This is a genomic window from Alloactinosynnema sp. L-07, assembly GCF_900070365.1.
Classification (GTDB): domain Bacteria; phylum Actinomycetota; class Actinomycetes; order Mycobacteriales; family Pseudonocardiaceae; genus Actinokineospora.
Genome location: NZ_LN850107.1, coordinates 616,935 through 730,471, shown reverse-complemented (window position 1 = coordinate 730,471; position 113,537 = coordinate 616,935). Strand labels below are relative to the sequence as shown.

The window sequence follows — 113,537 nt, the reverse complement described above, 5'->3', positions numbered from 1 at the left end:
GCTGATCCGGCCGTCCTTGGTGCGGTCGAACAGCGCGCCGTAGGTCTCCAGCTCCCAGACCCGGTCCGGCGCCTCCCTGGCGTGCAGCTCGGCCATGCGCCAGTTGTTGAGGAACTTCCCGCCGCGCATCGTGTCGCGGAAGTGCACCTGCCAGTTGTCGTTCTCATTGGCGTTGCCCATCGACGCCGCGCAGCCGCCCTCGGCCATCACGGTGTGGGCCTTGCCGAACAGCGACTTGCACACCACGGCCACGCTGAACCCGCGCTGACGGGCCTCGATCACCGCGCGGAGACCCGCGCCGCCCGCTCCGACGACGACGACGTCATAGGAGTGACGTTCGACCTGACTCACGTTGATCCTCTCGAAGTTACGGTGGGGATGGCGGTCGCTCAGATGAACCGCAGGTCGGAGATGGCGCCGCTGGCGACCAACATGACGTAGAGGTCGGTGATCATCAGCGTCGCCAGGGTCGTCCACGCCAGCTGCATGTGGCGGACGTTGAGCTTGGACACCACCGTCCAGGCGCGGTAGCGCAGCGGGTGCTTCGAGAAGTGCTTGAGCCGCCCGCCCGCGATGTGGCGACAGGAGTGGCACGAGAGGGTGTAGGCCCAGAGCAGGACCACGTTGCCCGTCAGGATCAGGTTGCCGAGGCCGAACCCGTGGGTGAAGGAGATCACCGCGTCGTAGGTGTTGACCACCGAGACGACCAGCGCCGCGTAGAAGAAGTACCGGTGGAAGTTCTGCAGGACCAGCGGCAGCTTGGTCTCACCGGAGTACTTGGCGTGCGGCTCGGCCACCGCGCAGGCGGTCGGCGATTGCCAGACCGAGCGGTAGTAGGCCTTGCGGTAGTAGTAGCAGGTCAGCCGGAAACCGAGCAGGAACGGCAGGGCCACGAAGCCCAGCGGGATCCAGCCGGGCAACTCCGGGAGCGGAGTGCCGAAGTGGCTGGATCCCGGCAGGCAGGACTCGCTCAGACACGGTGAGTAGAACGGCGTCAGATAGCCGTACTCCTGCACCCAGTACCACTTGCCCATGAACGAGCGGCCGCCCGCGTAGATGACGAATGTCGCCAGGCCGAGGACCGTCAGCAGCGGCGGCTGCCACCACTTGTCCGTTCGCAAGGTGCGCGCTGAGATGCGCGCCCGGGTGGGGGCGTTGACGCCTGACGTCATCGTTTCCTCGTCGCTGAGAAGTGGTGGGGAGTTCGGGTGGTGCTAGCGCTGGTAGCCGCCGACGCCTTCGTCGTCGGCGCCCTGCCAGAGTGCGGGGTCGTACGGGGTGTCCGGCACGACGACCACCTCCGCCTCGACCGGGTTGCGCGGCACCGGCGTGCTCGGGGTGCCGCTGAACTCGCTCGAGTCGATGTCGAGTCGTTCGATGTCGTTGACGAGTCTGCGCACCGCCGGGATATCGCCGTAGCGGCCCCGCAGCGCCGCGACACACTGCCGCAGCTGTCCGATGGTTCGCTGCAGCTCGCTGATCTCCGTGCTCGACATGTACGCACCTCCGTACGCCGGTCCGTTCGCGGACCCGGAAGGGTGGTACAGGCCCGGGTACCCGCTCGTTGCCGACTTTGCCTGCCGGCAGCAGATGTGACAAGTACCACAAGGGACGAACCGACGGGTCACCGACCCACTACGGAGGAGCACATTGGGGTGTGATTTCAGGCACATCAAGATTGGTTCAATGGGCGCCCGAAGGCGGGAACCGTTGCGGCGCAACGGTTCCCGCTCGATCAGTAGACGGACAGCTCGTAGAGCGAGTAGCCGTATGCCGTGGCGCGTCGCACGCCCTGGAATTTCACGTACCGGGTCGACGTCGGCGGGAATGAGACCACCTCGAGACCGCCCGTACCCGCACTCACGGTGGCCACCGTGCGCCAGTTCGCGCCGTCATCGGACACCTCGACCCGATAGGCCGCCGCGTGAGCCGCTTCCCAGCGCAGCGCCACCCGGCTGACGTTCTTGGACGCGCCAAGGTCGACCCTCAGCCACTGGCCGTCCGACCAGCCGCTGGCCCACCGGCTGCCGAGGTCGCCGTCGACGGCCTTCGGCGCGCGGAAGTCGTAGAACGGGTTCCACTCGTAGGAGCTGGCGGTCGTCGTCGCGCCGCGGGCCAGGTTCGGCTTCGGCTGGTGGACCTCGACCGCCCGCCACGTGCGCAGATAGGCCTCCGCGCCGCCGAGCAGGTCCTGGACGACCTCCTCGCCGCCGACCTTGCGCAGATCCTCGACCCAGTCCGGCATCAGGCCGTAGTGGGCCATGCCGTCCTTGGTGTAGTCCCAGGTCCGCTGGGCCATGGTCTCCCGGTCGATCATCACCGAGCCGTCGGCGGACTTGAACGGGTAGCTGACCCCTCCCGCGCGCGGCGCGGGCAGGCCGCCGATGCCGTTGACGTCGATGCCGAACCCGTAGCCGTCGACGCCGTTCTGGTCGCGGTACGCCTCGCCGCGCTGCCATTCCGCGACGAACTGCGCGGCGGAGTGCCCGTACTGGGCGATCATGCCGCCGAGTTGGTAGATGCGAGGAAAGTACTTCTCGTCGGTCCAGCTGTGCGAGCTGATGACACCCGGGTAGGCGGCCTCTTCGAGCAGGTCCAACGTGCGGTCGGCGGCCTTGACGCTCATATGGTCGAGCTCGACCATCATCTTGCGCGCCATCATCGCCTTGATCGTGTACTCGCCGAGGTCGGTCAGCCCTCGGGTGTTGCAGTGGGGCGCGGGCGGGTACAGCGGCAGCGGCACGATCGGCTTGAGCGCGTCGGGGACCGTGCCCGCGGCGGCGAGGGTGTTGTCGGTGTACGGGGTGGTGCAGGTCCGTGCGTCCCAGAAGGTCCCGGTGCCGAGGAAGTTCGCCGCGTTCACCGCGATACCAGCCGTGCCCGAGTCGAACCGGACACCGCAGAGCGCGTTGTCGTACTTGTGACAGACGAACATCGTGCGCACACCGAGCGCGTACACCTCGTCGAGTCCGCGGTCGATGTCCGCTTTGGAGCACTGGGCGACATTGAGGATGTGCCTGCAGCCGAAGGGTTCCGAGGTCTCGATGCCCAGCATCACCGCGAGCTTGCCCTGCTCGATCACCTGCCGGGCCTCACCTTGGCTTCGGACGACCCGGAACCAGCCCTTGCCCGGCCCACCGCTCTCCGCGTCGACGAAGTTCTGCAGGTCGGTCGTCAGCTTGGCCTGCAACCGGATGCTGTCCATCTCGTTGCAGGACTGGTTTTTGATCGGGTAGATGTCACAGAGCTGCCGGTTGGCGACGAGGTGGTTGACCATGAACCGCAGCCCACCCCGCCACGCGCGCTCGATCCACTTGTAGTAGGCCTGTTGGTGGGTAAGGGAATTGTGCGCGGGCCAGTCCTTGAAGGTCGGATAGCCGACCGGGTCGTGCGTGCCCGTGGGCGACCCGGTCTTGGTGAAGTTCTCGAACCACGCCGCGCTGCCGTCGGGGAAGTGGTCGGGACAGTCCGCCAACGCCTTCTGCGGCCCCGCCGGATCGAACGGCTTGCCACAGATGAGGCCACCGCCGAACGAGACGTTGGCGAAGATGTGGGAGTGGGCGTCGAGCAGGCCCTTCACCGTCCCATCCGGTGCTCTGCCGCTGAACGGCGTGCCGACGGCATTGACGTCGGCGCCGGGCGGGGTCTCGGCGGCTTGACCGGGAAGCGCGGACACCACCGCGGCCAAGCCGATGGCGAGCAGGATTGTCAGGTTGCGGGCTGTCGATCGAGGACGGAGCACGGTTCCTCCTCACGAGCACAGGGTGAAACCCGAAAGATACTCGCGAGTAATCCTCACGTAAACCCTATGACCGACGGTTACAGGTCGATCTTCCCGTTCACCCGAACAGGCCGCCGTCGATCATGTCCCCGTCGTCGCCCGCCGCCCGCAATTCGTCGCGGACCACCCGAAACGCCAGCCCTTCGGCGTACCCCTTGCGCGCAAGCATCCCGACCAGCCTGCGGATCTTGGCCTGCTCCTCCAGACCGCCCATCGCCCGCAGCTTCTTGCGCACGAGCTGACGCGCCCGCTCCTCCTCGGCCTCGCTGTCCACCGCGTCCACGGCCTCGGCGACCAGTTCGTCGGCGACACCCTTGCGCCGCAGCTCGGTTGCCAGCGCACGCCTGCCCAAGCCCTGGTGGGTGTGGCGGGAGCGCACCCAGCTCTCGGCGAACGCCGTGTCATCGATCAGGCCGATGGCGGCGAACTTGCCGAGCACTGCCTGGGCGACATCCTCGGGGATCTCCTTGCGGCGCAAGGCTTCCTCAAGCTCCTGGCGGGTGCGCGCGCGTGCCGTCAGCAGCTGGTAGCAGATCTCCCGCGCCTTGGCCGCCGGGTCGTCGAGGGGGCGCGATTCCCCGGGAGGCGGTTCCTCCCGGGTCCTACGCGCGTACTTGCGTTCCGACACTAGAACTCGACGGGCGCCGGGGCGGTCTCGTCGGCGTCGAGCTTGGCACCGATGCCGAGCTTGTCCTTGATCCGCTTCTCGATCTCGTTGGCGACGTCCGGGTTCTCCAGCAGGAACTTGCGGGCGTTCTCCTTGCCCTGGCCCAGCTGGTCTCCCTCGTAGGTGTACCAGGCACCCGACTTGCGCAGGATGCCGTGCTCGACGCCCATGTCGATGAGCGAGCCCTCGCGGCTGACACCCTTGCCGTAGAGGATGTCGAACTCGGCCTGCTTGAACGGCGGGGCCACCTTGTTCTTCACGACCTTGACCCTGGTGCGGTTGCCGACCGGCTCGCCGCCGTCCTTGAGGGTCTCGATCCGGCGCACGTCCAGGCGGATCGACGCGTAGAACTTCAGCGCCTTGCCACCGGTCGTCGTCTCGGGAGATCCGAACATTACTCCGATTTTTTCCCGGAGCTGGTTGATGAAGATCGCCGTGGTGCCGGAGTTGCTCATCGCGCCGGTCATCTTGCGCAGCGCCTGGCTCATCAGGCGGGCCTGGAGGCCAACGTGGCTATCGCCCATCTCGCCCTCGATCTCCGCGCGCGGGACCAGCGCCGCCACGGAGTCGATCACCAGGATGTCGAGCGCGCCGGAGCGGATCAGCATGTCCGCGATCTCCAGCGCCTGCTCACCGGTGTCGGGCTGGGAGACCAGCAGGGCGTCGGTGTCGACGCCCAGGTTCTTGGCGTACTCCGGGTCGAGCGCGTGCTCGGCGTCGATGAAGGCGGCGATGCCGCCCGCGCGCTGGGCGTTGGCCACCGCGTGCAGGGCGACAGTCGTCTTACCCGAGGACTCCGGGCCGTAGATCTCGACCACTCGGCCCCGCGGCAGACCGCCGATCCCCAGCGCCACGTCCAGGGCGATGGAGCCGGTCGGGATGACCGCGATCGGGGCCCGGCCCTCGTCACCGAGGCGCATCACCGAGCCCTTGCCGAAGTTCTTGTCGATCTGGGCAAGGGCAAGCTCTAGCGCCTTATCCCGATCGGGTGCTGGTGCCATCTTGGTTCCACCTCGGTTGACTTTCGACTGTTTCGTACTCACGGCGCCGACGCTACGGGCAAGGACCGACGTTTCTCCGCACGCACCGCCGGTCTGTGGACAAGCGGACCCGATGTGGACAACATCGTAGCGAACGTCTGTTCGAGACGGTGGAGTGACACGCCGGTGGGGTAGGTTTGCGGCGGCCCGCCGGTCAGCGTCGTTCGACCGGCACCTCGAAGGCCTCGCACACCGCCTGCCAGATCTCCTTGGTGGACAGCCCGGCGTCCAGCGCCTGGTCGACCGTGCGGTCGCCGAGCGCGCTGAAGACGTGGTCGTGGGCGATGGTGTCGGCCAGCGACGGGCCGAACTCGTCGGCGAGCCGGGTGCGAAAAGCGGTGATGCGCATCGCGGGCAGTCTAGTGGTGCGGGCCTGGCAGACTTGGACTTGTGCTCACCTTCGCCATCGAGAACCCGACCGCCCTCGAGGACACGCTGCTGACCGTCGGATCCATCGCGGCCTGCCTCGCCGCGGTCATCGTCGGCCTGATCGCCTACCGCAACCGCAGGTAGTTCCTACGTCCCCGGCTGGACGTTGGCGGCGAAGAAGTCCGCCAGCTTGTCCGGGCTCAGGCCGTCGCCCTTGGCTGTGAGGGTGCCGACCAGCGGCCGGTCCTTGACCGTGAACACCAGCACCCCGGTGTCGCCCTTGACCCCCGCGCGCAGCCTGCCGTCGAGCCCATTGCCCCGCCAGTCGGCCACGACGTGCTCCCCGTCGGACAGCTGGCCCAGCTCCTGGTCCCACACCTCGCGGGCGGCGTCCACGGACCCGACGTGGGCGTAGCTGACCTGGTAGGACTCGGGCAGCGCGCACGTCACGTCGATCCCGTCGGACGCGCGCTCGCACGAGTTCTTGTCCGGGACACTGCCCGCGAGCTGCCGCAGGCACTCGGTGAAGCCCTTGTCGTCCGCGGTGCCCTTCGTCGCGCAGCTCTCCGCGCTGGGCACACCGGCGGGCTTGAACACGAGGAATCCGCCTACGGCCGCGAGCACGACCACCACGGCCGCGCTGATCGCCAGCAGCGACTTCCGCTTGTTCGGCGCCTGCGCGGCGGCCTGCGGGCGCGGGAGCGTAGGGAAGTTGCCGTGCATCGGGAAAGCGGCGGTCTGCTGCGGGAAAGCAGGCGTCTGAGCGGGGAATCCGCCGGTCCGCGGCGGCGCGGGCTGGGCAGGGAAGCCGCCGCTCTGCGGGTTGACGTTGGCCGTGCGCATGCTGATGCCCTCGCTGGAGACGTGATGCGCGCCGAGCGCGACCGCCGTCTCGGGCTGGTCCAGGCTCGTGGGCACGATCCGCAGCTGCTCGGCGATCAGGGTCGCCACCAGCGGGATCCGGCTGGACCCGCCGACCAGGTAGATCCCGACCAGACGATCCGGCGTCAGGCCCGTCGCCCGGATGGTGCCCGCGAGCAGCTCTACGCTGCGCAGCATGCTCGGCCGGATCAGCGCCTCCAGCTCGGCGCGGGTGACCAGCACGTCGTCGAACGGCTCCGGCATCGGCACCTCGGTCTGCGGGTGCCGCGAGAGCGCCTCCTTGGCGCCTTTGACGTCCTCCAGCAGCGCCCGGCGCGCGCGTCGGTCGGCCATGGACTCCGGGCGGAGCAGCCGCTGCCAGCCACCCGGGTCGCGGTGCGACACCTGGCGGCCGACGTGTTCGAGGACGGTCTGGTCGACGTCCATTCCGCCGAGGTCCTGCAGGCCGTTCTCGGCGAGGACGGCGAACCCATTCTGGGTGGCCGCCACGATCGCCACGTCGAACGTGCCCGCGCCGAGGTCGTAGACAGCCAGCGCCTGACCAGGGCCCAAGGTGTGGCCGAAGGACGCGAAGTGCGCGGCGGCGGCGACCGGCTCAGGCACCAGCACCAGGTTGGAGCCGAGACCCGCCTGACGCGCGGCCGACAGCAACACGTTGCGCCGGACCGGACCCCACTGCGCGGGGTGGGTCAGCCGGACCTCATCGGGCTTGCGACCGCCGAGCTGGCGGGAGACCTCGTCACCGACCCGGCGCAAGACCGCGGCCAAGGCGTCGGTGACCGGGATGACGACGGTGCCCAGCAGCAGCGTGCCCTCATCGACGCGGCGCTTGGGGTTGGGCTCGAACCGGGACGGGTCCAGCCGGGCCCGGCGCTCGGCCTCGCGGCCCACCACCAGTACGCCGTCCTCGCCCGCGAACACCGCCGACGGCATCGTGGCGGATCCGTCCACCTCGACCACCCGCGGCGCGCGGCCGTGGGCCGACAGCACCGCGACGGTGTTCGAGGTGCCCAGGTCGACCGACAGGACGTTCACGGTCACTCCCCCTGTCAGCCGTTGCTGCCCGGCTTGATGTGGTTCTCGAAGTAGCTGAGGATCCCAGGGTTGCCGCTCGTCCCGACGATCCAGCCCATGATCGGGGTGTCCTTCACGCTGTAGAGCAGCATCTCCGCGCCGGTGGCGATCTCCACCACGTGGTAGCCGCCGGACATGCCGCCGCCGCTCCAGTCGCCCTTGGTCGTCTTGTCCCCGCCGGGGTCGAGCCCGCTCAGCGCGGCCGTCAGGTTCTGGTCGACCACGCCCGCCGAGTCGAAGTGCACGTAGATCGCCAGGTAGTCGTCGCCGAGCTTGCACGTCGCCGAGGTCGCGCCGGGCGTGGCGATGGCCCGCCCGCCGAAGTTGGCCCCCGACTCGCAGTCGTTGTTCGACACCACCGCGCCCGCGACCTCACGCATGCACTTGGTGAAGCCCTTGTCGTCGGTGCCCTGGTCGGTGCAGTCGGCGGTGACACCGCCGGACCCCGAGGTGGCGATGATGATGCTGACGATGCCGATCACCACCACCGCGATCACCGCCGTGGCGACGTACCAGACCTTGTTCGACGACGGCCGCGGCGCGGGCACGAACGGCTGGGCGGCGGCCGGTCGCTGCTGCGCGGGGGTCGGCGCCGACGGCGGACCCTGCATCGGCTGGTTCTGCACCGGGTTCGGCCGCGACGGCGGCGGGGGCTGCACCCGCTGCGGACCACTCGCCGGGTAAGGCTGCTTGGGCGGCGGCTGGGCAGCGAACCCGCCGGAGCGCGGGGGCACGATCGCCTGCGTGCGCTGGACCGTCTCGACCGTGGCGCTCATGTCGCCGGTGCGCATGGTGACGCCTTCCTGCGGCACGTGGTGCGCGCCGAGGGCGACGGCGGTCTCGGGCTGGTCGAGGCTGGTCGGCACGACCCGCAGTTGCTCGGCGATCAGGGTCGCCACCAGCGGAATCCGGCTCGACCCGCCGACCAGGTAGATCCCGACCAGCCGGTCGGGGGTCATGCCGGTGGAGCGGATGGTGGCTGCCAGCAGCTCGACGCTGCGCAGCATGCCGGGGCGGATCAGCGCCTCCAGCTCGACCCTGGTGACCAGCACGTCGTCGAACGGCTCCGGCAGCGGGACCTCGGTCTGCGGGTGCCGCGACAGCGCCTCCTTGGACGCCTTCACATCCTCCCGCAGTGCGCGCTGGGCGCGGCGGTCACCGGTCGACAAGGGGCGCAGCAGCCGCTGCCAGCTCGCCGGGTCGCGGTGGGAGACCTGCCTGCCGACGTGCTCGAGCAGCGCCTGGTCGACGTCGAGGCCGCCGAGGTCGGGCAGGCCTGCCTCGGCCAGGACGGCGAAGCCCTTCTGGGTGGCGCCGACGATCGCGACGTCGAAGGTGCCCGCGCCGAGGTCGTAGACCGCCAGCGCCTGGCCCGCGCGCAGCGTCTGGCCGGGGAAGGAGGCGAAGTGCGCCGCGGCGGCGACCGGCTCGGGCACCAGCACCAGGTTGGACCCGAGACCCGCCTGACGCGCGGCCGACAGCAGCACATTGCGGCGAACCGGGCCCCACTGCGCGGGGTGGGTCAGCCGGACCTCATCGGGCTTCTTGCCGCCGAGTTGGCGGGAGGTTTCGTCGGCGACGCGGCGCAGCACGCCCGCGAGCGCGTCGGTGACCGGGACGACGGTGTCGCCGAGCAGGAGGGTGCCCTCGTCGACGCGGCGCTTGGGGTTGGGCTCGAACCGGGACGGGTCCAGCCGGGCCCGCCGCTCGGCGTCGCGGCCGACGACCAGGCCGCCGTCCTCGGCGGCGAACACCGCGGACGGCATCATCGACGCGCCGTCGACGTCGACCACGCGCGGTGGACGGCCATGTGCGGACAGCACGGCAACGGTGTTCGACGTGCCGAGATCCACCGACAGGACGTTCACTGCTCTCCCCTCATCGCACCGACTACGCAGCAAGCCCCCAGGTAGTCGTCGCAGATAGTCCCATGCCCGGCGGCGGCCGCGGTCCCGGTAGCCACAAGTGCGGCGAAGTTGTCCACAGGCGACGCCATGGGGCTGGGCGATGTCGGTGGCCAGGAGTAAGGATTGAGACATGACCGAGAACGCGCTCGACCTGTTCTCACCCGCGACAAGGCAGTGGTTCGCGGGTGCGTTCGTCGCGCCGACCGACGCCCAGACCGGGGCGTGGCGGGCGGCGGCGGCGGGCGAACACGCACTGGTCGTGGCACCGACCGGATCGGGCAAGACGCTGGCGGCGTTCCTGTGGGCGCTCGACCGGCTCGCCGCCGAGGGCCCACCCGTCGACGCCAAGCACCGGTGCCGGGTGCTCTATGTGTCGCCGCTCAAGGCACTGGCGGTCGACGTCCAGCGCAACCTGCGCGCCCCGCTGGCGGGCATCCGGCAGGCCGCGCACCGGCTGGACCTGCCCGAGCCGGACATCACCGTCGGCATGCGGACCGGCGACACCCCGGCCGACGAGCGACGTGCCTTCGCCAGGACCCCGCCGGACGTGCTGGTCACCACGCCGGAGTCGCTGTTCCTGCTGTTGACCTCGGCGGCCAGGGAGTCGCTGCGCGGAGTGCGGACGGTGATCGTCGACGAGGTGCACGCGGTCGCCGGGGTCAAGCGCGGGTCGCACCTGGCGCTGTCGCTGGAACGGCTCGACGCCCTGCTCGACCGGCCCGCCCAGCGGATCGGGCTGTCGGCGACAGTGCGGCCGGTGGACGAGGTCAGCGGGTTCCTCGGCGGCGGGCGGCCGGTGACGCTCGTGCAGCCCAAGATCGGCAAGACCATCGAGGTGCGGGTCGAGGTGCCGACCGAGGACATGGCGGCCCTGGTCGAGCAGGTCAACGACGACGCCGCCGACCGGACCCCGGCATCGATCTGGCCGAAGGTCGAGCGGCGGGTGCTGGAGCTGGTCCGGCGACATCGGTCCACGATCGTCTTCGCCAACTCGCGGCGGCTGGCCGAGCGGATGACGGCCCGGCTCAACGAGTTGGCCGCCGAGGAGCCGAACGAGCCCGCCCGGTTCCCTGCCGAGGCGATCGGCCAGTCCGGGATGACGACGATGGCCGCCCCGGTGATCGCCCGCGCCCACCACGGGTCCATGTCGAAGGAGCAGCGGACCCTGGTCGAGGAGGACCTCAAGTCCGGGCGGCTGGCGTGCGTGGTCGCGACGTCCTCGCTGGAGCTGGGCATCGACATGGGCGCGGTCGACCTGGTGGTGCAGGTGGAGGCGCCGCCGACGGTCGCGTCCGGGCTGCAACGCGTCGGCCGCGCGGGCCACCAGGTCGGCGCGGTGTCGCGCGGGGTGATGTTCCCGAAGTTCCGCGGCGACCTGGTGTCCTGCGCGGTGGTCGCCGAGCGGATGGCCCAGGGCGCGATCGAGGCCGTGCGGTACCCGCGCAACCCGCTCGACGTGCTGGCCCAGCACATCGTGGCGATGGTGGCGATCGAGCCGTGGACGGTGACCGAGCTGGCCACCCTGGTCCGGCGCGCGGCCCCGTTCGCCTCGCTGCCCGACGCCGCCCTCTACGCCGTGCTCGACATGCTGGCCGGGCGTTATCCGAGCGAGGAGTTCGGCGAGCTGCGGCCCCGGGTCACCTGGGACCGGATCAGCGGCGAGCTGCGCGGTCGGCCGGGGGCGCAGCGGCTCGCGGTCACCTCGGGCGGCACGATCCCCGACCGCGGCCTGTTCACCGTGATGACCCCGCCAGACGAACGCGGCGCGGGCTCGCGGGTCGGCGAACTGGACGAGGAGATGGTCTACGAGTCGCGGGTGGGCGACACGTTCCTGCTGGGCACGTCGTCATGGCGGGTCCAGGACATCACCCACGACCGAGTGATCGTCACGCCCGCGCCGGGTGAGGCCGCCCGGATGCCGTTCTGGAAGGGCGACGCGCCGGGGCGCCCGCTGGAGTTGGGCCGGGCGCTGGGCGGCTTCGTCCGCGAGTTGTCCAGTATGGACACTCAGGCGGCGCGCGAGCGGGCTGCGGCGGCGGGCCTGGACGAATGGGCGATCGACAACCTGATGGCCTACCTGGGCGAACAGCGCGAGGCAACGAGACATGTGCCCGACGACCGCACCATCCTGGTCGAGCGCTTCCGCGACGAGCTGGGCGACTGGCGGCTGGTGGTGCACTCGCCGTTCGGCGCCCAGGTGAACGCGCCGTGGGCGCTGGCGATCGGGGCCCGGCTGCGGGAGCGGCGCGGGGTCGATGCCCAGATCGCCCACGGCGACGACGGCATCGTCATCCGGCTGCCCGACACGGTGGACGACGCCGGGCAGGAGATCGTCGCGGGCGCTGAGGACGTGCTGCTCGACCCGGATGAGGTCGAACAGATCGTGGTGGCCGAGGTGAGCGGCTCGGCGCTGTTCGCCGCCCGGTTCCGCGAGTGCGCGGCACGGTCGCTGCTGCTGCCCCGGCGTGATCCGCGCAGGCGCACGCCGCTGTGGCAGCAACGGCAGCGATCGGCGCAGCTGCTGTCCGTCGCGGCGAAGTACGAGCAGTTCCCGGTCGTGCTGGAGGCCATGCGCGAGTGCCTGCAGGACGTCTACGACGTGGCCGGACTGCGAGAGCTGATGTCCGACGTGCGGTCGCGGCGGGTGCGGGTGGTCGATGTGCAGACCCAGTCCGCGTCGCCGTTCGCCCGCAGCCTGCTCTTCGGCTACGTCGGGATGTTCCTCTACGCCACCGATGTCCCGCTGGCCGAACGGCGGGCGGCCGCCCTGTCGCTCGACAGTGCCCTGCTGGCCGAGTTGCTGGGCTCCGAGGCGATCCGCGAACTGCTCGACCCGGACGTGCTCGCCGAGGTCGAGCGGTCGCTGCAGCGGCTCGACCCGGGCAGACACGCCCGCCACGCCGAGGACGCAGCCGACCTACTGCGATTCCTCGGCGACCTGTCCGTCGAGGAAGCGGGCCTGCGCGGCGTCGAGCCGGACTGGCTCGCCGAGCTTGAGTCCACCCGGCGGGCGCTGCGGGTGCGCATCGCGGGCGACGAGCGGTTCATCGCCATCGAGGACGCGGGCCGCGTGCGCGACGCCCTGGGCACGGCGTTGCCGGTCGGGGTGCCGGAGGTGTTCACCGAGCCGGTCGCCGACCCGCTGGGCGACTTGCTGTCCCGCTACGCGCGCACCCACGGCCCGTTCGCCGCGGCCGAGGCGGCGGCGCGGTTCGGCCTGGGCACGTCGGTGGTCACCGGGGTGCTGGAACGCCTCGCGGGCAGCGGCAGGCTGGTCCGCGGCGAACTGCGTCCGATCACCGGCCCGGAGCCACCCGCCGCCGTCGAGTACTGCGACGCCGAGGTGCTGCGACGGCTGCGCCGGTCGTCGCTGGCCAGGCTGCGCGCCGAGGTCGAGCCGGTCGAGCCCGCCGCGCTGGGCCGGTTCCTGCCGAGCTGGCACGGGATCGGCCGCAAGACCCGTTCGTTCGCGACGGCCGACGACGTTCTGTCCATTGTGGAGCAACTGGCGGGTGCGCCGATCCCGGCCAGCGCCCTGGAGTCCTTGGTCCTGCCGTCGCGACTGCCCGGCTACTCCCCCGCCCTGCTGGACGAACTGACAGCGGCGGGCGAGGTCACCTGGTGCGGCACGGGCGCGCTGGCCGGTGGCGACGGCTGGATCGCGCTCGCCCCGGCCGATGTCGCCGATCTGCTGCTGCCCGACATCGAGGACGCGGTGCCGGACACCCCGCTGCACACCGCCGTATTGTCCGCTTTGGACGGTGGAGCGCTGTTCTTCCGCCAGGTCGCCGACCGCGCGGGCGCCATCCTGCTCGACGGCGGCGCCGAGGCCCCCGCCGACCCGGACATCGTCGCCGCCGTGTGGGACCTGGTGTGGGGCGGCTTGATCACCAACGACACCATCGCCCCGCTGCGCGCCCTGGTCTCCGGCAAGGGCGCCGCTCACCGCCCCCGCCGAACCGCGCCCCGCGGCCGCTACGCCCGCCTGCGCACCGCGCGACCCGCCATGCCCAGCCGCACCGGCCCGCCCACGGTCGGCGGCCGGTGGTCGCTGGTCATGCCCCGCGAGGAAGACCCGACCCGCCGCGCCCACGCCCGCGCCGAGGCCTTCCTCGAACGCCACGGCGTCCTGACCCGCGGGGCGTTGGACACCGAGCGGGTCACCGGCGGATTCAGCGGCATCTACAAAGTCCTGCGCGCCATGGAAGAGTCAGGCCAGATCATCCGCGGCTACGTCGTCGAGGGCCTCGGCGCCGCCCAGTTCGCCGCCCGCGGCGCCGTCGACCGCCTCCGCGCACTGTCCCGTTCGGACACCCCAGGAACCGACCCAGCCGAGGCGACGGTCCTCGCCGCCGCCGACCCGGCCCAGCCCTACGGCGCGGCACTCCCCTGGCCGGAACCGTTGGGAGAAGGGAAACATCGCCCCGGCCGCAAAGCAGGCGCCTTGGTCGTCCTGGTCGACGGCACCCCAGCCCTGTACGTCGAACGCGGCGGCCGGTCCCTGCTGTCGTTCACCGAGACCGACACCGCCCTGCGGTCCGCCGCCGAAGCCCTGTCCCGAGCCGTCCACGACGGCTGGCTGGGCTCCCTCTCAGTCCAGAAAGCCGACGGCGAGGTCGCACTCACCTCGGCGCTGGCAGATGTCCTGCGGGATGCGGGATTCCGCGCCACACCGAAGGGATTGCGCTTGAGAGCATGACAGCGGCACGCGACCCGCGCCTCGGGTGAGTGGGCACCCGAGATCTCGCACCCCACGGCATCCGCCCCACCCTCGCGGCCGCCGAGCATCCCAAGCGCCACGCCCAGCCTCAACGGCGCGGAACGCCGAGCCGAGACCCGGTGATCGCGAAGCCCGAGCCGAGCCGAGCCGAGCCGAGCCGAGCCGAGCCGAGCCGAGCCGAGCCGAGCCGAGCCGAGCCGAGCCGAGCCGAGCCGAGCCGAGCCGAGCCGAGCCGAGGAAGGCTATCCGCGTCGATTGCGGCGGCAAGTCCTGCGCGGCAGGGCAATTCTGGCTGAACGCGGGCGTCAACGGGAGCTGAGGACGCAGAACTCGTTGCCTTCGGGGTCGAACAGCACCCGCCACGGAAAGCCGACCATCTCCTCGTGCGGCCGGGCACCACCGGCGAGAAGGCGGTCCACCTCCGCGGCCTGGCTGCCACCGGTCGACCCCGCCACGTCGAAGTGCAACCGATTCTTCACCACCTTAGGCCCGTCGACGCGCAGGAGTTCCAGCCAGGGCCCGAGGCTGTCGGCCGCCCGCAACGAGGCGAAGTCCGCGGTGTCGCGCACCACCGGCCACCCGGTGGCCGCCGACCAGAAGGCGGCCTGGGCGCTCGGTTCGCGGACGTCCATCACGATGGCCGCGACCGCGCCGGTGTCCCGGTACTCGTCGCGGGGTTCGAGGACGCAGAACTCGTTCCCCTCCGGATCGGCGAGGACGACCCACGGCGTCTCACCTTGGCCGATGTCGACCGGGCGAGCGCCGAGGTCGCGCGCGCGGGACACGATGCGGTCACGATCCGGAAGCGAGGTCGACGACAGGTCGAGGTGCAGCCGGTTCTTCACCACCTTGGGCTCAGGAACCGGGAGGAACGCCAGGTCGATCCGCCAACCATCCCCAGCGGGCGCCTGGAGGTCGATCTCCTCGTCGTCAGCGAAACTGACGTGCCAGCCGAGGAGATCACCCCAGAACCGGGCCAGGGCGACCGGATCGAGGCAGGCCACCACCAGATTGATCAATCGCGTGGCCACCGATGGCCTCCTTCGGACGCGGGCGTGCAATGGATGATCCGCGAACTCCATCGAACCGCATCGCCACCCCCGACGCAGGCGTACCAAGCGCGGACACCGGCCATGTGCGGCGGCAGAGCTGCCAGTTGTGCGCCTGCGCGGGCGGGTATCAACGCGCGGGCCGGTGCCTCAGCGGCCTGCTCTGCGGGCGTCGACGCGCGCGGGTTCGCGCAGGACGCGGAACTCGTTGCCCTCCGGGTCGGCCAGGGTGCGGCCGTCGCGGGTGGCGCCGAGGGTGAGGAGCCAGGGAATGGGGTCGGTGTCCTCGGTGGGCGCGATGTCGAAGCGGACGCGGTTCATGCCGCGCTTGGGGTCGGGGACTCGGAGGAACTCGATCCAGGGGCCGCGGTCCTGGCGCGGGCGCAGCGCGACGGCGTCGGGGGTGACCTGGATCCGCGGCCAGCCGGTCGCGGCGGACCAGAAGGCGGCTAACGGAACCGGGTCGATGGCGTCGATCACGACGGCCGCCAGTGGGCCGGTGTCGGTATAGAGCTCGCGCGGTTCCAGGACGCAGAACTCGTTGCCCTCCAAGTCCTGGAACACCGTCCACGGAACCGTGCTGCCCTGCCCGACATCCACCCTGCGGGCGCCCAGGTCGGTGGCCAGTGAGGTCAGCACCTGGTATTCGTGCGGGCTCTCGGTGGCCAGGTCGACGTGGATGCGGTTCTTCGCGACCTTGTCCGCGGCCGAGGGGACGAAGACCAGGTCGACCTCGCACGTCCCGATCTCAGGTGCCACCAGACGTCTGCCGCCCTGGCCGTCAGGAACGGCCGTCCCGCCGAGCATGACGTACCAGAACTCGGCGGTGGCCGTCGGATCGGCTGCTTCGATCACGACGCTCGCCAGGCGGGTGGACATACCGGACACCGTAGCCGCGCGGGCCGTGGTGTGGTTCGGGGTCCACCCGCCAAGACGTCGTGGCGGTCAGCGGGTCGCGAGCCTGAGCAGAGCCCAGAGCTGCGCGGACACGTCGAGATCGCCGTCGAGCGTCACCGCACGGTCGAACACGGCGCGTCGGCCCCAGAGCCAGAGGTACAGCTCGGTCGGGTCGGCCGTGACCACCGCGTCGGCCGACTCGGCCTCCGCCGCGGTGACCCGTCGCGCCGAGGTGGACCGTGGGCCCAGGGTGGCCAGCCAGACCCGGTCGGCCGTGCGGACGGCGACCGTGCCGCTGCGGGTGCCCGCCACCCCGAGGACCGCGAGGCGGTGGGTGAACCACAGGTGCAGCACCTCGTCGACGCCGTCCACCGCGACCTCGGGGTCGACCTCGGTGATGTCCTGCCCGCCCGCGGCCTGCACGTCGATGCGGTGGACGGTGCTCTCGTGCGCCATCCGGCGCCGCCAGAAGCCGTAGTGCTGCTGCTGGGGGTGCCAGGTGGCGCACCCTTCGGCGGGGTCGTGGGTGGCCAGTTCACCGAGCAGCGAACGCAGGCCGTCGCGGACGTAGTCCTCGACGCTCTGGCCGTCGTCGGGTTGGCGCTGCCAGGACGTGGGGCGGTCGCCCGACCTGATCCAGGCGACCACCGTCCGATAGACGCTGCCGACGTGCCGCGCGGTCTCGCCGAGGGTGAGGCCGGGGCAGCCGGGCACGGGCCGGTCATGGTCGGCACCCGCCGCGGCCGAGGCGAGCCGGGTGCCTTCGTGTTCGAGGACGTCGAGGAGTCTGTCGTGATCGATGAGCGGAGTTCCGCTCATCGCCTTACGCCGTGCACGGCGCGGTGCACGAGGTCGATGAACTGCTGGGACTGACGAACCAGATCATCGGCGGCGCGGGGGCCGACCCGACTGGTGATGCCCGCCTGGACGGCGGCCCGGGTGGCCGAGCAGGAAGCGAAGAACGCCGCCCACTCCCGCATCTCCGGCGCGACCGAGGCCAGCAGGGTCCACACACTGGTGGGCTTGGCCCGACCGCGGTGTGGACGCCCGCGGGTCGCCAGCAACGCCGCGGCCGCACGCAGCGCACACAGGTAGGCATCGGCGAACCGCTGAGCCGCGACCTCCTGTGCCGCCGCGGCGGCGATGCCGTGCTCCGCCTGCCCGAGCAACGCGAAAGCCGAATCAGGAGCCGCCGAGCCGACCCGCCGACCACCGCGAGCCCGCGGCGCCGGAACAGGGCCGGACGAGCCTGCCGAAACAGGACCAGACACTGACATTCGAGCTGGACCAGGCAAAACCGAACCATCCTCGGCGAACAACGCGGGTACGCGATCGGGCACCACCGGCCCCCCACCACGCCCCGACAGACCCGGACGCGCCGGAGACGAACCAAGCACGGCCAAACCATCAAGCGTGTCCCGAGCGAACAAGGCAGGCGCACAATCAGGCGCAACAGGCCGTACGGCTCCAACCCGAGCACGACGCACCGGAGACCCACCAAGCGCAGCCAAACCGCCAAGCGTGTCCCGGGCGAACAAAGCGGGCACCATGCCCGCCTCTCCCCGCGCACGACGCACCGGAGACGAACCAGGCGCGGCCAAACCGCCAGGTGGGTCCTGGGCGAACAGGGCGGGCCCGCAATCAGGCACCGCGGGCCGCGCACCTACCCGACCGCGACGCACCGGAGACGCGCCAAGGACAGCCAGATCGCCAGGTGTGTCCTGGGCGAACGAAGCGGGCCGCCCGGTGGCTTCGTCCCGACCACGACGCACCGGAGACGGGCCGGGGGCGGCCAAGCCGCCGAGTCCGTCCTCGGCGAACAGGGCAGGTGCTCGATCGGGCGCGGGCCGCACGGCTCCCGCCCGAGCGCGCGGGGCGGGGATCGATTCCGTGGGGTCGTTGTCGGGCTCGGTGGTGTGACCGCGGGCGGGCTCGGTGGCGGGAACAGGGGTGACGGGGAAGTCCAAGGTGCTGGTCATCGGGGCCTCCTCGCTGGGTGGTCCGCCAACGGGGTACGTGGACGGCGACGCCGAGGGGAAGCCGGCGGGGGCTCGGCGGTGAGGCGCTTCCCCCGCCCCACCACCGAGCGATATCGAACGCATGTTCGACACGTCCAGCTTAACCCGCCGTTTCGCGGGCTTCAAGCAGGAGGGGTAATCCGGTTGCCGAGAGCCTGGTCAACAGTGGTGTGATGGAGCGGTGAGCACACTCGACCACCCCGCCGTGGCCAAGGTCGCCGCGGCGCTGCGGGAAGCCGGATTGGACCGGTGTGCCGACGGCATCCGGATCCTCGACGACGACGTGAAGACCGCCGCCCTTGCCGCGGCCGCACTCGATGTCGAGGTGGGAGCTATCGCCAACAGCCTGGTCTTCAAAGCCTGGCATGGCGACGAGGACCGGCCTCTGCTCGCGCTGACCTCCGGGGCGCACCGGGCGGACACCGCGTGGCTGGCCGAGCTCACCGGGGCCGACCGGATCGGCCGGGCCGACCCGGACTTCGTCCGCGCGCACACCGGCCAGCCCATCGGCGGGGTGGCCCCGGTCGGCCACCCGCGGCGGCTCGACACGCTGGTCGACCGGTATCTGGCGCGGTATGACGTGGTGTGGGCCGCGGCGGGGCATCCCAAGTCCCTCTTCCCCGTCACCTACGCCGATCTGGTGATCCTCACCGGGGGCACGGCTGCGGATGTGTCGGGCAAGGAGGATGATCCTGCCTCGTGACCGCCGCTCCCTCTCCCCGCGTCGACCGGTTCGCCGAGCTCAGCTCCGACGAGTTGCGTACCCGGCTGCGTGAGTCGCTGGAGCTCTACGTGACGGCCATGCGCTACCCGATGGGCACCGTCGAGCAGCGCGCCCCCATGTGGCTGGCCCACATGCTGCGGGCGGGCTGGCGCTGCGTGGCCTCCTTCGACGCCGACGACCGGCTGACCGGGATCGCCTACGGCTATCGGGGGGCGCCTGGGCAGTGGTGGCACGAGCAGGTCCGGCGCGGGGTGACCGAACATCGCGGGCCCGCCGTCGCCGAGGGGTGGCTGGGTGACTACTTCGAGCTGACCGAACTGCACGTGCGCCCCGACCGCCAGGGCCAGGGCATCGGCGAGGAGCTGGTGCGCAGGCTGCTGGCCGGGGCGGACACCACGAAAGTGCTGCTGTCCACCCCGGAGGGCCCCTCCCGCGCCTGGCGCCTCTATCGCCGTCTCGGCTTCGATGACGTCCTGCGCCACTACCAGTTCGCGGGCGATCCCCGCCCATTCGGCGTGCTGGGTCGCATCCTGCCCCTCTGATCCGCTCAAGAGGACGGCGGCGCCAGTGCGGCGCCGCCGTCGAGGACTGCTACAGCTCGGCCAACCTGGAGCGCAGGGTGTCCAGGCCCATGGCGCCCATTTCCAGGGCCTGCTGGTGGAATCGCCGCAGCGAGAAGTCCGCACCCTGCCGGGCCTTGGCCTCGTCGCGGGCCTGGAGCCAGAGGCGTTCGCCGAGTTTGTAGGTGGGGGCCTGGCCGGGCCAGCCGAGGTAGCGGTCGATCTCGTCGTGCACGTGGTCGGGGTCGGTGATGGTGCGGGTGAGCATGAACTCCAGGCCCAGTTCCGGGGTCCACCGCTCGCCCTCGTGGAAGCCGGTGCCGCGCGGGATCTCCAGCTTCAGGTGCATGCCGATGTCGATGATCACCCTGGCCGCCCGGAAGATGTGCGCGTCGAGCATGCCGAGCAGGTCGCCGTCGTCGTCGAGGTAGCCGAACTCGCGCATCAGGCGTTCGGCGTAGAGGGCCCAGCCCTCGCCGTAGGCGGGGATCCAGGACAGCAGGCGCTGGAACTTGTTGAGGCTCTTGGCCTGCGACACCGCGGTGGCGATCTGCAGGTGATGGCCGGGGGCGCCCTCGTGGTAGACCGTGGTGACCTCGCGCCAGGTGGAGAACGACTCCTTGTCGGGGTGCACCGACCACCACATCCGGCCCGGGCGCGTCCAGTCGTCAGTGGGGCCGGTGTAGTAGGCGCCGACGCCGCCGCCGGGTGGGGCGATCTTGCACTCCAACTTCATGATCTGGTCGGAGATGTCGAAGTGCACGCCGCGCAGGTCGGACAGAGCGCGGTCGGACAGGCCTTGCATCCACTGCTCGAACGCCCGCTGGCCGACGACCTGGTAGCGCGGGTCCGCGTCGAGCTTGGCCGCCGCGTCGGCGATGGTGCCGCCGGGGGCGATGCGGCCCGCGACCTCGGTCATCTCCGCTTCGAGCCGGGCGAACTCGGCCCAGCCCCACTCGTAGGCCTCGTGCAGGTCCAGCGTGGCGCCGGTGTACTCGCGCGACCAGAGCCGGTAGCGGTCGGCGCCGACGGCGTCCTCGGTGGGCGCCTTGGCTGCCAGCTCGCCCGCGAGGAAGTCCGCCAGCTCGCCGTAGGCGCGGGCCGCGCCCGAGACCGCGGTGTCCAAGTCGGAGCGCAGGGCGCCCTCGACCGGCGCGTCCTCGGCGAAGGCGGCGAAGAACGACGGGCTGTCGCCGGAACCGGCCCAGGTGCGGCACTGCTCGGCCGTCTTGACGACCTGGCGCAGCGCCGAGGCCTCGCCCTTGGCCGCGGCGAAGCGCAGCGACTCCTGGTAGCCGGCGAGCGCCTCGGGCACCGCGGACAGCCGCTTGGTGATCACGGCCCAGTCGTCGGCGGTGGCCGTGGGCATCAGATCGAAGACCTGGCGGATCTCCTGCACCGGGCAGGTGATCACGTTGAGGGCGCGGTGGTACTCCCCCGCCTCGTGCAGCTCGACCTCGAGGCCGACCCGCTCGACGAACACGGCTTTGGCGTTGGCCTCGGCGACGTCGGCGGGCTCGGCGGCGTGCATCTTGGCCAGCGCGGCGGCGTAGATCGCGCCGCGGGCGTCGACTCCCTCCGGCGACAGGTCCGGGAGTCGATCGTCGTGGCCGGATATCCCGCAGTACGTGGCGATGACCGGCTCAGCGGCCGCCAGGTCTTCGACGTAGGAGTCACTGATCGCGTGCACGCCTTCGTGCTGAGGGGTCTGCATGGAAACGCACGCTACCGCCCAGTCCATGGTCGTTCGCAAGCATTAAAGGTCGCGCGGCACAGTGCTGGACCGGGCTGGCAGGATGAGCCGGTGCACCAGGTCACTCCCCGTTTCCGCAGGTGGGTCGCGATCGCCCTGCTGAGCCTGCTCGCCGCGCTCACACTGTCGGGCTGCGTTCGGGTCCAGGCGTCACTGACCGTCTCCGAGGACGACCTGGTTTCCGGCCAGGTCGTCGTGGCGGCGGTCTCGATCAAACAGGGAGACACCGGGCCCGCGCTGACCGTGCCGCCCGAGTTGGCGGGCAAGGTCAAGACCCAGCTCTACACGGCCGACGGCTACGTCGGGCAGACCGTGTCGTTCCAGGACCTGACCTTCCCCGAGATCGGCATCCTGTCCGACGGCCTCACCGTCGGAAAGCAGTACCGCCTGTCGATCCGGCGCTCCGGCGACCTGGTGACGATGGCGGGCTCGGTCGACCTGAGCGACCTCCCGCCGGACCGCGCGGAGGTGCAGTTCAAGGTCACCCTGCCCGGCACGGTGAGCCGCACCAACGGCATCAACGACAACGGCACGATCAGCTGGAAGCCCAAGCCGGGCGCGGTGACCGAGTTCAACGCGACCGTCCAGTACACCGACGTCTCCGGCGTGTCATGGACCAAGTGGGTCACCATCGTCGGCGCGTCCACCATCGGGGTCGCGCTGATCGTGCTGGTCCTGGCCCTGGTGACGCACCGGCGAAGCCGCCGGGTCGGGGCCTAAGCCCTGGCGGGCACCAGCCCGAGCCTGCCGACGACCTCACGCGTCGCCTTGGCGCGGTTGAACGTGTAGAAGTGCAGGCACGGCACGCCCTCGGCGAGCAGCCGCTCGCTGACCTCGGTGGCGATGTCGATCCCCTCGGCGCGGAACGCGGCGGCGTCGCCGACCAGCGGGTCGAGCCGGGCGGCGATGCGCGCGGAGACCGGCGCCCCGGCCAGTTCGACGGTCTTGCTGAGGATCTTGGGCGTGGTCAGCGGCATGATGCCGGGCAGCAGCGTGGTGTCATAGCCGCGGGCGGCGACCCGGTCGCGCAGCCGCAGGAAGTCCTCCGGCTCGAAGAACAGCTGGGCGATGGCGAAGTCGGCGCCCGCGCGCAGCTTGCGGATCAAGTTCTCGGTGTCGCTGTCGAGGTCGTTCGACCGCGGGTGGCCGTAGGGGAACGCGGCGACGCCGACGCAGAAGTCGCCGAGTTCACGCACGAGCGCGACCAGTTCGTCGGCGTAGTTGAGGCCGTCGGGGTGCTTGACCCACTCGCCGTTGGGGTCGCCGGGCGGGTCGCCGCGCAGGGCGAGGATGTTGCGGATGCCCAGGGCGGCGTACCAGCCGATGACGTTGCGCAGTTCGGCCACGGAGTGGTCGACCGCGGTCAGGTGGGCCATGGAGACAAGCGTGGTCTCGCGGGCGACGCGGCCGGTGGTGCGGATGGTGCGGTCGCGGCTGGAGCCGCCCGCGCCGTAGGTGACCGACACGAACGCGGGGTCGAGGCCTTCGAGCTCACGGATCGCGTTCCACAGCCGCTTCTCGTCGGCTTGGTCTCGCGGCGGCATGAACTCGACGGAGAACACCGGCTTGTCCGCGTGGATCCGCTGTACCACCGTAGTCATGGAATAAAGGGTATCGGGGAGTCCGGCTGTTGGGACAGAGCGTCCACTTTTTGGAAGAAGCCTTCTCTTGGTCACACCGGACCCACCCCGCCTGCCCAGCCTGGACGGGTACGGCGGACGATAGCGGGGTGCAGCAGGCACAGGGAACCCATGTCATCGCCATTGATCACGCCGTGGCCGACCACGCCGAACGCGCGCTAGCCGACTATCTGGCCACCCGCCACGCGGAGATGGCCGAGCGGGCGCCGTCGTTCGGCTCGGCCGTGGCGTCGCTGGCCGATTTCGTCCTCGGCGGCGGCAAGCGGCTGCGGCCGACGTTCGCCTGGTGGGGCTGGCGCGGCGCGGGCGGTGACGGCGACGGCGAGCAGGCCCACTCCGTGCTGCGCGCGGTGAGCGCGCTGGAGCTGATCCAGGCCTGTGCACTGGTGCACGACGACCTGATGGACGCCTCGGCCATGCGTCGGGGCAAGCCGACCGTGCACGTGTCCTTCACCGCCCAGCACCGCGCGCGGGGGTGGCTCGGCGAGCCGGAGCGGTTCGGCGCGGCGGCGGCCATCCTGCTCGGCGACCTGGCCCTGGCCTGGGCCGACGACATGTTCACCGGGTCCGGGGTCGACCCGGCGCGGCAGGCCGCGGGCCAGGAGCCGTGGCGGGCGATGCGCACGGAGATGCTGGCCGGGCAGTACCTGGACGTGCTGACCCAGGCCAAGGGCGACGAGTCGGCCGACGCGGCGCTGAGCGTGGCGCGGATGAAGACCGCCGCCTACACCATCGAGCGGCCGCTGCACCTGGGCGCGGCGATGGCGGGCGCGCCCGCGCCGATGGTCGCCGCGCTGCGCGAGTTCGGCGCCGACCTCGGGCTGGCGTTCCAGTTGCGCGACGACATCCTCGGCATGTTCGGCGACTCCGACGTCACCGGCAAACCCGCGGGCGACGACCTGCGCGAGGGCAAGCGGACGCTGCTGATGTCGGTGGGCCTGGCCAACGCCGACGCCGCGGGCCGCACCGCCGACGCCGCCCTGCTGCGGGGCGCGCTCGGCGACGACAACCTGGGCAGCGACACGATCGAGCGGGCCCGCGAGTTGCTCATCGACCTGGGCGCGGTGGCCGACCTGGAGCGCCGCATCGACACGCTGACCGACGCCGCCCTGGCCGCGCTGGAGTCCGCCCACCTGGCCGCGCCTGCCGCCGACGTCTTGGCCGACCTGGCCGTCGCCGCCGCCCGCAGGGCCCACTGACCGTGCGCGACCACAAGACGATCCCCGGCCGCACCGACCACGTCGTCGTCGTGGGCGCGGGCCTGTCCGGGCTGTCGGCGGCGATGCACCTGGCGGGCACCGGCCGCGAGGTCACCGTCATCGAGGCGGCCCCCGGACCGGGTGGCCGGGCGGGCCAGACCACGATGGGCGACTACCGGGTCGACACCGGCGCGACCGTGCTGACCATGCCCGAGCTGATCGACGAGGCCTTCGCCGCCGTCGGCACCTCGCTGGCCGCCGAGGTCGACCTCATCGACCTGCATCCCGCCTACCGCGCGCACTTCGCCGACGGCAGCACCATCGCGGTGCACACCGACCCGGCGGCGATGGAGGCCGAGATCCGCCGGGCGGCCGGGCCCCAGGAAGCCGAGGGCTACCGGCGCCTGCGCGCGTGGCTCTCCGACCTCTACCGGGTGCAGCGCGACCGGTTCATCGGCGCCAACTTCGACTCCCCACTGGACCTGCTCGGCCCGGAGCTGGCCAAGCTGACCGCGCTCGGCGGGTTCGGCAGGCTCGGCCCCGCGGTGGGCCGGTTCCTGTCCGACGACCGGCTGCGCAGGCTGTTCTCCTTCCAGTCGCTCTACGCGGGCGTGCCGCCGAGCCGGGCGTTGGCCGCGTACGCGGTGATCGCCTATATGGACACGGTCGCCGGTGTGTCGTTCCCACGCGGCGGCGTCGGCGCGGTGGCCGAGGCGATGGCGGGCGCGGCGGCCAGGGCCGGGGTCCGCCTGCGGTATTCGACGAGCGCGGCGTGGCTGGAGCGGGTCGGCACCCGGGTCGGCGCGGTGCGCACCACGACCGGCGAGCGCATCCCGGCCGACACCGTCGTGCTGACCGCCGACCTCGCCGCCAGCTACCGGCTGCTCGGGGTCACCCCGCGCCGCCCGCTGGCCCTGCGCTACTCCCCTTCGGCGGTCGTCCTGCACACCGGGACGACCCGGTCATGGGATCAGCTGGACCACCACACGATCTTCTTCGGCCACGCCTGGGAGCGCACGTTCCGCGAGATCACCCGCGCGGGCAAGCTCATGACCGATCCGTCGCTGCTGGTCACCCGCCCGACCGCGACCGACCCGACTCTGGCTCCCGATGGCAGGCAGCAGATCTCGGTGCTGGCGCCGTGCCCGAACCTGCGCACCGGCCCGATCGACTGGCGCCGCATCGGTCCGCGCTACCGCGACGACCTTGTCCAAGTGCTGCAAGACCGCGGGTTGGACGGCTTCGGCGACTCGATCGAGGTGGAACGCCTGGTCACGCCCGCCGACTGGGAGGCGGCGGGCCTGGCCGAGGGCAGCCCGTTCTCCGTGGCGCACACCTTCGCCCAGACCGGACCGTTCCGTCCGCGCAACCTGGTGCGCGGCGTCGACAACGTCGTGCTGGCGGGCAGCGGCACCACCCCGGGCGTCGGCATCCCGCCGGTGGTGATCTCCGGGCGGCTCGCCGCGCAGCGGATCGCGGGCAGGCTGGCGACCGCGACGCGAGCCCGTGGGGAATCCGTAAGCGGACTGTGAGGTTGCGCGCGAGGTTTTCCAGGCCGTACCCGCGATAATCTCGCCCTGGGGCGACAGGCAGTGAGGTGGGGAACGGCGATGCGTGGGGTAGCGACGACACGGGGGCGCGGCGGGCTGGCGGCCGTGCTCGGTTGGGCGGTCCTCGTCCTGGCGGGGTGCAGCACCGCTGTGTCGGGCAATCCGGTGGCCGCGGCCGTGCCGCCGCCGACGGCAACCGAGTCGATCACCCAGTCGCTGATCAACCTCGGCGAGTCGAGCACGGTGCGCTATCAGGGCACGCTGTCCTCGGCCTCCGACGACGCGGTCACCTTCGACCTCACCTCCGCGCAGACCGGCGAGATCTTCGGGACGTTCACCCTCGACGGCAAGGCCGCGACCCTGCTGGTGGTCAACAAGACGACCTACCTCAAAGCGGGCGCCGACTTCTGGTCGACGCTCTCGGGCGTGGCCAACAACCAGGGCAAGGGTGCCGCGGTCGCCGACCGGTGGGTGAAGGTGCCGACCAGCCTGATCGGCGTCGAGTTCGGCGACGTGTTCACCCCCGACGTGCTCGGGCAGAACCTGGCCAAGGGCAGCGAGAAGGCGGGCGCCGATCCCATCACCGACGGCGAGCGGGTCAAGATCGGCGAGCTCCCGGCGATCAAGGTCACCACCGGCGGCGGGACGGTCTACGTCACCGAGGCCGTGCCGCACGGCGTGGTGAAGGTCGAGATGGACAAGGTGGGCCGCTCGGACACCACGAGCGTGAAGAAGCTGGTCACCTCGGTCGCCGACGGGTCGGCCGAGGTCGCGAAGTTCTACCAGGACGTCTCCGCCCAGGCCGCCGCGCTCACCGCGCCGATCGACGTGCTCACCACCGTCCAGGAGGGCACCCACGCCTTCGATGGCTGCGGCGCGGCGAGCTGCTCGATCATCGTGCAGTTCACCAACCCGGGGAAGGTCGCGGTCAAGGTCTCGGTCCGCGGCACCTGGCAGGGCGACAACGCCCCGCTGGGCATCTGCGACGCGACGGCGGGCCCGGTGGCCCCCGGCGCGGGCGGCAGCGCGACGTGCACGCTGGCCACGCGGGAATGGGTCTCGTTCTACCAGAGGGCCAACTCGGTGCCCGGAAACCATCCGTACAGCGTCGAGTGGTCGACCGTCGTCCTCGCCGAGGCCCCCGACCTCGCCCAGCTGACCGCGCGCGCGGCGGCCAAGCCCGCGGACGGCAGCGCGGCCAAGGCGGAGGGCTCGCACTACGTCTATTCGATCGGCTATTCCGACGCCGACCACCAGCCCAAGGTCTGGAAGTACGGCGTGGTGGCGGGCAAGTTCTGGCGCGACCACGCCGACCAGCAGGTCACCACGTGCCTGCGCAGCACCGGTTCGGGCTGCGTGGTCACCCTGGTCACCGCGACCGGCGACGCCGCCTCGGCGCAGGGGCTGGTCCACCAGCTCGTCGAGAAGTACAAGGCCGAGCGCAAGGAGTGCCCGATCGGCCAGTGGGTCGGCTGTAAGCGCTGACACTGTGGCCGAGCACGAGCCGTGCTTCCCCTTCGACCAAGCCGGCTGTAAGCGCTGACACGTTCGCGGGAGCCCGCGGTGGCGGGCGTGCGAGGATTGCGCGCGCCATGCGTGTCGACGAACCTGATCTGCGCACCGCCTATCTGGCCTGCCGTCGGATCAACGCCCACTACGGGCGCACCTACTTCCTGGCCACCCGCCTGCTCCCGCCCGCGCGCCGCCCCGCGGTGCACGCGCTCTACGCGTTCGCGCGGCTGGCCGACGAGATCGTCGACGCCCCCGGGCCGGACCCGTCCGGCGCGCTGGCCGAGTGGGAGATCTCGTTCAAGGCGGCGATCAACGGCGACGCGGCGCACCCGGTGCTGGCCGCGCTGGCCGACACCGTGCGCCACCACGACCTCGACCCTGGGCTGTTCACCGACTTCCTGCGGTCCATGCGGATGGACCTGACGGTCACCGACTACCCGACCCTCGATGACGTCGCGGTCTACACCCACGGGTCGGCCGGGGTGATCGGTCTGATGCTGCTGCCGGTCCTGGGCACGGTGGTCCCCCGCGCGCAGGCCGCGCCGTTCGCCCGCGGGCTGGGCGAGGCGTTCCAGGTGACGAACTTCCTGCGCGACGTCGGCGAGGACCTCGACCGGGGCCGGGTGTACCTGCCCGCCGACCACCTGGCCGCCTTCGGCGTCGACCGGGACCGGCTGGCCCACGCGCGCGCCGCCGGGCGGTCCGACAAGCCGGTCCGGCAGGCCGTGGCCCACTTCGTCGCCCACACACGGGCGCTCTACCGGGCCGCCGAGCCGGGGATCGCGCTGCTGGACCCCGTCGCGCGGCCGTGTGTGGCCACCGCGGCCCGGCTCTACGGCGGCATCCTCGACGAGATCGCCGCGGTGGGCTACGACGTCATGGCGCGGCGGGCCGTGGTGCCCACGCACCGGCGCCTGGCGGTGGCGCTGCCGGGCGCGGCGCGGTGTGTGGCGGCCAGGATCAGAACGCGAGGGCCTGCGCGCGGCGCTTGACCTCGCGGCCGCGGTCGCCGCGCAGGGCGTCGATCGGGGTGCCCGGCAGGGTCTCGTCCTCGGTGAACAGCCAGCGCAGCATCTCGTCCGGGGTGAAGCCGGAGTCGTTGAGCACGGTGATCGTGCCGGACAGGCCCTTGACCAGCACACCTTCGCTCTCGTCGAGGAACGCCGCAGGCACCATGAGCACACCCTTGCGCCGCAGGGCGATCAGGTGGTGGTCCCGTAGGGCCTGGTGGACGCGGGTGATGGGCTGGCGCAGTCGCTCGGCGACGTCAGGCAGGGGAAGGACCTCCACCGAGGAGTCCAGGACGTCGGCTGCGGCGGGAATCGAACTCACGGGGCACAACGATGCCACACTCGGAGGTGCTCGGCCGACCACTTGGTCACAGAATCGCGGGCGCGACCACGGCGAGGCGAGCGGCTACGTACGATCCACCACTGTGGTGGACAAAGGACCGAGGCTGATCGGGACCCTGCTGGAGCAGCGGTACCGGGTCGACGCGTTGCTCGCGCGCGGTGGCATGTCGGCGGTCTACCGCGGACTGGACACCCGCCTTGACCGACCAGTGGCGATCAAGGTGATGGATTCGCGGTTCGCCGCGGACCAGTCCTTCGTCGACCGGTTCGAGCGCGAGGCCCGCTCGGCGGCGAAGATCCATCACCCGAACGTGGTGGCCGTGCACGACCAGGGCCTTGATGGCGACCACGTGTACCTGGTGATGGAGCTCGTCGACGGCGGCACGCTGCGCGACCTGCTGGCCCAGCGCGGGTCGCTGCCGACGCCGCTGGCCGTGGCGATCATGGAGCCGGTGCTGTCGGCGCTGGGCGCGGCGCACGCGGCCGGGCTGATCCACCGCGACGTCAAACCGGAGAACGTGCTCATCAGCTCGGCGGGCGTGGTCAAGGTCGCCGACTTCGGGCTGGTCCGGGCCATCTCCAGCGTGGGCACCACCAAGAGCAGCGTCATCCTCGGCACCGTGTCCTACCTGTCCCCCGAGCAGGTCGAGGCCGGGTCGGCGACCGCGCGCGGCGACGTCTACTCGGCGGGCATCGTGCTCTACGAGATGCTCACCGGCTCACCGCCCTACCACGGCGACAACGCCCTGACCGTGGCGTATCGGCACGTCAACGCCGACGTGCCCGCCGCGAGCGCCGCCGTGCCGGGGCTGCCCGCCCCGCTCGACGAGCTGGTGCTGCGCGCGACCCGGCGCGACCCGCAGTCCCGGCCGGAGGACGGCACGGCGTTTCTGCAGGAGCTGCGGGCGGTGCGCGAGCAGCTGTCGCTGCCCCGGATGCGGGTGCCCTCGGTCGCGGCGCCGCCGCCGGACGAGACCGTCCCGGTGTCGGGTACGGACCTCGACTCGATCAAGCAGCCATCCGAGCCTGTCTCACCCGAGGCGCCCGACGAGCCGACCATGGAGGCCGTCGCCCCGGTCGACCCCGAGGCCACCGTGCGCGTCCCGGCCGTTCAGTTGCCCGCCTCGCCGCCGCAGGGCATGACCGTGGTGCGGCCCGCGCCGTCGGGCTTCAGCGCCAGCGGACCGCAGGGCACCCGCGCGATGCTGCGGTCGGACCTGGAACGGGTGATCGACTCGGCGGCGGCCAACCCGCTGCCGACCGGACCGCACCCGGTGCCGCACGTGCCGACCGGGCCGCCGTTCCCCCACCAGCAGCACCCACACCACCACCAGCAGCAGCCGCCGCACGAGCCGCCGCCGAACCGAACCCGCAAGATCGTGCTGTGGAGCACCGCGGGCGTCGTGGCGCTGGCCGTGCTGATCACGTCGATCTGGTGGTTCACCAGCGGCCGCTACACCGCGATCCCGACGGTGCATGGCAAGGACACCGCCGCGGCCGAGAAGGCCCTGCGCGACGCGGACCTCAGCCCGAACACCACGACCGTGCGGCACAACGACATCCCGTCCGGCGAGGTGATCGGCACCGATCCGGGCGCGGGCGCCGAGGCGCTGCGCGGCGACCAGGTGAAGCTCATCGTCTCCGCAGGCAGGCCGGTGGTGCCCGACGTGCCCGCCGGATCCACCCAGGCCCAAGCCGAACAGGCGATCCGCGCCGCGGAGCTGCAACCCCTGCGCGACGACGGCAAGAACGTCTTCGATGAGAAGATCGCCAAGGGCGCGGTGGTGAAGCTCGACCCGGCGCCGGGCACGAAGCTGCTGATCGGCGAGCGGGTCATCATGGTGCTGAGCAAGGGCCCGGCGCCCAAACCGGTCCCGGACCTGCGCGGCAAGTCCCGCGACGAGGCGTTCGAGGAGCTGACGAAGCTGGGATTCGAGCCGTTCGACGGCCCGGGGGAATTCTCGCCGGACATCGACAACGGCAAGGTCGTACGCACGGATCCGGCCGCGGGCACCAAGATCGCGCCGGAGGGAAGCAAGCGGGTTGCGGTCATCGTGTCCACTTCGGTCACCGTGCCCGACCTGTCCAACCGCACGGTGCCCGAGGCGCAGGACGAGTTGGCCAAGGTCGGCCTGCACCTCGATCTCGGCGTCTTCTCCAACCCCAACGGCCGGATCCTCACCCAGAGCCCTGGTCCGGGCAGCAGGGTGGAGAAAGACAGCAAGGTCGGAGTCATCGCCTTCTGACCCGGCGAGTGTGACGAACTCGATCGGGTGGTTCTGGTCGCGTTGACCCATCTGGGTAACCCGCCTGTCACGTCGACCTGGTGTCGTTGTGCCATGTCCACACTCAGCGGGCTTGACCTCGCGTTCCTGAGCCTCGAACGAGCGAGCACGCCCATGCACGTGGGCGCCGTCGCGTTGTTCCGTCCCAACACCTCGATCGACGCCGACGCCGTGGCCCGGCTGCTCGCCGAGCGCGCCGACGCGCTGCCCCGGCTGCGCCAGTACGTGCGGCCGACGCTGTTCCCGCCCGGCGGCGCCGACTGGGTGTCCACACCGGACTTCCGGGCCGCCGACCACATCTCGGTCTACCGCCTCCCGCACGAGCTCGACCTGCTCGACGCCTACGCGTCGCGGTGGGTGGCCACCCCGCTGGACCTGAGCAGGCCGCCGTGGGAGCTGCACGTGGTCGCAGGCCTGCCCGACGGCGGCTTCGCGGTGCTGCTCAAGCTGCACCACGCCCTGACCGACGGCGCGGGCGCGGTGGAGATCGCGGGCGGCCTGCTCGACGGCCTGTGCGAGCACCGCGTGCCCACCCCCGCCTCGGCGGCGCTGCCCGGCCTGGTCGACCGCGTCCGCCAGGGCGTCGAGGTGGCGACCGCGGTGGCCAAGGCGATCCGCCCGCCGTGGGCGGCGCCCTTGCTCAGCCGGACGTCGCCGGAGCGCGAGTTCGCCAGGGTCCGGCTCGATCTCGCCGACATCCGCCACATCCGCAAGACCCACGGCGGCACCGTCAACGACGTCATCCTGACCGTCCTGAGCGGCGCCCTCCGCGACTGGATGGACGCCTCCGGCAGGCGGGCAGCCGACATTCGGGCGATGATCCCGGTCAGCGTGCGCGGGCGCGGCGAGGTGGGCGGGGGCAACCAGATCTCGGCGTACCTGTGCGACCTGCCGGTGGCCACCCCCGATCCTGTCGACCGCCTCCGCGCGGTCCGGGCGGCGATGGACGCCAACAAGAAAATGGGCCCGACCAAGGGCGCGGGAGCGCTGCCGCTGGTGGCGTCCTGGCTTCCGCCACTGGCCCACCGGGTCGGCACGCGGATGCTGGCGGGCAGCGCGGCGATGCTGTTCGACACGGTGGTGACCACGGTTCCGTTCCCCCGCATGGAACTCCGCTTGGCGGGGGCGGCGATGCGGGAGGTGTACCCGGTGGTTCCGCTGGCCCCTGGACACCGGGTCGGGTTCGCGGTGTCGACCTATCTCGACGGTGTCCACATCGGACTCAACGCGGACCCGGCCGCGGTGGCGGACCTGGGCAGGCTAGCCGACGCCATCGTGAAGTCGACAGCGACACTGCACGAGCGCTGCGCCTAACGCCACTCGCGAGTCCTTGTTTTGCTTGTTGGACCGCAGGTCCCTGCTTTGACGGACCGCAGGTCCTGCTTTGAGGGACCGCAGGTCCCTGCTCTTCCCCCTGCACCCTCGTCCCGGCAATCCCTTATCCGGAAACAGCGATGTCAATGGTCAGCTCCGCTGATCGCGCAGCGACGCCGCAGGCGCCATTGACATCGCTGTTTCCGGATAAGACGCTGAAAAACGAGGGAGCGACCCCAGCCTTCGAAGAACGAACGAGCGCACTCGGACAGCGCCCGGTCAGCCCCTACTCTCGGCCCAAGTCCGGCACCCCGGCGATCAGCTCATCGGGCGCCGACAGCCGCCATGCCTCGAAGACCAATTCGGACAACTCGTCAACATCGACGCCCGCCAGATAGACCACGACCCACCCAAAGCCGCCCGCCGTGAACTGCTCCTCGAACACGTCCGGCCGCTCAGACACCAGCGCCTTCTGCTCAGACAGGGTCTGCTTCAAGCCGACGGTCTGCGTACGCGGCCAGTAGTAGCCGAACCGCTTGCCCCGCACGCTGTACGACGTGTACTGCCCGCCTTCGGCCGTCGACACGTCGGCGAGCGCGTCCACGATTCGAAAGAACACGTCGTTCCCTACCGCCACCGCAGCCCCCTGACAGAAAGACAGAGCCCGCAGTATAAGTGCGGGCTCTGTCGTGGATCGGCGGATCAGGAGCGGAGCATCTCCGCGACCAGGAACGCCAGTTCCAGGGACTGCTGGGTGTTGAGCCGGGGGTCGCAGGCGGTCTCGTAGCGACCCGCGAGATCGTCGTCGGAGATCTCCTGGGCGCCGCCGAGGCACTCGGTGACGTCCTCGCCGGTCAGCTCGACGTGGATGCCGCCGGGGTGGGTACCCAGCCTGCGGTGCACCTCGAAGAAGCCCTGGACCTCGTCGACGATGCGGTCGAAGTGCCGGGTCTTGTAGCCGGTCGACGACTCGTGGGTGTTGCCGTGCATCGGGTCGCACTGCCAGATGACCTTGTGGCCGGAGGCGGTGACCTTCTCCACGATCGCGGGCAGCACGTCGCGGACCTTGCCGTTGCCCATCCGGCTGATGATCGTCAGCCTGCCCGCCTCGTTGCGCGGGTCTAGCCGCTCGACGTACTCCACGGCCTGCTCGGGCGAGGTCGTCGGGCCGATCTTGAGGCCGATCGGGTTGCTCAGTAGCTCGGCGAAGGCGATGTGGGCGCCGTCGAGCTGGCGGGTGCGCTCGCCGATCCACAGGAAGTGGGCAGAGAGGTCGTAGAGCTTGGGCTCGGGGCCGGAGGAGTCCAGGCGCAGCAGGGCTCGCTCGTAGTCGAGCAGCAGGGCCTCGTGGCTGGCGAACACCTCGACGGTGTGCAGCGAGCTGTCCTCGACGCCGCACGCCTGCATGAAGCGCAGGCCGCGGTCGATCTCGGTGGCCAGGGCCTCGTAGCGCTCACCCGCGGGCGAGGTGCGCACGAAGTCGCGGTTCCAGTCGTGGACCTTGGTCAGGTCGGCCATGCCCGCGCCGGTCAGGGCGCGCAACAGGTTCATCGCGGCGCCCGCGTTGGCGTAGGCGCGGATCATCCGGCCGGGGTCGGGGACGCGCGCCTCGGGGGTGGCGACCAGGGAGTTGATGATGTCGCCGCGGTACACCGGCAGGCCGAGGGCGTCGGTCTTATTCGACCGGGGCTTGGCGTACTGGCCCGCGATGCGGCCGACCTTGACCACCGGCATGCTCGCGCCGTAGGTCAGCACGACGGCCATCTGCAGCAGCGTGCGGATGTTGCCGCGGATGTGCGGCTCGGTGTTGTCGACAAAGGTCTCGGCGCAGTCGCCGCCCTGGAGCAGGAACGCCTCGCCGCGCGCGACCTCGGCCAGGCGCGCTTGGAGGCGGTCGATCTCGGCGGGCACGGTGATCGGGGGCACCGACTCCAGCACCGTGCGCACCTGGCGCACCTGCTCGGCGTCGGGCCACTCGGGCTGTTGCGCGGCGGGGCGCGCGAGAGCGTCGTCGAGGCGGGTTCGCAGCGTCGGGGGCAGCGGGGGCAGCTCGGGAAGCGTTTCCACTGGCACGTCCACGGTCCAGTTCACGTGTCAAGGGTAGGAGGTCGGGTTTTCCGGCCGCACGCCGGGACGCCTGTCCCACAGCTTGGACGCGGAGATGGCCATTACCTCGACGTCGACCCGCTGTAGGCGATCAGCTCGTCCACCGGCTCGCCGCGCCGGACCTTGCCGACCGCGACAAGGGGCGCCATGGCCCGACACCAGCCGTCCAGCCGCTCGGCGTCGAGATCGCTCGCGGCGACCAGCGCGTCGCGCCGGGTTTCGACACCGGGCCCGTCGAGCACGAAGTCGACGGCGTCGAAACTCGGGCTCGCCCAGCGTGCCCTGGGGGTCCAGCGCGACCAGCCCGCCGGGGGTGTCGAGCAGGTTGAAGCGATGCAGGTCGCCGTGCAGCAAGACCAAGCGGCGCTGGCTGTCGGCGAGCCGATCGCTCAGGTCGCGGGCGCGGTCAAGATGCTCGGCGGTGACCGGTCCGGTCGGCGGAAAGCGGGGGAAGAACTCAGCGATGCCCGTCCGCAGGTCCCGCCGGGCGATCGGCTCCGGTTCGGCGACCGCGGCGTGCAGGTCAGCGAGCAGTTCGGCGAAGCGCACCGGGTCCGGCCAGCCCTCGGTCCCGTCGACCCAGGCCATGAGCAGCGCGCCGTCGGCCGTGGCCAGCAGCTCGGGCACCCGCCCGCTCGGCGCGAACGCCCGCAGCACCCTGGCCTGCACAGCGGCGAACCCGACATCCGGGGACACCTTGAGCACCACCGGCACCCCGTCCCGCGCCGCTCGCAGCGTCACCGCCGAGGCGCCGTCAGGGAACGTGTTCCCAAGCTCCAGTCCCCAGTCCGCCGCGAGTCGGTCGAGCCGGTCGGGGAGCTCGGCCAGCCAGGGCCGGACCGACCCGCCGAACCGCCGGACCAGCCGCTCCTCAACCGTCACTCCGCTCGCGCCCGGATCTTGCGCGAACCGTATTCCCCGCGCGTCACGCAGCACGGATTCGGACAAGGTGGTGTGCCGTGCGCGTCCGGCATGTGCCGCCAGCCCGTCACCCCGCTGACGTGTCGCACGTCGTGGATCTCGGCGGCGCGCACCGCCCGGGGCAGGAACACCTCGTAGCCGCGCGGATCGGGATGGGCGCGGATCAGCGCCGCCGCCTTCGCCGCGGTCATCGACACCGGCTTGCGGTTGTAGTGGGAAACCGTCACCGGCTCGTCGTCGGGCACCCGGAACCGCACCGCCACGGTCGTGCGGTAGCCACTCTTGCGCAGTTCGCGTCCCCACTGGTGGGTCAGCACATACGACTGGAGGACGGCATGCAGAACACGCCCCGGTCGGCCACCCAGCGGTGCCAGGACGTCCGGATCCCGCCGCGGCGGATGGCCGCCGCGGATCGGGCGTCGGTCAGGTGGACCAGCAGCATCAGACCTCGGGCCTCCGGTCGGCCCACGGGTGCGCCCGCTCGTACTGGCCCGACAGCGACAGCAGCAGCCGTTCCGAGCGGTGCGGGCCGATCAGCTGCACGCCGATCGGCATACCCACCTCGTCCCGGCCGACCGGGACGGCCGCGACCGGGTTGCCCAGCACGTTCCAGGTCGGGAAGTACGGGATCCGGATGGTGACGCCCGCGTAGGTCGCGCTCAGGCCGCGGCCGTGGAAGGCGCCGACGCGGGTGGGGCGGCGGGTCCAGGACGGTTGCAGGATCACGTCGTGGGCAGCGAAGAAGTCGGTCATGGTGCGCTGCAGGCGGTCCTCGACGCGCTGGGCCCAGCCAAGGGCGGAGTCCGGGACGCGCCTGCCGAGGAAGGCGATCTTGCGGGTCCGCGACTCCAGCCACTCCGGATGCGGCAGGCCCGCGACGTCGTCGGCCACGCCGCGCAGGTAGCGGATCAGGAACAGGGTGGACGGGGCGGTGCCCAGCGGCGGGTCGACCTCGGTGACGCTGTGGCCGAGATCGCGCAGCCGGTCGGCGGTGTCGATGACCGCGCGGCGCCAGCGGGGGTTCATCGGCGGGCGGCCCATCGGCGTGCGCCACGACAGGGCGATCCGCAGCGGGCCGGGGTCGGCGTCGACAGCGGCCCGGTAGTCGCCGCCGTCGGCGATCACGTCGAGCAGGGCGCCCACGTCGGCGACCGTGCGGCCGAGCGGGCCGATCACCGACAGGCCGTTCCACCCGCCGACCCACGGGGTCTGGTCGACCAGACCGCGCGAGGTCTTGATGCCGAACACCCCGGTCGCGGTGGCCGGAATGCGGATCGAGCCGCCGCCGTCGGAACCGGTCGCCGCGCCGACGATGCCGCCCGCGACCGCGCACGCGGACCCGCCAGACGAGCCGCCGGTGGTGTAGTCCGGGTTCCACGGGTTGCGGGTGGCACCGTAGGTCAGGGTCTCGGTGAACGGCCACAGGCACTGCTCGGGGGTCAGCGTCCGCCCGACGACCACCGCGCCCGCCGCGCGCAGCCGGGCGACCACGGCGCTGTCGGCCGCGGCGGGCGGGAACTGCGGCCGGGCGCCCTTGGTGGTGACGTCACCGGCGACGTCGGTGTCGTCCTTCACCGCCACAGGCACGCCGAGCAGCGGGGTCCGCTCCCCCGCGTCGAGTCTGCGCTGGGCCTCGCGCGCCGCTTCACGGGCGGCGTCGACATAGAGAACACGGAACGCGTTCAGCGTCGGGTTGAGCGACTCGGCGCGGCGCAGGACGGCCTCGAGCAGATCGGGCGCGGTGACCTGGCCGTCGCGCAGGGCACGGGCCTGCGCGTCGGCGCCCGCCCAGAGCAGATCCTCCATGGCGGGCACCATAACGCGCCCGCGGGATCAGCCGAAGAAGATCTCGGCCTCGGCGTACCGCTCCAGCGGCACGGTCTTGAGCTCCGCGGTCGCCTCGGCGAGCTTGACCCGCACGATGTCGGTGCCGCGCAGCGCCACCATCACGCCGAAGTCGCCGTCGGCCACCGCGTCGACGGCGTGCAGGCCGAACCGGGTGGCCAGCACCCGGTCGTAGGCGGTGGGCGTGCCGCCGCGCTGGGTGTGGCCCAGGACCACGGCGCGGGACTCCTTGCCGGTCTTGGCCGCGATCTCCTCGGCCAGCCACGTGCCGACGCCGCCGAGCCGGACATGCCCGAAAGCGTCCTTCTCGCCGCTGGCCAGCACCTCGGCGCCGCCCTCGGGCAGCGCGCCCTCGGCCACCACGATGATCGGCGCGTACTGCCGCTCGAAGCGCCGCTGCACCCACTCGATGACCTTGTCGACACTGAACGGCCGCTCCGGCACCAGGATCACGTTGGCCCCACCCGCGAGGCCGGAGTGCAGCGCGATCCAGCCCGCGTGCCTGCCCATGACCTCCACGACCAGCGCCCGGTGGTGGGACTCGGCGGTGGTGCGCAGCCGGTCGATGGACTCGGTGGCGATGTGCACGGCGGTGTCGAAGCCGAAGGTGTAGTCGGTGGCGTTGAGGTCGTTGTCGATGGTCTTCGGCACGCCGACGACCCCGATGCCGTCCTCGGTGAGCCGCTTGGCCACCCCGAGCGTGTCCTCGCCGCCGATCGCGATGAGCGCGTCGACGCCCAGTTCGGCCAGGGTCGCGCGGATCTTCTCCGGACCGCCGTCGACCTTGTAGGGGTTGGTCCGCGAGGAGCCGAGGATGGTGCCGCCGCGGGTCAGGATGTCCTCTACCTCGGCGAGTCCGACCGGCTTGGTGTTGCCATCGATCGGTCCCTGCCAGCCGTTGCGGAACCCGACGATCTCCCAGCCGTGGCCTTCGATCCCCTTCCGGACCACCGCCCGGATGACCGCGTTGAGACCTGGACAGTCACCGCCGCCGGTGAGCACGCCGACCCGCATGAGCCCCTCCTGGACCTTGACCGAGACAGTGACCGTCGTCACCGATGTCGACGCCCAGCCTGCCGGCTACTGAATCGGTGTAGCAAGCAGGGGGCTATCCGGCGACCTTTTTGCGCCACTCAGCTTCGATGATGCGCCAGCGGACGAGGTTGTGACGAGCGTCGGCGAGCGCGTCGTGCGCGTCGTTCGGCGGGGTCGGCAGGTGCGGCTTGCCCACGTCCTCCCAGCGCTGCCGCAACTCCCGGGTGAAGCGCGGGATCTCCCGCGGCAGCGCGGGCATCGCCCCCCACAGCTGCCCGAGCACCACATGGTCGTAGGCGCCGAACCAGGCCCACAGCTCGATCTTGTCGCGGGACTTGGGCGTGGTCAGGAACTCCAGCAGCCGCTTGCGGATCGTGGCCCGGTCGCACCACGCCTTGTCCGCGGGCGATGGCAGCTTGTCCAGCACGTTGTCGCGCACCCAGGGACCGGCCTTGGCCGGGTCGAACTCAGTGGAGACCGCGTAGAACTCACGCCCGTTCTCGTCCACCACACCGATCGACACCAGGTCGATGGTCGTTCCGTCCTCGATGAACTCGCAGTCATAAAAGAATCGCACCGAGCGAGACTAGTTGAACCGACGCAGACTCACGGCCGAACTCAAGCGGCTGCGGGACGAGAGCGGGCTGCAACGCCATGGTTGGCTAGCTGGCCTCGGTCTCCGGGACGCGGGCCTCGCGCTTGAGTTGGGTGGGGACGTCGGTGACCGCGCCCGCCTTGTGGGCGGCCTCCAGTTCCTTGGCCTTGGCCGCGTAGATGTCGACGTACTCCTGGCCGGACAGCTCCATCAGCGCGTACATGATCTCGTCGGTGATCGAGCGTTCGACGAAACGGTCGCCCTCCAGGCCCGCGTAGCGGGAGAAGTCCAGCGGCTTGCCGACCTTGATCCGGATCGGGTAGGGCCGCCACATCTTCGAGCCGATGGGGTTGGCCTTGTCGGTGCCGAACATGGCCACCGGGATCACCGGCACGCCCGCCTCCAGGGCGATCCTGGCGATGCCGGTCTTGCCCTTGTAGAGGCGGCCATCCGGCGAGCGGGTGCCCTCCGGGTAGATGCCCATCAGGTGACCCTCGCGCAGCAGGCGCACGCCGGTGTCGATCGCGGCGCGGGCGGCGTTGCCGCCGGAGCGGTCGATCGGGATCTGGCCGAGGCCGGTGAAGAACCACTTCTTGAGCCTGCCTTTGATCCCCGGCTCGGTGAAATACTCGATCTTGGCGGGGAAGGTCACCCGGCGCGAGACCTTCAGCGGGAGGAAGAACGAGTCGGAGACGGCGAGGTGGTTGCTCGCGAGCAGGGCGCCGCCGTCGGCGGGAATGTGCTCCGCGCCCTCGATCTTGGGCCGGAAGAACAGCCGGAGCAGCGGCCCCAGGAAAACCCACTTAATCAACCAGTACACCACTTGACCAGCGCTCCTGTTCTCCCCGCGTCCCGATCCGAGCCTACGAAGCCCCGGTGGCCTGGCACAACAGCGCGCCGGAGCGGTAACAAGAACACACCGACTCGAGACACCGAAGTCACCCGGGTACACAACGATGAAACCGGGTGCCCGGATCCGGGCCGCACTGTGTCCAATCGTGCGACGATGGCCACAGCCCAGGCTCGCCAGAGCTGATCATAGGAGGAGCGGGGTGCCCGCTATCGAAGGCGCGCAAGCCTACGCGCACGATGGTTCGACCGAGATCGGCGTCGTCCTGAGCCACGGCTTCACCGGTTCGCCGTTCAGCATGCGGCCGTGGGCCGACCACCTGGTCGAGCAGGGCTACAGCGTGCGGGTGCCGCTGCTGCCCGGCCACGGCACGCGGTGGCAGGACATGAACCGCACGAGTTGGCCGCAGTGGTACGGCGCGGTGTCGGCGGCCTTCGCCGACCTGCGCGGCCGCTGCGACAAGGTGTTCATCTTCGGTCTTTCGATGGGCGGCGCGCTGTGTCTGCGTCTCGCCGAGGACGAGGGCGCCGACGTCGCGGGGATCGTGCTGGTGAACCCGTCGGTCATGACCCTGCGCAAGGAGATGCGGTTCATCGGCGCGCTGTCGAAGGTCGTGCCGTCGCTCAAGCCGATCAGCGACGACATCGCCAAGCCGGGGATCACCGAACACGCCTACCCGCGCACGCCGCTCAAGGCGGTGCACAGCCTCACCCGCCTGTGGGCCGACGTCCGGCGCGACCTGCCCGCCGTCGAGCAGCCGCTGCTGGTGCTGCACTCCGCGGTCGACCACGTGGTCGAGCCGGAGAACTCGCGGGAGATCCTGGCCGGGGTGTCCAGCGCGGACAAGACCGAGATCATCCTGGAGAACAGCTACCACGTGGCGACCCTCGACCACGACGCCCCGCTGATCTTCGACTCGAGTGTGGAGTTCATCCGCCGCGTCGCCGCGGGTGAGCGGGTGTGAGCGGCCGCCCCGGCGACGGCCCAGATGACGTCGACGCCGCCTTCGCCGAGATCGTCGCCGATCTCGAACGCGAGGGCGTCGGCCGCGACGTCGGCACCCGGCGCGACCAGTTGGTCGACGAGCCCGCGACCGAGCCGACCCCGGTGGTGGAGGCGGGCCCGGTGACCGCGGCGTGGCGCGGCCACGAGGCCGAGTTCGACTGGGCGGGCGACGACGACACCGAGCGCTACGTGCCGCCGGAGCCCCCGCCGCTGCCGAAGCTGCGCCCGCTGACCGTGCTCGCGCTGGTCCTGCTGGTGATCGGCGTCCTGCTGCTGGTCCTGCCCAGCCTCATCGGGCTCGACGCCCGCGTGGCCACCCCGATCGCGCTGATCTCGCTGGCCTCGGGCATCGGGCTGCTCCTGCTGCGCGTGCGCAAGAACCCGCCGACCTACCCCGACGGCGACGACGGGGCCCAGGTCTAGATGATTGATTCCTAACTATCGCCTGGTATCGGCTGGTCCACGGCGTCGCTGCCAAGGCGCAGGGACAGCGCGCGTACCGGGTGTACGTGGCTGTTCCTGCAACGCGGGCAGCGGCGTCGTGGGCCGGTCGAGACCTGGTGATAGTTAGGAATCAATCATCTAGGCGCCTGATTCGATGGCCAGTGTCGCCGCGCCGACGATGCCCGCGTCGTCGCCGAGGTGGGCGGTGCGGATGCGGGCCAGCGGTCGGTGCCCGGCCCCGGTCACCATCGACTGATAGTGGTCCCGCGCCGCGTCCAGGAACAGTGGGCTCGACTCGGACACGCCGCCCGCGATGACGATCAGCTCCGGGTCGTAGACGTCGGCGACGAGCGCCAGCCCCTCCCCCAGCCACCGCGCCAGCTCGGCCATCGCGCGGCGCGCGATCGGGTCGCCGTCGCGGGCCGCCGCGGCGACCTTGCGGCCGGTCAGCGAGCCCGGCTCGCGCGCCTCGCGGGCCAGCGCGGTCGACCGGCCCCGGTACTGGGCCAGGAAGTCCAAGGCGGTGGCACTCAGCGCCGTGCCGCTGCAGTAGCGCTCCCAGCAGCCATGCTTGCCGCACGCACACGGCCGCCCGTCGGGCACCAGCCGCAGGTGCCCGAGTTCCGGCGCGACGCCGTGAGCGCCTCGGAACAGCGTGCCGTCGAGCAGCAGGGCGCCGCCGATGCCGGTGCCGATGGCCACCAGCAGGCCGACGCGGGCCCCGCGCAGGGCACCGAAGTGGTACTCGGCGACCGCGGCGGCGTTGGCGTCGTGCTCCAGCACCACCGGCAGGCCCAGCCGGTCGGCGATCCGGTCGGCCACGGGCACCGCGCGCCACGCCAGGTGCGGGGCGAACATCACCGTGCGGCGGTCGTTGGCCACGAACCCGGCCACCGCCAGTCCGACCGCGTCCACCGGATGCCGCTCGGCCAGTGAGCCCACGACCGAGCAGATGACGTCCTCCAGCTCGGCCTCCCCGCTCGGGGTGGCACCGCGGGCGGTGTCCAGGATCGCCCCGCGCGAGTCGACGACCCCGGCCCGGACGCTGGTGCCGCCGACGTCGACACCGATTGCCGTCAAGGCGACTGCGGCTCTCGGCGTCGCACCTCGATGCGCTGCACGCGAGGGGATGCGGGCTCTGGCTCGGGTTCGGGGCGGAAGCCCGGCATGTGCGGGTCGGCCTCCGGGTGCCAGCGGTCGGCTAGCACCGCGCGCAGCAGGGCGACGATGTCGGCGACCCGGTCGAGGCTCTTGCTCGCCAGTTCGTTCGGCTCGCCGCGCAGCAGGGCGATCAAGGCGCACAGCGGGCACCAGCCGCAGGCCGCGGGCGGGCCGTCGGCGGGTTCGTGCTCGTCGTGGGTGCTGACCGTGACCCGGTCGAGCCACGGCCCGGCGCGTTCGGCGACCGCGGCCAGCAGCAGGCGCAGTTCGTCGGCCAGCCGCGTCCCCGGATCCTGTGTCGTGGTCACGGGCGCTCCTCACGGCCGAGCGCGAAGCGAAGCACCAGTCCGGCGCCGTCGGCTTCGGCGTCGATGACGGTGTAGCGCCGCAGCATAAGCGGCAGCGCGACGAGCCTGCGCACCCCGTCCACAGTGACCGCCAGATCGTCCTCGATCCGGACCAGGTCGAGATCGCCGCCCTCGGGCAGCGGCAGCGAGACGGTCAGCAGGTAGTCCTCGCCGTCGGCGTCCACCGACAGCAGCGGCACCCCTGGCCTGCGCAGGCCGTCGAGCGGGTCGATGCCAGGGTAGAGCTCGTCGGCGAGGTCGAGCAGCGGCGCGGTCCCGATCGGCTCGGCGGCGCGGTGTTCGACCACATGCAGCGACAGCGGGGTCGAAGCGTCCAATTCGGACAGTACGGCGTCCTGTTCGGACCGCCGGGTGCGCAGCCACTTGGCCGCGGACCCCTGCCACAGCCGCGACTTGGGCACCAGCCGGTTGGCGATCAGCGCGTCGACGTGCACCCCGCGCAGCGCCAGCGCGGCCAGGGTGCGGCGGGTCTCGGCGACCACCAGGCGTTCCGGGGTCAGCACCAGGCGCACGCTGGTGGTCTCCGGGTCGGTCAGCACGGCGCGCAGCCCGGCCAGGTGCTCGGCCAGCGCGCGCACCGACTCCGCGGCCGAACGCAGACCGGGGACCACCCCGCGGAACGAGCGGTCCAGGTAACCGGCGATGGCCTCTGGCAAAGCCAACAGCCGCAAGGTCTCCGCGGTCGGGCCGCAGTCGACGACCACGACCTCCCACGGTCCGACCTCGGCCAGCCTGGCCACTTCGGACAGCGCGAGCAGCTCGTCGACGCCGGGCAGGACGGTCAGTTCCTCGGCGTCGAGATCGGCGATCCCGGCACCGGCGAACACCCCGCGCAGCTGGGCGCGCAGCCGCGGCCACGATCGGTCCACGAGCGCGCGGGCGTCCACATGGGCCGCGTAGAGCGCGGTGTCCACTTCGGACGGCTCGGTGCCCAGGGTCACCCCGAAGGCGTCGGCGAGCGAGTGCGCCGGGTCGGTGGACACCACCAGCGCCTTGCGGCCGGACGCGGCGAGGCGGGCGGCCGTCGCCGCGGCCAGGGTCGTCTTGCCGACCCCGCCCTTGCCGGTGAAGAGCAGTATCCGCACCCGTGGGCCCCTCTTAGTGCTGTTCGACCCGCCGCTTGAGCTCCTTGAGCGCGGTGTCCATGACCATCTTCTCGGCCTTGCGCCGGAACAGGCCGATCATCGGCACGACCAGCTGGACGGAGAGCGTGTAGGTGACCGTGGTGCGGCCGTTGGCCTCGCTCAGCGCGTAGCGCCCCTTCTGGGAGCGCTGCATCTGGCCCTTGACCAGGTTCCAGTCCACCGACAGGCCGTCGTCGGCCCAGTCGTAGGCCAGGGTGTAGACGTCCTTGAACGGCCCGGCGTCGAGGGTGAAGGTGACCTGCTCGCCACGCCCGTCCTCGAAGCGGGAGAGCACCTCGGTCTGCTTGACCGCGGCCGCCCACGTCGGATACGCCGCGAAGTCGGCGATCACCGCCATGATCTGCTCCGCCGGAGCGTCGACGACGATGGACTGGGTGGACTCGTCGGCCATAGTCCCGCAGGTTACCTGGTCACCAGCGCAGCACGTACGGGCACTCGGTCCGCTGGAAGTGTCCGACGTTGGCGCACTCGGTGCGCCCGACCCGCATCCGAGGCGCCAGCGGCTGGTGGACGTGCCCGAACACCGCCCAGCGCGGCCGGGCGCGGTGGATCAGGTCGAGCAGCCCGGCCGACCCGATCTCAGCGCGTCGGGCCATCACGTCGTAGGTCAGCTCGGGGACCTCGGGCGGGATGTGGCTGCACAGCACGTCGACCTCGCCCAGGCCCGCCACCGCCGCGTCGAACTCGTCGCGGGTGCGCAGGTAGGCGACGAACGGGCCGGTCCGCCTGGGCTGGATGTGCGGCGGGAGCACCGCGCCGCCGACGAAGCCGAAGCGCAGGCCGTCGATCACGGCCACGTCGCCGTCGAGGACCTCGATGCCGTCGCCCGCGAACTCCGGCCACAGCGCGGGGAGGTCGACGTTGCCCGGGGTCGCGTAGGTCGGCACGGACATCGCCGCGAACAGCGTCTTGTACTGCTCGCGAACGGCCTCCTCGACCATCGCGGCCGGGTCGTCCAGGCTCCCCCACAGCTCGCGGGCGTAGGCCGACGCGGCGCCGTGCCGGCGCGCGCTGCGCAGCCCGGCGAAGACCGACACCTTCTCAGCGCCGAAGATCGAGCCCAGGATGCCCCGGGAATAGTCGTGGTAGTCGACGAAATCGATCAGGTCGCCGAGCACCACGAGCGCGTCGGCACCGTCACCCGCTCGGGCCAGAGCCTCGGCGTTGCCGTGCACGTCGGAGACCACATGAACCCGCACCGGGCCCACATTACGCGGGGGCCGGGGCGCACCCGGGCGCTCGCCCGTCCTCCAGGACGGCTTTCAGCCGCAGCGCCAGCGCCTTGGCGGCGAGCTGACGTGCGGTGATCTCCTTGCGGACGGCCTTCGGCTGGGCCGGTTGGGGGAAATCGGCGCGCAGGAAGTAGTGCACGACCGTCCCGTCGAGTACCGCCTCCAACCAGACCTCCATGGTCCCGACCAGCGCGCCGCCGACCGTCCAGCGCAGGCCCTCGGCGCCGCGGTCGGCGTAGACCTCCAGCTTGAGGTCCGGCCAGTACCCGCGCCAGGCGGCTGGGTCGGCGAAGGCGGCGGCCACCACCTTGGGCGGCACCACGATGAACGTCTCGTCCACGACGTCGACTTGCGGCATTCCCGCAGCATGACATGCCACCCACGGGCGGCGCGCACGGCGGGTGGGGCTAGTTTCGTCGCGAATCACCTGGGGAGGGCGACATGCGGGAGCAGGGCGTGGCGGTGGCCGACGAGGAAAGCCTCACCGACATGGTGTGGGCCAACGCCGACCGCTTCGCCGACGCGGTGGCGCTGCGGCGGCGGGTGGACGGCTCGTGGATCGACGTCACCACCGCGGACTTCGCCGACCAGGTGCTGGCGCTCGCGCGGGGCCTGATCGCCATGGGCCTGGAACCCGGCGACCGGGTCGCGCTGCGGTCGCGCCCCAGCTACGAGTGGACGCTGCTCGACTTCGCGATCTGGACCGCGGGCTGCGTGAGCGTCCCAGTGGCGGACGACCACGCCGTGAAGGCCGAGTTCGTGGCAACGGAATCGGGCGAGTTCACCCCGGCCATCGACGAACTCGTCGCCTTGGGCGCGGGCGTTGATCCACGCGAGGTGCACGCCCGCAGGCTGTCGGTGCGCGCGTCGGACGTGGCCACGGTCGTGGACGGCGCCGAACTGACCCACCGCGACCTGCTGACCGGCGTCCGGTCCACGATCGCCGCGTTCCCCGAACTCCTGCGCCCTGGCACCGCGACCCTGGTGTTCCTGCCGCTCACCGGCCTGGTGTCGCGCGTGGTGTCACTGTGCTCGGTCTACGCCCGCACGACGCTGGGACACCTGCCGACCACCGAGACCCTCGCCGCCGACCTGGCGACGTTCCGGCCCACGTTCGTCGTGGCCGACCCGGCGGTGCTTACCGATGTGTACCTCACGGCCCGTGCCGCGCAGGACGACCGGCTGTTCACCGCCGCCGAACAGATCGCGGTGTCGTTCAGCAAGGCGCCCACGCTGGCCCTGCGGGTGCGGCGGGCGGCCATGAGCAAACTGGTCTACCGCGGCGTCCGGGCGATACTCGGCGGGCGGTGCGAGGCGGTGATCCTCGCCGAGAACGGCCTGGACGAGGAACTGGGCCACTTCTTCGGCGGCATCGGGGTCCAGGTGCACCCCTCCCCGACCTTCCTGGCGGCCACGGCTAACTGAGTCGGTAGGTGGTCTCGCCGGTGAGCAGGTGGGCGAGTCGGTCGGCGCGGTCGGACCACCGCCATGACTCCTGCATCCACTGGCGTCCGGCGGCACCCATGGCCGCGGCCGCCGCCGGGTCGGCCAGCAGGGCACCAACGCGGTCGGCCAGGTCCGCCACATCGCGGCCGTCGACCACGTGGCCGGTCTCGCCGTCCAGGACCGTCTCCGGGGCGCCGCCGGACCGGCCGACGATGACCGGCAGCCCGGTCGCGGCGGCCTCGAGGAACACGATCCCCAGCGCCTCGACGTCCAGGCCGCGGCCATGCGTGCGGCACGGCATCGCGAACACGTCACCGGCGGCGTAGTGGGCGGGCAGTTCCTCCCACGGCACCGACCCGGTCAGCACCACGTCGACGCCAACCTGCCGGGCCAACGCCTCCAGCCGCGCCCGGTAGGGACCGCCGCCGACCAGCAGCAGCGCCGCGTCCGGGACCTTCGCGCGGATGGCGGGCAGGGCGCGGATCAGCATGTCCTGCCCCTTGCGCGGCATCAGCCGCGACACGCACACCACCGTCGGGCGATCACCCAGACCGTGCCGGGCCCGGATCTCCGCGCGGGCGGACGGGTCGGGCCGGTAGACGTCGGTGTCGACGCCGGACGGCAGCAGCTCCAGCGCCGCGCGCGGCCCGAACGCCGCGGCGAACCGGGTCCGGGTGTAGTCGCTGACGTAGGTCACCACGTCGGTCGTGCCGCCGATGCGCCGGATGGCCTGCCGGGCCCCGGGCAGCATCGACCAGCCGACCTCGTGTCCGTGCGTGCTGGCCACCACCCGACGCGCCCCCGCGGCCCGCAGCGTGGGGCCGAGCAGGGCCAGCGGGGCGGCGGCACCGAACCACACCGCGTCGCAGCTCTCCGCCCGCAGGATCTCCTTCGCCCGCCGAGCCACGTCCGGCGTCGGCAGCATCAGCTTGCCGGGGTGGCGCACCACGGGGAACGGCTGCTTGGCGTCGAAGTCGGCCGCGCCGTCCCAGGCGGGGGCGTAGACGACGAGGTCCTGGCCGGGCAGGCGGGTGGCGAAGGAGTGCAGGTAGGTCTGGATGCCGCCGGGGCGGGGCGGGAAGTCATTGGTCACCAGCAGCGTCCGACGCATCCGTCCAACCTATTGGCTGGCGGTGTGGCTCTTGCAGGTAGGTCTGGATACCCCGCAACAGCCCGCCCGGCTAGCCGATTGTCTCCTGCAGGTAGGTCCGCCACTCGCGCAGCAGGCCCGCGCGGTCCAGGTCGAGTACCCGGCGCAGCAGGTCGTCGGTGTCCCCCGCCGACATCGGCCCAGCTCCACCCAGCTGCCGGTACAGCGTGACCAGGCGGGCCTCGCCGTAGCGGTCGGCGACGAACCGGGCGATGGACCACGCCTGTTGATAGGCGAGGTCTAGTTCCTTGTCCTTGCCGCGGAACGCCCGGTCCTCCGGCAGCGCCGTCGGCGGACCCGACTCCTGGACCTGCCGGGCCAGGTCGGGCGCACCCTGGAGGAGCCCGATACCGCTGTCGCGGTACCCGACGTAGTCGGAGAAGCCCTCCAGCAGCCACATCGGCGAGCCGTCCACGGTCACCGACCGGGCCGCGACATGGGTGATCTCGTGCCGCAGCACCACCCGCAGCGACGCGATCGACAAGGCCCTTGCCCCCATCGGGCTCAGGATCACCCGCTGGCCGGTGGTGGCTCGCTTGGCGGTGTCGACCCGGTCGGCGGTGGCCACCGCGACCACCGACTCCACCGGGAAGTCCGGACCCACCAGCGCCCGCATCTCAGCGGCGCCGTCGGGCAGCAGCAGCGCGACCCGCCCCGACCACTCGCCACCCCACACCTTGCTGACCGCCTCGACGGCCGGGTCCAGCTCCCGCACCAGCCGGTCGACCATCGGCTGGCTGCCCGGATGGGCCAGGACCAGCCCACGCGCGGTCGTGGTGACCAGGCACGGCCCGAAGTCCCACGGTCCGCGCCAGGTGCGGCGACCGATGTCGGCCAGGTCGGTGTCCGACCGCAGGTACCAGGCGCCCGCCCGGTGGACGAACAGGTAGCCCATCGCCCGGCTGGTCGGGGTGGCGTCGATCCCGCCGAGCGCGTAGCGCAGGTCCACCGCGGGCGCCCACAGCTCCGCGCCGCCCGCCAGACCGGAGACGTCGAGGCTGTCGTCGTGGTTCAGGACGTAGGACCAGTGGTCGAACGGGACGCCCGCGAGGTTGGCGAACAGCGCCCGCTGGCTCTCCAGGAACGCCGGGTCGGCCTGCGGGTCCAGGCCTGCGAGGAAAGCGGCCTCGTCGCGGCGCAGGATCGCGTCGGCGCGGGCGGCGAGCAGGGTGGTGATGGCGTCGGTGCGGTCCGGGTCGGTGCCCACCGGGGCCGCGGGCTCGACCGCGCCCAGCGGCTGGCCCTGCGACGGCGGGCGCTGCGGCACCACCTGCGACGACGGCAGGGTGATGAGCGCCATCGCGGCGAGCGCGATGACGGCGACCGCCGCGCTCAACCAGGCGCGCACCCGAGCCCTCGTGGCCATCCAGCGATCCTAGGTGAGAACACAGTGGAGGCCGGCACCCAAGCGGGTGCCGGCCTCCACTGGAGAGATCGACTAGCCGACGATGCGCTTGGCACCGAGGTAGTCGCGGCCGCCGCCGTCGACGGTCGCGGTCTTCACCGGGACCCCCGAGGTGGAGGCGTGCACGATCATGCCGCCGCCGATGTACATCGCGACGTGGTGGATCGAGCTCGGGCTGCCGCCGTAGAACAGCAGGTCGCCGGGCTGCAACTCGCTTCGCGAGACCGACTTGCCCAGGGTGTACTGCGCACGGCTGGAGTGCGGCAGACTCACGCCCGCCGCGCGGTAGGCGTAGAGCGTCAGGCCGGAGCAGTCGAACGAGCCCGGACCCTCGGCACCCCACACGTAGGGCTTGCCGCGCTGGGCCAGGGCGACCTCCATGGCCTTGCCCGCCGCGCCGGGGGGCGCCAGGTACACGCCGTTGTCGACCGGGTTGGCCAGCTCGGTCTTCTCCTTGGGCGTGAGCCGGGTCTTGGCCTCCTCGACCTGCTTGATCTGCGTCTGCAGGTCGTCGCGGGTCTTGGTGATGTCGGCGGTCAGCTTCTCGGCCGTGGCCTTGGCGTCGGCGGCGCGCTTCTGGCCGTCCTCGGCCTGCTTGCGCGCCTGGCTCGCGGTCGCCACGGCGCTGGTGTACTTCTCCAGCGCGTTCTGGTTGTCGGAGGCGAGCACGTTGAGCGCGGAGGCGCGCTCGAGGAAGTCGTCGGCCGACGAACCGGTGAGCAGCGCGCTGATCTTGTTGAAGCGCGCGCCCTGGAACGAGGCGTTGGCCAGTTGGTCGACCTGACCCCGGAACTGCTCCTCCTGGGCCGCGGCCTGCTTCTCCAGCTCGCCCGCCTGCGCCACCTCGGCGGTCGCCTTGTCGAACTCGGCCTGCTTGGCCTGCAGGTCGGTCTGTGCCTTGAGCAAGTCCTCGTTGACCTTCTCGGCCTGCTTGCTCAGGTCTTGGAACAGCTTGAGTGCCTCCGACGCGGTGGTCGGCGGCTGGATAGGGGCGGGCTGGGCGTAAGCGGGACTCGGGGACATCCCGATCACCGCGATGACAGCGGTGACACTCAATGCTCCGCGCACAGCTCGCTTGAGTCGATGCGACGACACGTCGCGCGTACTCCTCACGTCCTCAGACCGCCGACGGGGCTGTCTCGGGCGCCAGAGGTGCTCGGGGGAACACCTCCGGCCGGATCGGTCGCGGTGCGCTTGTGACGCGCCGTTCTCGATCAACGACAACCCCACCGTGGGGGATTCCGGGTCAACCGAACGAGGCTGACTTCGGCGGCGATCTCGCGTAGCCACCTCGGGGTGGGCGACTGTCGGCCGCGAGATCTCGGACAGGTTACGAAACGTGAGCCTCCGCGTCTACCAGCGGCCCCGAAAACACAACGCGTTTTGTCCCCAAACACCAACGGAGCAGTCGCGACTGCGCGGTGTGACAACCACAACACCACAGTTCACCCGGCTGGGGAACCGTTCGGCGACGGCGACCAACCGCTTGGCGAATCGCCGACATCACCGCCGCCGATCACCGCCGTCAGGCCGATTTTTCGATCGGAATCAGCCGCAACCGGGGCACCAGACCGGCCCCCGCGAGCGCGTCGATGGCGCTGCGCTCGGAGCTGTCGAGATCGACGTTCGGCGGAGCGCCGAGCAGACAGGTGATCACACAATCCTGGCAAGCGTCGCCGCGGACCTCGCAGCTGTCGCAGTCGATGATCATTAACCGGTCCTTTCCGGTGCGGACGATCTCGTGTATCGCACTCTAGAAGAGGACACCGACAATTTCGCTCACGTGTTCGATCAGGCGCCGACGAATTCCCAGTGCCACGGTTCCTCGCGGCCCCGCCCCGGCTGCGCCCACGGCGGATTCGACCAGCCGAAAAGCGGCGCCGTCCTGGCCAGCCAGGCGTACTCGCCGGTGCCGAAGGTCTGCGCGCCACCGCACAGGTCGACCGCCAGGCCCCAGCCGTGGTTGCTGGTGCCGGGAACGGCGGCGAGGGCGGGTTTGACCGCGTAGAGGCGAACCTGTGCGGGAAACGTCCGATAGGAGTCGGTGACGCACAGCGGCCTGCCGAACGCCGCGCCGTGCGCCGCCGACAGCGCCCGCAGCGACTCGGCGGCGTCGCAGCGCAGCAGGTGGCTCCCGATGCCGACCGGGCAGAGGGCCGCCGCCGGGATTAGGCCGTTGGGATAGCCGCCCCACGCGCCAGCCGCCTCCCCCGCCGCCCGCGGCGGCAGCTGGACGCCGCCGCAGCGCCAAGGCAGCCCGCCGTCGGTCGCGCCGGGGACCGGCTGGGGCGGCCTGCGGGCCAGCGCGGGCCTGGCCACGCCGAGGACGGTGTCCCCGGCGGGCAGTTCGGTGACCACCACCCCCGCCAGTCGGGCGTCCGCGGCGAGCATGGTGCGCTGGTCGAGCACGATCCCGACGCCTTGCGCGCCGAGCCGGGCCGGGCCAAGGAAGACCAGGTCACCGGGCTGGGCGTCGGCGGTCGGGACGGGGGTGAGCACGCTCATCTGCTCCCCCACCGACGTGGGCACGCCGCCGTAGACAGCACGTACCAATCCGTCACAGGAGTACGCCGTCGGACCTTCGCCGCCCTTGCCAGGAACGTAGGGCTTGCCCAGGGCCGCGACCGCGCTGTTCACCGCGCCGAGCGTCTCCGCGGGCAGGACGAGCAGCCACTCACCGCCGGGCAACGCGGCCCGCGCGACACCGGCCTGTGGGGCACCCGTCGACCCCGGCAGCGGCGCCAGCCCGGCGGGCAGCCGGGCCGGGTCGGCCAAGGCGGCGGCCTTGGGCACGGTGATCCCCGCGGCCGCCAGCTTGTCGGTGTAGGCCCGCCAGTTCGCCGCCGTGCGCTCGTTGCGCTCCCGCTGAGCGGTCTGCTGGGCGACCACGGCGGCGTTGGTGTCGTCGACCTTGCCACGCAGCTCCGAGGACACCGCCGCGGCCCGGTTCGTCGCGTCGCCGGTGCGCCGGTCCAGCTCAGCCTTGCGCTCGGCGGCGGCCCGCTCGGAGCCCAGCGCGGTGTTCTCGGCCTCCAGCGCGGTCCGCTGCCTGCCGAACGCGGCGGTGAGCCTGCTGTCCTGGTCGGCGCGCAGCCGGTCGATCAGGTCGCTGCCCTGCAGGAAGTCCTCGGGGCTCTCGGCGATCAGCAGCGCCTGCATCTCGCTGGGCCGGGCCAGCGCGGAGTACATCGCCGCGGCGTAGTCGTCGACCTCCTCCTGCTGGGCGGCCACGACCTTGTCGGCGGCCTCCCGCTCGGCTTTGGCCCGGTCCACCTGCCCGGTGGCGGCGCGCAACTCGTCCTCGGCGACGCGGACCCGGTCGGACAGGTCCGCCAACTCGCGCTGCACGTCGGTGGCGGTGCGCTGCAGCTCGGCGACCTTGGGATCGGCGAACGCCTCGCCGGGGCGGGTGTCCGGCACCGGGGCACCCGGCCCGACCCCGGCCTCGACCTGGGGCGGCTGGTCGGGCTGGGCCTGGGCGACCGGGTGGACCAGCAGCGCGGTGACCAGCGCGACCGCGCCCGCGATCCGACCCCACCTGCGCAACGGCACTCCCTGACAGCAACACACTCAGCTGACTACTTATCAGTACTAGTTGTCAGTACTAACGGATGCGCGACAGCGGCGTCACGCGACCCACCCGATCGGGATGGTCTCGATTCAGACGCGCCCGAGCCGGGCCAGCAGCACCGCGGAGGGCACCGGGTGGGCCCCACGCCTGCGCACGGCGTCGGCCACCGCCCGGTCCGAGGTCACGACCACCACGGGGCGACCCTCGGGCTCAGCGGTGACCAGCGCCTTGATCACGTCGTCGGCGAGCACGCCAGGATCGCTGAACAGCACTCGCACCCCCCTCGGCGCCGCGACCGGCACGGCGACCACGCCCGCGCCGTCGAAGACCAGGGTGACCTCGGCCGACGTGCGGGCGGCCAACGCGGCCAGTTGGCGGACCAGGCGGTCGCGCTGGTCGGCCAGGGACAGCTCGGCGTAGCCGGTCTTGGTGACGTTGTAGCCGTCGACCACCAGGTGCACCGACGGCAGCGCCAGCAGCCGGTCCAGCGCGGCCGGGTCCTCGACCCGACCCACCACGCCCTGCGCCGCCGTCGCGCCGCGGACCAGGTCGGCCGGGCGCGGGCCGCCGCCGCCGAGGACCAGTTCGCGGCGCAGACCGGTGACGGCGCCGTCGAGGGTGTCGATGAGCAGGGCGAGGCGGACCTCGTCGGCCTGCCTGGCCTCGCGGGCGGACTGGCGGGCGATGTCGGCGTCGGCCTCGGCGCGCTCGGCCCTGGCCCGCTCGGCCTCGACCCGGTCGCGTTCGCGGTCGCGCTGCTCGGTGAGCGCGGACACCTCGGTGACGCACTGCTTCTGGACCTGCTCGATGGCCACGCGGGCGGACTCGGCGGCGTCCTTGGCCTCGCGCAGCTTCACCCCCTGGTCGCGCAGGCGCTTGCGCAGCCGCTCGACCTCGGCCTCGGCCTCCTCGCGGACCTTGCCCGCCGCGCCCGCCGACTCGTCGAGCAGTGCCTGCACCCTGGCCAGTTCGGCCTCGACCTTCTGCAACCGGGCGACCGCGGTGTCGCGCTCGGTGCGCAGCGAGATGTCCGACGCGCGGCGCGACACCAGCTCCAGGTAGTGCACCGCGCTGTCCTCGCCGAGCAGCACCGCTGCGGCGGCGACCGCGACCGGGTCGGTGCCGCCAAGGTCGAGCGCGGCGGGCCGGTTCTCCCTGGCCCACTGGACCACCGCGGTCCGGAAGCCGACCGAGTCGCGCAGGCCCGCGAGAATCGCGCCGCCGCCCAGCCGGGCGCGCTTGGCCGGGGCGAACCGCGCGACCGGGCGAACCGACTGCGGAATGTCCACCGGCGGCATCGATCCGACCGACTCGGCGCCCAGTTCGGCGAGCCTGCCGCGCACCGCGTCGGGCAGCGCGGCCCAGTCGACCGGCGCGGCCGCCCCACCGTCCACGTTGGACGGCTCAGCGGCGGACCCGTGGGGTCCGGCGAGCTCGGGCGAGTCAGGCATTGCCTAAGGTTAGTCTGCAGTTTGGCGTCGCCTCCGGCGACGCGCGCTCGGCCGCCTCAAGGTGATGCATCGGGCACGTGAACGCGCCGAAGCTAGATCCCCGCCGACACAACCGCGAGGGCTGTGAAGGGCACCACCGCTCGGCCGCGGTGACGTATCGGGTGCGTGAATGCGCCGACGAAGTCTGGCGTGTTCACGTGCCCGATACGTCACCTTGAGGCGGCCGAGCGCGCGTCGCCGAAGGCGACGCCGAATTACTGTCGGTGCGCTGATCTAGCTTCGCTGGTGATGACCACCGCACCCGCCATCCGCACCCAGCTCGCCTTCGACGAGTTGGGCACACCGCTGCGCGACACCACCTTCGTCGTGTTCGATCTGGAGACCACCGGCGGCAGCGCGGAGACCGACGCGATCACCGAGTTCGGCGCGGTGAAGATCCGCGGCGGCGAGGTCGTCGGCGAGTTCGCCACCCTGGTCGACCCCGGCCGCGGCATCCCGCCGGAGATCATCGCCCTCACCGGCATCACCGACGCCATGGTCTACACCGCGCCCAGGGTCGAGGCCGTGCTGCCCGCCTTCCTGGAGTTCGCCGCTGGCGCGGTCCTGGTGGCGCACAACGCGGGATTCGACGTCGGCTTCATCAAGGCGGCCTGCAAGCGCCTGGGTTACCGGTGGCCGAAACCCGCCGTCGTGTGCACGGTCCGCCTCGGCAGGCGGGTGCTCACCCGCGAGGAGGCCCCCAGCTGCAAGCTGTCCGCGCTGGCCACCCTGTTCCGCGCCTCCACCATGCCCACCCACCGGGCGTTGGCCGACGCCCGCGCCACTGTGGACGTGCTCCACGCCTTGCTGGAGCGGGTCGGCTCGCTGGGCGTGCAGTCGCTGGAGGAGCTGCTCGACTACCTGCCCGAGGTCACCGCCGCCCAGCGCCGCAAGCGCGGCCTCGCCGAGGATATCCCCAACGAGCCAGGGGTCTACCTCTTCCGCGGGCCGTCCGAAGAGGTCCTCTACGTCGGCACCGCCTCCGATCTGCGCCGCCGAGTCCGGCAGTACTTCACCGCCGGGGAGACCCGCAGACGCCTGCGCGAGATGGTCAGCCTCGCCGTCCGGGTCGACGCGATCACCTGCGCGCACCCGCTGGAGGCCGAGGTCCGCGAGCTGCGGCTGCTCTCGGCCCACAAGCCCGCCTACAACCGCCGCTCCAAGAACGCCCGCCACGCCTGGTGGATCACGCTGACCGAGGAACCCTTCCCCCGCCTGTCGATCGTCCGCCGCCCCCGCGACGGCGCCCTCGGCCCGTTCCGCAGCAAACGCCAGGCCGACGAGTCGCTGCTGGCCCTGCAGGACGCCACCGGGATCCGACCGTGCACGGTGCGCATCCCAGCGCGGTCCGCGTCCGCGAGCCCGTGCGCCCTGGCCGAACTCGACCGCTGCGGAGCGCCGTGCGCGGGCCGTCAGACGGTGGAGGAGTACCGGCCGTTCGTCAACGCCGTCGGCTCACTCGTGGCGGGCCATCGCCTGGATGCCTTGCACCACTTGGAAAGCAGGATCACGGAGCTGTCGACGGCCGAGCGGTTCGAGCAGGCCAGGTCCGACCGGGACCGGATGTGCACCTTGATCCGCGCGCTCGACCGGGGCCAACGGCTCGCCGCGCTCGCGGCGGTCGAGGAACTGATCGCGGCCCGGCCGGACTCGGCGGGCGGCTGGGAGTTCGCGGTGATCCGCCACGGCCGCCTGGCCTCAGCCGGAGTGGCCCGGCGCGGCGTCTCCCCGATGCCGGTGGTGGAAAGCCTGGTGGCGTCCGCGGAAACGGTGATCAGCGGCGAAGGCCCGTTGCGGGGAGCGCCCGCGGAAGAGGTCGGTGTGGTCCTGCGGTGGCTTGATCGGCCGGGCACCAGGATGGTGCGCTGCTCACGCCCGTGGACAGAGCCCGCACAGTGCGCGGCCCGGTGGCGGCCATGGCTGGACCGGGCCGACCGGGCCCGAGCCGCACTCGTGGTGCGGGACTAGGCGACTCGCCTGCCCGCACACGCACCGCGGAACTGGTCCACCGCCACCGCATCACCAAACGCCCGCACTCGCGGGCGCGGCGGCTATCGGGTCACCACTTGTCCGCGTCGCGGACGACCACTGTCCTGTCGGCGAAGTCCTCGTCATCGGCGGCGGGTGCGGGCGGCGCCGGGGTGGCGGCGGTTTCCGGCTCCGGCTCCGGGATGTGCTGGACGATGGCGCTGTCCCCACCAAGCGGAACAAAGGCTTGCGCGACCTTCCCGGCCGCCCCCTGCCGCGCCTTGCGCGTCAGGCCAAGGATCTCGGCCGCCAGCTCCGCGCCGGACTTGTTCAGCGCCGTGTCCTCCAGGCGCAGGTCCAGCAGCGCCCCGCTGGCCGCGACCGACACCGTCACCGACCCGTCAGCCGACGCCTCGGTCGCGCCGGAGGTCTCCACCGAGGTCTTGAACGCCGTGGCTTTCTGCTGGAGATCGGCCACCTTCGCCTCGAAGTCGGCCAGCCACTCATCCGGAGTCTGCACGTCGCTCTCCCCTGTCGTACGGTCGCGCGGGAAGCCTAATGCGTCCAGGGCATTAGGCTGGGCGAAACATGGGAGAACCGATGATCACGGCGATCGTGTTGATCCGGGCCGCGACCGACAGCATTCCCGAGACCGCGCAGGCCATCGCCGACATCGACGGTGTCTCCGAGGTCTACTCGTGCGCGGGCGATGTCGACCTGGTCGCCATCGTCCGGGTCGCCGTGCACGACGAACTCGCGTCGCTGATCCCCGATCAGATCAGCAAGGTCGACGGTGTCCTCGACACCGACACCCACATCGCGTTCCGGTCGTACTCACGCCAGGACACCGACGCTGCCTTCGACATCGGTGTAGAGGACGTCTAGAACTTCCCCGCGAAGATCAGCCGCGCGACCTCGGTGTCGGTGGCCTTGCCATCGTCGTAGCCGCCGCTGCCACGCAGGTTGTTCATGATCGCCAGGGTGTAGCGCTCGTCGGGGCCGACGAAGCCGACACTGTTCATCACCCAGCCGCCCTCTTCATCCGACCAACCGGCCTTGACCCCCGGCCGCGCCGCCGCGCCCGCGCCCCAGACGCCCCACTGCTGGTTCGCGGCCACCGACCGCATCCGCTCGACGATGGCGGCGCGGTCCTCGGCGGGCAGCTTGGTGAGCACGTGCGACATGAGCCGGTCGAGGTCGGCCGCGGTGCACTTTTGGTAGCCCCAGTACGGGAACACCTTGCTGAACCCAGGAATAGCTTCGACCGAGGTCAGCCCGTAGCGCGGAAAAGCCGCGTTGAACTCCTGGTGGTCGGCCCCGGAGTACTTGGTCCACAGCGCGGTGGCCGCGTCGTCGTCGGAGCTGTGCAGCATGGCATCGATAAGCGTGCGGTCGCCCGCGGACAGCTTGATCGCGCCCGCGCGGTCCCGGGTGAGGAGGTCGACCGCCATGGCCAGCTTGATCGTCGACGCGGTCCACGTCGACTCTTCGGCGTGGCCGTTGCGCCACACCGCCCCGGTTCGCAAGTCGCGCACCACGATCCCGACCGTGCCCGGCCGCTGGGCCACATACGCCTCGGCGGCGGCGAAGCGGTTCTGGAAGTCGCAGTCGAAGCCCGACTCCGGGTGGGGGCAATCGGCCGTCGCCGACACCGTCGTCGTCACCGGTGGGGCCTCCGGGGTACTAGTCGCGATCTTGGTGCAAGACAGTACGGCGAGCATCAGCACACCGCTCGCCGCCACGCCCATCCATCGCCTCAGCCCCCGCACTCGACCACGCTACCGGGTCTGACCTGGGAACAGACCAAGGGCGGCACCCCTGTCCGGAATGCCGCCCTTGGTCCGAAATCCGCCCCTAGTGGCTCTTCTTCGCCTCGTCCGACGCCTCGATCTCGGCGTGGCCGTTGTGCTGGGCCGCGCGGGCCCTGGCCAGTGCCGTGGTCTCCTCGACCGGGTCCGGCGTGAGCCAGGAGCCCGCCACCGGGGCGCCAGCCGAGCCGAGCTTGTTCATCTTCTTCGGCACCGGGGCACCCTGGTACTCCAGGGGGATCGGGTGGCCGTGGTCGTCCACCGGGCCAAGCGGCTGGTGGATCTCGATGAACTCGCCGTGCGGCAGCCGCTTGATGATGCCGGTCTCGACGCCGTGCTCCAGCACCTCGCGGTCCGAACGCTGCAGACCCAGGCAGATGCGGTAGGTGATGAAGTACGCCAGCGGCGGCAGCACGAGCAGGCCGATGCGGCCCATCCACGTGGTCGCGTTCAGCGAGATGTTGAACTTGTCGGCCAGCACGTCGTTCGCGGCGGAGAGCAGCGACACCATGAAGTAGGTGATCGCCATCATGCCGAGGCTGGTGCGGACCGGAACGTCACGCGGACGCTGCAGCAGGTTGTGGTGGGCGTAGTCCTTGGTGAACCACCGCTCGATCCACGGATAGGCCGCCGCGATGGCACCGAGCATCGGCAGACCCATCTGGAACGGGAAGAACGCCGCCGGGATCGTGTAGTCCCCGAGGTAGATCTCCCACGCGGGCCAGAGCCGGATCAGACCGTCGGTCCAGCCCATGTACCAGTCGGGCACCGTGCCCGCCGAGATGTGCGCGGCGTTGAAGGGTCCGAAGTTCCAGATCGGGTTGATCTGGAAGAGCCCGCCCAGCGCGGCGCAGATGCCGACGACGACGGCCATGAAGGCGCCGCCCTTGATCGCGAACACCGGCATGATGCGGACGCCGACGACGTTGGTCTCCTTGCGCCGCACGCCCGGGAACTGGGTGTGCTTCTGGTACCAGACCAGCGCGAGGTGGACGCCGATGAGCGCGAGCAGGATGCCCGGGATCAGCAGGATGTGGATCGTGTAGAGCCTGGGGACGATGTCCTCACCGGGGAACTCGCTGCCGAACAGCAGCCAGTGCGTCCAGGTGCCGATCACCGGAAGCGACAGCAGCAGGCCGGACATGATCCGCAGGCCCGCACCGGAGAGCAGGTCGTCGGGGAGCGAGTAGCCAGCGAAGCCCTCGAACGCGCCGAGCAGGAACAGCAGGATGCCGATGACCCAGTTGACCTCACGCGGGCGGCGGAACGCGCCGGTGAAGAACACGCGGAACATGTGGCAGACGATCGCCGCCATGAACAGCAGGGCCGCCCAGTGGTGCACCTGGCGGGCGAACAGGCCGCCGCGGACCTCGAAGGTGAGGTTCAGCGTGGACTCGTAGGCCCGCGACATCTCCAGGCCGCGCAGGTTGACGAACGAACCCTCGTAGACGACCTCCTGCATGGAGGGGTCGAAGAACAGCGCGAGGTAGGTGCCCGTCAGCAGCAGCACGATGAAGCTGTAGAGCGCGATCTCACCGAGCAGGAACGACCAGTGCGTCGGGAAGACCTTGTTCATCTGGTGCCGCAGGCCCTTGGCCAAGTGGTACCGGTCGTCGGCCCACTTGGCCGCCCCGCCCGCCGCGCGGGAGGCCATGTTGTTCGGCTTGGTGGGAGTTGTGATTGCGCTCATGACTTCCGCTCCCAGAAGGCCGGGCCGACCGGCTCGATGAAATCGCTCCTGGCATAAAGGTAACCAGTTTCCTCATCGAGGGCGATGGGGAGCTGGGCCAGCTTGCGCGTCGCCGGACCGAAAATCGGCTTGGCGTACTGCAGCGCGTCGAACTGCGACTGGTGGCACGGGCACAGGATCCGGTTGGTCCGCTGCTCGAAGAGCGAGGTCGGACAGCCCAGGTGGCTGCAGATCTTCGTGTACGCGTAGTAGTCGCCGTAGTTGAAGTCCTCCTGGCCCGCGTGCTTGACGACCTTGCGGGCGTCGTCGGTGCGCAGGCGGATCAGCATGACCGGGTTGTCCGAGCGCTTGAGCGCCGCGGACAGCGCGTGGTGGTCCTCGCGCTCGGACTCACGGAACGGGAACACCGTTTCCATCGAGCCCACGTCGAGGTCCTCGGGCTTGACCAGCACGACCTCGTGCGCGTGGCCGGTGGCGCGGCGCAGGAAGACCTTCTCGTTGTTGCCCGGCTCAGACATCCAGCCGGTGTGCCACAGCGAGTTCTTGCCGGTCTGCGCCCACGGGTCGCGGACCAGGCCGCCGAGTGCGAACACACCCACACCCAGGCCCATCGCCGTCATACCGAGGCCCGCGCTGGACTTGATCAGCGAGCGGCGGGCGATGGTGCTGCGGTCGCCCGCGTCGGCCAGGTGCGCCAGGATCGTCTTCTTGTCCAGCTCGCTCGACCCCCCGTCGCTGCGCTGCTGCACCGCGACCTCGTGCGGGACGAACTTCTTGGTGTAGAGCAGCGCGCCCGCGCCGATCGCCAGGACCGACAGGCCCAAGGTGGCGCCCAGCAGCGGGGTGAACAGCGAGTACGCGAAGTAGCCCTCGGTATCTGGCGCGACGTAGGCGTGCGGCCAGAACAGGAAGACACCGATGAACGCGAAGCCGGAGATGGCCGCGATCAGGAACCACAGCGCGACGGCGCGCTCAGCGCGCTTCTCCGCGCGGGTGCCCTTGACCGGCCACGGGTCCGGGTATTCCACGATCTCGACGCCGTCGAGCTTCCCGCCGAGCTTGACCAGCTCCTCGCGGGACATCTGGGCCAGCTCGTCGTCGCTGGGCAGATCTGTGGGGTTGGTGGAACTCATGCTTTCGCCCCAATCCAGAGGGTGATGCCGATCAGCGCGGCCATCCCCACGATGAATGCGATCAGGCCCTCGGACTGCGGCCCGAGCCCGCCGAGCGCGTTGCCGCCGGGGTTGTTGTTCCCGTCGGTCACCGACTTGACGTAGGCGATGATGTCCTTCTTCTCCTCCGGGCTGAGCTGCCGGTCGGAGAACTTGGGCATGTTCTGCGGGCCGCTGAGCATGGCCGCGTACATCTCCTTCTCGCTCACCCCGTCGAGCGCGGGCGCGAACTTCCCAGAGGACAGCGCGCCGCCGCGGCCGGTGAAGTTGTGGCAGGAGGCGCAGTTGAGCCGGAACAGCTCGCCGCCGCGCGCCGGGTTGTCGCCGACGAGGTCCTTGCCGGACTCCTCGGGCAGCTTGGTGCCGCCGCCCTTGGACTCGACGAACGCGATCAGCGCGTCGATCTCCTCCGGGGTCAGCTTCGGGGGCTTGCGCTGGGCCTGGGCCTCCTGCTTGACCGCGGGCATGCGTCCGGTCGCGACCTGGAAGTACACCGAGGCCTCGCCCGCGCCGATGAGGCTGGGGCCGCGGTCGGTGACACCTTCGAGGTTGGCGCCGTGGCAGCTGATGCAGGTGTTGTTGTAGATCTGCTCACCCTTGCGCAGCAGCGCCGGGTCGCCCTGCGCCTGCGCGACCTGCGGCTGCGGCGCGAACGCCGCGTACAGCAGGCCAAGGGTCATCAGCGCGAAACCGAGGGCCAGCAGCCCGGCGACGCGCCGGTGGAGCTTGCCGTGGCTGCGTTGTTTCTTGGTCATTTAGTCGGCAACCCTTGCTGTCAGTGCGGGCTCGGCGAAGCAGTGGTGGGCGTCCATCACGGCACCAGGTAGATGACCGCGAACAGGCCGATCCAGACGATGTCGACGAAGTGCCAGTAGTACGACACGACGATGGCCGACGTCGCCTGGGCCGGGGTGAACTTGCTCAGACGCGTCCGGATGAGCAAGTAGACGAAGGCGACGAGACCGCCGAGCACGTGCAGGCCGTGGAAGCCGGTGGTCAGGTAGAACACGGTGCCGAAGCCGCCGGACGGAATGGTCACGCCCTCGTTCACCAGCTGCACGTACTCGTATGCCTGACCGAACAGGAAGATCGCGCCCATGATCAGCGTCAGGACGTACCAGCGGCGCAGGCCGAACACGTCGCCCTTCTCGGCGGCGAACACGCCGAGCTGGCAGGTGAACGACGACGCCACCAGGATGATGGTGAACGGCAGCGCGAACGGCAGGTTCAGGTGGATCGGCTCGCCGCCCGCCTCCAGCGGAGGGGGCCAGTGGCCGGTCGCGTTCTGCGCCTTGACGGTGAAGAACATGGCGAACAGCCCAGCGAAGAACATGAGCTCGCTGGACAACCACACGATGGTGCCGACGCTGACCATGTTCGGCCGGTTCAGCGAGTGGACACGCTGACCAATGGAGGGCGCTGCTGTTGTCACGCGCAGCATTATGTCGTGCGGTTGGCCGCCCTGCCCGATCGGGTCCACGGCGGGTCGCGAGTTGTCCGCGTCACATGTCCGAGTCGCTGGTCGGCCGATGAATTCGTGGGTATGAATGGCGTCCAGCAGGACAAATTCCAGCTCCACTGGGCCGAGAGGACGCCTTTCTCGGCCCGGAAGTGAGCCCGATAACATCAGCGGTGCCCGACCTGACCTAACGAAGGACCCCCGCATGAGCACGCAGCCACTGAAGATTCTGGTGTTCAGCCACCGCCCCGAGGTGCGGGAGACCATCGTCACATCGGTCGGCCGCCGACCCGCGGCGGACATCGGCCACGTGCGGTATGTCGAGGTCGGCACGGTCTCCGAGGTCCTGATGGAGATGGACAGCGGTGAGATCGATCTCGCCATCCTCGACGGCGAGGCCCAGCCCACCGGCGGCATCGGCCTGTCCCGCCAGCTGAAGAACGAGATCGCCGACTGCCCGCCGATCGTCATCGCGGTCCGGCGCAAGGACGACCGGTGGCTGGCCACCTGGTCGCAGGCCGACGCGGTCATCGTCCACCCGCTCGACCCGCTGACCGCGGCCGAGACCGTCGCCGACGTGCTCCGGTCGAAGGCCCTGCCCGCCACGCGCGTTTAGCCATGGCGGACCGAACCTGGCCGAGGCTGCTCAACCAGCTCATCGACCGCCGCGACCTCACCGCCGAGGACACCACCTGGGCGATGGACCAGATCATGTCCGGCAGCGCCACCCCGTCGCAGATCGCGGGCTTCGCCATCGCCCTGCGCGCCAAGGGCGAGACGGCCGCCGAGGTCGAGGGCATGGCCGCGGGCATGCTGTCGCACGCCAAGCGCGTCCACGTCGACGGCCACGCGGTCGACGTCGTGGGCACGGGCGGCGACCAGGCCGACACGGTGAACATCTCGACCATGAGTGCCCTGGTCACCGCCGCCGCGGGCGTGCCGGTGGTCAAACACGGCAACCGCTCGGCTTCGTCGCAGTGCGGCACCGCCGACGTCCTGGAAGCCCTTGGCGTGGCCATCGAACTGTCCCCGGACGCGGTGGCGACGTGCGTGCGGGAGGTCGGCATCGGCTTCTGCTTCGCCCCGGCCTTCCACCCCGCCCTGCGCTACGCCGGTCCCACCCGCCGGGAACTAGGGGTGCCGACCGCGTTCAACGTGCTCGGCCCCCTGACGAACCCGGCCCAGCCGACCGCGGGCCTGGTAGGGGTCGCCAACGCCCGAATGGCCCCGATCGTCGCCGAGGTCTTCGCAAGCCGCGGCGCGAGCGTCCTGGTGGTGCGGGGCGACGACAACCTCGACGAGATCACCACCACGACCACGACGGCGGCCTGGGTGGTCGCCGACGGCAAGGTCCGGGTGGACCAGATCGACCCGTCCCGCCTCGGCATCTCCCCCGCCACCCCGGCTGACCTGCGCGGCGGCGACAAGGACTTCAACGCCCAGGTCGTGCGTGACCTGGTCGCGGGCAAGATGGGCCCGGTCCGAGAGGCCGTCGTCCTCAACGCGGCGGGCGCCATCGCGGCTTTCCGAGGCCTGTCGGGCGACGTCCACGCCGACCTCGAAGCCGCCATCGGCCAGGCGACCCACGCGCTGGACTCTGGAGCGGCGGCGACGCTGCTGGACCAGTGGGCGGCTCGGTCTACCGAACTGGCGAAGTAGTCGGGCCGTCCGACTCGCCATAGCGGTTGATCTGGCACTTACGCTTGTCCGCGTGTCTGTCGACCAATGGGCCGCGCACATGCGCGTCGTGCTGTCGATGCTGGACCAGGCGCAACACACGATTCACGCAGCGGTCGCTTCCCTCGGCGAGGCAGCACAGGCGTTAGGCACCGCAGTGGGCGGAACGGATGATCGCAACGTTTCGCATGCGGTGGTGGTGCTCGAACAGACCAAAGACGAGATTGTCGTCTCCTATGAGGTGGTGGGCGACGCACACCAGGCCATCAGCCGCTACCTCGGCGGCCTTGCCCAGGACGAACCGTCCTGCGGGACACATGGTGATCGCGATCCTGGTGCAAGCGGTGTTGTCCGGACTCGACAGCATCCGAACGTGCCACCGCCCGTGGCGGGAGTCAGCAATCGCCATGGCGACCGCTATCCCGAAGACTCGCTTCCTTACTCCGATGACCTGCCACCGCGCGTCATCCGGGGCGCGGGAAACTCGCCGACCATCGGGATCATCGAGATAGACGGGCGGATGTTCGGCGAGATGCGGCCGACCCGCGACGATGTGTGGCACCGCGACGTCATCGATCGGATCGACGCGATCGGGCTGTCTCGGCGTGCGAAGCGCTACGCCAATCATGTCGAGATGAAGGCGGCCTTCATGGTGGTCACCTCGAAGGGCCGCCACGGCCGGGTGATCCTCAACCACGCGCCTTGTGGTTCGGAGCCAGGGGCCTTCGAGGGATGTGAGACATTCTTGGCCGAGCTTCTCCTGAAGGGCAACTCGCTCACGGTTCTCGGCACCGACGCGCAAGGCAACCCGTTCGCCCGCATCTACCACGGCAAGGCAGTCCAATGATCCCGGACATCCTCACCCGATCATCGGTGCACATCGACCACATCGCACCCGGCATCGATCTGGTCAGCGCGATTCGCGACCTGAACTCGACCGGGCTCGTCATCCCTTGGGCCTGGACGATTGCCGCAGGCCCCCACGACCCTCGGTCGGCCGACGTCGTCAGCCTCACCGTGGGCATCCACAGCGACACCGCGATGCTGCTCTGGGCCGACGACACCGCCGACTATGTGCCCAGCAACGGCCATAACACCGGCTGGGTGACGTACCACCTAGCCGGTATCCACGAATTGCCGGTACCGCCACATGCGGAAACCACGCCGGACCTCGCGTACGAAGCGCTCACGGAATTCTTGGAGACCCACGCCCGGCCCGCCTGCGTGACCTGGTGCGAAGCAGAAGCGTGACGAACCGGTCGGGGCGGAATCCTGTCCCACCCCGACCGGTTCAACCGCCTAGAGTGCCTCGGGGTTCAGCAGACCGCGTGGGCGTTCGCCGCGGAGTCCTGCCAGCAGGTTCTCCACCGCCAGCAGTCCCATAGCCGTCCGCGTCTGGATGGTCGCGCTGCCCAGGTGTGGGATCAGGGTGACCCGGTCCAGATCCAGCAGCGCCTCCTCCACGATCGGCTCCCGCTCGAACACGTCCAGACCCGCCCCGAAGATCTCCCCGGCCCGAACCGCCTCAGCCAGGGCCTTCTCATCGACCACCGGACCCCGCGCCGTGTTCACCAGGACCGCCGAGGGCTTCATCCGGGCGAACACCGAAGCATTGAACAGGTGATGGGTCGCGGGCGTCAGCGGACAATGCACCGAGATCACATCGGACTCAGCAACCAGCTCGTCGAACGTCCGCAGTTCCGCCCGCAATGGCCCAGCAACTTCAGCAGGCAACGGACGGGAGTTGTGATAGATCACCCGCATCCCGAACCCGAGCGCGCGCCGGGCGGTGGCCTGGCCGATCCGACCGCAGCCGACGATGCCGAGCGTGCGCCCGTACAGCTCCTGCCCCAGCATCATCCGCGGGTCCCAGATCCACTCCTGCCGCGACCGCAGGAACCGGTCCCCCTCCGCCACCCGCCGCACGCAGGACAGGATCAGTGACCAGGCGATGTCCGCTGTGGCCTCGGTCAGCACGTCCGGTGTGTTGGCGACCAGGATTCCCCGGCGGGTGCATTCGGGGATGTCGATGTTGTCCACGCCCACCGCGTAGTTCGCCACGACGCGCAACTGCGGGCCCGCCGCGTCCAGTAGTTCGGCGTCGACCTTTTCCGTCAGGAGCGTGAGCAGACCGTCCTTGCCCTTCGCCCGGTGCAGGAACTCGGCCCTCGGAATCGCCGTGGGCGGGCCTTCCCACAGGTCGAACTCACAGTCCAGCACCGCCATGGCGTCGTCGACGAGCCTGCGGGTGACCAGTACCTCAGCCATGGGCGACCTTTCCAGCGAGCTCGGCGAACGCGGCCAGCGCGGCGCGGATGTTGTCCGGGGAGTTGGCGTAGGAGAACCGCAGGTAGCCCTCACCGTAGTCACCGAACGCTGTCCCAGGCAGGGCCGCCACACCCGCCTCAGCCAAGAGCCGGTCCGACAGCTCCCCGGACGACAGGCCAAGCTCGGACACGTTCGGGAAGGCGTAGAAAGCCCCGCCCGGCCGCACACACGACACCCCCGGGATCTCATTGAGCCCGTCCACGATCAGCGACGCGCGCGACTCGAATTCGGCCTTCATCCGGTCCACCTCGTCCCACGGGCCGTCCAGGGCGGCGACGGCCGCGTACTGGCTGAACGCCGACGTGCAGGACACCGAGTTGATCACCAGCCTGCTCACCGGCTCGACCAGCCACTGCGGGAACACCCCGAAACCCAGCCGCCAGCCGGTCATGGCGAACGTCTTCGACCAGCCGTCGAGCAGGATCGTCCGCTCGGCCATGCCGGGCACGCTGAGCACGCTGCGGTGCGACCCGTCGTACTGCAGCGCCCAGTAGACCTCGTCGCTGAGCACCGTGAGGTCGCGTTCGATGGCGATCTTGGCGATGGCCTCGATCTGCTCCTGGGACAGCGAACTGCCGCAGGGGTTGTGCGGCGAGTTGAGGATGAGCAGCTTGGTCCGGTCGGTCACCAGCGACGCGAGTTCGTCTGGATCGATGGTGAAGTTGTTCGACTCGCGCAGCGGGATCGGCACGGGCTTGGCCCCGGCGAACGCGGTGATCGAGGCGTACATCGGGAAGCCGGGGTCGGGGTAGATGACCTCGTCGCCCTCCTCGCACAGCGCCATGATCGCGAAGAACATGATCGGCTTGGCGCCAGGGGTGACGATGACCCGGTCCGGGGTCGTGACCAGGCGATTCTTGCGTTCGAGGAAGTCGGCGACCGCGGTGCGCAGCTCCGGGATGCCCGGCGCGGGCACGTAGTGGGTGTGGCCCTTGCTCAGCGCTTCCTGCGCGGCGCTCGCGATGTGGGCGGGGGTGTCGAAGTCCGGCTCGCCGATCTCCAGGTGGATCACCGAGCGGCCGGTCTTCTCCAGCGCCTTGGCCTTCGCGAGCACCTCGAAAGCCGATTCCGTGCCGAGGCGTTCCATTCGGGAGGCAAGTTTCACGAACGCTCCTTCTAACTGGCCGCCCGCCGGGGGTCACCCGGCGGGCAAGGACAGGGCAGGCGCGATCGTGCCAGGAATAGGGGCTGTGTCGAATCGACCGAGTGGTTCGATTCTCGGGTTGCGTGGGGTTGGCCTAGGGGCATTGCCCCGACCGGCTCCAAGACAATGAATAAACGCCGCCGAGTCGAATGACTCGGCGGCGTCGGTACTTCGGCGAAAGGATCAGTCGGTGGGGTCGGGCCGGGTGTGGTACTCGAACACCAGCCCGCCGATGGTGATCAGGATCAGGACGGCGGCGATGACCAGCAGCCAGATCTGCCAGAACGCCATCGCCAGGCCCGCCAGACCCGCCGAGGCGGCCATGGCCACCGGCCAGTAGCTGTGCGGGCTGAAGAAGCCCAGCTCGCCCGCGCCGTCGCTGACCTCGGCTTCCGGGTTGTCCTCCGGCCGCTGGCTGAGCCTGCGGGCGACGAAGTGGAAGTAGGACCCGACGATCAGCGACAGACCGCCGGTCAGGATCAGCCCGACCGTACCCACCGGCTCCTTGGACCACACGCCGTACACGACGGCGGAGAGAAAGAAGAAGATGGTCGTGACGTCGAAGAGCCTGGCTTCGACCTTCATGCTGTCCTCACATTCACCTGTCGACCGTTGTTCCCCTGTGTCCGCTCGCCCGGCCTCAGCCGGACTCCTTGCGGGCGGTGCGGTCGGTGTTGAACGGCTGCGTGGTCACCGAGTGCGGCGTGCACAGCTCGCCGCAGTTCATCTGGGTCAGCGCCTCGGCGGTGGTGTAGCCCTTGCCCGTAGCCGGGTTCACCTTGGTGCGCAGCGCCATGTACTGGTCGAACAGCTCCGGCGTAATGGCCCGGACCTCGAAGTTCATCGCCGAGTGGTACGTGCCGCACAGCTCGGCGCAGCGCCCGACGAAGGAACCGGTCCGGTCGATCTCGTTCTGGAACGTCGAGTCCTGGTTGTTCTTGTCCGGGTGCGGGAAGACGTCCCGCTTGAACAGGAACTCCGGGATGAAGAACGAGTGGATGACGTCGGTCGCGCGCAGGTTGTAGTGGATCTTCCGGTTGGTCGGCAGGACCAGCAGCGGGATCTCCGTGGAGCTGCCGATCGTGCGGACCGTGGTGTCCCCCGGCGCGGCGGGCACGTCGAGCGCGCCCTTGGTGTTGACGTAGGACTTGTGGTCGAACTCCCAGTTCCACTGGAAGGCGGTCACGTCCACCGTCACGTCCGGCTTGTCGGTCTCCTGCTGGACGTAGTTCTGGGTGGTGGCGGTGAAGTAGAACAGCACGACCACGATGACCACCGGGATCGCCGTGTAGACGATCTCCAGGATGTGGTTGTACTGGAACTGCCGGGGCAGTCGGTCGCCCTTCTTGCGGTGGGCCACGACCGGCCACAGCATCAGCGCCCACGTCAGCACACCGATGACAAGTGACGCGACGACCGACCAGGTCCAGAAGTCGCGCATCCGGTGGGCCTGCGGGGTTACACCCTCTGGCCAGCCGAACCGCAGCACCTCCTCGGTGGAGCAGCCGCTGGCGGCAAGTGCGACCACCACGACGAGACCGGCGACCTTGACCAGCCGGGCCACCGACGCGCGGTTCCGGCGCTCGGTCATGGGTGTGCCCACTGCGCGACTCCTCCTCCAGGCGATCTCTCACGCGCTCAGAACACTCGTCGGTTCCCCCCGTCGGACAGGGCAGAACTCCGCTTGTTGAGAGCAATGCGGAGCCTAGCCCAGCGACCCAGGCCACACCCCCGGAGGGTGACAGCGGGGTCGGTCACATTCCCAGGGCAACGCGCCGCCCGCCGTCCCGTCCTAATAGCCGGGGTGGCACCCGGCATACTGGCCACTCTCCCGCGACTCGACTCCATCATGACTCCGGCTCGACACGAGAGGTGCGCGAAAAGCGTGTGCGGTCTGCTTGGTCTGGTTTGCCCTTCTGAGATGGACGCCGCCGCCGCGCGGCCAGCCGTAGGGGCGGCGATGCGCTGCCAGCGGCACCGCGGCCCCGACGAGAGCGGGACATGGACCGGCGGTGAGGCCGTCTTCGGGTTCAACCGGCTGTCGATGATCGACATCGAGCACTCCCACCAGCCCCTGCCGTGGGGTCCCCCGGAGTCGCCCGAGCGATACACGCTGCTGTTCAACGGCGAGATCTACAACTACCTGGAGCTGCGCGCGGAGCTGACCGAGCGCTTCGGCGCCCGGTTCACCACCGACGGTGACTCCGAGACCATCGTCGCGGCCTACCACTACCTCGGCGAGGAGGCGGTGACGCGGCTGCGCGGCATGTTCACGTTCCTCATCTGGGACGGCCAGACCCAGACGCTGTTCGGCGCGCGCGACCCGTTCGGCATCAAGCCGCTGTTCTACGCCCACGGCCCCGGCGGCGTGGCCTTCTCCAGCGAGAAGAAGTCGATCCTGGAGCTGACGAACCTGCTCGGCGTCGGCCAGGACCTCGACCGCCGGGCTCTGCAGCACTACCTCACGCTCCAGTACGTGCCGGAGCCCGCGACTCTGCACACCACGGTGCACCGGATCGAGTCGGGTTCGTCGTTCACGCTGGTCCCCGGCGAGGAGCCGGTGATCAAGCGCTACTGGGCGCCGAGGTTCCACCCGACCCCGGTGCACGGCCCGGCCGACGCCGAGACGCTGTACAGCCGCATCGCCGAGGTGATGAGCGACTCGGTCCGGATGCACATGCGCGCGGACGTCACGGTCGGCTCATTCCTCTCGGGCGGTATCGACTCCACCGCCATCGCGGCGCTGGCCCGCGAGCACAACCCGGACCTGATCACCTTCACCACCGGGTTCGAGCGCCAGGGCTACTCCGAGATCGACGTCGCCGCCGAGTCGGCCGCCGCGATCGGCGTCAAGCACGTGGTGAAGACCGTCTCCGCCCAGGAGATGATGGACGCGCTCCCGCTCATCGTCTGGTACCTCGACGACCCGGTGGCCGACCCGGCCCTGGTCCCGCTGTGGTTCATCGCCCGCGAGGCCCGCAAGCACGTCAAGGTCGTCCTGTCCGGCGAGGGCGCCGACGAGCTGTTCGGCGGCTACACGATCTACCGCGAGCCGCTGTCGCTGGCGCCCTTCGAGCGCGTCCCGGGCGCGCTGCGCCGCGTGCTCGGCAAGGTGTCGACCAAGATCCCCGAGGGCACCCGGGGCAAGGACCTGCTGCGTCGCGGCGCTTTGTCGCTGGAGGAACGCTACTACGGCAACGCCCGCATCTTCCGCGACGACCAACTGAGGAAAGTCCTGCGCACGTTCGACCCGGGCGTCGGCCACGCCGACATCACCGCCGGTCCGTACCGCGACTCGCGGGCGTGGGACCCGGTCACGCGGATGCAGCACGTCGACCTCTACACGTGGCTGCGCGGCGACATCCTGGTCAAGGCCGACAAGATGACCATGGCGAACTCGCTGGAGCTGCGGGTGCCGTTCCTGGACCCGGAGGTCTTCAAGGTCGCCGCCGAGGTCCCCCTCGACCAGAAGATCACCAAGGAGACCACCAAGTACGCCCTGCGCCAGGCGCTTCGCAAGGTGGTCCCGGCCCACGTGCTCAACCGCCGCAAGCTGGGCTTCCCGGTCCCGATCCGGCTGTGGCTGCGCGACGAGATGTACGAGTGGGCCCGCGACATCGTCATGGCCTCCCAGACCGACGCCCTGGTCGACAAGAACGCCGTCATGCGCCTGCTCGAAGAGCACAAGGCCGGAACGCTGGACCACAGCCGCCGGATCTGGGCGCTGCTGGTCTTCATGATCTGGCACGGCATCTTCATCGAGCGCCGGATCGCGCCGGTCATCCCGGAGCCGCACTACCCGGTCAAGATCTAGTACTAGGCGGACAGCCGGTGCGGCCGTGACCGCGCGATCAGCTCGTCCAGTGGGATGCCGACCGCGCCCGCGATGGCGGCGACGGTGAAGAAAGCCGGAGTGGGGACCCTGCCGCGTTCGATCTTGCGCAGGGTCTCCACGGAGATCCCAGCGGTGGCGGCGACCTCGACCATGCTGCGCTCGCCCCGGGCGGCACGCAGCAGCTCCCCGAGCAGTTCGCCGCGGATTCTCTCGTCTTGGCTGAGCGGTGGTCGCACCATGACCGTCATAGTAATACCGGTATAGTTATCCCCATGGTCGAGCTGAAGACACGGGGCGAGCTGGACGCGATGCGAGCGGCGGGCAAGGTCGTCGCGGCGGCACTGGCAGCGGTTCGGGAGGCCGCCGACGTCGGCGTCCGCCTGCTGGACCTCGATGAGGTCGCCCGGTCGGTGCTGGCCGAGCACGGGGCGAAGTCGTCGTTCTTGAACTACCGGCCGCGGTTCGCGCCCACGCCGTTCCCGGCCGTGATCTGCGTGTCGGTCAACGACCTCATCGTCCACGGCATCCCCGACGACTCCCGGCTGGACGACGGCGACCTGGTCAGCATCGACTTCGGCGCCAATATCGACGGCTGGCACGGCGACGCCGCCGTCTCCTTCATCGTCGGCCGCCAGGATCCCGCCGACGTCCGGCTGATCGAGGCCGCCGAGGCCGCGCTCGCCGCCGCGATCGAGCGGATGCGACCGGGCAACCGCCTCGGCGACATCGCGCACGCGGTCGGATCGATCGGGCGGGCCGCGGGCTACGGCATCCCGGCCGACTTCGGCGGCCACGGCATCGGCCGCGCCATGCACGAGGACCCTGGCGTGCCCAACGACGGCAGGCCCGGCCGCGGGATGCTCCTGCGGCCGGGCCTGGTCCTGGCCATCGAGCCGATGTTCCACGCGGGCGGGAACGACGCCTACGAGGTCGCCCCCGACGGCTGGGCGCTGCACACCGTCGACGGCAGCCGCGCCGCCCACGTCGAGCACTCGGTGGCGGTCACCGAGGACGGCCCGCTGGTCCTCACCGGCGCTTCTCAGCGTTGAAGTGAGACCTCCGGCTGGACGTTGTGCCAGCGGTTGAACACGTTGTCCGGGTCGTAGAGCGCCTTGACGGCGGCGAGTCTCGGGTAGTGCGGCCCGAACCCGGCCATGATCCGGTCGGCGCCTTCGTCGCCGATGAAGTTCAGGTAGGTCGCCCCGGTCGTCCACTCGCGCAGCCCCGCGCCGACGGCGTGCGTCCAGTCCCGGCCCTGCTCGTCGTCTGCCGGGTCCTCCCAGATCCCGAACGGGTGCACGACCCACGCCACATCCCGGTTGGCCATGGCCGACGTTCCCGCGTTCCGGGCCACCGCCCCGCCCCACGGCAACATCAGCAGCTGTGACGCCGACGGCGAGATCATGTCCTCGCCCCCTGCGCAGAAGACGTCGAGCGCGGCGTCGGGCAGGTCGGTCAGGTAGTCGGCCGACCAGTAGTTCCGCATCCCGGGCGGGTCGTCGAGCATGCACTGCATGTCCGCGTAGGGCACGTCCATGACCACTTCAACCGGCGGCGCCAGCTCCAGCAGCGGCGCGATGACCGCGCGCAGTTCCTCGACCGGGCCCATGCACGTCACGATCGCGGCCGCGCAGCGCTTGCCGACCAGGTTGCCGACGAACTCTTCGGGTGGTCCGGTCAGGTAGGCCGCCGCGCCGCCGATCTCCTCCGGGGCGTCGAGCATGATGTCGCGCCATCGCCGCGAGACCGCGAGTCCGAATTCGGACGGCCACAGCAGCAGCGCGATCGAGCACGCCGCCAGCGGGTACAGCCGGAAGGTGAACGACGTGGCGACGCCGAAGTTGCCGCCGCCGCCGTGCAGCGCCCAGAACAGGTCCGGGTTCTCCGTCTCGCTGGCGGTGATGCATTCCCCGGCCGCGGTGACGAGATCGACCGAGAGCAGGTTGTCGCAGGCCAGGCCCCATTTGCGCTCAAACCAGCCGGAGCCGCCGCCGAGGGTGAGCCCGCCGACGCCGGTGGTGGAGATCCGCCCGCCGGTCGTGGCCAGCCCGTGCGGCTGGCAGGCCCGGTCGAAGTGCGACCAGGTCGCGCCGCCGCCGACCGTCGCCGTGCGCGCGGCCGGGTCGACCGTGACCGAGTTGAGCCCCCGCATGTCGATGACCAGGCCGTCGGCCACCAGCGACGCCCCCGCGACACTGTGTCCGCCGGAACGAACCGCCAGCGGCAGCCCGGCGTCCCTGGCGTGCCGCAGCGCCCGCCGCACATCCTCGACCGAGGCGCATTGCGCGATGGCGAGCGGACGGGTCTCGATCGCGCTGTTGAAGAGCGCGCGGACGTCCTCGTAGCCCTCGTCGTCGCGGGTCACCAAGCCGCCGTCGAGACTGTCGCGAAGTTGATCCCAGTTGCCCATCGTCGACCTCCCAGCCGTTTGTCCCCAACCCAAGGGTCGGGGACAAACGGCCTAGCGGAAGGGGCCAAAAGGCATATGTCAGACCTGTGTAAGGAATTCTGACCAGCGGTAACCGATCAAGCTCAACCGGGGAGGACGGCGCCGATCTCGCCTGCGGCGTCCGGGCCAAAGGCGCCGCCGATGCGGGTGATGGCCTCAGCCTTGCTGAACGTCCACTCCTGCGGGCCGACGGTCTCCAGCACCAGCACGGCGATGAACGAGCCGAGCTGGGCCGAGCGCTCCAGGCTCAGGCCCTTGGTCAGGCCGGTGAGGAAGCCCGCGCGGAAGCCGTCGCCGACGCCGGTCGGGTCGGCCTTGGTGGTCTCCGGGACCGCGCCGACGTGCAGCACGGAGCCGTCGGCGCTGACGATCTCCACGCCCTTCTCGCCGAGCGTGGTGATGCGCATGCCGACTCGGGACATGACGTCGGCCTCGGACCAGCCGGTCTTCTGCCGCAGCAGTTCCCACTCATAGTCATTGGTGAACAGGTAGTTCGCGCCGTCGATGAAGGTGCGCAGCTGCTCGCCGTTCATCCACGCGGTCTGCTGCGACGGGTCGACGCCGAAGACGTAGCCGCGGTCGCGGCACTCCTGGGCGTGGCGCTGCATGCCGTGCGGGTCGTCCGGGCTGATGAGGACCAGGTCGAGCCCGCCCGCGCGCTCGGCGACCGGCAGCAGCTCGATGTTGCGCGCCTCGGCCATCGCGCCCGCGTAGAACGAGGCGATCTGGTTCATGTCGTCGTCGGTGGTGCAGACGAACCGCGCGGTGTGGGCGGTCTCCGAGACGTGCACACCAGAGGTGTCCACTCCGGCGCGCTCCAGCCACGAGCGATAGTCGGCGAAGTCGTCGCCGACGGCCCCGACCAGGATCGGCGAGCACCCGAGGACGCCCATGCCGAACGCGATGTTCGCGCCGATCCCGCCGCGTCGCACGACCAGGTCGTCGACGAGGAAGCTCAGCGAGATCCGGTGCAGCTGGTCGGCGACGATCTGCTCGGCGAACTTGCCGGGGAAGTGCATGAGGTGATCGGTCGCGATGCTTCCGGTGACGGCAACGGGCACGAGGCCAACTCCCTGTCTGGGCTGGTCGACGCGAGTGTCGACGTCGGTGGCGCGATCTTGGTCAAGCCACCCGGTCGGGTGGCTTTTGGTCACCGTTGAACACTACCGTTTGGTATGGGTGTCCAGGTTCCGTCAGGTTGCCTAACGTCGGGGCATGGGCACACCAGATCCGGACACCATGGACGAACTGATCGCCGACTGCGCCGACATCACGTCCCCGCACATCGAGCCGTCGGCCGTCCCTGGCCCCCGCTACCCCAACTGGTCAGTCGATGACGCGACGGCCGCACAGGTCGCCGACATGGATGCCTTTATTTAGAGCCGACCACTGCGCTTGTTCTAGAGCCGACCACCGCGCCCGGTCGCGGTGACGAGAACGGGGCCTCTTTTCCTGGTGGTCGACTGCGCTAGCAGTTGATCGCCTGGAAAAGAGGCCCCGTTCTCGTCACCTAAGAGCGACCGGGCCGCCCGCCCGAAGGGCGGGCCATGTATCAGTGAAAACTATCGCCGCAGGCGCAGCTGCCGCCGGCGTTCGGGTTGTCGATGGTGAAACCCTGCTTCTCGATCGTGTCGACGAAGTCGATCACTGCGCCCTGGACGTACGGGGCGCTCATGCGGTCCACGGCCACCTTGACGCCGCCGAACTCGGCGTACAGGTCACCGTCGAGCGCGCGCTCGTCGAAGAAGAGCTGGTAGCGCAGGCCCGCGCAGCCGCCGGGCTGGACCGCGATGCGCAGGTGCATGTCGTCGCGGCCTTCCTGCTCGAGCAGGGCCTTGGCCTTCTCGGCGGCGGCGTCCGACAGCACCACACCGTGGGTGGTGGTGGCCGCTTCGGCGGTGTTCTCCTGAGCGGTCGTCATCGTTCTCCCTAGGCAGTCCTACTCGGGCGGTACGCCCCGTCCAACAAGGGTACGTCCCGGAATGTTCCGCCCTCCATGGTGTCACAGGCGCAGTCCAGAGAATTTCTCCGTGACAGCGGTCACCCTTTGGCCCACTGGCCCGCCACGTGCTCGGCGAGGTCGGCCAGCGTGCCCGCCGGGTCGGCCATGGACGCCTCGACCGAGCCCACGTGGTCGACCACCGAGTACGCCGCCTCGACGCCCGCCGCGGCGGCCTGCCTGCGCCCCACCGCGACCTGCCCGGCCAACGCCAAACACGGCACGCCACGGGCCGCCGCGACGCCCGCGACCCTGGTCACGAGCTTGCCGCGCAGTGACTGCCAGTCGAAGCTGCCCTCCCCGGTGATCACCAGGTCGGCCCAGCCGATCGACGCGCTGAGGTTGGTCGCGCCGCTGACGATGTCGGCCCCGGACTTCATCTCCGCGCCCAACGCGAGCAGGGCGAACCCGAGCCCGCCCGCCGCGCCCGCGCCGGGGGTGTCACGGACATCACGCCCGGCCCACGCGGCGATCGAGTCCGCCCACGTGGTCAGCGCGCGGTCGAGCCGTTCGACCCCGGCCGGGTCGGCGCCCTTCTGCGGGCCGAATGTCGCGGCGGCCCCGTGCGGGCCGAGCAGCGGGTTCTCCACGTCGGACGCGGCGATCAGGACGGCCCGGCCGATGTCGGCCACGCCGTCGACCCGCACGCAGTCGCCAAGGGCACCGGGCAGCAACGGCGAGCCCATGCCGTCGATCCCGGTGACGCCGAGCGCGGTCAGCGCGCCCGACCCGCCGTCTGTGGTCGCGCTGCCGCCTAGGCCGACGATGATCTCGTGCGCGCCTTTGTCCCTGGCCGCGGCGATGAGCTCGCCGACACCGCGCGTGGTGACGTGCTCGCACACCTGCGGACGACGCTCGGCCGGGACCAGATGCAGGCCCGCCGCCTCCGCCGACTCGATGTAGGCGACGCCGCCGCGCATCAGCCAGGTCGCCGCGACAGGACTGCCCAGCGGCCCGGTCACCGTCGCGCGATGCAGCACTCCGCCCATGGCGGTATGGATGACGCTGACGAAGCCCGGTCCGCCGTCGGCCAGCGGCCGCAGGGCCAGTTCGTCGTCGGGCGAGGCCCGCCGCCACCCCTCGGCGATGGCCTCGGCGGCCTCGGTGGCGGTCAGAGTGCCGCCGAAGCAGTCCGGGGCGATGACGACTCGCATGGGCGCAGCGTAGCGATCATCACCCCTGTTCTACCCTTGTCGCTGTGAGGTTCCTTCGCCGTAACGCAGCAGACAGTGCCGACTCCCAGGTAGACGAGGAGTCCGCCGTCGCCGTGGGCGAGGACGTGCCCAAGGGACACACCCCCGGCAAGGGCAGGCCCACCCCCAAGCGCCGCGAGGCCGAAGGCCGAAAGCGCGGCCCCGTCCCGCCCCCGCCGAAGACCTCCCGCGAGGCCATGCGCCGCGCGCGCGGCTCGAAGGAAGAGCGCAAAGCGCTGGCCGCCAAGCGGAAGGACCAGCGCGTCGAGCAGCGCCAGCGCATGCTCAGCGGCGACGAGAAGTACCTGATGCCGCGCGACCGCGGCCCGGTCAAGGCGTATGTGCGCGACCTGGTCGACGGCAAGCGCAACCTGCTGGGCCTGTTCATGCCGCTGGCGCTGTTGGTGGTGATGTCGATGTTCGTGCAGAACTTCGCCATCCAGCAGTACGCGACGCTCGCGTCCCTGGTGATGCTGATCCTGATGATCATCGAAGGTGTCATCAACGGCCGCCGCTTCACCAGGCTGGCCCGCGCGAAGTTCCCCAAGGAGAACATCCGCGGGGCGTCGGTCGGCTGGTACGCCTTCGTGCGCGCCTCCCAGATCCGCAAACTGCGCGCCCCCAAGCCCCGCGTCTCCCCCGGCGACAAGGTCTAAGACTTTCCGCCCCGGCAACAATCACCCGAAGGTGCACGTTGCTGACTACGGGTGCATGGGTCTCAATTGACCCATGATCAGGGATCGTCAGCCCGCAAGGGCGCGCGCATTGGGTATGGGGTTGCAGGCGGCTCGCACGAGGGCGGCCAAGACCGGCAGGCAGGTGTGTGCGGCGGCTGGGATGTCACTCGCCAGCCTGAGCAGGACCGAGAACGGGAAACGGGCGCCATCGCTGGTGAACGTGGCCGCACTACTGGCGATCTACGGCGTGACCGGCGACGAACGGGATGACATCCTGGACCTCGCCGCGAAGGTCCACGAGCCCCACTGGCTTGAGACCGGAGATCAACTCCCGCGCCTTCTTCCTGCCCTGGCGGGATTCGAAGCCGAAGCCAAACTGATCGTTCACTTCGCACCGTTCATGGTGCCAGGTTTGTTGCAAACCCCTGCCTACATGCGATCGATGGCAGTCCACGCGAACGCCGACGACCTTGTCGTGCAGGAGCGAATCGAAGCGCGACTCAAGCGGCAGGAGATCCTGGGAAAGATCGTTGCCCCCCAATACGTCGCGCTGCTCGATGAGGCGGCCCTTCGCAGGCCGTTCGGCGGCTCCGAAGTCATGGTCCAGCAACTGCACTGGCTGATCGGTCGAGCACAGCAGCCGAACATCACCATTCGCGTCATCCCGTTTCGGCACGGCGGATACATGAATCCGGGCATGTACTCGCTGATGGAGTTCCGCGAAGCCCCGCCGATCGTCTACGTCGAGGCCGAAGGCGCGTCCGGCTTCCTCGACGGACCAAAAGCGACCCAGAGGTTTCGAAGCAGGACGGCTACCCTGGAGAAGATCGCGTTGGGATCAGCCGATTCGGTGAACTTCCTGACGAGGATGGTGGCCGACTACGAACGGAGCTGAAACACCATGCACGCACAGTGGCGCAAGTCGAGCTTCAGCAGCATCAATGAAGCCGAGTGCGTGGAGGTGGCCTACCAGGCCGACGTGCGTGTGCGGGACTCCAAGAACCCCGCAGGCGGCGACCTGACCTTCGGCGAGGCCGCCTGGCAGCGCCTAGTCTCGGAGTCATGCAGTTTCGTCGCCTAGGCCGCAGCGGCCTGAACGTCAGCGAGATCTCCTACGGCAACTGGCTCACCCACGGCTCCCAAGTGGAGGAAGACGCCGCGCACGCGTGTGTGCGGGCCGCCCTCGACGCGGGCATAACGACTTTCGACACCGCCGACGTGTACGCCAACACCAAGGCGGAGTCCGTCCTCGGCCGGGCGCTCGCCGGTGAGCGGCGCGAGGGCCTGGAGATCTTCACCAAGGTCTTCTGGCCGACCGGCCCCGGCGGTCCCAACGACAAAGGCTTGGGCCGCAAGCACATCATGGAGTCAGCGCACGCGTCGCTGAAGCGGCTCGGCACCGACTACGTCGACCTCTACCAGGCGCACCGGTTCGACCGGACCGTGCCGCTGGAAGAGACCATGCTCGCCTTCGCCGACCTGGTCCGCCAGGGCAAAGTGCTCTACGTCGGCGTCTCCGAGTGGAACGCCGAGCAGATCACCCGGGGCGCGGCGCTGGCCCGTGAGCTGAACGTGCCGCTGATCTCCAGCCAGCCGCAGTACTCGATGCTGTGGCGGATCATCGAGGAGCAGGTCGTCCCCGCGTGTGAACGTGAGGGCATCTCGCAGATCGTTTGGTCGCCGATCGCTCAGGGTGTGCTCACCGGCAAGTACAAGCCGGGCGCCGAGGCCCCGGCGGGCTCGCGGGCGACCGACGAGGCGGGCGGCAAGAACATGATCGCCAACTGGCTGCGCGACGACGTCCTCACCGCCGTGCAGAACCTGGAGCCGCTGGCGAAGGAAGCCGACCTGACGCTGGCTCAGCTCGCCGTCGCGTGGGTCCTGCAGAACCCGAACGTCGCCTCCGCCATCGTCGGCGCGTCGCGGCCGGAGCAGGTCGCGGAGAACGTCAAGGCCGCCGGGGTGAAGCTCGACGCCGACCTGCTGGTCAAGATCGATGAGGCCCTCGAAGGCGTCATCGAACGCGACCCGATGCAGACGCGTACGCCTTAGTTCGCTGGTGGGTGGAGGCTCATGGGTCCGTAGACCTCGGTCTCCCCCTCCAGCAGCACCACCTGGTCCACACCCAGCGCGAGCAGGTCGGACCAGGTGGTGCTGAACCACTCCTCGGCCTCGGTCTGGTCCTCGAAGGTCAGCGAAGGGCCCTCGATCGCGTCGCCGGAAGCGTTCTCGTACCGCCAGTGGAAGCTCACGCGGCCAAAGGTAACGTGCCCGGCCGTGAACAGGACGCTGGTGCTCGGCGGGGCGCGGTCAGGAAAATCGGCGCACGCCGAAGGGCTCGTCACGGCCGAGGCCACCTACCTGGCCACCGCCCGCCGCATCCCCGGCGACGTCGACTGGGACGCCCGCATCGCCGAGCACATCTCCCGCCGCCCCGCCGTTTGGCGGACCGTCGAGACCCCGGACACCGATTCCCTCGTCGCGGCGCTCGACAACGCTTCCCCCGCCGACACCCTGCTCGTCGACGACATCGCGACCTGGCTGACCGGGGTGATCGACGACGCCGACGGGTGGGAGAGCCGGGTCGACCTGGCCCCGCAGCGCGACCGGCTGGTCACCGCCGTGGCGGGCTGCCGGGCGAGCCTGGTCGTCGTCTCCGCGGAGGTCGGCCTGGGTGTCATCCCGGCGACCCGCTCTGGCAGGCTCTTCCGCGACGAGCTCGGAGCGGTCAACGCGTCCCTGGCCGAGGTCTGCACCGAGGTGCTGCTCCTGGTCGCGGGCCTGCCGCTCCGGCTGAAATGAAGTCCTAGGAGGTAGCGCGCGGTGTTCCAGTCCGTCGAAGCGCCCAGCGAAGCCGCCCGCCGTGAGGCCGTGGCCCGCCATGAGCAGCTGACCAAGCCCCTTGGCGCACTCGGCAGGCTGGAAGAGATCGGTGTCTGGGTGGCGGCCTGCCAGGGCGTGTGCCCGCCCAAGCCGTTCACCCGCCCGCGCGTGGTGATCTTCGCGGGCGACCACGGCATCGCCAAGCACGGCGTCTCGGCCTACCCGAGCGAGGTCACCGCGCAGATGGTGGCCAACTTCCTCACCGGCGGCGCCGCGATCAACGTGCTGGCCGCGACCGCTGGCGCCACCGTCCGCGTGGTCGACATGTCGGTCGACTCCGACGGCGAGGGTCTGCCCGAGCAGGTCACCGCGCACAAGGTCCGCCGTTCCAGCGGCGCGATCGACCGCGAGGACGCCCTCACCCAGGACGAGGTCGAGGCCGCCATCGCGGCGGGCAAGGCGATCGCCGACGAGGAGATCGACGGCGGCGCCGACCTGCTGGTCGCGGGTGACATGGGCATCGGCAACACCACCCCGGCCGCCGTCCTGATCGCCGCGCTGACCGGCGCCGAGCCCGTCGCCGTGGTCGGCCGCGGCACCGGCATCGACGACCAGACCTGGATGCGCAAGGCCGTCGCCATCCGCGACGCCGTCCGCCGCGCCCGCCGCGTCAGCGCCGACCCGGTCGCCCTGCTGCGCACCGCGACCGGTGCCGACATCGCCGCCATGGCCGCCTTCCTGGCCCAGGCCGCGGTCCGCCGCACCCCGGTCATCCTCGACGGCGTCATCGCGGGCGCCGCTGCCCTCGCCGCCGAGGAACTCGCCCCGGGCGCGTCCCAGTGGTGGATCGCCGGTCACCGCTCGGTCGAGCCCGCCCACACGCTCGTGCTGGACCACCTCGACCTCAAGCCGATCCTCGAACTCGACATGCGCCTCGGCGAGGGTTCCGGCGCGGCGGCCGCCATCCCGCTGGTCGCCATGGCCACCCGCGTCCTCGCCGAGATGGCCACCTTCGCCGACGCCGGAGTCACCGAGAAGCCGGAATAGCCCATGCGCCTAGCGCTGTCCTGGCTCACGGTCCTCCCGGTGCACACCGACAAGGTCGACCGCCGCGCCGCCCGCACCGCCATCGCGGTCGCCCCGGTGGTCGGCCTGCTCCTGGGACTGACGGCGGCCGGACTGCTCTACGCGCTGCACGAAGCCGGGCTCCCGTCCCTGCTGGGCGGTTTGCTGGCCGTGGCGTTCCTTGCCTTGGCGACCCGGGGGATGCACCTGGACGGCTTGGCCGACACGGCGGACGGCCTCGGCTGCTACGGCCCACCCGAACGGGCCCTGGCCGTGATGAAGGACGGCGGCGCTGGCCCGTTCGCCGTGGTGGCCCTGATAATCACTCTCGGCGCCCAGGCGACTGCTTTCGCCGCGCTCACGCCAGACCGGTGGGGCGCGGTGGTCTTGGCCGTCACGGCGGGCCGCGCGACGTTCTCGGCCGCCTGCCGGACGGGAATCCCGGCGGCCCGGCCAGAGGGACTCGGCGCGCTTGTCGCGGGCACACAGCCGTGGTGGGTACCCGCGGGCTGGACCATCGCGTTGGCCGCGGCCTCTCTGCTCGTCGTGCCAGGGAAGCTGTGGCTCGGCCCGCTGTCAGTGGCACTCGCCGCGGTGGCGGTGATCGTGCTCATCCGACACACAGCGCGGAGGTTCGGCGGACTCACCGGGGACACACTCGGCGCGGCCTCAGAACTGGCGACCACAATCGTCCTGGTCGCCGCAACACTCAGTCCATAGTGGACCCCGCCGCTGTCGGCGGGGTCCACCAAGGAAATCAGCCCAGAACGGTCATCCAGCCGTGCGGGTCGGCGGCGCCGCGCTGCAGCGAGGTCAGCGTCGAGCGCAGCTTCGAGGTGACCGGACCGGTGTCGCCACCGGAGATGGAGAACGACCCGTCGGCGTGCTTCACGTGCCCGACCGGCGTGATCACCGCGGCGGTCCCGCACGCGAACACCTCGGTCAGCTCGCCGGACTCGGCCTTCTTCTCCCACTCCTCAGTCGAGATCCGCCGCTCCTCGACCGAATAGCCCTGGTCGGCGGCGAGCTGGAGCAGCGAGTCGCGGGTGATGCCCGGCAGCAGCGCGCCGGACAGCTCGGGGGTGACCACGCGGTCGCCGAAGACGAAGAAGAGGTTCATGCCGCCCATCTCCTCCACCCAGCGCCGCTCGACCGCGTCGAGCCACACGACCTGGTCGCAGCCCTGCTCCGCCGCCTGTGCCTGCGCGACCAGCGAGGCCGCGTAGTTCCCGGCGAACTTGGCCGCGCCGGTGCCGCCGGGCGCCGCCCGGACGTACTCGGTCGACAGCCACACGGTGACCGGCTTGATGCCGCCCGCGAAGTAGGACCCGGCGGGCGAGGCGATCAGCACATAGAGGTACTCGCTGGCGGGGCGCACCCCGAGGCCCGCCTCGGTGGAGATCATGAACGGCCGGATGTAGAGCGATTCCTCGTCCCGCTCGGGAACCCATCGCGAGTCGACGGCGATGATCTCGCGCAGGGATTCGAGGAACAGCTCGTCCGGCAGCTCCGGCATCGCTATGCGACGCGCGGAGGCGCGGAAGCGCGCGGCGTTGGCTTCTGGCCGGAACGACGCGATAGAGCCGTCCGGCTGGCGGTAGGCCTTGAGGCCTTCGAAGATGGCCTGCCCGTAGTGCAGCACCATCGCGGAGGGGTCCAGCGTGATCGAGCCGTATGGCTCAGTCCGGGCGTCGTGCCACCCGTGCTCGCGGGAGTGGCGGATCGTCACCATGTGGTCGGTGAAGTGCTGCCCGAAGCCTGGCTTCGCCAGTACCTCCGCAACCCTGTCCGGGGTCGCCGGCTGGGGGTTGAGTGTCCGTGTGAACGGCAACATAGGCGTCATGGGAGAACGGTATCTCCCCCGCGCCGTCCGGAAAATCGGTATCCCGACCTTTGGGCGTGCGACTACACAGACTCAGCCGATCGGGCACTGACCGTGCACAAAAGGGTGCCCACCAGCAACACTGCGAGTGCGCCGAGCAGGGCGACGACGGCGATATTCACCCCAACGATCACCGACAGGGCCAACCCGCAGCACCCGGTCCGCAGCCACACCGACCGCTCCGCGCGGCACAGCGACCGCGACGCCGAGTTCACGAACGCGTAGGAGCCCAGCAGCAGGGTCGCGGCGAGCCCGAGCGCCGCGACGGGGGTCAGCAGCACCGCGAGGCCCGCGGCCCCGACGCCGACGCCGACCGGTCGGAACCGGATGGGCACGTCGGGCACCTCACCCGCGGCGGCCAGTTCGCCGACGGTCTCGATCGCGCCGCCGACGAGGTCGTACAAAGCGAGCAGGGTCCCGGCGAGCAGACCGAGCATCAGGACCGGGAGGAGGGACGCGCCGTCCGCCGCGCGCAGGGTGTCGCCCAGCGGCGCCGACGACAGGGCCAGCCGCGGTCCGCCGAGCTGGCGCAACGCGACCACGGTGATCACCAACAGGACAACCGCGACGGCGGCGACCGAGAGCATCGGCGTCCGCCAGCGCGGCGACCGATGCCGGATGGCGCCGAAGCCGAGGAACAGCAGTCCCGCCGCGGCCAGGATCCCGGTCGGATCATCCGATCCGGCGACACTCGAATCAGTGATTGTCAGCGCCGCCGCGGGCGCTATGGCGAGGCCCGCGATCACTACAAGCACAAGTGTGACGATTGCCATACTGGCGAGAATCAGCCACAGCCGGTGGCCCGGTCCAATGCCGACCTGGTGCGCCGCGCAAGCGATCACCACCAGCACCACAGCGATGATCGGGCCGACCGAGCCGAAGTACGCACCGGCCAGACCCGCGACAGCGGCCAGTCCCACGACTCGACCGCCGAGGTCGAGCACTCCCGCGAGCCTGCCCGGCCAGACTCCATGCCGGTCCCTGACGTGCCGGAACACGCCCCGCGAACCGGATTGGGCGGTGAGGTCGGCGATCGACACCGCGGTCAGCGCGGCGACCACCGCCACCAGTGCGAGACCCGCGAGGGACCACCATCCCGCGTCGGCGACAGCGGGGGAAATCGACCCGAACGCGCCCGCGCCGAGCATGGTCGCGACGCCGACGAAAACCGGTCCGGCACCCCGCGCCACGTTGTGTCCCATCAATGTCACTGACACAACTGTGCCAGGAGGGTTGTTGAATCTCCATCAACCTGCCGGCCGAATCCGGCCGAGAAGTCGTTAGCATACGTCACCACCTGGCCAGCCATGTCGTCTGATCAGGCAGGCCCCGCCTCCCACGAGGACCTCAGCCGGGCCTTCCCCGACCGACCTAGGAGCACATCTGTGACCGCCCCCAAGCTGGCCCTGGCCACCGCGCCGGTGACCGAGGCCGCCGTCGACGCCATCGTGATCGGCACCGTGCAGAACGGATCGGGCGTCGCACTGGCCCCCGGCGGCGACCAGGTGGACGCCGCGTTCGACGGCAAGCTGACCGAGCTGCTGACGACACTGGGCGCGACCGGCAAAGCGGGCGAGATCGTCAAGGTCCCCACCCTGGGCAAGCTGTCCGCTGCCCTGATCGTGGCCGCCGGACTGGGCAAGGTCGACGGAACGCCGACCGCCGAGCAGGTGCGCCGCGCCTCCGGTGTCGCCGCCCGCGCGCTCGGCGACACCAAGCGCGCCGCCACGACGCTGTCGAGCATCGACCTGCAGGCCGCCGCCGAAGGCTCCCTGCTCGGTGCCTACCGCTTCGCGAGCTACAAGTCGGAGTCCACCGCGCCCGAGCTGGCCAAGATCGACCTAACGGGCCCGGCCGAAGGCGCCGCGAAGGACCACCGCGCCACCCTCAAGGCGGCCACCGCGATCGCCGAGGCCGTCGCCACGGCCCGCGACTTCGTCAACACCCCGCCCAACGACCTGTACCCGGCCTCGTTCGCTGAGAAGGCCGCAGAGCTGGCCAAGGGCACCGGCGTCGACGTGGAGATCCTCGACGAGAAGGCGCTGCGCAAGGGCGGCTTCGGCGGCATCCTCGGCGTCGGCGTCGGCTCGACCCGCCTGCCGCGCCTGGTCCGCCTGACCTACAAGGGGCCCAAGGCCAAGAAGAAGGTCGCCCTGGTCGGCAAGGGCATCACCTTCGACACCGGCGGCATCTCGATCAAGCCGTCGGCCAACATGGAGCAGATGACCTCCGACATGAGCGGCGCCGCCGCCGTGATCGCCACGGTCCTGCTGGCCGCCAAGCTGAAGTACCCGCTGGAGATCACCGCGACGGTCCCGATGGCGGAGAACATGCCCTCCGGCGCGGCCTACCGCCCCGGCGACGTGCTGACCATGTACGGCGGCAAGACCGTCGAGATCCTCAACACCGACGCCGAGGGCAGGCTGATCCTGGCCGACGCCATGGTGCTCGCCTGCGAGGACAACCCGGACTACCTGATCGAGACCTCGACGCTGACCGGCGCGCAGATGGTCGCACTTGGCAACCGCACCTGCGGGATCATGGGCTCCGACGAGTTCCGCGACCGCGTCACCAAGCTCGCCCAGGAGACCGGCGAGGGCGGCTGGGCCATGCCGCTGCCCGAGGAACTGCGCGGCGACCTCGACTCGCGCATCGCCGACCTGGCCAACGTCACCGGCCACCGCTGGGGCGGCATGCTGGCGGCGGGCATCTTCCTGCGCGAGTTCGTCGGCGAGGGCATCCCGTGGGCGCACATCGACTGCGCGGGCCCGGCGTTCAACGCGGGCGAGCCGTGGGGCTACACCAGCCGCGGCGGCACCGGCCTGCCCGTGCGCACACTGGCCGCGATCCTGGCCGACATCGCGCTCAACGGTTAAACCCAGCACGACACGGGGCCCTCCGATTCGTCGGAGGGCCCCGTCGCCTACTTGCCCTCGCGCTTCTGCCGGGCCATGTAGTCGCGCATCCGTTGCGGATAGCCGACGCGCGCGACCTCGTAGATCGGCATGGACCGCTTCTTGGCGAAGGCGAAAGCGGCCTCCGGGTTGGCGATCCGGCGCCGGGTCCACTCGCCGTCGTGCGCGACGAGCACCACGGTCGTGTCGGTCACGTTCGTCTTCGGCTCGATGAACGCCTCGACGCCGAACCGGCTCGCGGCCCAGTCGTCGAGGTGGCTGGTGTCCTCCTTCGTCGCCGACCGAAGCACGCCGGGCTTGCGCTTGCGTCGCAGCGAGTCGAAAACCCCCACGATCCACACCTCCGAGACGTCGTCTGTGACCATTGTCCAGGGATACCGACCAGTAACTGACCTGGGGGGACACGAGAGAACGGCCACCTCGCAGCACTCTGTCCCATAGTGACAAGATGACGTGTGGTGGCGGCGGCCGCGCTGAGCGGTCCCCCATCGACAACAACGCTTGAGCCCGTCGAGGAGATCCCGTGACTGACACGTCCGCTGACCTGGTCATCCTGGGCGGTGGGTCCGGTGGCTACGCCTGCGCATTCCGCGCGGCGGAGCTCGGACTCTCCGTCATCCTGGTCGAGAAGGACAAAGTCGGCGGCACGTGCCTGCACCGCGGCTGCATCCCGACCAAGGCGCTGCTGCACGCCGCCGAGGTCGCCGACCTCGCCCGCGAAGGTGACCAGTTCGGGGTGAAGTCCTCGCTCGAGGGCATCGACATGAACGGCGTCAACTCGTACAAGGACGGCATCGTCGCGGGCCTGCACAAGGGCCTGCAGGGGCTATTCAAGGCCAACAAGGTCACCGTGGTCGAGGGCACCGGCAAGTTCGTCGGCGGCACGACCGTCGAGGTCGACGGCACGCGCTACACCGGCAAGAACATCGTGCTCGCCACCGGCTCCTACGCCAAGACGCTGCCCGGCCTCGAGATCGGCGGCCGAATCATCACCAGCGACCAGGCCCTCAACCTCGACTACGTGCCGGAGAGGGTCGTCGTCCTCGGCGGCGGCGTCATCGGCGTCGAGTTCGCCAGCGTGTGGCGCTCCTTCGGCGCCGAGGTGACCATCGTCGAGGCGCTGCCCCGGCTGGTCCCGCTGGAGGACGAGTGGGCCTCCAAGCAGCTCGAGCGCGCCTTCCGCAAGCGCGGCATCAAGTTCAAGACCGGCGTCCGCTTCACCGGCGCCACCCAGACCGAAGACGCGGTGACGGTTTCACTCGAATCCGGCGAGACCTTCGACGCCGACCTGCTGCTCGTGGCCGTCGGCCGCGGCCCCAACAGCGCGGGCCACGGCTACGAGGAGGCCGGTGTCGCCATGGAGCGCGGCTTCGTCCTCACCGACGACCGCCTGCGCACCAACCTGCCCGGCGTGTTCGCCGTCGGCGACCTCGTGCCCGGCCTGCAGCTGGCCCACCGCGGTTTCCAGCAGGGCATCTTCATCGCCGAGGAGATCGCCGGGCAGAACCCGAAGGTGATCGACGAGGCGGGCATCCCCAAGGTCACCTACTGCAACCCGGAGGTGGCCTCGGTCGGCCTGTCCGAGGCGCAGGCCAAGGAGAAGTACGGCTCCGCCGAGACCCTGGTCTACAACCTCTCGGGCAACGGCAAGAGCCAGATCCTCAAGACCAGCGGCGGCATCAAGCTCGTCAAGGCGCCCGACGGCCCTGTCGTCGGCGTGACGATGGTCGGCGAGCGGGTCGGCGAACTGATCGGCGAGGCGCAGCTGATCTACAGCTGGGAGGCCTACCCGGAGGACATCGCGCCGCTCATCCACGCGCACCCCACCCAGAACGAGGCCCTGGGCGAGGCCTTCCTCGCCCTGGCAGGCAAGCCCCTGCACGTGCACGGCTGAGTTCAGCCCACAGACAGCCAAACGCAGAAGAAGTCACGAGGAGTCCACGAAACCATGGCGTTCTCCGTTGAGATGCCGGCGCTCGGGGAGAGCGTCACCGAAGGCACCGTCACCCGGTGGCTCAAGCAAGAGGGCGACACCGTCGAGGTCGACGAGCCGTTGCTGGAGGTGTCCACCGACAAGGTCGACACCGAGATCCCCTCGCCCGCCGCGGGTGTCCTGCAGAAGATCGTCGCCCAGGAGGACGAGACCGTCGCCGTCGGCGCTCAGCTCGCGGTGATTGGCGATGGTTCTGGGGACTCGGCTCCGGCGCCCGCTGCTGAGCCCGCCCCTGTTGCCGAGCCTGCCCCGGTCGCTGAGGCCGCGCCCGCTGAGGGTCCCGCGCCGTCGGACGACGCGCCGACAGGCAACAGCAAGGGCACCGACGTGACCATGCCCGCGCTGGGCGAGAGCGTCACCGAGGGCACGGTCACCCGCTGGCTCAAGCAGGTCGGCGAGACCGTCGAGGTCGACGAGCCGCTGCTGGAGGTGTCCACCGACAAGGTCGACACCGAGATCCCGTCCCCGGTGGCGGGCACGCTGCTGGAGATCTCCGCGGCCGAGGACGCCACGGTCGAGGTCGGCGGCAAGCTGGGTGTCATCGGTGCGGCTGGTTCCGCGCCTGCCCCGGCGCCCGAGGCCCCGAAGCCCGCTCCGGCGGCTCCGGCACCCGCGCCGACCCCGGCTCCGGCCGTCGCTGCCCCGGCCCCCACCCCGGCCGCACCCGTCGCGGCCCCGGCTCAGGCCGCCCCGACCAATGACAGCGCGCCGTACGTGACCCCGCTGGTGCGCAAGCTCGCCGCGGAGAACGGCATCGACCTTGGCTCGGTCAAGGGCACCGGCGTCGGCGGCCGCATCCGCAAGCAGGACGTGATCGCCGCGGCCGAGGCCGCCAAGGCGCCCAAGCCCGCCCCGGCCGCCGCTCCCGCCGCCGCTCCCGCGAGCAAGGCCCCTTCGGCCGACGCGTCGCTGCGGGGCACCACGCAGAAGATGACGCGCCTGCGCCAGACGGTGTCGCGCCGCATGGTCGAGTCGCTGCAGACCGCCGCCCAGCTCACCCAGGTGGTCGAGGTCGATGTGACCAAGATCGCCAAGCTGCGGGCCAAGTCGAAGACGGCCTTCGAGCAGCGTGAGGGCGTCAAGCTGACGTTCCTGCCGTTCTTCGCCAAGGCGACCGTCGAGGCGCTCAAGCAGCACCCGAAGCTCAACGCGTCGATCAACGAGGACGCCACCGAGGTCGTCTACCACGGCGCCGAGCACCTCGGCATCGCCGTGGACACCGAGCGCGGCCTGCTCACCCCGGCCATCCGCGACGCGGGCGACCTGAGCATCAGCGGCCTGTCGCACAAGATCAACGACCTGGCGAGCCGGACCAGGGCGAACAAGGTCACCCCGGACGAGCTGTTCGGCGCCACGTTCAACCTGACCAACCTGGGCAGCCAGGGCGCGCTGTTCGACACCCCGATCATCCAGCTGCCGCAGGTCGGCATCCTGGGCGTCGGCCTGGTCGTCAAGCGCCCGGTCGTGGTGACCAACGAGGACGGCGACGACACGATCGCCATCCGCTCGATGGTCTACCTGGCGCTGACCTACGACCACCGCCTGGTCGACGGCGCCGACGCGGGCCGGTTCCTCACCGCGGTGAAGAACCGCCTTGAGGAAGGCGCGTTCGAGGGCGACCTCGGGCTGTAATCGCACGTCAGACCGCTGGGCCGTCCCGACCGGGGCGGCCCAGCGGCCGTTTGAGGGTGACCCCGATCGTGCGTCCACGTGGGATATTCGGGACGATCAGATCATGCGCGTAGTCGTCGCCGGTTCGTCCGGCATGCTCGGGACCGCACTGGTGGCCAGGCTCCGGAAGGAAGGCCACGAGGTGATCCGCCTGGTGCGGCGCGCCCCGCACGCCCCCGACGAGCGCGGCTGGGACCCGCCCGCGGGCCGTGTCGACGCGGGCGCGCTGGACGGCGCGGACGCGGTGGTCAACCTGTGCGGAGCCGGAATCGGCGACCGCCGCTGGAGCCAGGCGCGCAAGCAGGTGCTGCTCGACAGCCGGATCGAACCCACCGAGGTCCTCGCCGCCGAGGTCGCCGCGGCAGGCGTCCCCGTGCTGGTCAACTCCTCGGCGGTCGGCTACTACGGCGACACCGGCGGCCACACGGCCGACGAGTCCAGCCCAACGGGCGACGACTTCGCGGCCCAGCTGTGCGTCCGCTGGGAGGCCGCGACCGAGGCCGCGCGGGCCGCGGGCACCCGAGTGGTGCTCACCCGAACCGCGCCAGTCCTAGCCAGAAAGGGAGGGCTCCTGGGCCCGCTGCGGCCCCTGTTCTTCCTCGCGCTGGGCGCCAGGCTGGGCAACGGCCGCCAGCACATGCCGTGGATCCACCTGGAGGACCAGATCAACGCGGTGATGTTCCTGCTCACCAGCGACATCTCCGGCCCAGTCAACCTGGCCAGCCCCATCCCGACGACGAACGCCGAGTTCACCGCCGCGTTCGCCAAGGCGCTGCACCGACCCGCGGTGCTGGCGGTGCCGTCGTTCGCGTTGAAGATCGTCCTCGGCGAACTCGCCGACGCGGTGCTGATGACCCAGCGCGTTACGCCGAAGGTGCTGCTGGACAACGATTTCCGCTTCACCTTCACCGCGGTCGACGACGCCCTGGCCGCGGTCGAGAACCGGTGATCACCCGGGTGGGCACGAGCCTGCGGGCGGGAATCCGATGATCACCCGAACGAGCCACGTGCCCGCATTCGACCCCGGCGCCGACACTGAGGGCTTCGCGCGGGCCGGCTTCCACCCGATCACCCGAACCCGCGCCAACCACACGCCCACCCTCGCCCCCGACACCGACGCTCAGGACCTCGCGCGGGCCGGCTTCCACCCGATCACCCTGATCGGCGCGAACCACATGCCCGCCCCCGGCACCAACGCCAACGGCACTCACCCGACCCATGCGAACCTGGCGCCCGCGTTCGTCATCAGCACCGACGACCGCGGCTTCGCACGGGCAGGCCTCCGATGATCATCCGGATCGGCGTAACCCTCGTGCTCGCCTTCGTCTTCCTCGGCCTCGCCGTGTCCGGGGAGCCGCCCGGGGTCGACCGGTTCGTCGCCGACGCCATGGGCGGCGGCCCCGCGGTCGACGTCGCCTCGGTCGTGACCTTGGTCCTCGGGCCGATCCTGCCCCTGGTCGCCGCGCTGGGCCTGGTGATCGCGGCCGTCGCCGTGCGGGCGCGCAGAGGCCTATTCCTGCGCGCGATCGTCCTGCTCGCCGCGTGTCGGGCGGTGTCGCTGGTGAAGCCGCTGTTCGAGCGGGCGCGGCCCACCGACTACCCCGACTTCAGCTTCCCGAGCGGGCACGTGGTGTCGGTGGCGTCGGTCGGGTTCACCGCGGCGGTCCTCTGCGCGTGGCTGACCAGGGACCGACTGCGGATGGTCGTGCTCGGATCGGTGCTGACGGTCTTCGTGGCCGCCGTGTGCCGCGTGCTCCTCGACGTGCACTGGCTGACCGACGTCCTCGGCGCGACCCTCGGGGTGGCCGGGGTGGGCCTGCTGGCCGCCCGCGCGTTACGGCTGCTGCCTGCCCCGGCGTAGGGTCGCGGGCGTGAGCACAGCGAACATCTCCTGTCGCGCGGACGGCCCCCAGGTCGAGGTGCGCGAGGTCGGCCTGATCGACTATGTCGAGGCGTGGGACCTGCAGAAGGACCTCGCGGGCGCCCGCGCCGACGACCTCGGCGGCGACACTCTCCTGCTGCTGGAACACCCGTCGGTCTACACCGCGGGCAAGCGCACCGAGCCCGACGAGCGCCCCGACGACGGCACTCCGGTGATCGACGTCGACCGCGGCGGCAAGATCACCTGGCACGGCCCCGGCCAGCTCGTCGGCTACCCGATCATCAAGCTGTCCGACCCGGTCGACGTCGTCCAGTACGTCCGCCGCGTCGAGGAGGCCCTGATCTCGGTCTGCGCCACACTGGGCCTGCGCACCGGCCGCGTCGAGGGCCGCAGCGGCGTCTGGCTGCCCGCCGACGCCACCCGCCCGGAACGCAAGATCGCCGCCATCGGCATCCGCGTCCAACGCGGCGTCACCATGCACGGCTTCGAAATCAACTGCGACGCCGACCTGAGCGCCTTCGACCGCATAGTCCCCTGCGGCATCCGCGACGCGGGCGTCACCTCGCTCACTTTGGAGTTGGGCCGCCAGGTCAGCGTCGCCGAGGTCCTGCCGTTGGCCCGCGAAGCCGTGCTCAAGGCGCTGGAGGGCACGCTGCCGGTGGCCGACCACTGGCTGACCCCGGCGGAACCGACCAGCCCCGGCGTCACCTTCGCCCTCAGCTGACCCGCGCCACCGCGAGCAGCGGATAGCCGGGGAGGCCCACCGCCACGGCGCTCTCGGGCGTGGGCTCCCCGGCCACCCACACCACACCGGTCTCCCACATCGCCCCCACAAGCTCCGCAGGTGCGCTGTGCATGCTGATGGCGAGCTCGACCCCGTCCGCCCGGCGCATCGTGCCCTCAGCCTTCACGGTCCCGTCACCACGTATCGCCCAGGGCTCTAGGTCGACGTCCACCTCGGCCCACTCCGCCTCGATCAGCGACAGCAACCGCCACGAACCGAACCGATAGGCGAACCCCGCGCTGAATAACGCGCCCATAGTGGCCGCCCCAGGCAACGCGGCGTCGTTCAGGTCCCAGCCGAACACAAGCGCCAGGCCGAACAGAGCCACCAACCAGAGCACCGGCACGACGGTGATCCACCGCTTCACCACGGCCACCCGCCGAAAGATCCGGTCCGCCTCGACCACCGGGCGCCCAGGCGATCGGCGCCGGCCAGTGGGCAGGTAGATGGCCACCCCCATCGCCAGGAGCATGACCCACCCATACGGAATCGGCTGGTCCAGGAGGGCGTAAGTCACCACCATCCCGGAAACCATCAGCACCGACACCACCGCGCCTACCCGCGCCTGCCTGCGCCTGCGCTCAGCCAGCGGGATCCAACCGGCGTCACCCATACGCGGCGATCTTCGCGACGGCGAGCTGCGGATAACCTGGAAAGCCGACCGCGACAGTCCGGCCGGGCTGGGGCTCCCCCGCCACCCACAGCACGCCCGACTCCAAGATCGTGCCCAGCAGATCAACCTTCGCGGCCCGCATACTGATGGCCAGGATCGTGCCGTCTGCCAGCCGGATATGCCCGTGAGCGCTGGCGATCTGGTTCCGCTGGGCAGTCCACGGCGCCAACTGGATCTCGGCCCGAACCCACTCGCCCGCGTTGATCAGCGCGGGCAGCCTGCACCACTGCCACTGATAAATCACCGCGACGCTCCAGAACAGCGTCATCACCGCGCAGCTGACCAGCGTTCCGAACAAGGGTGCGGTGAAGTTCACCGAGACCGCTGCGTAACCCAGCCCCATGGCCGAGACAGTCAGCACGGGAGTTGAGGCCAACCTTCGGGCCGTGAGCCGGGTGACCGTCGCGCCATCGCCGAGGCGTTCCGTCCGCGATGCTCCTGTCCCATCCGCCCGCCGCACGGGATGCACGGCATGGGATCCCTCCACCCGAACCGCCACCCGCCCGCCCGCGTCCGGTCCGACGAGCCACACCCGCCCGGTCCGGGCGATCACCAAGCGGTGTGCACGCGGCACGAAGGTGAGCCGCAGGTGCCGAACCTGAGGATCGTCGACCTCAAGCGTCGAGCCGATCAACCGCGCGGACGCGGGGCGCCACCCGTTTCGGGCCAAGAACTCCCGGGTCGGTCGCCGCGGCACCACAAGCAGGTACAGCGCACCTGCCAGCGCATACGCGACAGAGGCCACAACGAACTTGATCGCCCACGGCTTGTCGTCCTCCCACTCGATCAGGAGATACAGGGCAAGCGCGAAAACGGGATACAACACGCAGATCAGGCGCGTCACGCGCCGGACGTCTTCGGCGGCCGTGAACACCAGGTTCGTCGTCGGGTCGGCCAAGACGGGCATGTCCAGCCGCGGCTCGGGGACAGTGATCGTGTCAGACACCGGTGGCCTCGCAGATCGTCGCCGCGGTAAGAAGCGGATAGCCGGGGAAGCCCACTGCGAGGGTCCTGCCGGGCTCCGGTTGGCCGACGAGCCACAGCGACCCGGTGTCCCACACGGTCCCGAGCACGTCGACCGGCGCGGCGGGCATCGCCGCCAGCAGCACGCGGCCGTCCGGCAAGCGGAGCGTCGCGACGCCGTAGGTGGTGCCGTCCATCCTCGCCTGCCACGGCGCGAGCGAGGCGGACACCTTGGTCCACTCCCCCGCACCCAGCAACTCACCCAGCCGCCGATTCTCCGGCGCCTTCCACCATGACCGTGACTGCCGCGCCCACATCGCGCTGGCATCCGAGTCCGCGGCGGGCACGCGAGCGGGCTTGACCGGTCGCCGATGCACGCGGGCGGGCCAGGCGTGGTGCGAACCCTCCAACCGCAGCGCGGCCCGACCCCGGCCGTCCGGCCCGACAACCCACGCGGTTCCCGTCCGAACCGCCACCGCCAGGTGCGCACGCGAAGCCCCGAACACCCGCAGCGGCCCCACACCGTCGCCGACTTCGACCACGCTCACCCCAAACAGCGAAGTACCGCGCAAAACCCGCACACCGACCGGCCGCCACGCCTGCGCGCCAAGCAACTCCGACATCGCGGTGTGCCCACGCACCAGATGGAGTTGTGTGATCACCACACCGAAGCTCACAGACGACCAAACGGTGCTGGTGAAGAACGTCCGCACCGGGTCATCCGACATCGCCATGGCGACCCACTGCAGTGCGCAGGACAACCCCAGGATGACACCGACCACCCGCCACAGGGTCTGCGAACACCGCATGGGCCGAAGCAAGATCGCGGTGGTGGGGTCGGACAACGCGGGTCTGTCGGTGAACGGCGCACGGACGATGTCCGTCGTCGATTCGGTCATGATCTCCCCCAGGGTGTCCTCAAATGAGGATCGTCGGAGACCGTACTCGCGTTATCCGGCGGCCTGAGGCCTGCGCAGCCCCTCCAGCACCTTCGTGATCGTGAACATCACATCCGCAGCCGCCTTCTTCGCGTCGTCGGCGGCGGCGATGATCGTCGCGCCGGTGGAGAGGGCGCCGAAGAGTATCCGGGTGGTGACTTCGACGGGCATTTCGTCGATTTCTCGCGCCTCGATCAGCGATTCGAGGGCGGATTTCACAATCCCGTAACTCAAATGTTCCTCCGCCTCCCGCCACCGTTCCCAGCCCATGACGACAGGTCCCTCATGGATGGCGATGCGCTGATAGGACGGCTCCATGCAGATTTTGATATACGCCTGGAGCCCGCCCAGCACCCGGTCCCACGCCGCCCCCGGGCCTGCGACGACCTCGCCGAGCCGGGCCATGACGGCTGTCTCCACGGACCGGAAAGCGGCCTCGAACAGGGCTTGCTTGCCGGAGAAGTGGTGATACAGGGCGCCCTTGGTGACCCGGGCGCGCTTGGCGATGGCGTCGAGCGAGGTGGCCGCGTAGCCACGCTTGGTGAACAAATCGACAGCGGAATCGACCAGGGCCTGCCTGGTGCTTTCGCTGTAGTCCACTCTCCGCGACTGCGCTGTCGTCATATTCACAACGGTACGACATACCGGCGGTACGTACTCGTGGTAGGTTGGCCTTATCGGTTCCGTACCGATGGTATGCCGGAAACCCACGGTATGACCAAGGTGACGGAGGGGAGCCAGGGGCCATGAGCTGGAACGACTACTACCGCAGACGAGACGCGATGGACGCCGTCGTGGCACACGCGGCACGCACGCCCGAGAGCGTGCTGCCGTACGCGGAGGTGCCCGGCGTCGACGAGGTGTTCGGCAGCCACGAGGAGCTGCTGCTCGCCCTGCACTACCGCTGGACACTGAAGCTGACCGGCCGGGTCGGCCTCGCGCAGGCCGAGGCCGAGCGCGACGCGTCGATCGACCTGGTCGACACGGTGTCGCAGGCGTGGCGGACCGCCGCCACCGAACACCCGGCGCTGCGCAGGCTGGTCGACCAGGCCGCGCTGACCTACCCCGGGCTGCTGCGCCCGGCCCTGGACAGCGAACAGCGCATGCTCGCGCTGGCCGCCGGGCTGGCCGAGCCGCACGAGGACAAGGCCGAGATCACCAGGGTCGGCGCCGCCTTCGTCGCGCTCGTGCGCAGCTCGCCGGATCGGGTCGCTGGCAAGCGGCGCAACCCGGTCGAGCTGCTGCTGCGCAAGCTGGTGGCCAGCGCCTGAGCGCGGTCTCAGCGGGCAGACCATAGGCTCGATCGCAGAACCAGGGAGGCACGATGGCGTGGTCCGAGGCCGAGATCGGCGACCTGGGCGGGCGCACCGTCCTCATCACCGGGGCCAACTCCGGTCTGGGGCTGCGCAGCGCCCAGGTGCTCGCCGCGCACGGCGCGCACGTGCTCGTCGGCTGCCGGTCGATCGAGCGCGGCCACGCCGCCATCGCGGCCATCGAGGGCCCGGCCGAGCTGCTCGAACTCGACCTGGCCGACCTCGCCTCCGTGCACAAGGCCGCGGCCGAGGTTCGTGAGCGCACCGGCGACCGGCTCGACGTGCTGATGAACAACGCGGGCGTCATGGGCACGCCGTCCTCCACCACGGTCGACGGGTTCGAGCTCCAGATCGGCACCAACCACCTCGGCCACGCCGCGCTCACCTGGCTGCTGATGCCCGCGCTGCGCACCACGCCAGGGTCCCGCGTGGTCACGCTGTCGTCCCTCGCCCACCGCGGCGGCGGCCTCGACGTCGACGACCTGAACTTCCAGCGCCGCCGCTACAACGCGGTGGGCGCCTATTCCCAGTCGAAGCTGGCCAACCTGCTGTTCGCCTTCGAACTCGACCGGCGGCTGCGCGCGGCGGGCGACAGCGTCCTGAGCGTCGCCGCCCACCCGGGTATGACCGACACCAGCCTCTCCACCAACTCGACCCGGCTGCGGTTCGGCTCGGCCGCGGCAAAGGTCGTCGCCGTCGGCAACAAGTTCGTCACCCAGTCCGTCGAACGCGGCGCGCTGCCCCAGCTCTACGCCGCGGTGGCCCCCGACGTCGTCGGCGGGCAGTACTGGGGACCGGCCGGACCGGCCGAGCTGTTCGGCAAGCCCGCCTTGGCGAAACCGAGGGCTGCGGCCCTCAATCCCGACCTTGGCCGGACATTGTGGCAGCGCACAGCCGAGCTGACCGGCGTTTCGCCGGACCCAGCGTGACCTGGGTGACACCGGTCACCCGGACCCTGGGCGTAACCTGAGCGGCGTGACAGTCGCACCTGAAGGTCGGAAGATGCTGCGCCTGGAAGTGCGCAACAGCCAGACGCCGATCGAGAAGAAGCCGTCGTGGATCAAGACCCGCGCGAAGATGGGCCCCGAGTTCCGTGAACTCAAGGGCCTGGTTCGCCGCGAGGGCCTGCACACGGTGTGCGAGGAAGCGGGCTGCCCCAACATCTACGAGTGCTGGGAAGACCGCGAGGCGACCTTCCTCATCGGCGGCGAGCAGTGCACCCGCCGCTGCGACTTCTGCCAGATCGACACCGGCAAGCCCGCCGATCTCGATCGCGACGAGCCCCGCCGCGTCGCCGAGTCCGTCCAGGCCATGGGCCTGCGCTACTCGACCATCACCGGCGTCGCCCGCGACGACCTGCCCGACGGCGGCGCGTGGCTCTACGCCGAGACCGTCCGCCAGATCCACGCGCTCAACCCCGGCACTGGCGTCGAGCTGCTGATCCCCGACTTCAACGCCGTGCCCGAGCAACTGGAAGAGGTGTTCGGCTCGCGTCCGCAGGTGCTCGCGCACAACCTGGAGACGGTGCCGCGGATCTTCAAGAGCATCCGCCCGGCCTTCCGCTACGAGCGCTCGCTCGACGTGATCACCCAGGCCCGCGAATACGGCCTGGTCACCAAGTCGAACCTGATCCTCGGCATGGGCGAGACCCCGGAGGAGATCACCGAGGCGCTGGCCGATCTCCACAACGCGGGCTGCGACATCATCACGATCACCCAGTACCTGCGGCCGAGCCTGCGCCACCACCCGATCGACCGGTGGGTCAAGCCCGAGGAATTCCTCGCGCACAAGGAAACCGCCGAGTCACTGGGCTTCGCGGGCGTCATGGCCGGACCGCTGGTCCGCTCGTCCTACCGCGCGGGCAGGCTCTACACCCAGGCCGTCGAACACCGCGGCGAGGAGGTCCCGGCGAACCTGCGCCACCTCGCCGAGGCAGGCTCCTCCAGCCAGGAGATCAGCGCCCTCATGCAACGAGTCGCGCCACAGCACTAAGGCAACCCCGCTGTTCCCCGTGCGTCTGACCCCGCATACGCCTGAGGTCTGACCCCGAAGTCAGATCTCAGGGCGATCTCAGAGGGAACCCGGTTATGCCAGGCTCCCTCTTAACGACAGACTTCACAGCGCCGGAGGGACCGGCGCTGTCGTATGAGGGGGATCTCCACCGTGGCCTTGGTTACCGACGTGCTCGAATGGCTCCAGGCGCTGCCGCAGCCCGCCCTAGTCGCCGCCACCGGCGGTCTGGTGTTGGCGGAGTGCACCATCGGCCTCGGCTTCATCGCCCCCGGTGAGGCGGGCCTGCTTGTCGCCGCCACCACCGTCAACAGCGTGCCCCGCTTCCTGATCCTGTGGGCCGTGGTGACCGTGTGCGCGGGCATCGGCGACTCGATCGGCTACTTCATCGGCCGCAGGTTCGGCCCCCGCCTCCGCGAGACCAAGCTGATCCAGAAGTACGGCACCGAAGGCTGGGACAAAGCCACCGACATCCTCAAGCGACGAGGAGCGTGGGCGGTGTTCTTCGCCCGCTTCATGCCGGTGGTCCGCACCCTGACCCCGGCCGCCGCGGGCACGTCAGGCTTGCCGTACCGCAAGTTCCTCCCGGCCGTCGTCGCCGGAGCCGCCTGCTGGTCGGCCATCCACATCAGCATCGGCGCCGCCCTCGGCGAAGCCGCCAAGCGCATCGAAGGCGTGCTCTCCACCGGCGGCTTGGTGTTGCTGGGCGCCGTGATCGTCATCGGCGTCACGGTCCACTTGGTCAAGAAGCGCAAGAAGGCCGCCGCCCCCGTGGTCGAGGCTCCCCTGCGCCGGGACGAGGACCTCGACCCGGTCCACTGAGCCACACGCCTGGCTGGACCGCGGCCGGTCCAGCCAGGGCGCCGGGTCACACGGAGTCCAGAATGGACACCAGCCGTTCGTCGCGGGGCAGGTAGTGCGGCGACCGGATGTCGTGCACCCGGGACCGGGTTCCGGGGGTGGCCCGGTCCGCCTCCCGAATCATCCGATTCTGTAGCGCGAGCGGGATCGTCCGGTCCTCGGTGAACCGCACATAGGTCCGAGGCACCCGCCCCCACCGCCGCGGGGTGCCACGCCCGTCGGACACCGGGATCGCCGCCACCTCGTCGGGCTGCAGGGTGTTCAGCATCGCCCGGACCTCGCCGTCCGGACGATCGGCCGCGATCAACTCCTTGAACAGCGCGAAGTCGGCGGGCTCCCCCGATCGCCAGTTCATCCGCGACACCCCCAGCGACGCCGGGTCGCCGATGGGCACGATCCGCCGAGTCACCGCGTCCGCCGCCTCGGGCGTGCCCATGTAGTCGGCCATGCAGCGCAGGTCGACACAGCAGAAGGCGGCCACGTAGACGATGTGCTCGACGAGGTGCGGAATCGCCTCGGCCACCCTGGTCACACTCACCCCGCCCTGACTGTGCCCCACCAGCACCACCCGGGCCCCGGTCTGCCGCACGATCCCCGTCACATGGGCGACCCAGTCCTCCAACGTGATCCCCGCCAACGGCGACGCCTCAACCGCCAGCCCGTCGAGGTCCTGCGGGCTCTGATAAGCGCGGGGGATGTAGGCCTCGGTCCCGTGCCCCGGCAGATCGACCGCGATGGCCCGATGACCCCGCGCACTCAACCGCCCCGCCACCCACGACCAGTGCAGCGAATTGGCGTGCGTGCCGTGAATGAGCACATAGACCCGCCCGCGCGGCGCCGCCTCGCCACTGGCCGCCACCCCGACTCCGACCGCCGCCGCCCCCGCCGCGACGGCCCCCGCGCGCAGAATCGTCCTCCTGTTACGCATGATCCCCTCCTTGGTAACACTGTTGCCTTCTGACAACATCGTTTCTACGGCCGGGGATCGGCAGGGTCAACACAACAAAGGAAAGAGGGGTGCCAGCCCTACCGCCGGTCGGCGGAAAACCCGACAATCACCGCGTCGATCAGCCGCCCGTAGCGCTTGGCCCCGGTACCCGCCCGAAAGTGCCCCGCCAACTCCATGCTCACCGCCCCGTGCGACGCCGCCAACAGCAACTCGGCGATCTCCCGCGGCTCGCCCTCGGCGAACACCCCACGCTCGACACACGCGGCGATCGCCCGCAGCGGCAACTCCGCCGCCCGCTCCGCCACCGCCAACGCCTCACCGTCCGGCACGAACCCCGGAATGGCCCGCTCAAACATCACCCGGTAGTAGTGCGGCTCCCGCAACGCGTACCGCCGATACGCCAGCGCCAGCCCGGTCAGGTAGTCCACCGGATCGCCGGAGTCGACGACCTTGTCCTGCACCTGCCGCAACCGGGTGAACCCCTCGACGTACAAGGCCTTGACCAACCCCGCCTTGCCGCCGAACATCGTGTAGATCACCTTCGTCGAGGCCCCCACCTCACTGGCGACCCGCCGCGTCGTCAACGCGGCCGTGCCCTCGTGGACCAGCAGCCGAGTCGCCGCATCCACGATCGCCGCCCGCCGCGCCGCCCGCCCCGCCGCCGCGTAGCCCCCCGGTGATTCCGCCACAGCCCGCCGCGCTCTCCGGTCCTGTTCAAGGTGACCAGGGTTTGAGAAGTCGAATCTGGTGGGCGCAGCAGGATTTGAACCTGCGACCGCTCGGGTGTAAACCGAGTGCTCTTCCGCTGAGCTATACGCCCCAACGTCCCGGCGCCCGCAAGCGCCGGGACAAGGGTGTCACGCCTTGAGGGCCGCGACGGCCTTCTTCCACGCGTCCTGGTCGCGGGCCTCGCCCGGGGCGTTGATCTCGGCGAAGCGGACGACGCCCTCGGTGTCGATCAGGAAGGTGCCGCGGGTGGCCAGGCCTGCCGCCTCGTTGAACACGCCGTACTGGGTCGCCACGGCGCCGTGGGGCCAGAAGTCGGAGAGCAGGGGGAAGGTGTAACCCTGCTGGTCGGCCCACGCCTTGAGGCTGAAGGGGGTGTCGACCGAGACGCCGATGACCTGGACGTCGTTGTCGGTGTAGGACGCGAGTTCGTCGCGGACCTGGCAGAGCTCACCGGTGCAGATGCCGCTGAACGCGAACGGGTAGAACACGAGCAGCACGTTCTTGTCGCCCTGGAAGTCCGAGAGCTTGACCGGCTGCTTGTTGTAGTCGTTGAGCGTGAAGTCCGGAGCCTTCTGACCGACCTCGACCGCCATACCCGACATCCTCCTGGAGTGAGGGCGCGCACCAGCGCGCCCAGAGACAACGTGTCCCGCCCAGCCTAGGCCACGACACCGCGGGTTCAGACCGTGGACCGGGAGAGGCTCCCGGTCCACGTGGTCGTCACTTCTTGGTCTTCACCGACTTCGGCGACACCAGCCTGGTCCCGACCCAGTCGTTGCCCACGCTGACACTCGACGTCTGGGCCAGCCCCGCGGTCGGCACCGCCTCGGCGATGTCGCTGGGTTCGACGTGTCCGTCGCGGCCCGTCTTCGGGGTGAGCACCCAGATCACGCCGTTGTCGGCGAGCGGGCCGATGGCGTCCATCAGCGCGTCGACAAGATCGCCGTCTTCCTCGCGCCACCACAACAGAACGACGTCGACAACCTCGTCGGCGTCCTCGTCGAGGAGATCGGAGCCGACGCGCTCCTCGATGGCGGCGCGGACGTCGTCATCGACGTCCTCGTCCCAGCCGATCTCCTGGACAACGGTGCCCTCTTCGATCCCCAGCTTGTCGGCGACGCCGGCGTTCCCGGCGTCTCCCGCGGCCACCACGGTCTCACTCCTCCAGTTGTTTTCGCACGGTCTCAAGGCCCATCTTGGCCTGTCCGACCGCGTTACGCCTGTTCGGTTAGGCGATAGCGAACACTGACAGTGCCCACCAGCGCAACCGTGTGCTGTCCGACACGCCGCAACTGGCGCTTTCCGCGTGCGCTCTCGGGTGGCGAAACACCCGTACTGACCAGTAACGATGACGCCCGCGTCGATTCAGACGAACATGGCAGAGTGACCCCGTACGCGCGCGTATGCGCGCGCGCGTAAACCATTACCGAGCCAGGCTGGAGCGCAAGTTGCCCACCCAGAACAGCAACCCCGGCACGCCCGAACGGGTCCGCGTCATCCGTGACGGACTCGCGGCGCACCTCCCGGACATCGATCCGGAGGAGACGGCGGAATGGCTGGAGTCGTTCGACGCCGCCGTGCAGGGCGGCGGGCAGCAGCGCGCCCGCTATCTGATGCTGCGCCTGCTTGAGCGCGCCCGCGAGCGGCACGTCGGGGTCCCGTCGCTGACCAGCACGGACTACGTCAACACCATCCCGACCGACCGCGAGCCGTGGTTCCCCGGCGACGAGGAGGTCGAGCGCCGCTACCGCGCGTGGATCCGGTGGAACGCGGCGATGACGGTGCACCGGGCACAGCGGCCCGGCGTGGGTGTCGGCGGTCACATCTCGACCTACGCCTCGTCGGCGGCGCTCTACGAGGTCGGCTTCAACTGGTTCTTCCGCGGCAAGGACCACCCCGGCGGCGGCGACCACATCTACGTACAGGGCCACGCCTCCCCCGGCATCTACGCCCGCGCGTTCCTCGAGGGCCGCCTCTCCACCGACCAGCTCGACGGCTTCCGCCAGGAGCTGTCGCACGCGGGACCCGGCGGCGGCCTGCCGTCGTACCCGCACCCGCGGCTCATGCCGGACTTCTGGGAGTTCCCGACCGTGTCCATGGGCCTTGGCCCGATGAACGCGATCTACCAGGCCCGGTTCAACCGCTACCTGCGCGACCGCGGCATCAAGGACACCTCCGACCAGCGCGTGTGGGCCTTCCTCGGCGACGGCGAGATGGACGAGCCCGAGTCGCGCGGCCTGATCCACGTGGCGGCCAACGAGGGCCTCGACAACCTCACCTTTGTGATCAACTGCAACCTGCAGCGCCTCGACGGCCCGGTGCGCGGCAACGGCAAGATCATCCAGGAGCTGGAATCCTACTTCCGCGGCGCGGGCTGGAACGTCATCAAGGTCATCTGGGGCCGCGAGTGGGACACGCTGCTGCACGCCGACCGCGACGGCGCCCTGGTCAACCTGATGAACCAGACCCCCGACGGCGACTACCAGACCTACAAGGCCAATGACGGCGCCTTCGTCCGCGAGCACTTCTTCGGCCGCGACCCGCGCACCAAGGCGCTGGTCGAGCCGATGTCGGACCAGGACATCTGGAACCTCAAGCGCGGCGGCCACGACTACCGCAAGGTCTTCGCGGCCTACCAGGCGGCCACCGAGCACCACGGCCAGCCGACGGTGATCCTCGCCAAGACGATCAAGGGCTACAACCTGGGTCCGCACTTCGAGGCGCGCAACGCTACGCACCAGATGAAGAAGATGACCCTGGACGACCTCAAGCAGTTCCGCGACACGCTGCGGGTGCCGATCACCGACGCCGAGTTGGAGAAGAACCCGTACCTGCCGCCGTACTACCACCCCGGCCAGGACTCCGCGGAGATCCAGTACCTGCAGGAACGGCGCCGCCAGCTCGGCGGCTACCTGCCCGAGCGCCGCGCGAAGGCCAAGGCACTGGTGCTGCCCGGCGACAAGGTCTACGACGTGATCAAGCGCGGCTCCGGCAAGCAGGAGGTCGCCACCACGCACGCGTTCGTCCGCCTGGTGCGGGACCTGGCCAAGGACCCGGAGATCGGTGCCCGGATCGTGCCGATCATCCCGGACGAGGCGCGCACGTTCGGCATGGACTCGATGTTCCCGACGCAGAAGATCTACAACCCGCAGGGCCAGCTCTACACCTCGGTCGACGCCTCGCTCATGCTGTCCTACAAGGAAAGCCAGCAGGGTCAGATCCTGCACGAGGGCATCAACGAGGCGGGCTCGACGGCGTCGTTCACCGCGGTCGGCACGTCCTACGCCACCCACGGCGAGCCGATGATCCCGATCTACATCTTCTACTCGATGTTCGGCTTCCAGCGCACCGGCGACGGCCTGTGGGCCGCGGCGGACCAGATGGCGCGCGGCTTCGTCCTGGGCGCCACCGCGGGCCGCACGACGCTGACCGGTGAGGGCCTGCAGCACAACGACGGCCACTCGCTGCTCCTCGCGGCGACGAACCCGGCGGCGGTCGCCTACGACGCGGCGTGGTCCTTCGAGATCGCCCACATCGTCAAGGACGGCCTGCGCCGCATGTACGGCGAGCAGTCCGAGGACATCTTCTACTACCTGACCGTCTACAACGACCCGTACCAGCAGCCCGCCGAGCCCGAGGGCCTGGACGTCGAGGGCCTGCTGCGCGGCCTCTACCGCTACGCCGAGGCCCCTGCGGGCGACGGCCCCAAGGCCCAGGTGCTCGCCTCCGGCGTGGCGATGCCGTGGGCGGTCAAGGCCCAGCGCCTGCTCGCCGAGGAGTGGGGCGTGCAGGTCGACGTCTGGTCGGCCACGTCGTGGTCGGAGCTGCGCCGCGAGGCCGTCGACATCGAGCGGCACAACATGCTGCACCCGGAGGCCGAGCCCCGCGTGCCGTACGTGACCACGGTGCTCGAGGACGCCCCCGGCCCGGTCGTGGCGGTCTCGGACTGGATGAGCGCGGTGCCGGACCTGATCCGCCCGTGGGTACCCGGCGACATGGTCACCCTCGGCACCGACGGCTTCGGCTTCTCCGACACCCGTCCGGCCGCCCGCAGGCACTTCCTGGTCGACGCCGAGTCGATCACGGTGGCGGTGCTGGGCGCGCTGGCGCAGCGCGGGAAGATCGACCACGCGAAGGTCGTGGAAGCCACCCGCAAGTACCGGATCGACGACGTCACCGCCGCGGGCCCGCAGACCTCGGACCCCGGCTCCGCCTGATCGCGAGACGAACGGGGCGCCAGATCATCGATCTGGCGCCCCGTTCGCGTTCAACGGCTCAGCGCCGCGACTCGTGTGGCTTGCGCTCGGCCGCCTCGGCGGGCGCCTCGACCCGCGGCTGCGGCGCCCCGGCCTGGCCGCCCATCTGCGACTGCATGCGCTCCAGCCAGCCGCCCCACCGGTCCGACATCGGCCGGATGAGGCCGCCGCCGAGCCCGACGACCAGGATGCCGCCGATCGTCGCCAGCACGGTGATGAGCACCGGCATCGTCACCGTGGTGGCGATATCGACCTGGTTCAGCGCCGCGATGACGCCGAAGGCGATGATGAACACGAAGGCGACCGTGCCCAGCATCGGCCCGAACGGCCGGTTGCCCAGCGCGCTGGTGATGAGGTCGCGCACCACCCTGGCCACCGCGGCGGCCACGACCAGCAGCACGATCGCCACCAGGATCCGCGGCAGGAACGCGATGACCTGGTTGAGCAGCTGGCTCACCGGATTCGACTCACCGAACACGCCGAACGCCAACTGCAGCGCGATCAGCAGAATGAAGTAGTAGACCAACTTCACCAGGATCGCGCCCACGTCGATGCCTGAATTGCGGGCCATTCCGGACATTCCGGTCTTCTCCATCAAACGGGAGAAACCCAGCTTGCCCATCAGCATGGACAACCCCTTGCTCACCGCCTTGGCGATCAGCCAGCCGATCAGAAGAATGATGAGAAAACCGAGCAGCTTCGGCACGAACGTGGCCACCATCGACCACGCCTGACCGAGCCCCTCGCGAAGTTCCGCACCCACGATGTTCTACCTCCTAGGGCCCCCGACGAGCAGATCTCTGTCCAGGGAGATCGTTTCTCAGCCCACGGGCACAGGCAACCGCGACACATCCCACGAACGGGTTAACCCTCCGACTTCAGATGGCGCCTACCCCGCACCAAACCCCATAGTTGAACCACCGGTGGGGACCGGGGAGATGGGCCGTCCGGCATCGAGCGCACCGAACATGCCGGGCGGCCCGCCCTTTTGCTGCGATATTTGCATCCATCAGCGGCACATAACTATTGGAAGCCGCATTTGCGTGCGTTCGCCCTTATGCCGCAGGACAGCCACTGTCCTCTAGATGTCGCGGATGGACCTGAGCAGGCCGTGTGGGAGCCTGAGCACGTGAGCGGGCCGACAGCACTATCGGCGGAAACGCTGGACGCGGTGGAGCGGGCGTCCGGCAAGCTGGCGTCCGCGGCCGTCGCGGCCATGGACAGCCAGTTCGCCTGGTTCGGCCGCATGCCCGCCGACCAGCGCGCCTCTGTTCTCTTGGTCGCCCAGAACGGCGTCGCGGGCTTCACCGCCTGGCTCCGGGATCCCAAGGAAGCCCTCCGCCTCACCACGGACACCTTCCGCGGCGCCCCGAGGGACCTCTCCCGGTGGATCAGCCTGCGCCAGACGGTCGAGATGGTCCGCGTCTCCTTGCAGATCTTCGAGGAACTGGTCCCCGACCTGGCGAAAGACGACACCGAACGGGCCGTCCTCTCCGAAGCCGTGCTCCGCTACGGCCGCGAGGTCGCGTTCGCGTCGGCCATGTCCTACGCCTCCGCCGCCGAGGCCCGCGGCGCGTGGGACGCCCGGCTCGAAGCCCTCGTCGTCGACGGCATCGTCCGTGGTGACGCCGAGGAGTCGCTGTTGTCCCGAGCGGCCGCTCTCGGCTGGGACCCCGCCGCCGAAGCGACCGTCCTGGTCGGCAACCCGCCGTCCGACGACCCTCCGGCCGTCGTCTACGAGGTCCGCAGCCGGGCGGCCCGCGCGAGCCGCCCGGTGCTGCTGGGCGTGCAGGGCTCACGCCTGGTCGTGGTCTTGTCGGGCCCGACCGAGGACGCCGACCGCGAGGTCATGGCCAAGATGGCCGAGGCGTTCGGCGCGGGCCCGGTCGTCGCCGGACCCACCGTCACCACCCTCGCCGAGGCCCACCGCAGTTCGTCCGACGCGCTCTCCGGGCTGCGGGCGGTCGTCGCCTGGCCCGAGGCGCCGCGCCCGGTCCGGTCGACCGACCTGCTCCCCGAACGCGCGCTCGCGGGCGACCCCGAGGCCGAGTGGCAGCTCATCGACCGGGTGGCCCGGCCGCTGGAGGAGGCGGGCGGGTCGCTGCAGGAGACCGTCGAGGCGTACCTGGCCACCGGCGGCGTCCTGGAGACCTGCGCGCGGCAGTTGTTCGTCCACCCGAACACCGTCCGGTACCGACTCAGGAAAGCAACCGAGCTCACCGGACGCAACGCGGCCGATCCCCGCGACGCGCTGGTGCTGCGGGTGGCACTCGCGGTTGGCAGGCTGTCGCGTTCGCGAGGGTTGTGGTGACACGCCGGAGTTGGTCCGTGGCACACGACACATCTGACAACAAATACCCGCGCGTAGCGTTCACCCGGGCTTAACTTTTGTAGGACCCCTACAAACCAGACCCCGGGACTTGGTCAGCCTCAGCATGCGTGGAACGCGGACAAACGGTGTTCAGTGATGGACGTGATCGCGCTACTCGCTCCTGGGCAAGGCTCCCAGACCCCCGGCATGCTCGCCCCCTGGCTGGAACTGCCCGGCGCGGCCGAGCGCCTAGCGGGCTGGTCGGAGATCGCGAAACTCGACCTGACCCGGCTGGGCACCACCGCCGAGGCCGACGAGATCAAGGACACCGCGATCACCCAGCCGCTGATCGTCGCGGCCACGCTGCTGGCGTTCGAGGAGCTGCGCTCGCGCACCGAGATCCCGGTCGACGTGATCATCGCGGGCCACTCGATCGGCGAGTTCGCCGCCGCCGCGATGGCGGGCGCGCTGACCGCGGCGGACGCCGTCGCCCTGGCCGCGGTGCGCGGCCGCGAGATGGCCGCCGCGTGCGAGTTGGAGCCCACCGGCATGGCCGCGCTCATGCGCGGCACCGAGGAGGCCATCCTGGCCCGCCTCGCCGAACTCGACCTCGTCGCGGCCAACCGCAACGGCGCGGGCCAGATCGTGGCCGCCGGTTCCGTCGCGGCACTGGAGAAGCTGGCCGCCGAGCCGCCCGCCGACACCAAGGTGATCACCCTCAAGGTCGCGGGTGCTTTCCACACTCACTACATGGCGCCCGCCCAGCAGGCGCTCGCGGCGCACGCGGCCACCCTCGCCGCGCCCGCCGACCCGGCGTTCACCCTGCTGTCCAACCGCGACGGCGCCGCCGTCGCCGATGGCGCGGAGGTGCTCGCCCGGCTCATCGACCAGGTCACCAACCCGGTGCGGTGGGACCGCTGCATGGCGGCCATGGCCGAGCGCGGCGTCGACGCGATCGTCGAGTTCCCGCCCGCGGGCGCGCTCGTCGGCCTGGCCAAGCGCGAACTCAGCGGCACCCCCACCGTGGCCCTGAGGACCCCCGCGAATCTCGACACGGTGGCCGAACTGATCGGAAGTACCGCATGACCACACTGCGACTCGCCACTGGCGCACCAGCCAGCCGAATCCTCGGGGTCGGCAGCTTCCAGCCGGAGCGCATCGTCACCAACGACGAGCTCTCGCAGAAGATGGACACCACCGACCAGTGGATCCGCGAGCGCGTGGGCATCGCCGAGCGCCGGTTCGCCGCGCCGGACGAGCGTCTGGTCGACATGGCTGTCATCGCCGGGTCGAAGGCGTTGGCCGACTGTGGCCTGGCGCCGTCCGAAGTGGACACTGTGATCCTGGCGAACTGCACCATGCCGACGCCCATTCCCAACGGCGCGGCCCAGGTGGCCGACCGGATCGGGGTCAAGGCGGCAGGCGCGTTCGACCTCAACGCCGCGTGCGCCGGGTTCTGCTACGCCTTGGGCACCGCGTCCGACCTGGTGCGCTCCGGCTCGGCCCGGCGCGTGCTGGTGATCGGCGCCGAGAAGCTCACCGACTGGGTGGACCCGGTCGACCGGTCCAACGCGATCATCTTCGCCGACGGCGCGGGCGCCGCGGTGGTCGGACCGGCCGAGGAGCCCGGCATCGGCCCCGTCGTGTGGGGCAGCGCTGGCGACCTGGTCGACACCATCGGCATGACCGACCGCCGGTTCATCTACCAGGAGGGCCAGTCGGTCTTCCGCTGGGCGACCACCATGATCGCGCCGATCGCGCTGCGCGCGCTGGAGGCCTCCGGCCTGCGGCCAGAGGACATCGACGTGCTGATCCCGCACCAGGCGAACCTGCGCATCATCGAGGCGATCGCCAAGCGGCTGCGCGCCAAGGGCGCCCGCGAGGACATGGTCGTCGCCGACGACATCGTGCTCTCGGGCAACACCTCGTCGGCCTCCATCCCGATGGCCATGGACCACCTGCGTGCCGCGGGCCGGATCAAGCCGGGCGACGTCGCCCTGCTGATCGGCTTCGGCGCGGGACTGTCCTACGCGGGACAAGTGGTGATCTGTCCATGAATCTCCCGTCCCAGCGTGGACAGGTAGCGATCTGTCCCACTGTGTTGTCTTAACGCAAGGGACACACCAATAAAGCTCCGGCAGGTGCACACCGGCCGGTTGACCAACTGAGAAAGGACGACTGGCATGTCGGAGAAGCCCAGCGAAGCCGAGATCCTCGAAGGCCTGGCGGAGATCGTCGAAGAGGTCGCCGGTGTGGCGCCGGACGACGTCACCCCGGAGAAGTCCTTCGTCGACGACCTCGACATCGACTCGCTGTCGATGGTCGAGATCGCCGTGCAGGCCGAGGACAGGTTCGGCGTCAAGATCCCGGACGACGAGCTGGCCAACCTCAAGACCGTCGGCGACGCCGTCGCCTACATCAGCAAGTCCTGACCCACCTCCTTGTACCTCAGCACTCAGCACCCAACCGCTGCGAAGGAAACCCCATGAGCAACGTCGACGTCGTCATCACCGGGCTGGGCGCCACCACGCCGCTCGGCGGGGATGTCCCGTCCACCTGGGAAGCGCTGCTCGCGGGCAAGAACGGCGTGCGCCGCAACGAGCATGAGTGGGCGGAGCGCTTCGAGCTGCCCGCCCGGCTGCACGCGCCGCTCGCGGTCGACCCCGCCGACGTGCTGCCCCGGGTCCAGGCCCGCAGGCTCGACCGGTGTGAGCAGATCGCGATCATCGCCGCCAGGGAAGCCTGGGCGGACGCCGGGTTCGAGATGCCGAGGGACGAGGAAGCGCCGGTCGACCCCGAACGACTCGGGGTGTGCATCGGCACCGGCATCGGCGGACCCGTGACCCTGCTCGACCAGGACGACATCCTGGAGCGGGAGGGTCTGCGCAAGGTCTCACCGCTGCTGGTGCCGATGCTGATGCCCAACGGCCCGGCCGCCCACGTCGGCATCGAGCTGCGGGCCAGGGCGGGCGTGCACTCCCCCGCCTCGGCGTGTGCCTCGGGCGCGGAGGGCCTGGCCACGGCCTACCAGATGATCCAGACCGGGCGTGCCGACGTCGTGGTCGCCGGTGGCGCCGAGGCGTGCATCCACCCGATCACCGTCGCCGGGTTCGCCCAGTCCCGCACACTCAGCACGCGCAACGACGAGCCGGAGCGCGCGTCGCGGCCGTTCGACCAGGACCGCGACGGCTTCGTCCTCGGTGAGGGCGCGGGCGTGGTCATCCTGGAGCGGGAGGACTACGCGCGGGCTCGCGGCGCCCGCATCTACGGCCGCCTGTCCGGCTACGGCATGACCTCCGACGCCTTCCACATCACGGGCAACCACCCCGAGGGCGTCGGCCAGATCAGGGCCATCACCAACGCGATCCAGATGGCTGGTCTGCGTGCGGCCGACGTGCAGCACGTCAACGCGCACGCCACGTCCACCGTCGTCGGTGACGTCGGAGAGGCCGCCGCGATCCGCAAGGCGCTCGGCGACCACGTCGTGATCACCGCCCCGAAGTCGTCGCTGGGCCACCTGGTCGGCGGCGCGGGCGCGGTCGAGAGCATCGCGACGATCCTGTCGATCTACTACGGCACCATCCCGGCCACCCGGAACCTGGAGAACATCGACCCGCGGGTCGGCTTGGACGTGGTCACCGGCCAGCCGCGCAAGGTCGAGCTCACGGCCGCGGTGAACGACTCGTTCGGCTTCGGCGGCCACAACGTCGCGCTCGCGTTCACCGCCGCCTGACCGGCGTCGGCGAACCATCCGTCCTTGAGGAGCACTCCATGACCGCCCTGGCCACCCGATCGAGCGAGATCGGTGACCTGGACCCGCGTGATCCGCTGGTCCGGCTCGCCCAACTGCTCGACGCCGACTCGATGGCCCCGCTGCGGCCCGCCGACACCAGTGGCGTGTTCGCGGTGCGCGGTCGCGTCGACGGGGTCAAGGTCATCGCCTACTGCACCGACGCCACGAAGATGGGCGGCGCGATGGGCACGGAGGGGTGCAGGCACATCGTCGAGGCCATCGACACCGCGGTGCGCGAGCGCTGCCCGGTGATCGGCGTGTGGCACTGCGGCGGCGCCCGGCTGGCCGAGGGCGTGGAGTCGCTCGACGCGGTCGGCAACGTCTTCGCGGCGATGATCCGCGCCTCCGGCCGGGTCCCGCAGATCAGTGTCGTGGTCGGTCCCGCCGCCGGTGGCGCGGCCTACGGCCCGGCGCTGACCGACGTCGTGATCATGTCCCCGGCGGGCCGGGTGTTCGTGACCGGGCCGGACGTGGTTCGCAGCGTCACCGGTGAGCAGATCGACCAGGAGGGACTCGGCGGCGCGGAGGCGCACGGCCGCAAGTCCGGTGTGGTGCACGTGCTGGCCACCGACGAGCCCGACGCCTACGTGCGGGCCCGTCGGATCACCAGCCTGTTCGCCAAGCCTGGCCTGTTCGACCTGCACGCCGTGCGCGAGGAGACCCCGCTGCGCGACCTGCTGCCCGAGCAGCTCAACCGCGCCTACGACGTCAAGCCGGTCCTGCGCGGCATCCTCGACACCGATGAGGAAGGCGTGTCGCAGTTCGAGGAGCTGCAGGCCAAGTGGGCGCCGAACATCGTGGTCGGCCTTGGTCGCCTCGGTCGGCGCACGGTCGGCGTGATCGCCAACAACCCGCTGCGCAAGGGCGGCTGCCTGGACTCGCTCTCGGCGGAGAAGGCGGCCCGGTTCGTCCGGATGTGCGACAGCTTCGGGGTGCCGCTGCTGGTCGTGGTGGACGTGCCCGGCTACCTGCCCGGCGTCGGCCAGGAATGGGACGGCGTCGTCCGCCGCGGCGCGAAGCTGCTGCATGCCTTCGCGGAGGCGGTGGTTCCCCGGGTGACCCTGGTGACCCGCAAGTCCTACGGCGGCGCGTACATCGCGATGAACTCGCGTTCGCTGGGCGCCACCGCGGTGTTCGCGTGGCCGGAGGCCGAGGTCGCCGTGATGGGCGCCAAGGCGGCGGTCGGCATCCTGCACCGCAAGAAGCTCGCCGCGGCGACCGAGGACGAGCGCGAAGCGCTGCACGCCCAGCTGACCGCCGAGCACGAGCGCATCGCGGGCGGTGTCGACCGGGCGATGGCCATCGGCGTGGTCGACGAGGTCATCGACCCGCGTCAGACCCGGCGGAAGCTGGCCGAGGCGTTGGCGGCGGCGCCCGCCGGACGCGGCGCCCACGGCAACATCCCGCTCTAGATGAGCCGCCTCCGACCGGCGTCTCAGCAGGCTTCGTGCTGCGGTGAGGCGCCGGTCGGCCCCCCGGCGAGCTTCCACACGTCGTCCTCGATCGCCATCGGGAAGACGACGCTCCACCGGATGCACGCCACCGGCAGCTCAAGCGGCGCGTCGGAGACGTCCTGCTTGCTGATGAACCGCAGCATCACCCGCGCGGTGTCCTCTGGGCCCGTGTCGATCCGGTAGACAACGATGCTGCCGTCCAGCGTCGACCGGTAGCTGGCCCGCCAGTTGGTCTCGGGCATGTTCTTGATCCGGTCCGCCGTGACCGTGGTCTGCCAGCGGGCGTAGTTCTTGCCGTTGATCGCGTCGAAATAGGTCTGCAGCAACTGCCGGACCGTCTCGTACATCGGGTGCTGGGTGGCGTCCTGCGTGCCGCGCACATCTCGGTGGCCCGGCTGTTCGGCGGCGGGCAGCGGGCCCTCGCTCGGCAGGACGGCCGCGGGCGGCGGCGCGGCGCGATCATCGGCGTACAGCTCGCGGGCCAGCAGGCTCGCCGCGGCCGTCAGCACCACGGCGACCAGCACCGCGGGCCACACCCACTGCTGCCGCATCGACCCCTCAACCACAGGTCAAGCGTGCCACAACCACTATCCGACCCGGTGCAGCCAGGTCACCGGGGCGCCGTCGCCCGCGCGGCGAAACGGCTCCAGCGCCTCGTCCCACGACGCGCCGAGCAGCTCGTCGACGCCGTAGGCGAAGGACTCCCCCGCCCTGGCCGACGCCGCCAAGGTCCGCAGCTGGTCCTCGCCGACGACGATGTCGCCGTTGGCGCTGGTGCGCGCGTGCCACAGGCCCAGGGTCGGGGCGTAGC

Annotated in this window: 115 protein-coding genes and 1 tRNA gene (2 of these 116 cut by a window edge); 48 read left to right on the top strand and 68 right to left on the bottom strand. The window is 70.6% G+C overall.

Annotated features, from left to right (window positions below):
- The 7 genes from BN1701_RS03655 to BN1701_RS03625 all read right to left on the bottom strand — a co-directional run.
- On the bottom strand, positions 1-351 hold the 5' end (the start) of the coding sequence (locus BN1701_RS03655; RefSeq protein ID WP_054045476.1) for a fumarate reductase/succinate dehydrogenase flavoprotein subunit. The gene continues 1,563 nt to the left of window position 1, outside the view; 351 of the gene's 1,914 nt are visible here — the first part of the coding sequence; it begins with the start codon at positions 349-351; the stop codon falls past the left edge of the window.
- A 38-nt stretch (positions 352-389) separates the two neighbouring features.
- Positions 390-1,172 (bottom strand): hypothetical protein, encoded by a 783-nt coding sequence (locus tag BN1701_RS03650; RefSeq protein ID WP_054045474.1) that lies wholly within the window; start codon positions 1,170-1,172, stop codon positions 390-392.
- A gap of 42 nt (positions 1,173-1,214) precedes the next feature.
- Positions 1,215-1,496 (bottom strand): hypothetical protein, encoded by a 282-nt coding sequence (locus tag BN1701_RS03645; protein WP_054045472.1) that lies wholly within the window; start codon positions 1,494-1,496, stop codon positions 1,215-1,217.
- Positions 1,497-1,735: 239 nt separating this feature from the next.
- Positions 1,736-3,742, bottom strand: a complete 2,007-nt coding sequence (locus BN1701_RS03640; protein WP_197672038.1) for a discoidin domain-containing protein — start codon at positions 3,740-3,742, stop codon at positions 1,736-1,738.
- Positions 3,743-3,839: 97 nt separating this feature from the next.
- The gene (locus BN1701_RS03635) at positions 3,840-4,409 is read right to left on the bottom strand and encodes a regulatory protein RecX (RefSeq protein ID WP_082859635.1); all 570 of its coding nucleotides are present in this window, start codon (positions 4,407-4,409) and stop codon (positions 3,840-3,842) included.
- A complete protein-coding gene (recA, locus tag BN1701_RS03630) occupies positions 4,409-5,449 on the bottom strand; it encodes a recombinase RecA (RefSeq protein WP_054045470.1) in 1,041 nt (346 codons plus the stop codon). The genes BN1701_RS03635 and recA overlap by 1 nt, the downstream gene beginning before the upstream one ends.
- Positions 5,450-5,642: 193 nt before the next feature.
- On the bottom strand, positions 5,643-5,837 hold the full coding sequence (locus BN1701_RS03625; protein WP_054045468.1) for a DUF3046 domain-containing protein: 195 nt from the start codon (positions 5,835-5,837) through the stop codon (positions 5,643-5,645).
- 41 nt (positions 5,838-5,878) lie between these two features.
- Between BN1701_RS03625 and BN1701_RS37770 the strand changes: the two genes are divergently transcribed.
- On the top strand, positions 5,879-6,001 hold the full coding sequence (locus tag BN1701_RS37770) for a hypothetical protein (RefSeq protein WP_255364570.1): 123 nt from the start codon (positions 5,879-5,881) through the stop codon (positions 5,999-6,001).
- Between the two features lie 3 nt (positions 6,002-6,004).
- On the opposite strand, the gene BN1701_RS03620 is transcribed toward BN1701_RS37770, so the two are convergent.
- Positions 6,005-7,774 (bottom strand): Hsp70 family protein, encoded by a 1,770-nt coding sequence (locus BN1701_RS03620; RefSeq protein WP_054055589.1) that lies wholly within the window; start codon positions 7,772-7,774, stop codon positions 6,005-6,007.
- Positions 7,775-7,788: 14 nt separating this feature from the next.
- Positions 7,789-9,681, bottom strand: coding sequence for an Hsp70 family protein (locus BN1701_RS03615; protein ID WP_054045467.1), 1,893 nt, complete (start codon positions 9,679-9,681; stop codon positions 7,789-7,791).
- Between the two features lie 169 nt (positions 9,682-9,850).
- Here BN1701_RS03615 and BN1701_RS03610 point away from each other — a divergent pair, with 169 nt between their 5' ends.
- Positions 9,851-14,419: an ATP-dependent helicase gene (locus tag BN1701_RS03610; RefSeq protein ID WP_054045465.1), complete on the top strand. Its 4,569-nt coding sequence runs from the start codon at positions 9,851-9,853 to the stop codon at positions 14,417-14,419.
- A 326-nt stretch (positions 14,420-14,745) separates the two neighbouring features.
- On the opposite strand, the gene BN1701_RS03605 is transcribed toward BN1701_RS03610, so the two are convergent.
- The 4 genes from BN1701_RS03605 to BN1701_RS03590 all read right to left on the bottom strand — a co-directional run bounded on the left by BN1701_RS03605 (position 14,746) and on the right by BN1701_RS03590 (position 17,555).
- The gene (locus BN1701_RS03605) at positions 14,746-15,471 is read right to left on the bottom strand and encodes a VOC family protein (protein ID WP_054045463.1); all 726 of its coding nucleotides are present in this window, start codon (positions 15,469-15,471) and stop codon (positions 14,746-14,748) included.
- A 168-nt stretch (positions 15,472-15,639) separates the two neighbouring features.
- Entirely contained in the window at positions 15,640-16,368 is a 729-nt protein-coding gene (locus BN1701_RS03600) for a VOC family protein (RefSeq protein WP_067521043.1), read from the bottom strand.
- Between the two features lie 66 nt (positions 16,369-16,434).
- The gene (locus BN1701_RS03595; protein WP_054045458.1) at positions 16,435-17,205 is read right to left on the bottom strand and encodes a maleylpyruvate isomerase family mycothiol-dependent enzyme; all 771 of its coding nucleotides are present in this window, start codon (positions 17,203-17,205) and stop codon (positions 16,435-16,437) included.
- A complete protein-coding gene (locus tag BN1701_RS03590; protein ID WP_054045456.1) occupies positions 17,202-17,555 on the bottom strand; it encodes an SAV_6107 family HEPN domain-containing protein in 354 nt (117 codons plus the stop codon). The genes BN1701_RS03595 and BN1701_RS03590 overlap by 4 nt, the downstream gene beginning before the upstream one ends.
- Before the next feature lie 1,030 nt (positions 17,556-18,585).
- Between BN1701_RS03590 and BN1701_RS03585 the strand changes: the two genes are divergently transcribed.
- Both BN1701_RS03585 and BN1701_RS03580 read left to right on the top strand, forming a co-directional pair.
- A complete protein-coding gene (locus BN1701_RS03585) occupies positions 18,586-19,107 on the top strand; it encodes a YbaK/EbsC family protein (protein WP_054045454.1) in 522 nt (173 codons plus the stop codon).
- Positions 19,104-19,670: a GNAT family N-acetyltransferase gene (locus BN1701_RS03580; RefSeq protein ID WP_054045453.1), complete on the top strand. Its 567-nt coding sequence runs from the start codon at positions 19,104-19,106 to the stop codon at positions 19,668-19,670. The genes BN1701_RS03585 and BN1701_RS03580 overlap by 4 nt, the downstream gene beginning before the upstream one ends.
- Positions 19,671-19,719: 49 nt before the next feature.
- Here the strand turns inward: BN1701_RS03580 and BN1701_RS03575 are convergent, their stop codons facing one another.
- Positions 19,720-21,402: a DUF885 domain-containing protein gene (locus BN1701_RS03575; RefSeq protein ID WP_054045451.1), complete on the bottom strand. Its 1,683-nt coding sequence runs from the start codon at positions 21,400-21,402 to the stop codon at positions 19,720-19,722.
- Between the two features lie 90 nt (positions 21,403-21,492).
- On the opposite strand from BN1701_RS03575, the gene BN1701_RS03570 reads away from it, so the two are divergent.
- Positions 21,493-22,161 (top strand): DUF3153 domain-containing protein, encoded by a 669-nt coding sequence (locus BN1701_RS03570; RefSeq protein ID WP_054045449.1) that lies wholly within the window; start codon positions 21,493-21,495, stop codon positions 22,159-22,161.
- On the opposite strand, the gene BN1701_RS03565 is transcribed toward BN1701_RS03570, so the two are convergent.
- Positions 22,158-23,042, bottom strand: coding sequence for a methylenetetrahydrofolate reductase (locus BN1701_RS03565; protein ID WP_054045447.1), 885 nt, complete (start codon positions 23,040-23,042; stop codon positions 22,158-22,160). The genes BN1701_RS03570 and BN1701_RS03565 overlap by 4 nt on opposite strands.
- 128 nt (positions 23,043-23,170) lie before the next feature.
- Here BN1701_RS03565 and BN1701_RS03560 point away from each other — a divergent pair, with 128 nt between their 5' ends.
- The 4 genes from BN1701_RS03560 (at position 23,171) to BN1701_RS03545 (ending at position 28,334) form a co-directional block, all read left to right on the top strand.
- Positions 23,171-24,280 carry a polyprenyl synthetase family protein gene (locus tag BN1701_RS03560; protein ID WP_369800489.1) on the top strand — a complete coding sequence of 370 codons (1,110 nt, stop codon included), beginning with the start codon at positions 23,171-23,173 and terminating at the stop codon, positions 24,278-24,280.
- A gap of 2 nt (positions 24,281-24,282) precedes the next feature.
- Positions 24,283-25,812 (top strand): phytoene desaturase family protein, encoded by a 1,530-nt coding sequence (crtI, locus tag BN1701_RS03555; RefSeq protein WP_054045445.1) that lies wholly within the window; start codon positions 24,283-24,285, stop codon positions 25,810-25,812.
- 78 nt (positions 25,813-25,890) lie between these two features.
- Positions 25,891-27,315, top strand: a complete 1,425-nt coding sequence (locus BN1701_RS03550) for a hypothetical protein (RefSeq protein ID WP_157367753.1) — start codon at positions 25,891-25,893, stop codon at positions 27,313-27,315.
- Between the two features lie 107 nt (positions 27,316-27,422).
- Positions 27,423-28,334, top strand: a complete 912-nt coding sequence (locus BN1701_RS03545; RefSeq protein ID WP_054045441.1) for a phytoene/squalene synthase family protein — start codon at positions 27,423-27,425, stop codon at positions 28,332-28,334.
- Here BN1701_RS03545 and BN1701_RS03540 read toward each other — a convergent pair.
- On the bottom strand, positions 28,303-28,674 hold the full coding sequence (locus tag BN1701_RS03540; protein WP_197672037.1) for an Rv2175c family DNA-binding protein: 372 nt from the start codon (positions 28,672-28,674) through the stop codon (positions 28,303-28,305). The two genes, BN1701_RS03545 and BN1701_RS03540, sit on opposite strands and share 32 nt — an antisense overlap.
- A gap of 103 nt (positions 28,675-28,777) precedes the next feature.
- Between BN1701_RS03540 and BN1701_RS03535 the strand changes: the two genes are divergently transcribed.
- Together BN1701_RS03535 and BN1701_RS03530 are read left to right on the top strand one after the other, a co-directional pair.
- Complete coding sequence (locus BN1701_RS03535; protein ID WP_054045439.1) at positions 28,778-30,940, top strand: Stk1 family PASTA domain-containing Ser/Thr kinase; 2,163 nt, start codon at positions 28,778-28,780, stop codon at positions 30,938-30,940.
- A 93-nt stretch (positions 30,941-31,033) separates the two neighbouring features.
- Positions 31,034-32,293 (top strand): wax ester/triacylglycerol synthase domain-containing protein, encoded by a 1,260-nt coding sequence (locus BN1701_RS03530; RefSeq protein ID WP_082859633.1) that lies wholly within the window; start codon positions 31,034-31,036, stop codon positions 32,291-32,293.
- A gap of 286 nt (positions 32,294-32,579) precedes the next feature.
- Here BN1701_RS03530 and BN1701_RS03525 read toward each other — a convergent pair whose 3' ends face one another.
- The 9 genes from BN1701_RS03525 to BN1701_RS03490 form a co-directional block, all read right to left on the bottom strand.
- Positions 32,580-32,912 carry an MmcQ/YjbR family DNA-binding protein gene (locus BN1701_RS03525; protein WP_369800488.1) on the bottom strand — a complete coding sequence of 111 codons (333 nt, stop codon included), beginning with the start codon at positions 32,910-32,912 and terminating at the stop codon, positions 32,580-32,582.
- Between the two features lie 83 nt (positions 32,913-32,995).
- Entirely contained in the window at positions 32,996-34,384 is a 1,389-nt protein-coding gene (locus tag BN1701_RS03520; RefSeq protein WP_054045435.1) for a class II 3-deoxy-7-phosphoheptulonate synthase, read from the bottom strand.
- Between the two features lie 3 nt (positions 34,385-34,387).
- Positions 34,388-35,281 (bottom strand): phosphotransferase, encoded by an 894-nt coding sequence (locus BN1701_RS03515; RefSeq protein ID WP_054045433.1) that lies wholly within the window; start codon positions 35,279-35,281, stop codon positions 34,388-34,390.
- A complete protein-coding gene (locus BN1701_RS36310) occupies positions 35,278-35,637 on the bottom strand; it encodes a hypothetical protein (protein WP_054045430.1) in 360 nt (119 codons plus the stop codon). Before BN1701_RS36310 ends, BN1701_RS03515 begins: the two co-directional genes overlap by 4 nt.
- Positions 35,631-35,762, bottom strand: coding sequence for a hypothetical protein (locus BN1701_RS37765; protein ID WP_255364569.1), 132 nt, complete (start codon positions 35,760-35,762; stop codon positions 35,631-35,633). The genes BN1701_RS36310 and BN1701_RS37765 overlap by 7 nt, the downstream gene beginning before the upstream one ends.
- On the bottom strand, positions 35,762-37,126 hold the full coding sequence (locus BN1701_RS03505) for an amidase family protein (RefSeq protein WP_054055585.1): 1,365 nt from the start codon (positions 37,124-37,126) through the stop codon (positions 35,762-35,764). The genes BN1701_RS37765 and BN1701_RS03505 overlap by 1 nt, the downstream gene beginning before the upstream one ends.
- 27 nt (positions 37,127-37,153) lie before the next feature.
- Positions 37,154-38,179, bottom strand: a complete 1,026-nt coding sequence (locus BN1701_RS03500; protein ID WP_054055584.1) for a 6-phosphofructokinase — start codon at positions 38,177-38,179, stop codon at positions 37,154-37,156.
- A 94-nt stretch (positions 38,180-38,273) separates the two neighbouring features.
- Positions 38,274-38,777 carry a polyadenylate-specific 3'-exoribonuclease AS gene (locus BN1701_RS03495; protein ID WP_054045428.1) on the bottom strand — a complete coding sequence of 168 codons (504 nt, stop codon included), beginning with the start codon at positions 38,775-38,777 and terminating at the stop codon, positions 38,274-38,276.
- Positions 38,778-38,862: 85 nt separating this feature from the next.
- Complete coding sequence (locus tag BN1701_RS03490; RefSeq protein WP_054045426.1) at positions 38,863-39,618, bottom strand: 1-acyl-sn-glycerol-3-phosphate acyltransferase; 756 nt, start codon at positions 39,616-39,618, stop codon at positions 38,863-38,865.
- A gap of 229 nt (positions 39,619-39,847) precedes the next feature.
- Between BN1701_RS03490 and BN1701_RS03485 the strand changes: the two genes are divergently transcribed.
- Both BN1701_RS03485 and BN1701_RS03480 read left to right on the top strand, forming a co-directional pair.
- Positions 39,848-40,609, top strand: coding sequence for a carboxylesterase (locus BN1701_RS03485; protein WP_054045424.1), 762 nt, complete (start codon positions 39,848-39,850; stop codon positions 40,607-40,609).
- On the top strand, positions 40,606-41,073 hold the full coding sequence (locus tag BN1701_RS03480) for a hypothetical protein (protein WP_054045422.1): 468 nt from the start codon (positions 40,606-40,608) through the stop codon (positions 41,071-41,073). Before BN1701_RS03485 ends, BN1701_RS03480 begins: the two co-directional genes overlap by 4 nt.
- 159 nt (positions 41,074-41,232) lie before the next feature.
- Here the strand turns inward: BN1701_RS03480 and BN1701_RS03475 are convergent, their stop codons facing one another.
- Genes BN1701_RS03475 through BN1701_RS03450 form a run of 6 tightly spaced genes read right to left on the bottom strand, consistent with a single transcriptional unit; the run spans position 41,233 to position 45,358 of the window.
- Complete coding sequence (locus BN1701_RS03475) at positions 41,233-42,174, bottom strand: ROK family protein (protein ID WP_054045420.1); 942 nt, start codon at positions 42,172-42,174, stop codon at positions 41,233-41,235.
- Entirely contained in the window at positions 42,171-42,563 is a 393-nt protein-coding gene (locus BN1701_RS03470) for a hypothetical protein (protein WP_054045418.1), read from the bottom strand. Before BN1701_RS03470 ends, BN1701_RS03475 begins: the two co-directional genes overlap by 4 nt.
- Entirely contained in the window at positions 42,560-43,708 is a 1,149-nt protein-coding gene (locus tag BN1701_RS03465; protein ID WP_054045415.1) for an ArsA family ATPase, read from the bottom strand. Before BN1701_RS03465 ends, BN1701_RS03470 begins: the two co-directional genes overlap by 4 nt.
- Before the next feature lie 13 nt (positions 43,709-43,721).
- Entirely contained in the window at positions 43,722-44,159 is a 438-nt protein-coding gene (locus tag BN1701_RS03460) for an SRPBCC family protein (protein WP_054045413.1), read from the bottom strand.
- Positions 44,160-44,178: 19 nt separating this feature from the next.
- On the bottom strand, positions 44,179-44,967 hold the full coding sequence (locus BN1701_RS03455; RefSeq protein WP_054055583.1) for a metallophosphoesterase: 789 nt from the start codon (positions 44,965-44,967) through the stop codon (positions 44,179-44,181).
- Positions 44,968-44,977: 10 nt separating this feature from the next.
- A complete protein-coding gene (locus BN1701_RS03450) occupies positions 44,978-45,358 on the bottom strand; it encodes a hypothetical protein (RefSeq protein WP_054045412.1) in 381 nt (126 codons plus the stop codon).
- A gap of 83 nt (positions 45,359-45,441) precedes the next feature.
- On the opposite strand from BN1701_RS03450, the gene BN1701_RS03445 reads away from it, so the two are divergent.
- Positions 45,442-46,425, top strand: coding sequence for an AMP-binding protein (locus BN1701_RS03445; protein ID WP_054045410.1), 984 nt, complete (start codon positions 45,442-45,444; stop codon positions 46,423-46,425).
- Here the strand turns inward: BN1701_RS03445 and BN1701_RS03440 are convergent.
- The 6 genes from BN1701_RS03440 to BN1701_RS03415 form a co-directional block, all read right to left on the bottom strand.
- Positions 46,418-47,557, bottom strand: a complete 1,140-nt coding sequence (locus tag BN1701_RS03440; protein ID WP_054045408.1) for a glycosyltransferase family 4 protein — start codon at positions 47,555-47,557, stop codon at positions 46,418-46,420. The genes BN1701_RS03445 and BN1701_RS03440 overlap by 8 nt on opposite strands.
- Before the next feature lie 70 nt (positions 47,558-47,627).
- A complete protein-coding gene (locus tag BN1701_RS03435; RefSeq protein ID WP_157367752.1) occupies positions 47,628-48,962 on the bottom strand; it encodes a hypothetical protein in 1,335 nt (444 codons plus the stop codon).
- A gap of 72 nt (positions 48,963-49,034) precedes the next feature.
- Complete coding sequence (locus tag BN1701_RS03430) at positions 49,035-50,096, bottom strand: C40 family peptidase (protein WP_054045405.1); 1,062 nt, start codon at positions 50,094-50,096, stop codon at positions 49,035-49,037.
- A 430-nt stretch (positions 50,097-50,526) separates the two neighbouring features.
- The gene (locus BN1701_RS03425; RefSeq protein ID WP_054045403.1) at positions 50,527-50,712 is read right to left on the bottom strand and encodes a hypothetical protein; all 186 of its coding nucleotides are present in this window, start codon (positions 50,710-50,712) and stop codon (positions 50,527-50,529) included.
- An 80-nt stretch (positions 50,713-50,792) separates the two neighbouring features.
- Positions 50,793-52,553: a D-alanyl-D-alanine carboxypeptidase family protein gene (locus BN1701_RS03420; protein WP_172803178.1), complete on the bottom strand. Its 1,761-nt coding sequence runs from the start codon at positions 52,551-52,553 to the stop codon at positions 50,793-50,795.
- A 108-nt stretch (positions 52,554-52,661) separates the two neighbouring features.
- Positions 52,662-54,023, bottom strand: a complete 1,362-nt coding sequence (locus tag BN1701_RS03415) for an NYN domain-containing protein (RefSeq protein WP_054045400.1) — start codon at positions 54,021-54,023, stop codon at positions 52,662-52,664.
- Positions 54,024-54,311: 288 nt separating this feature from the next.
- On the opposite strand from BN1701_RS03415, the gene BN1701_RS03410 reads away from it, so the two are divergent.
- The gene (locus BN1701_RS03410) at positions 54,312-56,030 is read left to right on the top strand and encodes a DEDD exonuclease domain-containing protein (RefSeq protein ID WP_054045398.1); all 1,719 of its coding nucleotides are present in this window, start codon (positions 54,312-54,314) and stop codon (positions 56,028-56,030) included.
- A gap of 91 nt (positions 56,031-56,121) precedes the next feature.
- On the opposite strand, the gene BN1701_RS03405 is transcribed toward BN1701_RS03410, so the two are convergent.
- Positions 56,122-56,550 carry a YbaB/EbfC family nucleoid-associated protein gene (locus BN1701_RS03405; RefSeq protein WP_054045396.1) on the bottom strand — a complete coding sequence of 143 codons (429 nt, stop codon included), beginning with the start codon at positions 56,548-56,550 and terminating at the stop codon, positions 56,122-56,124.
- Positions 56,551-56,630: 80 nt separating this feature from the next.
- Between BN1701_RS03405 and BN1701_RS03400 the strand changes: the two genes are divergently transcribed.
- Positions 56,631-56,915 carry an Lrp/AsnC family transcriptional regulator gene (locus BN1701_RS03400; protein WP_054045394.1) on the top strand — a complete coding sequence of 95 codons (285 nt, stop codon included), beginning with the start codon at positions 56,631-56,633 and terminating at the stop codon, positions 56,913-56,915.
- Here BN1701_RS03400 and BN1701_RS03395 read toward each other — a convergent pair.
- The 5 genes from BN1701_RS03395 to BN1701_RS03375 all read right to left on the bottom strand — a co-directional run bounded on the left by BN1701_RS03395 (position 56,912) and on the right by BN1701_RS03375 (position 62,141).
- Positions 56,912-57,799 carry a serine hydrolase gene (locus BN1701_RS03395; RefSeq protein WP_231949468.1) on the bottom strand — a complete coding sequence of 296 codons (888 nt, stop codon included), beginning with the start codon at positions 57,797-57,799 and terminating at the stop codon, positions 56,912-56,914. The two genes, BN1701_RS03400 and BN1701_RS03395, sit on opposite strands and share 4 nt — an antisense overlap.
- 85 nt (positions 57,800-57,884) lie before the next feature.
- Complete coding sequence (locus BN1701_RS03390; protein ID WP_054045390.1) at positions 57,885-59,528, bottom strand: ubiquinol-cytochrome c reductase cytochrome b subunit; 1,644 nt, start codon at positions 59,526-59,528, stop codon at positions 57,885-57,887.
- On the bottom strand, positions 59,525-60,661 hold the full coding sequence (locus BN1701_RS03385) for a ubiquinol-cytochrome c reductase iron-sulfur subunit (protein WP_054045388.1): 1,137 nt from the start codon (positions 60,659-60,661) through the stop codon (positions 59,525-59,527). Before BN1701_RS03385 ends, BN1701_RS03390 begins: the two co-directional genes overlap by 4 nt.
- Complete coding sequence (locus BN1701_RS03380; protein ID WP_054045386.1) at positions 60,658-61,455, bottom strand: c-type cytochrome; 798 nt, start codon at positions 61,453-61,455, stop codon at positions 60,658-60,660. Before BN1701_RS03380 ends, BN1701_RS03385 begins: the two co-directional genes overlap by 4 nt.
- A gap of 56 nt (positions 61,456-61,511) precedes the next feature.
- Complete coding sequence (locus BN1701_RS03375) at positions 61,512-62,141, bottom strand: heme-copper oxidase subunit III (RefSeq protein WP_054055581.1); 630 nt, start codon at positions 62,139-62,141, stop codon at positions 61,512-61,514.
- Between the two features lie 223 nt (positions 62,142-62,364).
- Between BN1701_RS03375 and BN1701_RS03370 the strand changes: the two genes are divergently transcribed.
- Genes BN1701_RS03370 through BN1701_RS03350 form a run of 4 tightly spaced genes read left to right on the top strand, consistent with a single transcriptional unit; the run spans position 62,365 to position 65,087 of the window.
- Positions 62,365-62,775 carry a hypothetical protein gene (locus BN1701_RS03370; RefSeq protein WP_054045384.1) on the top strand — a complete coding sequence of 137 codons (411 nt, stop codon included), beginning with the start codon at positions 62,365-62,367 and terminating at the stop codon, positions 62,773-62,775.
- Positions 62,776-62,777: 2 nt separating this feature from the next.
- The gene (trpD, locus tag BN1701_RS03365; protein ID WP_054045382.1) at positions 62,778-63,818 is read left to right on the top strand and encodes an anthranilate phosphoribosyltransferase; all 1,041 of its coding nucleotides are present in this window, start codon (positions 62,778-62,780) and stop codon (positions 63,816-63,818) included.
- A 52-nt stretch (positions 63,819-63,870) separates the two neighbouring features.
- Positions 63,871-64,683 (top strand): DddA-like double-stranded DNA deaminase toxin, encoded by an 813-nt coding sequence (locus BN1701_RS33900; RefSeq protein ID WP_157367750.1) that lies wholly within the window; start codon positions 63,871-63,873, stop codon positions 64,681-64,683.
- Positions 64,680-65,087: an Imm1 family immunity protein gene (locus tag BN1701_RS03350; protein WP_054045375.1), complete on the top strand. Its 408-nt coding sequence runs from the start codon at positions 64,680-64,682 to the stop codon at positions 65,085-65,087. Before BN1701_RS33900 ends, BN1701_RS03350 begins: the two co-directional genes overlap by 4 nt.
- 48 nt (positions 65,088-65,135) lie before the next feature.
- Here BN1701_RS03350 and BN1701_RS03345 read toward each other — a convergent pair whose 3' ends face one another.
- The 4 genes from BN1701_RS03345 to BN1701_RS03330 all read right to left on the bottom strand — a co-directional run bounded on the left by BN1701_RS03345 (position 65,136) and on the right by BN1701_RS03330 (position 68,899).
- Positions 65,136-66,104: a D-glycerate dehydrogenase gene (locus BN1701_RS03345; protein ID WP_054045373.1), complete on the bottom strand. Its 969-nt coding sequence runs from the start codon at positions 66,102-66,104 to the stop codon at positions 65,136-65,138.
- Positions 66,097-67,269 carry a pyridoxal phosphate-dependent aminotransferase gene (locus BN1701_RS03340; RefSeq protein ID WP_054045371.1) on the bottom strand — a complete coding sequence of 391 codons (1,173 nt, stop codon included), beginning with the start codon at positions 67,267-67,269 and terminating at the stop codon, positions 66,097-66,099. Before BN1701_RS03340 ends, BN1701_RS03345 begins: the two co-directional genes overlap by 8 nt.
- Positions 67,270-67,491: 222 nt before the next feature.
- A complete protein-coding gene (locus tag BN1701_RS03335; RefSeq protein ID WP_054045369.1) occupies positions 67,492-67,893 on the bottom strand; it encodes a cytochrome c oxidase subunit 4 in 402 nt (133 codons plus the stop codon).
- Positions 67,894-67,948: 55 nt separating this feature from the next.
- Positions 67,949-68,899 (bottom strand): cytochrome c oxidase subunit II, encoded by a 951-nt coding sequence (locus BN1701_RS03330; RefSeq protein ID WP_054045366.1) that lies wholly within the window; start codon positions 68,897-68,899, stop codon positions 67,949-67,951.
- A gap of 294 nt (positions 68,900-69,193) precedes the next feature.
- On the opposite strand from BN1701_RS03330, the gene asnB reads away from it, so the two are divergent.
- On the top strand, positions 69,194-71,122 hold the full coding sequence (asnB, locus tag BN1701_RS03325) for an asparagine synthase (glutamine-hydrolyzing) (protein WP_054045365.1): 1,929 nt from the start codon (positions 69,194-69,196) through the stop codon (positions 71,120-71,122).
- A 2-nt stretch (positions 71,123-71,124) separates the two neighbouring features.
- Here asnB and BN1701_RS03320 read toward each other — a convergent pair whose 3' ends face one another.
- Positions 71,125-71,382 (bottom strand): helix-turn-helix domain-containing protein, encoded by a 258-nt coding sequence (locus BN1701_RS03320; protein ID WP_054055580.1) that lies wholly within the window; start codon positions 71,380-71,382, stop codon positions 71,125-71,127.
- A 33-nt stretch (positions 71,383-71,415) separates the two neighbouring features.
- Between BN1701_RS03320 and map the strand changes: the two genes are divergently transcribed.
- On the top strand, positions 71,416-72,192 hold the full coding sequence (gene map, locus BN1701_RS03315; RefSeq protein ID WP_054045363.1) for a type I methionyl aminopeptidase: 777 nt from the start codon (positions 71,416-71,418) through the stop codon (positions 72,190-72,192).
- On the opposite strand, the gene BN1701_RS03310 is transcribed toward map, so the two are convergent.
- A complete protein-coding gene (locus BN1701_RS03310; protein WP_054045362.1) occupies positions 72,183-73,553 on the bottom strand; it encodes an FAD-binding oxidoreductase in 1,371 nt (456 codons plus the stop codon). The two genes, map and BN1701_RS03310, sit on opposite strands and share 10 nt — an antisense overlap.
- Positions 73,554-73,675: 122 nt before the next feature.
- Positions 73,676-74,611, bottom strand: a complete 936-nt coding sequence (locus BN1701_RS03305; protein ID WP_054055579.1) for a carbohydrate kinase family protein — start codon at positions 74,609-74,611, stop codon at positions 73,676-73,678.
- A gap of 196 nt (positions 74,612-74,807) precedes the next feature.
- Between BN1701_RS03305 and BN1701_RS36305 the strand changes: the two genes are divergently transcribed.
- A complete protein-coding gene (locus BN1701_RS36305) occupies positions 74,808-74,972 on the top strand; it encodes a hypothetical protein (protein WP_172803177.1) in 165 nt (54 codons plus the stop codon).
- A gap of 172 nt (positions 74,973-75,144) precedes the next feature.
- On the opposite strand, the gene BN1701_RS03300 is transcribed toward BN1701_RS36305, so the two are convergent.
- Positions 75,145-75,513, bottom strand: coding sequence for an iron-sulfur cluster assembly accessory protein (locus BN1701_RS03300; RefSeq protein ID WP_054045360.1), 369 nt, complete (start codon positions 75,511-75,513; stop codon positions 75,145-75,147).
- 119 nt (positions 75,514-75,632) lie between these two features.
- Complete coding sequence (locus tag BN1701_RS03295; RefSeq protein WP_054045358.1) at positions 75,633-76,745, bottom strand: glycerate kinase; 1,113 nt, start codon at positions 76,743-76,745, stop codon at positions 75,633-75,635.
- Positions 76,746-76,789: 44 nt separating this feature from the next.
- Between BN1701_RS03295 and BN1701_RS03290 the strand changes: the two genes are divergently transcribed.
- The 4 genes from BN1701_RS03290 to BN1701_RS03275 all read left to right on the top strand — a co-directional run bounded on the left by BN1701_RS03290 (position 76,790) and on the right by BN1701_RS03275 (position 79,513).
- A complete protein-coding gene (locus BN1701_RS03290; RefSeq protein ID WP_054045356.1) occupies positions 76,790-77,440 on the top strand; it encodes a DUF3043 domain-containing protein in 651 nt (216 codons plus the stop codon).
- 73 nt (positions 77,441-77,513) lie between these two features.
- Positions 77,514-78,356 carry a helix-turn-helix transcriptional regulator gene (locus BN1701_RS03285; RefSeq protein WP_082859629.1) on the top strand — a complete coding sequence of 281 codons (843 nt, stop codon included), beginning with the start codon at positions 77,514-77,516 and terminating at the stop codon, positions 78,354-78,356.
- 6 nt (positions 78,357-78,362) lie between these two features.
- Complete coding sequence (locus BN1701_RS03280; RefSeq protein WP_054045352.1) at positions 78,363-78,542, top strand: DUF397 domain-containing protein; 180 nt, start codon at positions 78,363-78,365, stop codon at positions 78,540-78,542.
- Positions 78,524-79,513 (top strand): aldo/keto reductase family protein, encoded by a 990-nt coding sequence (locus BN1701_RS03275; protein ID WP_054045350.1) that lies wholly within the window; start codon positions 78,524-78,526, stop codon positions 79,511-79,513. The genes BN1701_RS03280 and BN1701_RS03275 overlap by 19 nt, the downstream gene beginning before the upstream one ends.
- Here BN1701_RS03275 and BN1701_RS03270 read toward each other — a convergent pair.
- Positions 79,510-79,713: a hypothetical protein gene (locus BN1701_RS03270; RefSeq protein WP_054045348.1), complete on the bottom strand. Its 204-nt coding sequence runs from the start codon at positions 79,711-79,713 to the stop codon at positions 79,510-79,512. The two genes, BN1701_RS03275 and BN1701_RS03270, sit on opposite strands and share 4 nt — an antisense overlap.
- 25 nt (positions 79,714-79,738) lie before the next feature.
- Here BN1701_RS03270 and BN1701_RS03265 point away from each other — a divergent pair, with 25 nt between their 5' ends.
- Genes BN1701_RS03265 through cobS form a run of 3 tightly spaced genes read left to right on the top strand, consistent with a single transcriptional unit; the run spans position 79,739 to position 82,069 of the window.
- A complete protein-coding gene (locus tag BN1701_RS03265; protein ID WP_054045346.1) occupies positions 79,739-80,263 on the top strand; it encodes a bifunctional adenosylcobinamide kinase/adenosylcobinamide-phosphate guanylyltransferase in 525 nt (174 codons plus the stop codon).
- A 21-nt stretch (positions 80,264-80,284) separates the two neighbouring features.
- Positions 80,285-81,331 (top strand): nicotinate-nucleotide--dimethylbenzimidazole phosphoribosyltransferase, encoded by a 1,047-nt coding sequence (gene cobT / locus BN1701_RS03260; protein ID WP_054045344.1) that lies wholly within the window; start codon positions 80,285-80,287, stop codon positions 81,329-81,331.
- A gap of 3 nt (positions 81,332-81,334) precedes the next feature.
- A complete protein-coding gene (gene cobS, locus BN1701_RS03255) occupies positions 81,335-82,069 on the top strand; it encodes an adenosylcobinamide-GDP ribazoletransferase (protein WP_054045342.1) in 735 nt (244 codons plus the stop codon).
- 37 nt (positions 82,070-82,106) lie between these two features.
- Here cobS and BN1701_RS03250 read toward each other — a convergent pair whose 3' ends face one another.
- On the bottom strand, positions 82,107-83,192 hold the full coding sequence (locus BN1701_RS03250) for a branched-chain amino acid aminotransferase (RefSeq protein ID WP_054045340.1): 1,086 nt from the start codon (positions 83,190-83,192) through the stop codon (positions 82,107-82,109).
- Positions 83,193-83,254: 62 nt separating this feature from the next.
- The gene (locus tag BN1701_RS03245; protein WP_157367749.1) at positions 83,255-84,442 is read right to left on the bottom strand and encodes a hypothetical protein; all 1,188 of its coding nucleotides are present in this window, start codon (positions 84,440-84,442) and stop codon (positions 83,255-83,257) included.
- A 174-nt stretch (positions 84,443-84,616) separates the two neighbouring features.
- Between BN1701_RS03245 and BN1701_RS03240 the strand changes: the two genes are divergently transcribed.
- A complete protein-coding gene (locus BN1701_RS03240; protein WP_054045335.1) occupies positions 84,617-86,107 on the top strand; it encodes a leucyl aminopeptidase in 1,491 nt (496 codons plus the stop codon).
- 47 nt (positions 86,108-86,154) lie between these two features.
- On the opposite strand, the gene BN1701_RS03235 is transcribed toward BN1701_RS03240, so the two are convergent.
- A complete protein-coding gene (locus BN1701_RS03235) occupies positions 86,155-86,511 on the bottom strand; it encodes a hypothetical protein (protein ID WP_054045333.1) in 357 nt (118 codons plus the stop codon).
- 158 nt (positions 86,512-86,669) lie between these two features.
- Here BN1701_RS03235 and lpdA point away from each other — a divergent pair, with 158 nt between their 5' ends.
- From lpdA to lipB, 6 genes are all read left to right on the top strand, one after another.
- Positions 86,670-88,040, top strand: coding sequence for a dihydrolipoyl dehydrogenase (gene lpdA, locus BN1701_RS03230; protein ID WP_054045331.1), 1,371 nt, complete (start codon positions 86,670-86,672; stop codon positions 88,038-88,040).
- Between the two features lie 54 nt (positions 88,041-88,094).
- Positions 88,095-89,771: a 2-oxoglutarate dehydrogenase, E2 component, dihydrolipoamide succinyltransferase gene (gene sucB, locus BN1701_RS03225; RefSeq protein WP_054045329.1), complete on the top strand. Its 1,677-nt coding sequence runs from the start codon at positions 88,095-88,097 to the stop codon at positions 89,769-89,771.
- A 103-nt stretch (positions 89,772-89,874) separates the two neighbouring features.
- Entirely contained in the window at positions 89,875-90,759 is an 885-nt protein-coding gene (locus tag BN1701_RS03220) for a TIGR01777 family oxidoreductase (RefSeq protein ID WP_054045327.1), read from the top strand.
- Positions 90,760-90,796: 37 nt separating this feature from the next.
- Entirely contained in the window at positions 90,797-91,099 is a 303-nt protein-coding gene (locus BN1701_RS03215) for a hypothetical protein (RefSeq protein WP_054045325.1), read from the top strand.
- Complete coding sequence (locus BN1701_RS03210) at positions 91,096-91,671, top strand: phosphatase PAP2 family protein (protein WP_054045322.1); 576 nt, start codon at positions 91,096-91,098, stop codon at positions 91,669-91,671. Before BN1701_RS03215 ends, BN1701_RS03210 begins: the two co-directional genes overlap by 4 nt.
- Before the next feature lie 10 nt (positions 91,672-91,681).
- Entirely contained in the window at positions 91,682-92,416 is a 735-nt protein-coding gene (lipB, locus tag BN1701_RS03205; protein WP_054045320.1) for a lipoyl(octanoyl) transferase LipB, read from the top strand.
- Here lipB and BN1701_RS03200 read toward each other — a convergent pair.
- The 4 genes from BN1701_RS03200 to BN1701_RS03185 are packed head-to-tail and all read right to left on the bottom strand — an operon-like array spanning position 92,409 to position 95,674.
- The gene (locus BN1701_RS03200) at positions 92,409-93,089 is read right to left on the bottom strand and encodes a hypothetical protein (RefSeq protein ID WP_054045318.1); all 681 of its coding nucleotides are present in this window, start codon (positions 93,087-93,089) and stop codon (positions 92,409-92,411) included. The two genes, lipB and BN1701_RS03200, sit on opposite strands and share 8 nt — an antisense overlap.
- On the bottom strand, positions 93,082-94,047 hold the full coding sequence (locus tag BN1701_RS03195; protein ID WP_157367748.1) for a hypothetical protein: 966 nt from the start codon (positions 94,045-94,047) through the stop codon (positions 93,082-93,084). Before BN1701_RS03195 ends, BN1701_RS03200 begins: the two co-directional genes overlap by 8 nt.
- Before the next feature lie 40 nt (positions 94,048-94,087).
- Complete coding sequence (locus BN1701_RS03190) at positions 94,088-95,011, bottom strand: hypothetical protein (protein WP_054045314.1); 924 nt, start codon at positions 95,009-95,011, stop codon at positions 94,088-94,090.
- A gap of 51 nt (positions 95,012-95,062) precedes the next feature.
- The gene (locus tag BN1701_RS03185; protein WP_054045312.1) at positions 95,063-95,674 is read right to left on the bottom strand and encodes a TetR/AcrR family transcriptional regulator; all 612 of its coding nucleotides are present in this window, start codon (positions 95,672-95,674) and stop codon (positions 95,063-95,065) included.
- 122 nt (positions 95,675-95,796) lie between these two features.
- Here BN1701_RS03185 and BN1701_RS03180 point away from each other — a divergent pair, with 122 nt between their 5' ends.
- The 4 genes from BN1701_RS03180 to BN1701_RS03165 all read left to right on the top strand — a co-directional run bounded on the left by BN1701_RS03180 (position 95,797) and on the right by BN1701_RS03165 (position 99,195).
- Complete coding sequence (locus tag BN1701_RS03180) at positions 95,797-96,321, top strand: hypothetical protein (protein ID WP_054045310.1); 525 nt, start codon at positions 95,797-95,799, stop codon at positions 96,319-96,321.
- A gap of 53 nt (positions 96,322-96,374) precedes the next feature.
- The gene (locus tag BN1701_RS03175; RefSeq protein ID WP_054045308.1) at positions 96,375-97,292 is read left to right on the top strand and encodes an oxidoreductase; all 918 of its coding nucleotides are present in this window, start codon (positions 96,375-96,377) and stop codon (positions 97,290-97,292) included.
- A gap of 46 nt (positions 97,293-97,338) precedes the next feature.
- Positions 97,339-98,355: a lipoyl synthase gene (gene lipA, locus BN1701_RS03170; protein WP_054045306.1), complete on the top strand. Its 1,017-nt coding sequence runs from the start codon at positions 97,339-97,341 to the stop codon at positions 98,353-98,355.
- A gap of 171 nt (positions 98,356-98,526) precedes the next feature.
- Positions 98,527-99,195 (top strand): DedA family protein, encoded by a 669-nt coding sequence (locus BN1701_RS03165; RefSeq protein WP_054055578.1) that lies wholly within the window; start codon positions 98,527-98,529, stop codon positions 99,193-99,195.
- Between the two features lie 46 nt (positions 99,196-99,241).
- Here the strand turns inward: BN1701_RS03165 and BN1701_RS03160 are convergent, their stop codons facing one another.
- The 5 genes from BN1701_RS03160 to BN1701_RS03140 form a co-directional block, all read right to left on the bottom strand.
- Positions 99,242-100,162 carry an alpha/beta fold hydrolase gene (locus BN1701_RS03160; protein ID WP_197672036.1) on the bottom strand — a complete coding sequence of 307 codons (921 nt, stop codon included), beginning with the start codon at positions 100,160-100,162 and terminating at the stop codon, positions 99,242-99,244.
- Between the two features lie 98 nt (positions 100,163-100,260).
- Positions 100,261-100,872: a TetR-like C-terminal domain-containing protein gene (locus tag BN1701_RS03155; protein ID WP_054045303.1), complete on the bottom strand. Its 612-nt coding sequence runs from the start codon at positions 100,870-100,872 to the stop codon at positions 100,261-100,263.
- 56 nt (positions 100,873-100,928) lie between these two features.
- Positions 100,929-101,003 (bottom strand) — tRNA-Val (locus BN1701_RS03150).
- A gap of 37 nt (positions 101,004-101,040) precedes the next feature.
- The gene (locus BN1701_RS03145) at positions 101,041-101,505 is read right to left on the bottom strand and encodes a peroxiredoxin (protein ID WP_054045300.1); all 465 of its coding nucleotides are present in this window, start codon (positions 101,503-101,505) and stop codon (positions 101,041-101,043) included.
- Between the two features lie 127 nt (positions 101,506-101,632).
- The gene (locus BN1701_RS03140; protein WP_054045299.1) at positions 101,633-102,064 is read right to left on the bottom strand and encodes a DUF3052 domain-containing protein; all 432 of its coding nucleotides are present in this window, start codon (positions 102,062-102,064) and stop codon (positions 101,633-101,635) included.
- Between the two features lie 296 nt (positions 102,065-102,360).
- Here BN1701_RS03140 and aceE point away from each other — a divergent pair, with 296 nt between their 5' ends.
- Positions 102,361-105,129, top strand: a complete 2,769-nt coding sequence (aceE, locus tag BN1701_RS03135) for a pyruvate dehydrogenase (acetyl-transferring), homodimeric type (RefSeq protein ID WP_157367747.1) — start codon at positions 102,361-102,363, stop codon at positions 105,127-105,129.
- Positions 105,130-105,187: 58 nt separating this feature from the next.
- On the opposite strand, the gene BN1701_RS03130 is transcribed toward aceE, so the two are convergent.
- Entirely contained in the window at positions 105,188-105,931 is a 744-nt protein-coding gene (locus BN1701_RS03130) for a hypothetical protein (RefSeq protein ID WP_054045297.1), read from the bottom strand.
- A 366-nt stretch (positions 105,932-106,297) separates the two neighbouring features.
- Here BN1701_RS03130 and BN1701_RS03125 point away from each other — a divergent pair, with 366 nt between their 5' ends.
- The 6 genes from BN1701_RS03125 (at position 106,298) to BN1701_RS03100 (ending at position 112,684) form a co-directional block, all read left to right on the top strand.
- Complete coding sequence (locus BN1701_RS03125; RefSeq protein WP_082859628.1) at positions 106,298-107,479, top strand: CdaR family transcriptional regulator; 1,182 nt, start codon at positions 106,298-106,300, stop codon at positions 107,477-107,479.
- Positions 107,480-107,635: 156 nt separating this feature from the next.
- Complete coding sequence (locus BN1701_RS03120; protein WP_304439907.1) at positions 107,636-108,565, top strand: ACP S-malonyltransferase; 930 nt, start codon at positions 107,636-107,638, stop codon at positions 108,563-108,565.
- Positions 108,562-109,536, top strand: coding sequence for a beta-ketoacyl-ACP synthase III (locus tag BN1701_RS03115; RefSeq protein ID WP_054045292.1), 975 nt, complete (start codon positions 108,562-108,564; stop codon positions 109,534-109,536). The genes BN1701_RS03120 and BN1701_RS03115 overlap by 4 nt, the downstream gene beginning before the upstream one ends.
- A 126-nt stretch (positions 109,537-109,662) precedes the next feature.
- On the top strand, positions 109,663-109,911 hold the full coding sequence (locus tag BN1701_RS03110; protein WP_054045291.1) for an acyl carrier protein: 249 nt from the start codon (positions 109,663-109,665) through the stop codon (positions 109,909-109,911).
- A 53-nt stretch (positions 109,912-109,964) separates the two neighbouring features.
- Positions 109,965-111,212, top strand: a complete 1,248-nt coding sequence (locus tag BN1701_RS03105) for a beta-ketoacyl synthase (protein ID WP_054045289.1) — start codon at positions 109,965-109,967, stop codon at positions 111,210-111,212.
- 38 nt (positions 111,213-111,250) lie between these two features.
- Entirely contained in the window at positions 111,251-112,684 is a 1,434-nt protein-coding gene (locus tag BN1701_RS03100) for an acyl-CoA carboxylase subunit beta (RefSeq protein WP_054045286.1), read from the top strand.
- A 23-nt stretch (positions 112,685-112,707) separates the two neighbouring features.
- Here BN1701_RS03100 and BN1701_RS03095 read toward each other — a convergent pair whose 3' ends face one another.
- On the bottom strand, positions 112,708-113,292 hold the full coding sequence (locus BN1701_RS03095) for a hypothetical protein (RefSeq protein WP_157367746.1): 585 nt from the start codon (positions 113,290-113,292) through the stop codon (positions 112,708-112,710).
- Between the two features lie 21 nt (positions 113,293-113,313).
- Positions 113,314-113,537: the final stretch of a DUF3145 domain-containing protein gene (locus BN1701_RS03090; protein ID WP_157367745.1), read on the bottom strand. 280 nt of this gene lie beyond the right edge of the window; 224 of the gene's 504 nt are visible here — the last part of the coding sequence; its start codon lies beyond the right edge, outside the window; it ends in the stop codon at positions 113,314-113,316.

Coding starts and splice junctions, on each gene's coding strand:
- BN1701_RS03200 (WP_054045318.1), bottom strand. CDS start 93,089: ATGGGTGACGCCGGTTGGATCCCGCTGGCTGAGCGCAGGCGCAGGCAG.
- BN1701_RS03120 (WP_304439907.1), top strand. CDS start 107,636: ATGGACGTGATCGCGCTACTCGCTCCTGGGCAAGGCTCCCAGACCCCC.
- BN1701_RS03220 (WP_054045327.1), top strand. CDS start 89,875: ATGCGCGTAGTCGTCGCCGGTTCGTCCGGCATGCTCGGGACCGCACTG.
- BN1701_RS03500 (WP_054055584.1), bottom strand. CDS start 38,179: ATGCGGGTCGGCGTGCTCACCGGCGGCGGTGACTGTCCAGGTCTCAAC.
- BN1701_RS03185 (WP_054045312.1), bottom strand. CDS start 95,674: ATGACGACAGCGCAGTCGCGGAGAGTGGACTACAGCGAAAGCACCAGG.
- BN1701_RS03100 (WP_054045286.1), top strand. CDS start 111,251: ATGACCGCCCTGGCCACCCGATCGAGCGAGATCGGTGACCTGGACCCG.
- BN1701_RS03645 (WP_054045472.1), bottom strand. CDS start 1,496: ATGTCGAGCACGGAGATCAGCGAGCTGCAGCGAACCATCGGACAGCTG.
- map (WP_054045363.1), top strand. CDS start 71,416: ATGGTCGAGCTGAAGACACGGGGCGAGCTGGACGCGATGCGAGCGGCG.
- BN1701_RS03335 (WP_054045369.1), bottom strand. CDS start 67,893: ATGAAGGTCGAAGCCAGGCTCTTCGACGTCACGACCATCTTCTTCTTT.
- BN1701_RS03530 (WP_082859633.1), top strand. CDS start 31,034: ATGTCCACACTCAGCGGGCTTGACCTCGCGTTCCTGAGCCTCGAACGA.
- BN1701_RS03310 (WP_054045362.1), bottom strand. CDS start 73,553: ATGGGCAACTGGGATCAACTTCGCGACAGTCTCGACGGCGGCTTGGTG.
- cobS (WP_054045342.1), top strand. CDS start 81,335: ATGCGCCTAGCGCTGTCCTGGCTCACGGTCCTCCCGGTGCACACCGAC.
- trpD (WP_054045382.1), top strand. CDS start 62,778: ATGGCGGACCGAACCTGGCCGAGGCTGCTCAACCAGCTCATCGACCGC.
- BN1701_RS03110 (WP_054045291.1), top strand. CDS start 109,663: ATGTCGGAGAAGCCCAGCGAAGCCGAGATCCTCGAAGGCCTGGCGGAG.
- BN1701_RS03415 (WP_054045400.1), bottom strand. CDS start 54,023: ATGCCTGACTCGCCCGAGCTCGCCGGACCCCACGGGTCCGCCGCTGAG.
- BN1701_RS03400 (WP_054045394.1), top strand. CDS start 56,631: ATGATCACGGCGATCGTGTTGATCCGGGCCGCGACCGACAGCATTCCC.
- BN1701_RS03385 (WP_054045388.1), bottom strand. CDS start 60,661: ATGAGTTCCACCAACCCCACAGATCTGCCCAGCGACGACGAGCTGGCC.
- BN1701_RS03435 (WP_157367752.1), bottom strand. CDS start 48,962: ATGGCCACGAGGGCTCGGGTGCGCGCCTGGTTGAGCGCGGCGGTCGCC.
- BN1701_RS03280 (WP_054045352.1), top strand. CDS start 78,363: ATGCACGCACAGTGGCGCAAGTCGAGCTTCAGCAGCATCAATGAAGCC.
- BN1701_RS03105 (WP_054045289.1), top strand. CDS start 109,965: ATGAGCAACGTCGACGTCGTCATCACCGGGCTGGGCGCCACCACGCCG.
- BN1701_RS03445 (WP_054045410.1), top strand. CDS start 45,442: ATGCGGGAGCAGGGCGTGGCGGTGGCCGACGAGGAAAGCCTCACCGAC.
- BN1701_RS03350 (WP_054045375.1), top strand. CDS start 64,680: ATGATCCCGGACATCCTCACCCGATCATCGGTGCACATCGACCACATC.
- BN1701_RS03410 (WP_054045398.1), top strand. CDS start 54,312: ATGACCACCGCACCCGCCATCCGCACCCAGCTCGCCTTCGACGAGTTG.
- BN1701_RS03610 (WP_054045465.1), top strand. CDS start 9,851: ATGACCGAGAACGCGCTCGACCTGTTCTCACCCGCGACAAGGCAGTGG.
- BN1701_RS03380 (WP_054045386.1), bottom strand. CDS start 61,455: ATGACCAAGAAACAACGCAGCCACGGCAAGCTCCACCGGCGCGTCGCC.
- BN1701_RS03505 (WP_054055585.1), bottom strand. CDS start 37,126: ATGGAGGATCTGCTCTGGGCGGGCGCCGACGCGCAGGCCCGTGCCCTG.
- BN1701_RS03295 (WP_054045358.1), bottom strand. CDS start 76,745: ATGCGAGTCGTCATCGCCCCGGACTGCTTCGGCGGCACTCTGACCGCC.
- BN1701_RS03600 (WP_067521043.1), bottom strand. CDS start 16,368: ATGTCCACCCGCCTGGCGAGCGTCGTGATCGAAGCAGCCGATCCGACG.
- BN1701_RS03235 (WP_054045333.1), bottom strand. CDS start 86,511: ATGGTCACAGACGACGTCTCGGAGGTGTGGATCGTGGGGGTTTTCGAC.
- BN1701_RS03545 (WP_054045441.1), top strand. CDS start 27,423: ATGCGTGTCGACGAACCTGATCTGCGCACCGCCTATCTGGCCTGCCGT.
- BN1701_RS03595 (WP_054045458.1), bottom strand. CDS start 17,205: ATGAGCGGAACTCCGCTCATCGATCACGACAGACTCCTCGACGTCCTC.
- BN1701_RS03250 (WP_054045340.1), bottom strand. CDS start 83,192: ATGACGCCTATGTTGCCGTTCACACGGACACTCAACCCCCAGCCGGCG.
- BN1701_RS03460 (WP_054045413.1), bottom strand. CDS start 44,159: ATGGCCGACGAGTCCACCCAGTCCATCGTCGTCGACGCTCCGGCGGAG.
- BN1701_RS03450 (WP_054045412.1), bottom strand. CDS start 45,358: ATGCCGCAAGTCGACGTCGTGGACGAGACGTTCATCGTGGTGCCGCCC.
- BN1701_RS03115 (WP_054045292.1), top strand. CDS start 108,562: ATGACCACACTGCGACTCGCCACTGGCGCACCAGCCAGCCGAATCCTC.
- BN1701_RS03650 (WP_054045474.1), bottom strand. CDS start 1,172: ATGACGTCAGGCGTCAACGCCCCCACCCGGGCGCGCATCTCAGCGCGC.
- BN1701_RS03425 (WP_054045403.1), bottom strand. CDS start 50,712: ATGATCATCGACTGCGACAGCTGCGAGGTCCGCGGCGACGCTTGCCAG.
- BN1701_RS03190 (WP_054045314.1), bottom strand. CDS start 95,011: ATGACCGAATCGACGACGGACATCGTCCGTGCGCCGTTCACCGACAGA.
- BN1701_RS03320 (WP_054055580.1), bottom strand. CDS start 71,382: ATGGTGCGACCACCGCTCAGCCAAGACGAGAGAATCCGCGGCGAACTG.
- recA (WP_054045470.1), bottom strand. CDS start 5,449: ATGGCACCAGCACCCGATCGGGATAAGGCGCTAGAGCTTGCCCTTGCC.
- BN1701_RS03330 (WP_054045366.1), bottom strand. CDS start 68,899: ATGACCGAGCGCCGGAACCGCGCGTCGGTGGCCCGGCTGGTCAAGGTC.
- BN1701_RS03375 (WP_054055581.1), bottom strand. CDS start 62,141: ATGCTGCGCGTGACAACAGCAGCGCCCTCCATTGGTCAGCGTGTCCAC.
- sucB (WP_054045329.1), top strand. CDS start 88,095: ATGGCGTTCTCCGTTGAGATGCCGGCGCTCGGGGAGAGCGTCACCGAA.
- BN1701_RS03145 (WP_054045300.1), bottom strand. CDS start 101,505: ATGGCGGTCGAGGTCGGTCAGAAGGCTCCGGACTTCACGCTCAACGAC.
- BN1701_RS03575 (WP_054045451.1), bottom strand. CDS start 21,402: ATGCAGACCCCTCAGCACGAAGGCGTGCACGCGATCAGTGACTCCTAC.
- BN1701_RS03275 (WP_054045350.1), top strand. CDS start 78,524: ATGCAGTTTCGTCGCCTAGGCCGCAGCGGCCTGAACGTCAGCGAGATC.
- BN1701_RS03285 (WP_082859629.1), top strand. CDS start 77,514: ATGATCAGGGATCGTCAGCCCGCAAGGGCGCGCGCATTGGGTATGGGG.
- BN1701_RS37765 (WP_255364569.1), bottom strand. CDS start 35,762: ATGCTGCTGGTCCACCTGACCGACGCCCGATCCGCGGCGGCCATCCGC.
- BN1701_RS03175 (WP_054045308.1), top strand. CDS start 96,375: ATGGCGTGGTCCGAGGCCGAGATCGGCGACCTGGGCGGGCGCACCGTC.
- BN1701_RS36305 (WP_172803177.1), top strand. CDS start 74,808: ATGGGCACACCAGATCCGGACACCATGGACGAACTGATCGCCGACTGC.
- BN1701_RS03370 (WP_054045384.1), top strand. CDS start 62,365: ATGAGCACGCAGCCACTGAAGATTCTGGTGTTCAGCCACCGCCCCGAG.
- BN1701_RS03440 (WP_054045408.1), bottom strand. CDS start 47,557: ATGCGTCGGACGCTGCTGGTGACCAATGACTTCCCGCCCCGCCCCGGC.
- BN1701_RS03160 (WP_197672036.1), bottom strand. CDS start 100,162: ATGCGTAACAGGAGGACGATTCTGCGCGCGGGGGCCGTCGCGGCGGGG.
- BN1701_RS03210 (WP_054045322.1), top strand. CDS start 91,096: ATGATCATCCGGATCGGCGTAACCCTCGTGCTCGCCTTCGTCTTCCTC.
- BN1701_RS03345 (WP_054045373.1), bottom strand. CDS start 66,104: ATGGCTGAGGTACTGGTCACCCGCAGGCTCGTCGACGACGCCATGGCG.
- BN1701_RS03305 (WP_054055579.1), bottom strand. CDS start 74,611: ATGCACTTCCCCGGCAAGTTCGCCGAGCAGATCGTCGCCGACCAGCTG.
- BN1701_RS03550 (WP_157367753.1), top strand. CDS start 25,891: ATGCGTGGGGTAGCGACGACACGGGGGCGCGGCGGGCTGGCGGCCGTG.
- BN1701_RS03625 (WP_054045468.1), bottom strand. CDS start 5,837: ATGCGCATCACCGCTTTTCGCACCCGGCTCGCCGACGAGTTCGGCCCG.
- BN1701_RS03390 (WP_054045390.1), bottom strand. CDS start 59,528: ATGAGCGCAATCACAACTCCCACCAAGCCGAACAACATGGCCTCCCGC.
- BN1701_RS03180 (WP_054045310.1), top strand. CDS start 95,797: ATGAGCTGGAACGACTACTACCGCAGACGAGACGCGATGGACGCCGTC.
- BN1701_RS03565 (WP_054045447.1), bottom strand. CDS start 23,042: ATGACTACGGTGGTACAGCGGATCCACGCGGACAAGCCGGTGTTCTCC.
- BN1701_RS03215 (WP_054045325.1), top strand. CDS start 90,797: ATGATCACCCGAACGAGCCACGTGCCCGCATTCGACCCCGGCGCCGAC.
- BN1701_RS03300 (WP_054045360.1), bottom strand. CDS start 75,513: ATGACGACCGCTCAGGAGAACACCGCCGAAGCGGCCACCACCACCCAC.